Annotated in this window: 118 protein-coding genes, 1 tRNA gene and 1 pseudogene (1 of these 120 only partly in view); 69 read left to right on the top strand and 51 right to left on the bottom strand. The window is 42.4% G+C overall.

Annotation, left to right across the window (positions count from 1 at the left end):
• Positions 1–5: 5 nt before the first annotated feature.
• From thiL to E7X56_RS01435, 5 genes are all read right to left on the bottom strand, one after another.
• Entirely contained in the window at positions 6–1,001 is a 996-nt protein-coding gene (gene thiL, locus E7X56_RS01455) for a thiamine-phosphate kinase (RefSeq protein ID WP_135604135.1), read from the bottom strand.
• A gap of 50 nt (positions 1,002–1,051) precedes the next feature.
• Positions 1,052–1,930, bottom strand: coding sequence for a DUF4349 domain-containing protein (locus tag E7X56_RS01450; RefSeq protein WP_135604133.1), 879 nt, complete (start codon positions 1,928–1,930; stop codon positions 1,052–1,054).
• A gap of 68 nt (positions 1,931–1,998) precedes the next feature.
• Positions 1,999–2,784 (bottom strand): anaerobic ribonucleoside-triphosphate reductase activating protein, encoded by a 786-nt coding sequence (locus E7X56_RS01445; protein ID WP_135604131.1) that lies wholly within the window; start codon positions 2,782–2,784, stop codon positions 1,999–2,001.
• A gap of 22 nt (positions 2,785–2,806) precedes the next feature.
• On the bottom strand, positions 2,807–5,098 hold the full coding sequence (nrdD, locus tag E7X56_RS01440) for an anaerobic ribonucleoside-triphosphate reductase (RefSeq protein ID WP_244603365.1): 2,292 nt from the start codon (positions 5,096–5,098) through the stop codon (positions 2,807–2,809).
• A gap of 109 nt (positions 5,099–5,207) precedes the next feature.
• Positions 5,208–5,459: a glutaredoxin domain-containing protein gene (locus tag E7X56_RS01435; RefSeq protein ID WP_135604326.1), complete on the bottom strand. Its 252-nt coding sequence runs from the start codon at positions 5,457–5,459 to the stop codon at positions 5,208–5,210.
• Positions 5,460–5,851: 392 nt separating this feature from the next.
• Between E7X56_RS01435 and radB the strand changes: the two genes are divergently transcribed.
• Positions 5,852–6,520 carry a DNA repair and recombination protein RadB gene (radB, locus tag E7X56_RS01430; RefSeq protein ID WP_135604127.1) on the top strand — a complete coding sequence of 223 codons (669 nt, stop codon included), beginning with the start codon at positions 5,852–5,854 and terminating at the stop codon, positions 6,518–6,520.
• Positions 6,521–6,527: 7 nt separating this feature from the next.
• On the opposite strand, the gene E7X56_RS01425 is transcribed toward radB, so the two are convergent.
• Together E7X56_RS01425 and E7X56_RS01420 are read right to left on the bottom strand one after the other, a co-directional pair.
• Complete coding sequence (locus E7X56_RS01425; protein WP_135604125.1) at positions 6,528–7,280, bottom strand: tRNA (adenine-N1)-methyltransferase; 753 nt, start codon at positions 7,278–7,280, stop codon at positions 6,528–6,530.
• Positions 7,277–9,127 (bottom strand): HD domain-containing protein, encoded by a 1,851-nt coding sequence (locus E7X56_RS01420; protein WP_135604123.1) that lies wholly within the window; start codon positions 9,125–9,127, stop codon positions 7,277–7,279. The genes E7X56_RS01425 and E7X56_RS01420 overlap by 4 nt, the downstream gene beginning before the upstream one ends.
• A 211-nt stretch (positions 9,128–9,338) precedes the next feature.
• Here E7X56_RS01420 and E7X56_RS01415 point away from each other — a divergent pair, with 211 nt between their 5' ends.
• From E7X56_RS01415 to E7X56_RS01405, 3 genes are all read left to right on the top strand, one after another.
• Positions 9,339–9,896, top strand: coding sequence for a hypothetical protein (locus tag E7X56_RS01415; protein WP_135604121.1), 558 nt, complete (start codon positions 9,339–9,341; stop codon positions 9,894–9,896).
• Between the two features lie 174 nt (positions 9,897–10,070).
• On the top strand, positions 10,071–10,901 hold the full coding sequence (locus E7X56_RS01410; protein WP_135604119.1) for a hypothetical protein: 831 nt from the start codon (positions 10,071–10,073) through the stop codon (positions 10,899–10,901).
• 429 nt (positions 10,902–11,330) lie between these two features.
• A complete protein-coding gene (locus E7X56_RS01405; protein ID WP_135604117.1) occupies positions 11,331–13,952 on the top strand; it encodes a hypothetical protein in 2,622 nt (873 codons plus the stop codon).
• Positions 13,953–14,311: 359 nt separating this feature from the next.
• On the opposite strand, the gene E7X56_RS01400 is transcribed toward E7X56_RS01405, so the two are convergent.
• On the bottom strand, positions 14,312–14,737 hold the full coding sequence (locus E7X56_RS01400) for a GIY-YIG nuclease family protein (RefSeq protein ID WP_135604115.1): 426 nt from the start codon (positions 14,735–14,737) through the stop codon (positions 14,312–14,314).
• A gap of 295 nt (positions 14,738–15,032) precedes the next feature.
• Here E7X56_RS01400 and E7X56_RS01395 point away from each other — a divergent pair, with 295 nt between their 5' ends.
• Entirely contained in the window at positions 15,033–17,063 is a 2,031-nt protein-coding gene (locus E7X56_RS01395; protein WP_135604113.1) for a tetratricopeptide repeat protein, read from the top strand.
• 245 nt (positions 17,064–17,308) lie between these two features.
• Here E7X56_RS01395 and E7X56_RS01390 read toward each other — a convergent pair whose 3' ends face one another.
• A complete protein-coding gene (locus E7X56_RS01390; RefSeq protein WP_135604111.1) occupies positions 17,309–17,797 on the bottom strand; it encodes a hypothetical protein in 489 nt (162 codons plus the stop codon).
• Between the two features lie 255 nt (positions 17,798–18,052).
• Here E7X56_RS01390 and E7X56_RS01380 point away from each other — a divergent pair, with 255 nt between their 5' ends.
• Both E7X56_RS01380 and E7X56_RS01375 read left to right on the top strand, forming a co-directional pair.
• Positions 18,053–18,409, top strand: coding sequence for a zinc ribbon domain-containing protein (locus E7X56_RS01380; RefSeq protein ID WP_210409218.1), 357 nt, complete (start codon positions 18,053–18,055; stop codon positions 18,407–18,409).
• On the top strand, positions 18,409–18,882 hold the full coding sequence (locus E7X56_RS01375) for a zinc ribbon domain-containing protein (protein ID WP_135604109.1): 474 nt from the start codon (positions 18,409–18,411) through the stop codon (positions 18,880–18,882). Before E7X56_RS01380 ends, E7X56_RS01375 begins: the two co-directional genes overlap by 1 nt.
• A gap of 1,018 nt (positions 18,883–19,900) precedes the next feature.
• Here the strand turns inward: E7X56_RS01375 and E7X56_RS01370 are convergent.
• Positions 19,901–20,326: a GIY-YIG nuclease family protein gene (locus tag E7X56_RS01370; protein WP_135604107.1), complete on the bottom strand. Its 426-nt coding sequence runs from the start codon at positions 20,324–20,326 to the stop codon at positions 19,901–19,903.
• Between the two features lie 115 nt (positions 20,327–20,441).
• Between E7X56_RS01370 and E7X56_RS01365 the strand changes: the two genes are divergently transcribed.
• From E7X56_RS01365 to E7X56_RS01350, 4 genes are all read left to right on the top strand, one after another.
• Positions 20,442–21,392 (top strand): site-specific DNA-methyltransferase, encoded by a 951-nt coding sequence (locus E7X56_RS01365; RefSeq protein ID WP_135604105.1) that lies wholly within the window; start codon positions 20,442–20,444, stop codon positions 21,390–21,392.
• A complete protein-coding gene (locus E7X56_RS01360; protein WP_210409217.1) occupies positions 21,371–22,264 on the top strand; it encodes a DNA methyltransferase in 894 nt (297 codons plus the stop codon). The genes E7X56_RS01365 and E7X56_RS01360 overlap by 22 nt, the downstream gene beginning before the upstream one ends.
• Positions 22,265–22,448: 184 nt before the next feature.
• Positions 22,449–22,874 carry a hypothetical protein gene (locus E7X56_RS01355; RefSeq protein WP_135604103.1) on the top strand — a complete coding sequence of 142 codons (426 nt, stop codon included), beginning with the start codon at positions 22,449–22,451 and terminating at the stop codon, positions 22,872–22,874.
• 18 nt (positions 22,875–22,892) lie between these two features.
• Entirely contained in the window at positions 22,893–23,696 is an 804-nt protein-coding gene (locus tag E7X56_RS01350) for an MvaI/BcnI family restriction endonuclease (RefSeq protein WP_135604101.1), read from the top strand.
• A gap of 82 nt (positions 23,697–23,778) precedes the next feature.
• Here the strand turns inward: E7X56_RS01350 and E7X56_RS01345 are convergent, their stop codons facing one another.
• The 4 genes from E7X56_RS01345 to E7X56_RS01330 all read right to left on the bottom strand — a co-directional run bounded on the left by E7X56_RS01345 (position 23,779) and on the right by E7X56_RS01330 (position 26,127).
• Positions 23,779–24,411 carry a recombinase family protein gene (locus E7X56_RS01345; protein ID WP_135604099.1) on the bottom strand — a complete coding sequence of 211 codons (633 nt, stop codon included), beginning with the start codon at positions 24,409–24,411 and terminating at the stop codon, positions 23,779–23,781.
• Positions 24,412–24,694: 283 nt separating this feature from the next.
• Positions 24,695–25,114, bottom strand: a complete 420-nt coding sequence (locus tag E7X56_RS01340; protein WP_135604097.1) for a hypothetical protein — start codon at positions 25,112–25,114, stop codon at positions 24,695–24,697.
• Between the two features lie 4 nt (positions 25,115–25,118).
• A complete protein-coding gene (locus E7X56_RS01335; protein WP_135604094.1) occupies positions 25,119–25,487 on the bottom strand; it encodes a hypothetical protein in 369 nt (122 codons plus the stop codon).
• A 31-nt stretch (positions 25,488–25,518) separates the two neighbouring features.
• The gene (locus tag E7X56_RS01330) at positions 25,519–26,127 is read right to left on the bottom strand and encodes a hypothetical protein (protein ID WP_135604092.1); all 609 of its coding nucleotides are present in this window, start codon (positions 26,125–26,127) and stop codon (positions 25,519–25,521) included.
• A 479-nt stretch (positions 26,128–26,606) separates the two neighbouring features.
• On the opposite strand from E7X56_RS01330, the gene E7X56_RS01325 reads away from it, so the two are divergent.
• The 5 genes from E7X56_RS01325 (at position 26,607) to E7X56_RS01305 (ending at position 30,609) form a co-directional block, all read left to right on the top strand.
• Complete coding sequence (locus E7X56_RS01325) at positions 26,607–27,353, top strand: PD-(D/E)XK nuclease family protein (RefSeq protein ID WP_135604090.1); 747 nt, start codon at positions 26,607–26,609, stop codon at positions 27,351–27,353.
• A 51-nt stretch (positions 27,354–27,404) separates the two neighbouring features.
• Entirely contained in the window at positions 27,405–27,716 is a 312-nt protein-coding gene (locus tag E7X56_RS01320) for a hypothetical protein (protein ID WP_135604088.1), read from the top strand.
• Positions 27,717–28,249: 533 nt separating this feature from the next.
• Positions 28,250–29,260 carry a hypothetical protein gene (locus E7X56_RS01315; RefSeq protein WP_135604086.1) on the top strand — a complete coding sequence of 337 codons (1,011 nt, stop codon included), beginning with the start codon at positions 28,250–28,252 and terminating at the stop codon, positions 29,258–29,260.
• Positions 29,261–29,373: 113 nt separating this feature from the next.
• Positions 29,374–30,393, top strand: coding sequence for an S-methyl-5-thioribose-1-phosphate isomerase (locus tag E7X56_RS01310; RefSeq protein ID WP_135604084.1), 1,020 nt, complete (start codon positions 29,374–29,376; stop codon positions 30,391–30,393).
• Positions 30,394–30,435: 42 nt separating this feature from the next.
• The gene (locus tag E7X56_RS01305; protein ID WP_135604082.1) at positions 30,436–30,609 is read left to right on the top strand and encodes a preprotein translocase subunit Sec61beta; all 174 of its coding nucleotides are present in this window, start codon (positions 30,436–30,438) and stop codon (positions 30,607–30,609) included.
• Between the two features lie 178 nt (positions 30,610–30,787).
• Here E7X56_RS01305 and E7X56_RS01300 read toward each other — a convergent pair whose 3' ends face one another.
• Positions 30,788–31,075, bottom strand: coding sequence for a signal recognition particle protein Srp19 (locus tag E7X56_RS01300; protein WP_135604320.1), 288 nt, complete (start codon positions 31,073–31,075; stop codon positions 30,788–30,790).
• A 114-nt stretch (positions 31,076–31,189) separates the two neighbouring features.
• Here E7X56_RS01300 and glmM point away from each other — a divergent pair, with 114 nt between their 5' ends.
• Positions 31,190–32,533, top strand: a complete 1,344-nt coding sequence (gene glmM, locus E7X56_RS01295; protein ID WP_135604080.1) for a phosphoglucosamine mutase — start codon at positions 31,190–31,192, stop codon at positions 32,531–32,533.
• 3 nt (positions 32,534–32,536) lie between these two features.
• On the opposite strand, the gene E7X56_RS01290 is transcribed toward glmM, so the two are convergent.
• Together E7X56_RS01290 and E7X56_RS01285 are read right to left on the bottom strand one after the other, a co-directional pair.
• Positions 32,537–33,127, bottom strand: coding sequence for a DUF99 family protein (locus E7X56_RS01290; protein WP_135604078.1), 591 nt, complete (start codon positions 33,125–33,127; stop codon positions 32,537–32,539).
• Between the two features lie 18 nt (positions 33,128–33,145).
• Positions 33,146–34,429, bottom strand: coding sequence for a proteasome-activating nucleotidase (locus E7X56_RS01285; RefSeq protein ID WP_135604076.1), 1,284 nt, complete (start codon positions 34,427–34,429; stop codon positions 33,146–33,148).
• 83 nt (positions 34,430–34,512) lie between these two features.
• Between E7X56_RS01285 and E7X56_RS01280 the strand changes: the two genes are divergently transcribed.
• The 3 genes from E7X56_RS01280 to E7X56_RS01270 all read left to right on the top strand — a co-directional run bounded on the left by E7X56_RS01280 (position 34,513) and on the right by E7X56_RS01270 (position 36,376).
• A complete protein-coding gene (locus E7X56_RS01280; RefSeq protein ID WP_135604074.1) occupies positions 34,513–35,007 on the top strand; it encodes a multiprotein bridging factor aMBF1 in 495 nt (164 codons plus the stop codon).
• A gap of 91 nt (positions 35,008–35,098) precedes the next feature.
• Positions 35,099–35,908 carry a pyrroline-5-carboxylate reductase gene (proC, locus tag E7X56_RS01275; RefSeq protein ID WP_210409216.1) on the top strand — a complete coding sequence of 270 codons (810 nt, stop codon included), beginning with the start codon at positions 35,099–35,101 and terminating at the stop codon, positions 35,906–35,908.
• Positions 35,909–36,028: 120 nt separating this feature from the next.
• Positions 36,029–36,376 (top strand): DUF356 domain-containing protein, encoded by a 348-nt coding sequence (locus E7X56_RS01270; RefSeq protein WP_135604072.1) that lies wholly within the window; start codon positions 36,029–36,031, stop codon positions 36,374–36,376.
• Positions 36,377–36,700: 324 nt separating this feature from the next.
• On the opposite strand, the gene E7X56_RS01265 is transcribed toward E7X56_RS01270, so the two are convergent.
• From E7X56_RS01265 to E7X56_RS01250, 4 genes are all read right to left on the bottom strand, one after another.
• Positions 36,701–36,775 (bottom strand) — tRNA-His (locus E7X56_RS01265).
• Between the two features lie 85 nt (positions 36,776–36,860).
• A complete protein-coding gene (locus E7X56_RS01260; RefSeq protein WP_091689507.1) occupies positions 36,861–37,637 on the bottom strand; it encodes a sulfide-dependent adenosine diphosphate thiazole synthase in 777 nt (258 codons plus the stop codon).
• Positions 37,638–37,777: 140 nt separating this feature from the next.
• Positions 37,778–39,256, bottom strand: a complete 1,479-nt coding sequence (locus tag E7X56_RS01255; protein WP_135604070.1) for a response regulator — start codon at positions 39,254–39,256, stop codon at positions 37,778–37,780.
• A 22-nt stretch (positions 39,257–39,278) separates the two neighbouring features.
• Positions 39,279–39,650 (bottom strand): response regulator, encoded by a 372-nt coding sequence (locus E7X56_RS01250; RefSeq protein WP_135604316.1) that lies wholly within the window; start codon positions 39,648–39,650, stop codon positions 39,279–39,281.
• Positions 39,651–40,133: 483 nt separating this feature from the next.
• Here E7X56_RS01250 and E7X56_RS01245 point away from each other — a divergent pair, with 483 nt between their 5' ends.
• Complete coding sequence (locus E7X56_RS01245) at positions 40,134–41,132, top strand: AAA family ATPase (protein ID WP_371413331.1); 999 nt, start codon at positions 40,134–40,136, stop codon at positions 41,130–41,132.
• A 40-nt stretch (positions 41,133–41,172) separates the two neighbouring features.
• Positions 41,173–41,442, top strand: a complete 270-nt coding sequence (locus E7X56_RS01240; protein WP_135604066.1) for a hypothetical protein — start codon at positions 41,173–41,175, stop codon at positions 41,440–41,442.
• A 65-nt stretch (positions 41,443–41,507) separates the two neighbouring features.
• Here the strand turns inward: E7X56_RS01240 and E7X56_RS01235 are convergent, their stop codons facing one another.
• Positions 41,508–42,254 carry a hypothetical protein gene (locus tag E7X56_RS01235; RefSeq protein ID WP_135604064.1) on the bottom strand — a complete coding sequence of 249 codons (747 nt, stop codon included), beginning with the start codon at positions 42,252–42,254 and terminating at the stop codon, positions 41,508–41,510.
• A gap of 88 nt (positions 42,255–42,342) precedes the next feature.
• Entirely contained in the window at positions 42,343–43,257 is a 915-nt protein-coding gene (locus E7X56_RS01230) for a ribonuclease Z (RefSeq protein WP_135604061.1), read from the bottom strand.
• 181 nt (positions 43,258–43,438) lie between these two features.
• Here E7X56_RS01230 and E7X56_RS01225 point away from each other — a divergent pair, with 181 nt between their 5' ends.
• From E7X56_RS01225 to E7X56_RS01215, 3 genes are read left to right on the top strand one after another with little or no spacing between them, the layout of a single operon-like run.
• Positions 43,439–43,816, top strand: a complete 378-nt coding sequence (locus E7X56_RS01225) for a 30S ribosomal protein S8e (RefSeq protein ID WP_135604059.1) — start codon at positions 43,439–43,441, stop codon at positions 43,814–43,816.
• 44 nt (positions 43,817–43,860) lie between these two features.
• Positions 43,861–44,352, top strand: a complete 492-nt coding sequence (locus tag E7X56_RS01220; RefSeq protein ID WP_135604057.1) for an Lrp/AsnC family transcriptional regulator — start codon at positions 43,861–43,863, stop codon at positions 44,350–44,352.
• Between the two features lie 50 nt (positions 44,353–44,402).
• A complete protein-coding gene (locus E7X56_RS01215; protein ID WP_135604055.1) occupies positions 44,403–45,578 on the top strand; it encodes an aminotransferase class I/II-fold pyridoxal phosphate-dependent enzyme in 1,176 nt (391 codons plus the stop codon).
• Between the two features lie 71 nt (positions 45,579–45,649).
• On the opposite strand, the gene E7X56_RS01210 is transcribed toward E7X56_RS01215, so the two are convergent.
• Positions 45,650–46,024 carry a helix-turn-helix domain-containing protein gene (locus tag E7X56_RS01210; protein ID WP_135604053.1) on the bottom strand — a complete coding sequence of 125 codons (375 nt, stop codon included), beginning with the start codon at positions 46,022–46,024 and terminating at the stop codon, positions 45,650–45,652.
• A 112-nt stretch (positions 46,025–46,136) separates the two neighbouring features.
• Between E7X56_RS01210 and E7X56_RS01205 the strand changes: the two genes are divergently transcribed.
• Entirely contained in the window at positions 46,137–46,820 is a 684-nt protein-coding gene (locus tag E7X56_RS01205; protein ID WP_135604051.1) for a DUF5591 domain-containing protein, read from the top strand.
• Between the two features lie 130 nt (positions 46,821–46,950).
• On the opposite strand, the gene E7X56_RS01200 is transcribed toward E7X56_RS01205, so the two are convergent.
• The 9 genes from E7X56_RS01200 to cobD (E7X56_RS01160) form a co-directional block, all read right to left on the bottom strand.
• On the bottom strand, positions 46,951–47,682 hold the full coding sequence (locus tag E7X56_RS01200; protein WP_135604049.1) for an ATPase domain-containing protein: 732 nt from the start codon (positions 47,680–47,682) through the stop codon (positions 46,951–46,953).
• A 226-nt stretch (positions 47,683–47,908) separates the two neighbouring features.
• Positions 47,909–48,277: a hypothetical protein gene (locus E7X56_RS01195; RefSeq protein WP_135604047.1), complete on the bottom strand. Its 369-nt coding sequence runs from the start codon at positions 48,275–48,277 to the stop codon at positions 47,909–47,911.
• Positions 48,278–48,305: 28 nt separating this feature from the next.
• Complete coding sequence (locus tag E7X56_RS01190) at positions 48,306–48,914, bottom strand: NTP transferase domain-containing protein (RefSeq protein ID WP_135604045.1); 609 nt, start codon at positions 48,912–48,914, stop codon at positions 48,306–48,308.
• A complete protein-coding gene (gene cobS / locus E7X56_RS01185) occupies positions 48,899–49,714 on the bottom strand; it encodes an adenosylcobinamide-GDP ribazoletransferase (protein ID WP_135604043.1) in 816 nt (271 codons plus the stop codon). The genes E7X56_RS01190 and cobS overlap by 16 nt, the downstream gene beginning before the upstream one ends.
• Positions 49,711–50,316 carry an alpha-ribazole phosphatase CobZ gene (gene cobZ, locus E7X56_RS01180; RefSeq protein WP_135604040.1) on the bottom strand — a complete coding sequence of 202 codons (606 nt, stop codon included), beginning with the start codon at positions 50,314–50,316 and terminating at the stop codon, positions 49,711–49,713. The genes cobS and cobZ overlap by 4 nt, the downstream gene beginning before the upstream one ends.
• A 22-nt stretch (positions 50,317–50,338) precedes the next feature.
• Complete coding sequence (locus tag E7X56_RS01175) at positions 50,339–51,334, bottom strand: cobalamin biosynthesis protein (protein ID WP_135604039.1); 996 nt, start codon at positions 51,332–51,334, stop codon at positions 50,339–50,341.
• Entirely contained in the window at positions 51,331–52,827 is a 1,497-nt protein-coding gene (gene cobD / locus E7X56_RS01170; protein WP_135604037.1) for a threonine-phosphate decarboxylase CobD, read from the bottom strand. Before cobD (E7X56_RS01170) ends, E7X56_RS01175 begins: the two co-directional genes overlap by 4 nt.
• A gap of 174 nt (positions 52,828–53,001) precedes the next feature.
• Entirely contained in the window at positions 53,002–53,607 is a 606-nt protein-coding gene (locus tag E7X56_RS01165; RefSeq protein ID WP_135604035.1) for an NTP transferase domain-containing protein, read from the bottom strand.
• A gap of 62 nt (positions 53,608–53,669) precedes the next feature.
• On the bottom strand, positions 53,670–55,166 hold the full coding sequence (cobD, locus tag E7X56_RS01160) for a threonine-phosphate decarboxylase CobD (RefSeq protein ID WP_210409215.1): 1,497 nt from the start codon (positions 55,164–55,166) through the stop codon (positions 53,670–53,672).
• 511 nt (positions 55,167–55,677) lie between these two features.
• Here cobD (E7X56_RS01160) and pylS point away from each other — a divergent pair.
• The 5 genes from pylS (at position 55,678) to mtbA (ending at position 61,097) form a co-directional block, all read left to right on the top strand.
• A complete protein-coding gene (gene pylS, locus E7X56_RS01155; RefSeq protein WP_135604033.1) occupies positions 55,678–56,919 on the top strand; it encodes a pyrrolysine--tRNA(Pyl) ligase in 1,242 nt (413 codons plus the stop codon).
• Between the two features lie 22 nt (positions 56,920–56,941).
• Positions 56,942–57,982: a methylornithine synthase PylB gene (gene pylB / locus E7X56_RS01150; protein WP_135604031.1), complete on the top strand. Its 1,041-nt coding sequence runs from the start codon at positions 56,942–56,944 to the stop codon at positions 57,980–57,982.
• 1 nt (position 57,983) lies between these two features.
• Positions 57,984–59,066, top strand: coding sequence for a 3-methylornithine--L-lysine ligase PylC (gene pylC / locus E7X56_RS01145; protein WP_135604023.1), 1,083 nt, complete (start codon positions 57,984–57,986; stop codon positions 59,064–59,066).
• Positions 59,067–59,078: 12 nt separating this feature from the next.
• The gene (pylD, locus tag E7X56_RS01140) at positions 59,079–59,858 is read left to right on the top strand and encodes a 3-methylornithyl-N6-L-lysine dehydrogenase PylD (protein WP_135604021.1); all 780 of its coding nucleotides are present in this window, start codon (positions 59,079–59,081) and stop codon (positions 59,856–59,858) included.
• A gap of 207 nt (positions 59,859–60,065) precedes the next feature.
• Positions 60,066–61,097 carry a methylcobamide:CoM methyltransferase MtbA gene (mtbA, locus tag E7X56_RS01135; protein WP_135604018.1) on the top strand — a complete coding sequence of 344 codons (1,032 nt, stop codon included), beginning with the start codon at positions 60,066–60,068 and terminating at the stop codon, positions 61,095–61,097.
• A 242-nt stretch (positions 61,098–61,339) separates the two neighbouring features.
• Here mtbA and E7X56_RS01130 read toward each other — a convergent pair whose 3' ends face one another.
• Complete coding sequence (locus E7X56_RS01130) at positions 61,340–62,137, bottom strand: undecaprenyl-diphosphate phosphatase (RefSeq protein ID WP_135604016.1); 798 nt, start codon at positions 62,135–62,137, stop codon at positions 61,340–61,342.
• Positions 62,138–62,310: 173 nt separating this feature from the next.
• Between E7X56_RS01130 and E7X56_RS01125 the strand changes: the two genes are divergently transcribed.
• The 12 genes from E7X56_RS01125 (at position 62,311) to E7X56_RS01080 (ending at position 72,902) form a co-directional block, all read left to right on the top strand.
• Positions 62,311–62,697 carry a NifB/NifX family molybdenum-iron cluster-binding protein gene (locus tag E7X56_RS01125; protein ID WP_135604014.1) on the top strand — a complete coding sequence of 129 codons (387 nt, stop codon included), beginning with the start codon at positions 62,311–62,313 and terminating at the stop codon, positions 62,695–62,697.
• An 8-nt stretch (positions 62,698–62,705) separates the two neighbouring features.
• Positions 62,706–63,563 carry an ATP-binding protein gene (locus E7X56_RS01120; RefSeq protein ID WP_135604012.1) on the top strand — a complete coding sequence of 286 codons (858 nt, stop codon included), beginning with the start codon at positions 62,706–62,708 and terminating at the stop codon, positions 63,561–63,563.
• Positions 63,560–64,429 (top strand): ATP-binding protein, encoded by an 870-nt coding sequence (locus E7X56_RS01115; RefSeq protein ID WP_135604010.1) that lies wholly within the window; start codon positions 63,560–63,562, stop codon positions 64,427–64,429. Before E7X56_RS01120 ends, E7X56_RS01115 begins: the two co-directional genes overlap by 4 nt.
• Positions 64,430–64,468: 39 nt before the next feature.
• Positions 64,469–65,041, top strand: a complete 573-nt coding sequence (locus E7X56_RS01110) for a DUF1847 domain-containing protein (RefSeq protein WP_135604008.1) — start codon at positions 64,469–64,471, stop codon at positions 65,039–65,041.
• Positions 65,041–65,697 carry an MBL fold metallo-hydrolase gene (locus E7X56_RS01105; protein ID WP_135604006.1) on the top strand — a complete coding sequence of 219 codons (657 nt, stop codon included), beginning with the start codon at positions 65,041–65,043 and terminating at the stop codon, positions 65,695–65,697. Before E7X56_RS01110 ends, E7X56_RS01105 begins: the two co-directional genes overlap by 1 nt.
• 96 nt (positions 65,698–65,793) lie before the next feature.
• Complete coding sequence (locus tag E7X56_RS01100; RefSeq protein ID WP_135604004.1) at positions 65,794–66,174, top strand: NifB/NifX family molybdenum-iron cluster-binding protein; 381 nt, start codon at positions 65,794–65,796, stop codon at positions 66,172–66,174.
• 241 nt (positions 66,175–66,415) lie between these two features.
• A complete protein-coding gene (locus E7X56_RS01095; RefSeq protein ID WP_135604002.1) occupies positions 66,416–69,682 on the top strand; it encodes a PGF-pre-PGF domain-containing protein in 3,267 nt (1,088 codons plus the stop codon).
• 499 nt (positions 69,683–70,181) lie between these two features.
• On the top strand, positions 70,182–71,474 hold the full coding sequence (locus E7X56_RS01090) for an MgtC/SapB family protein (RefSeq protein WP_244603354.1): 1,293 nt from the start codon (positions 70,182–70,184) through the stop codon (positions 71,472–71,474).
• Between the two features lie 69 nt (positions 71,475–71,543).
• On the top strand, positions 71,544–71,975 hold the full coding sequence (locus tag E7X56_RS12005) for an NUDIX-like domain-containing protein (protein WP_244603353.1): 432 nt from the start codon (positions 71,544–71,546) through the stop codon (positions 71,973–71,975).
• Positions 71,863–72,192, top strand: a complete 330-nt coding sequence (locus E7X56_RS12000) for an NUDIX domain-containing protein (RefSeq protein WP_371413330.1) — start codon at positions 71,863–71,865, stop codon at positions 72,190–72,192. The genes E7X56_RS12005 and E7X56_RS12000 overlap by 113 nt, the downstream gene beginning before the upstream one ends.
• 30 nt (positions 72,193–72,222) lie before the next feature.
• Positions 72,223–72,393, top strand: coding sequence for a hypothetical protein (locus tag E7X56_RS11675; protein WP_167879414.1), 171 nt, complete (start codon positions 72,223–72,225; stop codon positions 72,391–72,393).
• A gap of 59 nt (positions 72,394–72,452) precedes the next feature.
• Positions 72,453–72,902, top strand: a complete 450-nt coding sequence (locus tag E7X56_RS01080) for a metal-dependent transcriptional regulator (protein ID WP_135603998.1) — start codon at positions 72,453–72,455, stop codon at positions 72,900–72,902.
• Positions 72,903–72,905: 3 nt separating this feature from the next.
• On the opposite strand, the gene E7X56_RS01075 is transcribed toward E7X56_RS01080, so the two are convergent.
• Both E7X56_RS01075 and E7X56_RS01070 read right to left on the bottom strand, forming a co-directional pair.
• The gene (locus E7X56_RS01075; protein ID WP_135603996.1) at positions 72,906–73,556 is read right to left on the bottom strand and encodes a TfuA-related McrA-glycine thioamidation protein; all 651 of its coding nucleotides are present in this window, start codon (positions 73,554–73,556) and stop codon (positions 72,906–72,908) included.
• A 4-nt stretch (positions 73,557–73,560) separates the two neighbouring features.
• Positions 73,561–74,841 carry a YcaO-related McrA-glycine thioamidation protein gene (locus E7X56_RS01070; protein ID WP_135603994.1) on the bottom strand — a complete coding sequence of 427 codons (1,281 nt, stop codon included), beginning with the start codon at positions 74,839–74,841 and terminating at the stop codon, positions 73,561–73,563.
• Between the two features lie 156 nt (positions 74,842–74,997).
• On the opposite strand from E7X56_RS01070, the gene E7X56_RS11670 reads away from it, so the two are divergent.
• Both E7X56_RS11670 and E7X56_RS01065 read left to right on the top strand, forming a co-directional pair.
• Positions 74,998–75,153: a hypothetical protein gene (locus tag E7X56_RS11670; RefSeq protein WP_167879413.1), complete on the top strand. Its 156-nt coding sequence runs from the start codon at positions 74,998–75,000 to the stop codon at positions 75,151–75,153.
• A 43-nt stretch (positions 75,154–75,196) separates the two neighbouring features.
• Complete coding sequence (locus E7X56_RS01065) at positions 75,197–76,375, top strand: cysteine desulfurase (RefSeq protein ID WP_135603992.1); 1,179 nt, start codon at positions 75,197–75,199, stop codon at positions 76,373–76,375.
• A 96-nt stretch (positions 76,376–76,471) separates the two neighbouring features.
• Here the strand turns inward: E7X56_RS01065 and purL are convergent, their stop codons facing one another.
• Together purL and E7X56_RS01055 are read right to left on the bottom strand one after the other, a co-directional pair.
• Complete coding sequence (gene purL, locus E7X56_RS01060; RefSeq protein ID WP_135603990.1) at positions 76,472–78,619, bottom strand: phosphoribosylformylglycinamidine synthase subunit PurL; 2,148 nt, start codon at positions 78,617–78,619, stop codon at positions 76,472–76,474.
• An 83-nt stretch (positions 78,620–78,702) separates the two neighbouring features.
• Positions 78,703–79,056 (bottom strand): DUF192 domain-containing protein, encoded by a 354-nt coding sequence (locus tag E7X56_RS01055; RefSeq protein WP_135603989.1) that lies wholly within the window; start codon positions 79,054–79,056, stop codon positions 78,703–78,705.
• 80 nt (positions 79,057–79,136) lie between these two features.
• Here E7X56_RS01055 and yciH point away from each other — a divergent pair, with 80 nt between their 5' ends.
• The 6 genes from yciH to E7X56_RS01025 all read left to right on the top strand — a co-directional run bounded on the left by yciH (position 79,137) and on the right by E7X56_RS01025 (position 83,989).
• Positions 79,137–79,445 (top strand): stress response translation initiation inhibitor YciH, encoded by a 309-nt coding sequence (gene yciH / locus E7X56_RS01050; protein WP_048193589.1) that lies wholly within the window; start codon positions 79,137–79,139, stop codon positions 79,443–79,445.
• 182 nt (positions 79,446–79,627) lie between these two features.
• The gene (locus E7X56_RS01045) at positions 79,628–79,990 is read left to right on the top strand and encodes a transcriptional regulator (protein ID WP_135603987.1); all 363 of its coding nucleotides are present in this window, start codon (positions 79,628–79,630) and stop codon (positions 79,988–79,990) included.
• A complete protein-coding gene (locus E7X56_RS01040) occupies positions 79,987–81,207 on the top strand; it encodes an Nre family DNA repair protein (RefSeq protein ID WP_135603985.1) in 1,221 nt (406 codons plus the stop codon). Before E7X56_RS01045 ends, E7X56_RS01040 begins: the two co-directional genes overlap by 4 nt.
• A gap of 43 nt (positions 81,208–81,250) precedes the next feature.
• Entirely contained in the window at positions 81,251–82,186 is a 936-nt protein-coding gene (locus tag E7X56_RS01035) for a tetratricopeptide repeat protein (RefSeq protein WP_135603983.1), read from the top strand.
• A gap of 76 nt (positions 82,187–82,262) precedes the next feature.
• Positions 82,263–83,303, top strand: coding sequence for an inorganic phosphate transporter (locus E7X56_RS01030; RefSeq protein ID WP_135603981.1), 1,041 nt, complete (start codon positions 82,263–82,265; stop codon positions 83,301–83,303).
• Positions 83,300–83,989: a TIGR00153 family protein gene (locus E7X56_RS01025; protein WP_135603979.1), complete on the top strand. Its 690-nt coding sequence runs from the start codon at positions 83,300–83,302 to the stop codon at positions 83,987–83,989. Before E7X56_RS01030 ends, E7X56_RS01025 begins: the two co-directional genes overlap by 4 nt.
• Here the strand turns inward: E7X56_RS01025 and E7X56_RS01020 are convergent, their stop codons facing one another.
• Both E7X56_RS01020 and purC read right to left on the bottom strand, forming a co-directional pair.
• Complete coding sequence (locus tag E7X56_RS01020) at positions 83,990–85,423, bottom strand: NAD(P)/FAD-dependent oxidoreductase (RefSeq protein ID WP_135603977.1); 1,434 nt, start codon at positions 85,421–85,423, stop codon at positions 83,990–83,992.
• Positions 85,424–85,430: 7 nt separating this feature from the next.
• Positions 85,431–86,141: a phosphoribosylaminoimidazolesuccinocarboxamide synthase gene (gene purC, locus E7X56_RS01015; RefSeq protein ID WP_135603975.1), complete on the bottom strand. Its 711-nt coding sequence runs from the start codon at positions 86,139–86,141 to the stop codon at positions 85,431–85,433.
• Between the two features lie 154 nt (positions 86,142–86,295).
• Between purC and nikR the strand changes: the two genes are divergently transcribed.
• The 4 genes from nikR (at position 86,296) to E7X56_RS00995 (ending at position 90,881) form a co-directional block, all read left to right on the top strand.
• The gene (gene nikR / locus E7X56_RS01010) at positions 86,296–86,718 is read left to right on the top strand and encodes a nickel-responsive transcriptional regulator NikR (protein ID WP_135603973.1); all 423 of its coding nucleotides are present in this window, start codon (positions 86,296–86,298) and stop codon (positions 86,716–86,718) included.
• Between the two features lie 578 nt (positions 86,719–87,296).
• Positions 87,297–88,196, top strand: a complete 900-nt coding sequence (locus tag E7X56_RS01005; RefSeq protein WP_135603971.1) for an NAD-dependent epimerase/dehydratase family protein — start codon at positions 87,297–87,299, stop codon at positions 88,194–88,196.
• Between the two features lie 167 nt (positions 88,197–88,363).
• Positions 88,364–90,580 carry a CDC48 family AAA ATPase gene (locus tag E7X56_RS01000; protein WP_135603969.1) on the top strand — a complete coding sequence of 739 codons (2,217 nt, stop codon included), beginning with the start codon at positions 88,364–88,366 and terminating at the stop codon, positions 90,578–90,580.
• A gap of 31 nt (positions 90,581–90,611) precedes the next feature.
• The gene (locus tag E7X56_RS00995; protein ID WP_135603966.1) at positions 90,612–90,881 is read left to right on the top strand and encodes a PRC-barrel domain-containing protein; all 270 of its coding nucleotides are present in this window, start codon (positions 90,612–90,614) and stop codon (positions 90,879–90,881) included.
• Between the two features lie 18 nt (positions 90,882–90,899).
• Here the strand turns inward: E7X56_RS00995 and E7X56_RS00990 are convergent, their stop codons facing one another.
• Together E7X56_RS00990 and radA are read right to left on the bottom strand one after the other, a co-directional pair.
• A complete protein-coding gene (locus E7X56_RS00990) occupies positions 90,900–91,583 on the bottom strand; it encodes a phosphoglycolate phosphatase (protein ID WP_135603964.1) in 684 nt (227 codons plus the stop codon).
• 35 nt (positions 91,584–91,618) lie between these two features.
• Positions 91,619–92,596, bottom strand: coding sequence for a DNA repair and recombination protein RadA (gene radA, locus E7X56_RS00985; RefSeq protein WP_135603962.1), 978 nt, complete (start codon positions 92,594–92,596; stop codon positions 91,619–91,621).
• A 344-nt stretch (positions 92,597–92,940) separates the two neighbouring features.
• On the opposite strand from radA, the gene E7X56_RS00980 reads away from it, so the two are divergent.
• From E7X56_RS00980 to E7X56_RS00965, 5 genes are all read left to right on the top strand, one after another.
• Positions 92,941–94,218 (top strand): ATP-binding protein, encoded by a 1,278-nt coding sequence (locus E7X56_RS00980; protein ID WP_135603960.1) that lies wholly within the window; start codon positions 92,941–92,943, stop codon positions 94,216–94,218.
• 124 nt (positions 94,219–94,342) lie between these two features.
• Entirely contained in the window at positions 94,343–94,813 is a 471-nt protein-coding gene (locus E7X56_RS00975; RefSeq protein WP_135603959.1) for a phosphopantetheine adenylyltransferase, read from the top strand.
• Positions 94,814–95,041: 228 nt separating this feature from the next.
• Entirely contained in the window at positions 95,042–95,200 is a 159-nt protein-coding gene (locus tag E7X56_RS11665) for a hypothetical protein (RefSeq protein WP_167879412.1), read from the top strand.
• Between the two features lie 55 nt (positions 95,201–95,255).
• On the top strand, positions 95,256–95,999 hold the full coding sequence (locus E7X56_RS00970) for a glycosyltransferase family 4 protein (protein WP_135603956.1): 744 nt from the start codon (positions 95,256–95,258) through the stop codon (positions 95,997–95,999).
• 31 nt (positions 96,000–96,030) lie between these two features.
• Entirely contained in the window at positions 96,031–96,972 is a 942-nt protein-coding gene (locus tag E7X56_RS00965) for an IS5 family transposase (RefSeq protein ID WP_135603954.1), read from the top strand.
• Positions 96,973–97,658: 686 nt separating this feature from the next.
• Here E7X56_RS00965 and E7X56_RS11995 read toward each other — a convergent pair.
• Genes E7X56_RS11995 through E7X56_RS12145 form a run of 5 tightly spaced genes read right to left on the bottom strand, consistent with a single transcriptional unit; the run spans position 97,659 to position 98,629 of the window.
• Positions 97,659–97,883 carry a hypothetical protein gene (locus E7X56_RS11995; protein WP_244603351.1) on the bottom strand — a complete coding sequence of 75 codons (225 nt, stop codon included), beginning with the start codon at positions 97,881–97,883 and terminating at the stop codon, positions 97,659–97,661.
• Positions 97,877–98,101, bottom strand: a complete 225-nt coding sequence (locus E7X56_RS11990; RefSeq protein WP_244603350.1) for a hypothetical protein — start codon at positions 98,099–98,101, stop codon at positions 97,877–97,879. Before E7X56_RS11990 ends, E7X56_RS11995 begins: the two co-directional genes overlap by 7 nt.
• A 9-nt stretch (positions 98,102–98,110) precedes the next feature.
• Positions 98,111–98,275, bottom strand: coding sequence for a hypothetical protein (locus E7X56_RS11985; RefSeq protein ID WP_244603349.1), 165 nt, complete (start codon positions 98,273–98,275; stop codon positions 98,111–98,113).
• Entirely contained in the window at positions 98,265–98,468 is a 204-nt protein-coding gene (locus tag E7X56_RS12150; RefSeq protein WP_256360039.1) for a glycosyltransferase, read from the bottom strand. Before E7X56_RS12150 ends, E7X56_RS11985 begins: the two co-directional genes overlap by 11 nt.
• Complete coding sequence (locus E7X56_RS12145) at positions 98,423–98,629, bottom strand: glycosyltransferase (protein ID WP_256360037.1); 207 nt, start codon at positions 98,627–98,629, stop codon at positions 98,423–98,425. Before E7X56_RS12145 ends, E7X56_RS12150 begins: the two co-directional genes overlap by 46 nt.
• 362 nt (positions 98,630–98,991) lie before the next feature.
• Between E7X56_RS12145 and E7X56_RS00950 the strand changes: the two genes are divergently transcribed.
• Positions 98,992–99,561 carry a TIM barrel protein gene (locus tag E7X56_RS00950; RefSeq protein WP_244603348.1) on the top strand — a complete coding sequence of 190 codons (570 nt, stop codon included), beginning with the start codon at positions 98,992–98,994 and terminating at the stop codon, positions 99,559–99,561.
• A 175-nt stretch (positions 99,562–99,736) separates the two neighbouring features.
• Here E7X56_RS00950 and E7X56_RS00945 read toward each other — a convergent pair whose 3' ends face one another.
• A complete protein-coding gene (locus E7X56_RS00945) occupies positions 99,737–102,751 on the bottom strand; it encodes a disaggregatase related repeat-containing protein (protein ID WP_135603952.1) in 3,015 nt (1,004 codons plus the stop codon).
• A gap of 355 nt (positions 102,752–103,106) precedes the next feature.
• Here E7X56_RS00945 and E7X56_RS12250 point away from each other — a divergent pair, with 355 nt between their 5' ends.
• From E7X56_RS12250 to E7X56_RS00925, 5 genes are all read left to right on the top strand, one after another.
• The gene (locus E7X56_RS12250) at positions 103,107–103,295 is read left to right on the top strand and encodes a glycosyltransferase (protein ID WP_371413335.1); all 189 of its coding nucleotides are present in this window, start codon (positions 103,107–103,109) and stop codon (positions 103,293–103,295) included.
• Positions 103,296–103,624: 329 nt separating this feature from the next.
• The gene (locus E7X56_RS00940) at positions 103,625–104,485 is read left to right on the top strand and encodes a polysaccharide deacetylase family protein (protein WP_167879410.1); all 861 of its coding nucleotides are present in this window, start codon (positions 103,625–103,627) and stop codon (positions 104,483–104,485) included.
• Positions 104,409–106,253: a hypothetical protein gene (locus E7X56_RS00935; RefSeq protein WP_135603948.1), complete on the top strand. Its 1,845-nt coding sequence runs from the start codon at positions 104,409–104,411 to the stop codon at positions 106,251–106,253. Before E7X56_RS00940 ends, E7X56_RS00935 begins: the two co-directional genes overlap by 77 nt.
• A 149-nt stretch (positions 106,254–106,402) precedes the next feature.
• Entirely contained in the window at positions 106,403–107,530 is a 1,128-nt protein-coding gene (locus E7X56_RS00930) for a hypothetical protein (RefSeq protein ID WP_135603946.1), read from the top strand.
• Positions 107,531–107,714: 184 nt separating this feature from the next.
• Positions 107,715–107,903, top strand: a complete 189-nt coding sequence (locus E7X56_RS00925; protein ID WP_167879409.1) for a hypothetical protein — start codon at positions 107,715–107,717, stop codon at positions 107,901–107,903.
• A gap of 131 nt (positions 107,904–108,034) precedes the next feature.
• Here the strand turns inward: E7X56_RS00925 and E7X56_RS00920 are convergent, their stop codons facing one another.
• From E7X56_RS00920 to E7X56_RS12140, 3 genes are all read right to left on the bottom strand, one after another.
• On the bottom strand, positions 108,035–109,507 hold the full coding sequence (locus E7X56_RS00920; protein ID WP_167879408.1) for a right-handed parallel beta-helix repeat-containing protein: 1,473 nt from the start codon (positions 109,505–109,507) through the stop codon (positions 108,035–108,037).
• A gap of 139 nt (positions 109,508–109,646) precedes the next feature.
• Complete coding sequence (locus E7X56_RS00915; RefSeq protein ID WP_167879407.1) at positions 109,647–111,101, bottom strand: oligosaccharide flippase family protein; 1,455 nt, start codon at positions 111,099–111,101, stop codon at positions 109,647–109,649.
• A gap of 407 nt (positions 111,102–111,508) precedes the next feature.
• Positions 111,509–111,643 carry a hypothetical protein gene (locus E7X56_RS12140; protein WP_256360036.1) on the bottom strand — a complete coding sequence of 45 codons (135 nt, stop codon included), beginning with the start codon at positions 111,641–111,643 and terminating at the stop codon, positions 111,509–111,511.
• Positions 111,644–111,948: 305 nt separating this feature from the next.
• Here E7X56_RS12140 and E7X56_RS00910 point away from each other — a divergent pair.
• The 3 genes and pseudogenes from E7X56_RS00910 to E7X56_RS00900 form a co-directional block, all read left to right on the top strand.
• Positions 111,949–113,068 (top strand): annotated as a pseudogene (locus tag E7X56_RS00910) (ISNCY family transposase).
• A gap of 129 nt (positions 113,069–113,197) precedes the next feature.
• The gene (locus E7X56_RS00905) at positions 113,198–114,340 is read left to right on the top strand and encodes a glycosyltransferase family 4 protein (protein WP_135603938.1); all 1,143 of its coding nucleotides are present in this window, start codon (positions 113,198–113,200) and stop codon (positions 114,338–114,340) included.
• A 25-nt stretch (positions 114,341–114,365) separates the two neighbouring features.
• Positions 114,366–115,343: the 5' portion of a hypothetical protein gene (locus tag E7X56_RS00900; protein WP_135603936.1), read on the top strand. It continues 939 nt past the right edge of the window; 978 of the gene's 1,917 nt are visible here — the first part of the coding sequence; it begins with the start codon at positions 114,366–114,368; its stop codon lies off the right edge, out of view.

Here is a 115,343-nt window from a genome sequence, read left to right as displayed (position 1 = left end):
TATGATCATAAGTTATCAAATCTTCCCAAATGTACATAACCTTTTCGATATATCGAAACCTCTGTATCCCCTCTGTTCATCATAGTTATTAAAGTGTCATCAGTAACTTTGCCTACAACATTTAAATAACAAACGGATTTCGCGGCTTCCAGCATCGAAGGTGAGATCGTGAACAGCAATTCGAAATCTCCCCCTGTGTAAAGAGCAAGTTCAAGAGCATCATCATGGCCGAAAAGAGAGCGGACCTCATCACCTATCGGGAACTGGTCCTCATATATCCTGAAACCGGTGCCATTGGCATCCATGAGATCGTAAAGCGATATTGCAAGTCCGTCACTTGTATCCATCATAGAAGTTACCGCACCGGTCTTTGCAAGCTTTTGTCCCTCATCTGTTCGGGGAACCGGCTCAAGTAATGTATTCAGCAGATCATCGCTTACATCCAGACCGTGCTGGATCGCCAGTAGTGCAGCACCTGCAGAACCTGCGTTGCCTGTCACACAGACTAGGTCCCCCGGCTTTGCACCGCTTCTTCTTAAAAGGTGTTCTTTTTTTACCATCCCGAGGGCAGTTCCTGTTATGGTCAGCTCATCGTGAAGATCGATATCACCACCGATGACCGATGTATCACAGAACTTTACACAGGCATCCATCCCACGGGCAATGTCCTCGGCATATCCAAGTTGCATATCTTCCGTGACCCCGAGAGCGGAAAGGAAACCCACAGGCTTTGCTCCCATGGATGCCACATCGCTCAGGTTTACTGCGGCAGACATCCAGCCGATCTGCCAGGGAGTCATAACAGCAGGAAAATCGGTCTTTCGATGAAGCATGTCCGTTGTAATGACCATGCATTCCTCATGCGAAACATCCAGGACAGCACAATCATCCTTGCCTGCACCAGCCATGATGCACTCGTCTTCCTGATGCCTAAAGATACCGCATAGCCTGGAAACAAGTTCACGTTCAGCTATGCCGGAAATAAGATCGGACCTATCCATGGGATACCTTATAGTTTTAAGATTTATTAGCAATGTGGTAAAAAGAAAGGTCATCTCCAGACCCTTCTCTTAACGAAGATAACCACACTGCCGACAATGGTCACGAATATCACTATTGGAAGAGCAAATCCAATAAAGACGATGATACCATTGACGCTGGCTATAAAGCCACGCACGGAATCGGATAGAGCATCCCGAAGTCCCCATGAATGGGTTATGTTGCGAGGCTCAGTGACACTGACAGTGATAGTGGAGAACTCCACCCTGTCCTTAAGATAATTGAGCCGGCCTGTCAGGCTTTCGATCTCCCCGCGAACACGGCCAAGTTCCTTTTCCACATCCAGGACCTCTTCCACAGTGGTAGCCATATCAAGGATCTCCTGAAGACGCAGCTCCTGCTTTTCAAGGTTCGACAGGCGTGCCTCCACATCGATGTACTCCTCGGTCACATCGACACCACTGGTACTTTTTGAGGTCACTTTCCCGAGAGCTTCGACCCTGTCAAGTACAGTATCATGTTCAGCTGCCGGAACACGTATGGAGATGTATCCGGACATGCTCTCACTATCCCCGTAATAAGTATCATAGACAGATGAAGAGGAAACATAGCCATCGTATTCAGATGCTATAGTACCAATTGAATCAACGGCTTCTGAAGCATTTTTTACCTCAAGGGAAACATCAGAAGTAGTTATCACCTTGCGCGTTATGCTGCTTCCTGTGGCTTCGCCACTGTCTGCCACATCGAATAACATATCATTCGAAACATCCCAGGCTTCATCGGCAGCCATTTCGGCCATCTTGTTTCCAAAGGAAAAACTGTCTTCCTGTGGTGCGTAGGACTGAGTGTTGCTGTCCGTTGACAGGCATCCTGCTGCAATAACGCAAGTAAGCAGAAAAATAAATAGTAATGGATATGTTCGCTTCATGTTGATACGCTCCTTATAAATATATAAGAAGAGCTACACCGCGAACATATAAAGTTTTTACTTAAACTTCAAATGGATTCGAAGTTAACCTGCTCGTTGCCACCTTCTTTTGTCCTGACCCATACATTCTCAACAAATTCATGAGCACGTTTCGCAAGTTCAAGCATCTCATCATGAGAGAAAGGCGAAATATCACGCAGGTCTTCCCTCATTGAATGGGCAGGCTGACCCTGCTGGATAACATAAGGAGCATTCGAGATAGAAATATACGGAACAATGGAACTTGCGATCGCTGCAATATCTTCCGAATCCCCAATAAAACCACGTATCGCAGTGGTACGCAGCTCATATTCCATAGACCTGTCCGTGACAATGGATATTGTCTGCTTTACCTTATCAACAACGTCCGCAGGCTCAGGAACAATAGCATCATCACCAAATCCGATAGCCTTGCCATACATCACAGGATCGTCCAGAGGGGCCTTGACATCAATGAAGAACTTGTCCACAAGACCTGCATCGATCAGTTCTTCCACCACTTCCGGATAGTAGCCGTTCGTATGAACTCCCACAAGCAGCCCTTTTTTCTTTGCATAGGCAGCAAGGTGCATTACGGCTTTCTTTTGGACAAGAGGTTCACCGCCTGAGAACACAACGCTACTAACAAAGAGAGAGGAAGAATCTATCTTTTTCTCAAGTTCCTTTGCATCCAGCATATCAGAACCTGTAAGGATCTCATAGTTCTGGCAATAGGGACACCTGTACGGACAGCTGCGTAAAAAAATAACGACTGACGCTTTTCCGTGCCAGTCAACGGTTGAAATGGGGATGATCTCCCCAAAATTCACCTTCATCAGATACCAAACGTCCGGTACATCAGATCATATCAGCTGAAGCGTAGCGCTTACGGTCTTCCAGTTCCTGCTTTTTTGCAGCATTCCAGCCACCGACGGCCTGGATGTATCCGGTAACCCTTGAAAGCTGTTCAACATTATTGGATCCACAGTTCTCACATGTGTCCTTGAGGCCTGCCATCATGTGACAATCGTCCATGCAGACTGTCATGTCCTTGGTAAACGCAAAGTATCCTACCTGGGTGTTCCTTGCAATGTTCATTGCAAAATCCTTCAGGCCCTTTGCATCAGGTGAACCCTCACCCATCCAGATGTGCATGATATCCCCGCCGTCAACGATAGGGAAGAACACATGTTCGATGTTGATCCTGTCTACCAGGGATATGTCTGCTCCAGGTGGTACGTGAGTACCGTTGGTATAATAGACCGGCAGGTCGTGAGTATTCTTTATATCCTCTACTGCTGCGTTCACATCACCTTTTGCAACGGACAGTACCTTTTCACTGTATTCCTCATGCAGCATATCAGAGACTGCGAACCTCTGACCGGTGGTCTCTGCAGGAGTCCTTGCAAGAGCGATCTCCATGCCATATTTCTTGGAAAGTTCCCTTCCATACACCTCCATCTCGGCCATAGCACGCACAGCAACCTTAAATGCAGATTTCGATTGATGCATCTGGGAGCCTGTGTGGTACTGGACCATCTCATTAATACCTATAACACCGATGGTGAACACAAGGGAACCTATATCTACAGCAATTGCGCCTTTCTTACCGGTTATCGGATCCTTTGGCTGCTGTGTTGCAAATGGCATCCTTCCATTTTCGATGATTGGCGTCACCCATTTGACCTTGGTCTGGAACACTTCCATTGCCTCATCCATAAGGTGCTTCAGGTGAGCAAACAGTTTCTGGTCATCACCATCTGCCTCATATGCAGCTCTTGGACAGTTCAATGAAACTACCTGCCAGGAACCCATTGAGAAATGTTTTCCTTCCTTGAAGTACATCTTATCATCGAACTCATCATCATCGTCTGGATTTGCTGAGAACTGGTAGGCACAGCACTGGTAACAGGATATGCCTTCTCCGGCACCCCTGTATTCAGGAAGCTGGTTGTCAAAGTACGGGGTTCCGTATTTTGCGGTCAGTTCAAAGGTCATGGTGTACAGTTCATCATAGGTTGGAAGGTCCGGATTTGCACGGTTGAACATCTCATCCTCTACCATGAAATCAGGCTCGATGGAAATTTCCGGCTTAGGGAAGTTGAATGGTTTGCCCCAGTAGTCGCCTTCCAGCATGACGTTCATAAGTGCCTTGAATCCCAGCCTTACCTCACGCTCATAGTCACCATAGACACGCCTGTCGGTACCATTGTTACCATCCCAGACACGTCCCTTGTAGACCGCAGGCTTGTCCCTCCACATCTTCGGGACACCGGGGGACAGCTGTACTGAAGAGAACACAAGCTGACCACCGCGGGCCACCATCATCTGTGTCATCTCATAGACGAACATCTGCATAAGCTGTTCGATTTCTTTGTATGATTTACCTTCGAAATATGGAGCACAGAAAGTAAGGAAATTGTAGAAGCCCTGTCCACCCGCAAAGTTGGTCTGGGCGCTTCCAAGAGCCTTGACCGCATGCAACATGGCAACCTCTGCTTTCATGGAAGGTCCTGCCACGCTTGCTTTTGCACCTGATCCATCAGGCATCAATCCATAGTAGAAGAAATACCTGAGATCCCAGTCCTGGCAGAAAGCACGGGTACCAAAGTACTCAAGGTCATGGATATGCAGGTCACCGTTCAGGTGAAGATCTGCGATCTTTGGTGGAAGCAACAGCAGGTACTGTTCCTTTGAGATCTTATCAGCTTTCTTCTTGTGGGAAGTTTCAGCATTTTCCTGCAGGTTGGCATTCTCATTGGCCTCAAAACCTGAACCCTGGTCGATCTCACATGCATCGAAAACAGGAGAACCTACCCTTGTGGAAACATTACGCCATTCAAGGTGTCCGCGCTCCAGCAGGATCATATTTACAAGTTCCCTGATAAGCGGACCTGAGAGGAACCTGATGTTCATGCTGCGGATACGCTTCTCGGTCTCCCTGGCAATATCATGCGCTTCCTCTTTTGTGATGGAATCGATGTTATGGTACCACTCGCTCAGTGCAGTTTCCTTCAATAGCTGGTTCACTACGATATTGCGATCCCAGCTCACCATATGACCATCGGTTGTTCGGACTTTTGGCATTGTTGAGATCAGCTGACCGTCAAGTGTCTGCTGCATCGACTGCGGCTCGGTGAGAGGCATCATCTCAGCTCCCTGCTTATCTGCATCATGCGTCTGTTCCTTTGTACCCACTTCTATTTCCCCTTCGGGATCATCGATAAGCTTTGTATCAGATAACAAATGATCACTTCCCTCATAATATATCATTTAGTGAATCGAGATTCACGCCTTCGCTGTTAAAGAGCTCGTCATATGTCAGGAAATCCTCGTCTATCTGTAACACCGGAGCTGTAACAGTGAACACTCCGTTGACGCGCAACTCTGTCAATGATTCAGGAGTTGACATGTCCGCCTCAGTGAAAGCCACGTCGTTTGCTTTTAATACCTTCTTCAGCTGTACACATTTCGGGCATGTTTCCGTTGTATAGATAATAACACCAGGCATATTTCTTCCATCCATTTGATCTTTAAACATAAGCAAGAGACCCATCACACAAACCCCCACAGCAACTGAAAAATAATAATCGCATTCAGTAGCCCCGGTATAATGCGGGAAAGACCTCTACATGAGTAAACCAATAGTATGGCGTTCTCAGTTAATAATGCTTTTTACACCTACAACTGAATACAATGTAACATAGAGGGTAACATATATGATAACAGATATGATAACAAATGTCCAAACGTATCATCATTATAATGAGAAATTCAGAACCATGATTGTTACCAATATAGATACCAATTAAATCAGACCAACCAGACAAATGCCCTTTGCCAAAAGATGTATATCATAAATTCCATAATACCAGATACATCCCACGAGCAGAGGTGTAGAAAATAAACAAACAGCTAGCATCAGGCTGCCAGCCCATAGATGAACTTCTGGGAGGCGGATTCGAAGCAGGAGTGGTTACCCAGATATTCGGAGAAGCAGGCAGTGGAAAAACGAACATATGCCTCCAGCTTGCTGTTGAATGTGTTAAGAACGGGAAAAAAGCGATCTTCATTGATACAGAAGGGATCTCTGCCGACAGGTTCAGGCAAATAGCCGGAGAGAATGCCAAAGAGATCGCACAGGACATAATCATCTTCGAACCCCATACTTTTGAAGAGCAGTATTCTGCAGTAAGGGAAACTGAAAAAATAAGCACAGAGAACATCGGCCTTATCATAGTGGATTCTGCTACCGCATACTACCGGTTCGAACTGGACGATAACGATTCAAGCATCAGGACAAGAAGAGAGCTCTCGAACCAGATCGGATTCCTTCACAGCCTTGCGCGTAAACGGGGCATCGTAGTGGTAATAACCAACCAGGTATACTCAGACATCAATACCAATACGCTCAAACCCATAGGAGGTACTGGTCTTGAACACATCTCCAAGACGATCGTCCAGCTTGAGAGAACAGGTACCGGCAGACGACGCGCAAAGCTCTGGAAACATCGATCCCGTCCCGAAGGTACCACCTGCGAATTCACCATAACCGCAGATGGTGTCAGATAATATCTTTTTACATTCTTGCAATGGTAATATAACCGGTGTGCCCGACCCTTGAAGTAGAAGGACGTGTGCCGCGATCTGAGAAGGACATGGCACGCTCAATGCACTCAATTGTCCTTACCTCGAAGAAATCAGCTTCATCTATCGCTTTTCTTATCTGCGCGGTCTGCTCAAGGAATGGAGAATAGGTAACAAGGAAACCACCGGGGGCCAGTATCGAAGGAACATGAGGCACAACACTTGCCGAATCAATGGTATCAAGGATCACCGCATTGAACTTCTCGTCAAGGCCTCCGACCTCATCAACGATATTGCCACAGCGAACTTCCACATTGTCCAGACCTGCACGACGGATATTCTCACGGGCCACATCAACGAAGTCCTCCCTTATCTCAAAGCTCAGGACCCTCTTTGCAATAGAACCCAGATACATGGCAAGGATACCTGACCCGGTTCCCGCATCAAGCACAACGTCGTTCTTGTTGATGCCAGTATAGCCCAGTATCATACCGATATCCTTGGGCATGATAGGTGCACCGGTGCGCTTTGCATGCCTGAAGAAATCCGGCATCCTTGGCAGCTGGATAACGAACTCTTGGCCCATGTGGGAGACCACAGTGTCCCCAGCCTCTTTTTCCAGAAGCTCTGACATCTCGATCATACCAAAATCTGTGTGGAACTTTTCATCAGATACTGATGTAATGAATTCCCTGGTCTTTCCTCTGTGGCTGGTCTTTAACAGCACTACTTCACCTAATTTCATCTATTTGCACCTGATGTCCTTTTTTTCCTGTCCCTTTGGTACCTTGCCAGAGGAATTGTCACAATATCACGAGGTATTGAATGTTTGTTCATTGTAAGATACTCGGTTATCAGCCCGAACTCACGCCCATAGGAATCAACGATCGAAGCAGCATACTGCACACCTGCATCGGTGAACGCATACTCATAACGCTGCCTGAACCTTCCATCCTTCTCAAAGTACCGCAGGTCCTCGTCCACGATACCCATGGCTACCAGCAGCTGAATGTCCTCATAGACCTTGTTGCTGTAAGGGAAACCGTATCTTGTGTGGAAATCATAGTCGAACAGGTATTTTAACCTGCTGTCCTCCCCGAAAAGCGCCACATTCCGATATAGCCAGGTGATGTTCCTGATACGCGGAATTGAGATGAAACCATCCTTTTCGACCTCGAACAACTTGTGGATAGCATAAAGAAGAAGAATAAGACCTTCGATTGGCAGATACTGGTCACCCCTTATAAAGTTCAGCAACCTCGGGGACAGGTCATCCACAAGATCACGCATCTTCTGGTGTGCAGAAGCCAGCTCTGAACCTATAGCTGCATCGGGATGAGTGAAAGCTGTCAGTGACATCTGCCTGGATATAGCACGTACCAGCCCATTGGCAAGGGCAGATTCGTCATAGAAGAAATTCTCATGACCACCTGCCATCACCATGGCAGTCTTTGGAACACCTGTTGCAATGCTCAGGTCCACAAGCACATCACCTAATTCCTTCTCAAGCCCCCTCTCAAGCATCTTTGTTGCCACACCATGATGTGCGATCGTGGAAAGTGCCATCCTTGTGCCGGGAGAGAGCGTCTTCTGGTTGAACCTTGCCACAGGAGCATATATCCTGCCATCACGGATATCACGCAACAGGCTCCTTGCAGCCTCATCGCCATTCCTGCTGATGAGGTCGAGCAGGTCAGCATCGTTGTAACTTGTAAAGAACTCTGCCACCATTTCAGCTACTGCTTCATCCCCCATCTGCCCCCTCAGTTTCGACAGAGTGCTTTCCAGGGCATTCAGGAGCATCACTCTTACAGACTGGGTACGTGGATGGTGTATGATAGCAGTGTAATGATGGGAACGTGCAATAAGCATGGACTCTGCTGCGGCAAGTGTCATTTCCTCACCGAAACTTCCGGCATCAGGATCACCTAGGACCACATTGTTTTCCCTGATACAAAGGCATTGTATGATCTGATCAAGATCGATTAGCCCCAGAGATACACCTGTATGATATGAATCCCTGAGCAAAAAGTCGATCCTGTCTGCATCGATATCACCGGACATCAATTGTGAAAGGTACGGTTTTTCAATGGAAATATCACCTGTGGCGATCTTTGATATCTCGGAAAAGAATTCATATGGATCCTGGCCAAGCTCATCGTTTACCCATCGGGAAATCACAGATATTCCCGGCAGGACCTCTGAAACAATGTGTTTTGTGAAAGCCTCATGTGTAAGGAAGCCTTTGCCGTTCACTTTCGGTCTGATCTCAGGGTCTCTTTTGAGGACACTTTCCACCGCATGTGAAAAGGCAGAATGCCCAACATCATGGAGAAGACCTGCAAGCCTCAGTTTCAGTACAGACTCATCCCCAAGTTCAAGATAATTACCTAAAAGGGATGCTGTGTGCATGGTACCAACGCTGTGTTCAAAGCGTGTATGGTTAGCACCGGGAAATACGACATCTGCAAGACCTAGTTGCTGTATGCCGCGAAGTCTCTGGAACTGCGGAGTATCGATCAGAAGCTGTTCAAGTTCGGATAGAATGATAGTTCCGTGAACAGGGTCATGGACCACCCTGGGTTTTGTCATCAGACAATAATATGGAAAGACAATATATAAAAAGAATGTCAGGATGATCACAAAAAATACTACCACTTCAACGACCACTTTAGTAGAAGAACAGATTGAATACTTTTTTATCCGGAAGTGCCATTAGAGGTCATGAAGTGGTCCACATGAGAACAATCATGTTTATAAATTAGTCTAGTTAATAGATTAAGCATATAAACAGGTGGTTATAATGAGTTTTGAAGAAAATTTATTTGATGAACTGAAAGACGACAAAGCGTTGAACAAATGGTTTAAAAAAAGGCTTAATCCAGATAAGAAGAAAATGTCTGTTTCATGTATTAATAATTACAAAAAAGGATTTGCTCATTATCTTACCTATATAAGAAACAATTTTTATGGATTGGAAAACGTCACACCTACTCAATTGGCTGATGAAGCAAGGCATGAATCTAAAGATGGAGATATTGCCGAATATGATAAAATGCTTCATGATTACTTAAATGATTTTTTTGTATATCTGGTCAAGAAATACAAACCAAAAACCGTTATGAATTACATGTACGGTGTGTTCAATTTTTATCATTATGTTGGAGTGCAATTTGATAGAACTGATTATGTCCTAAGTAACGTAAATCCCGACAAAAGAAACATCTATTTTTTAGAAGCTTCTGAAATCCGTAAAGCAATGAAAGAAGCAGATTTGAGAGCAAGGGCTATGATTCTCTCACAAGTATCATCTGGCATAACCAAAGTGGATTTGTTGAAACTTACAGTTGGTCAATTTTAGAAAGGGTATGATTCTGAAAATAAAATCTGTTTATTACAAATCATTAGAACTAAAACAAATTTTGAACATCACACTTGGCTAAATGACGAATGTTGTTTTGAAATTTGCAGATACATAAAATGGCGAAATAAAGCACCCGACTGCGAAAAAGATAGTAAAGAATATAAAAGCTATTTGAAAAGGAAAGTTTACAGTGACGATGATATATTGTTCATTAAAAACTTACGTGGTGATGAATTTTTAGATTATATTAATGAAACCGAAAATGGCTATTCCAAAAAATATGAAGTGAAAGATGAGAATGGAAAAGTAAAAAAAGATGAAAATGATAATCCTATATTAATTCCTGCTGATATAAAATTCAGGAAACTTTCTGATAATACAAGTATTAAGATTTACCGCAGGATTGCGGATAAAGCAACGTTGAAAAATCAAAACAGTGATGAGAATGAAAAATTCTTTGATTTATTCCGAAGCCATAATTTAAGGCGGTTCTTTTCAAATACATTGGCTGATTGTGGTTCAGAAGTTGATTTTAAATTGAAAGAACAATGGATGGGTCATAAATTAGGTACTTCTGAAAATTATGATGAAGCTAAAATAAAATCAAGTAAAGCTGAATATTTAAAAATAATGTGGAGATTGTACATTAGTTCAGACTATCAAAGAGATGGCTACATTCAACAATTCCATAAATCAGAAATTGAAAAAGCAGAAATGGAAAAGAAACATGCTGTTTTGCTGTATGAAAATGACATCGAGAATTTGCAATCCAATATTGAAGGCTATGAAGAGGATATAAAACAGATTGAAGTCAATTTAAAGAATGAAATGATAGATAATTCGGTTCGGACATATTTCAATATGCAATTGAATGATTATAAAAAACGTGTGGAAAATATCAATAATTCCATAAAATCGAAACGGGGATTGCTTGAAATCGCAGAGAAAGAATATGAGGATTTCATGGATGAAATTAACCGGAAATACGAATCAAGAGAGTAAATATCCATAAGATTCATAATTTGTTTGTATATATGCAAACATATTTATACAATTGGGCATATAGTAATATATAAATAAGGGTTTTGTGGTAAATCATATATATTTTCACCACCAAACTAATTTTACACAAACCCCACATTATTTTTATAGTAGTTTAATAATTTTACCCATACTTTACTGTACATCGCCATGTTGTTCAAATTCTGTTAATTTTTGTATTGAGCCTACTGTTTGCGTTCCAATAGAACTTTTTATATATGACATATACATTAAGAGTACTGGTGAATTTATATATGAATGAAAATAATAAGCAAAATAATAATTTACATTCATGTTCATTAATTTCTGTTAATGCTGTCACTAGGATGATAGCCTGATAAGCGATTCTGGTTCAATTTTACTAAACAGAATAAATTGGAAGTGGTACAAATGAGTGCCACCGATTGTTCAAATGATAATGACATCGATGTAAGAACGCAACTTGGACTTGACATCATAAGTAAACCAAAAGATGTCTACAAGCTTCATAAAACTACACGTGCTGGTGCAACGACATCATTGTGCATTGCATGTTTAAGTCTTGGCATACCATTTCTTGTTTTGGAACCCACAAACAGAATAATTAGTGAAACTATTATTGGCGGTGTCAAAGCAATTTCTGGAAGAAATGATGCAGTAATTATTCATATCCCGAACAATTTCAAGTGCAAACATAATCAAATGTTGATGGAAGAAAATGAAGATTATGAAGATTTTGATTATTTGCCGTTGGCTGAGAAATGTGAAGAATGCGGTTATTTCGATGAATGCCCCATTACAGCAATCCAACGGGTTGATAAATTTGATGGAGTCTGCATGACATATGACAAGCTCGTAGCATTAGGAATGACAGCAGAACTATCATCCAAATCGTTTGCTAGTGCAATTCTGGAAAATTTAGACCAAGTTGGCGTTGTGATTTTGGATGAAGCTCATGAATTAATGTACGATAGAACATCGACACTCAACTTATCTGAGTTTCATGATAATAAATTCGTATCAAAATTTATCAAGAAAATTAAAATTGCCAACAACAAATCCAAAAAGAATGATTTTGTCATACTCGAAAGTGTAGTTTCAAATTATCAAGAAATAATAAATTCTAACAGCGTAACTGATGCAGTTGAGCAGTTACATAATCAATTAATCATAAAATTACCATGGTGGGATTTAAAACATTCTCGAAAAGTCAAAAACAACAACTTAAAAGAATTTTTTGGAACAAAGTCGAAATACAACAAATACAAACATAAGCGGGAAGATGTAGATGTTGATTTAGGTAATGTAAACGCTGAAGCAGTACAAGAATTGATTGAGTTAACTCATATTCGTCATAAGTATAATATCTCAATGGAAGAGATTAAATCCGTATTCAAGATGTTAAATATCATAACAAGTGCACAATTAACTGTTAAAGCACGAAAATTCATCATTGATGAAAAAAATGATGATTATAAATTGGACATGAACATATTAGCGATAAATCATGAGTTCAAGCATAAGATATCGCAAATTCTCCAAGAGTTGCAATTAAACAAGAAAATCATATTCACAAGTGCAACGTTTTGTAGTTACGATTACAACCAATTACTCCTGCCTGATACAAAAATTGAAGACATTGTCTTTGGTGATGAAGGCGACCCTCTCAGAACGAATGATAACTACACCTTATTCTGTGACAAAAAATCATATACTTCAATTGGAGAGTATTCGACATCCAATAATCAAGCTGAAATCATAGAATCATGCATTGAAATCATGGATTTACATGGCGATGAAAATTGTATTATTTTTTGCAGGAATATCGCCGACCATAAAATGTTGGAAGAATACTTCGAAGACACTGAATACAATCCGTGCATAACCTATTACAGAGCATCAGAAGTGATGGGCGTTAAATCTCCTTATCGTGTAGGAATCCACATCGGATTGGCTCATATTCCATCTGATTCATATCACGCAACATGCGATACAGTTGAAGCTTCAAAAATATTAGCAGAAGAACAGATGCATTGTGATACTTGGCAAGCAGCAAGCAGGGCTAAAGACCCAAGTGGCAAAGAATCATCTATAAGTTTCATGTTAGGAGCAATAAAAAGAGATGTGGACAACATTTGTTCGTGGGGTTTCGATAGAACTGTTGAAACAATACCACCTGAAAAGCAAGGTGGAAAAAAAGAAGTAAATGTCCATATTGAAGGAAATGCAATATCATCGCCTACTGTAGTTGATACAAGGAACTGGGATGAAACACTCATTATGAGTATGGTGTATAGATTTGGTTTATATTCCACCCCCAAGACAATCGAACATTATGAATGCAATAATCTTCGAAACAATTTAATAAAAGGTAAATTATCGATAGATTCAAAGTCTTCTTTATTAGGTGCTGTCTTTTCCGACAACGAAGTCACTACACAGGTGAAATATGGAAATGGAACTTTTTCCAGAAAAGATAAAATTCTTGATGAAAAGAGAATGAATCAGCATCTATCAGGTAACAAGAAAGTATATTTCCATCCCGTTTCTAACAAGATGACGAACTTCATCATGTTTGAAACTGAATCTGAAATCCACATGGGCAAACTAAAATTATTCTTTGATAGCAACAAGTTACCATACGTTATTGAAAAAGTGAATAATAAATATCGTGCATGGATTTTCATAAAGAAGGCTTATGCAATGAAGGCTCAAATATTTGGATACAACATTCTGAAGGCTGTTAATTTCAAAACAAATGGTAAAACCATAGAATGTGCAATGTATCCGATGAACATGAAATCAAAGAACAATTCTACAGAAGATTTAATAGAATTACCCTTCGGCAAGGATTCAAAGATATTAATTGATGGTGAATTTGTTGATGATTTGAATGCAGGTATGGATATTGGACTCATTGATATAATTGAGAACGAGATATATAATAAGTTCAAAATTACTGATATCAGTAAACGTATATCAATGATTTCAGTCCAGAAAACCCAGAATCAAGAAATCGAATCAGAAACCTAATCTCAATTTTTTGATTTTATAATTTGAACAATTGCTGAACTGTTCAAATTTATTTTTTCTTCTGCTGCCTGAAAGTATCTATATATAATTATAGATAGTTTTGAAGGGCTGAAGAAATAATTTTTTAAAACTGTTTCGACATAACTTAATTCTTGAAAATAAAAAATTGAGATGATACTTATCACTTGATTTGTTGTTAAATCCAATTTTAAGCCGATTTACGAACAACTATTCCAAATACATGTAAAAGTACCTGTAATGCCATATGTTCACCGTTATGGGCTGATATGAAGCTATGACGGCAATAATATATCATACATTATTCTCATAAACAAAGGGTAATTTCTGCAAAATATCTATTAATCAACATCCGGTCTTTGATTATTACACATCGGAATGCCACCGTATATGTTCTCAAATTGATGAATCATTTGAGCTTCATGTGTTTTCAGTTCTGAAACATTCAGAACGTTTCTGTAATAAACATTCAAGGAACAACCATCTACATATCCCTTCAACATACGATTTATTCCAGTGAATTTGTGTTGATGGAGTCGTTTACCGATATCTTCCGATTCGCCAACATAAATTATATTGCTCTTTCCATGTAGATAAGGTATCCAACGTTCCCACCCTATCACACTTATTATATATACGCCAGATTTTCCAGATAATTTATCGTAAATTGTTCCATTCCAAGAGAACGCACCTTCAAGATTTAGGAACAACCTATTAGGCGTTGTAACTCCCATTGTACTTTGTTTTGAATTATATTTTAATGTCATAATTTAAATTATAACATATACACTTATAAACTTATTGTAACTGTTGTAAAAATAATGGGGATAGATATTTTGTTTGAAATGATAAGATATGCAAAATATGAATCAGAATGTGAGCATTGATTAGCTGATGCTACGACTAATTCATGATATAACTTCAAAGTATTATTTTACTACAATATATAATAAATATAATTTATGATATTTAATTTTAAATAAAACTTAAACAATTCATAAAGCTATATATATGTAGTGTGAATTAATAAAGTCGTCTTCAATAAATGTTAAAGGTCATTATATGGTTCAGATGCTACGAATATCAAGAGAAACAGAATTCTACCAAGGTTACATCCGTTTTAAAATGGCTATTTCCAACGAAAGTCCATCTGTTATCACAGATGTAACTCTTGATTTTATTTATGATGATGAACTCCTGAATGTATCAAAACATGAACCCGAATACTCTCTCAAAAACGGAAAAATTCTTCTCAGAAATATTGATGCAGGGAAATCAAAATCTATTGCCATTTATTTTGACCCTCTGATGTGCTCCAAGGGAACGGACATCAATTGCCATATCACATACAAAGACCATCAAGGGAACCTTGAGATTTCACGAATGGAACCCAAGGAAATCAGTGTTGTTTGTCCGATAATGAAAACGGAGTCTGACATCAACATCGGTAGGCTCAAAGAATTCATTGCAAATCTTCCCACTAAAGACAGTCGTTTTTATGAAATAAAGAGCGGTTTCAATGTAGAGAAATTAACTTCTCTTGCACGAGAAGTTGTGGAAAAACATGATGTTCGTCATGTTCGCACTCTCCATACCCGTGATGGAAAATCCTTTGAAATATGGTATTATGGAAACACCAAAGTCACAAAAGATGCCATCGTTATCAAAATCTCCATTTCTACTGAACATTCTACGATGGAACTGTTTGCTGCTACAAGAAATGCAGAAACACTTACAGGTCTTCTCGCTGAAATTGGTCGTGACCTGAAAAGAACAATAGAATCACAAGCAAGTGGAAAAGGTGGGGTTATTAATGTCACCATAAGGGATTCGATTGTTCAACGCAGCAATTTGCTGGATATGTGTAATATTGATGGTACATGTGATGTTAATGTGGTTATAGAGGGAAGTTTGCTTCAACGTACCAATCTGGCTACTGTGGGTGAAGGGGCTCGGCTGAAGCAGGAACAAAATAAACAAGATGAGCAGGAGCACTTGCAGAAGAAACAGGAAGAACCTGCTGCTCTGAAATCCATACGCTTGAAATTTGCAGAAGAGTTTGAAAGAAATCAGAATAAAATTAAAGGAGTAAAAAAGTATGAAAAAGCTGAGAATAAATCGGCTACTTCTTTAAAAAAGAATGGCTTGAAGTATAAAATAATTGCCATTGCCATAGTATTAATTTTCTTATCAGTGGTAACTGTAGGTTATAATTCCGACCCAACAAATGCCGAAGATTTGACTAATAATGGGCTAGCCCTTTTCGAAGAAGGTCGATATACAGAAGCGATAGAGTCTTGCGATAAGGCTATTGAAATTGACCCTAACTATGCAAGTCCTTGGAATATTCGTGGAGTAGCTCTCAAAGAAATAGGTCGAAATGCAGAAGCAATTGAATCATTTGACAAGGCAATTGAAATTGACCCTAACTTTGCAAGTCCTTGGAATAACCGTGGAACTATTCTTTTCGAAGAAGGTCGATATGCAGAAGCAATAGAGTCTTATGACAAAGCTATCGAAATTGACCCTAACTATGAAATTAGTTGGAAATGTAGTGGAGTTGCTCTCTTAAGAGAAGGTCGATATGCAGAAGCAATAGAATCACTTGACAAGGCAATTGAAATTGACCCTAACTTTGCACATCTTTGGGCTGCCCATGGGAGTGCCTTCCATAAACTAGGTCGAAATGCAGAAGCAATTGAATCATTTGACAAGGCAATTGAAATTGACCCTAACTATGCAATTGTTTGGAAATCTCGTGGGGTTGTTCTTTTCGAAGAAGGTAGATACACAGAAGCAATTGAATCATTTGACAAAGCTATTGAAACTAATCCAAATTTTGAAGATGCATGGAATTACCGTGGTGTTGCTCTATCTGAACTGGGTAGATGTACAGAAGCACTAGAATCTTATGACAAAGCCCTTGAAATTGACCCTAACTATGTAATTGCTTTGTATAACCGTGGACTCGCTCTATCCGAACTCAGTCGATATGCAGAAGCAATAGAGTCTTATGACAAAGCTATCGAAATTAATCCAAACGATACATATGCCTTGAACGAACGAGAGTTGGCACTTGAAAAGTTAAAATAAATCTATAAACAGGAGTAGTAAAATTAATTCTTAATACTCCACTTGTTCTTTTATGTTCCTTATATCTAACATAAGACCTTACAGTGCTCATTCCACAATGTAATATCCTCACATCATGAAAATCAGGCGAAATTGCGATTCAATTATCAAATGTAACTTATATATCATAATTAATATTGGATTTGATGAATGAACAAAGCCTTTTCATTCATCCATCAAAGATTGTAGCATCCTCAATAATTAAATTAGTTGAGATTATACCTTATTTCTTCTTTCCAATCTTGAATCTCCGCCTTAAGTTGAACAGTGTCAACACCGTTACGTTCAAGCGTTTCTTCATTTGATATTATAAAGAACTCAAATTCGTCAAGATGACTGTATATCGTGTTTGCGGTGAATTCGTAATTATTCTTTGCAGTTGCCAGTTGATTCAATGCTACATCAAGTTTATCTTCTTTATCGCTGAGCTCAACATCTGCGTACATCATTGCAATCCGTGCACCACTTGATACGGTTTTGGAGTAGCTATCAGATGCATCGACATATTCTTCATATGCAGTATTGTAGTTGTCCTGTTTTTCTATCAGTTCATTCATTACAGAATTATATTCGTCTATATCATTATCGTAAACTTGAATATAACTCTCATATTTGTTCATGGTTCCGGAATCCATACATCCTGAACTCAATACTGCTATCGCAAATACTAGTAACAACGTGATTATTTTTCTCATTCAGTTTTCCTCTTATTGAAGTAAAAATCTCTTTTCTAAATTTCTCCACATTTATTTGATGAAATTAGTATATAAGCAACTAATAAATTTATATACATTTAAAAATATTTGGCATTTGTCTTTGAAGTATACTTAATAATCTACTATTTAGCTATATTGGAGAATCCGATGTTGTGTATTTTAAATATAATTTTTGTTGATTTATTTAAAAAAGTTTAAATAATGCATTAATATTTATGTGCACTAGGTTATATAATGAATGAAGACGAAGTTTATTGTTCCAGTTGTGGAAAAATCATAAAATCAGAAGCTGAAATTTGCCCACATTGTGGTGTAAGACAAATACAAAATGTACCTCAAACTTCATATGGTTCCGATATACGAATATATGAGTTGCAGAAACTTGCAGAAAAAGATAGTGTAATAGCAATTATTCTTAGCTTACTTATAACACCACTCGGTTATGTTTATGTTGGAAAATGGGGCTTAGCAATAATAAATTTCTTGACTTTAAACTATTTACTATTCGGAATAATCATTGTTCCGATTCATACATATTCTATGATTTCAAACGCCAGAAAAGAGCTTGATACTATTGGAGTTGATTACTAATGGTAGAGGAACAAATACAGCAAAACAGAGTCAAAGCATCAGATGAAATCTTTTGCCGTAGCTGTGGTGAAATAATCAAAAAAGAAGCTGAAATTTGTCCGCATTGTGGTGTTCGGAATAAGCCTGTGAAAGACAAATCACCAAAAAGACATGACCCATCACAATATCAAACATCTGTATCCAATAATTGGTATTATGGAGTTATCGTATCTGCTATATTATGGGTAGTATTATTATTTTTACTTCCAGAAGAGCCAGGGGAATCAAGTTTAGATATTTTACTTGCATTACTGATGTTAATTGCTTGGTTTGGTCTTCCACTTTCACTTTATTATGACATCCAATACGTTAGAGGTAATAACGAAAAATGGAATCCTGATACTGCATTATGGGTCATAGGTGGATTTATCTGGTTAGTAAACCTAATTGTAGTTCTCGTATATATACTTAGAAGAAAAGAAAGTATGGATTAAATCCATACTTCTTTTTTGGCTCTGTAGAAAACCTATCAAAATCAACATATATAGACTGGAATTGGAACTATATTCCAACATCATGCAACACATCCCATAATCCTTTCAAATTGGATTAGTGTCCGAATATCGAGGATTTCTACAAAGCCTATTTTAGATGCTTTTAACCTTCTCCAATTTATCCTGTTCCATCCAAATATCACGATATTTGTACATGGTCGATGTTGGTATCTGCATCGTTCGGGCGAATCTCAATCAGTTCCAGTACAGACCTGTGCAGTCAGAAAGGATGCGATGCTATTCTCTACAATCCATCCTTTCAAATTGCCGATTTTAAGCATTTTATCAATCTTGATGTTATCTAATCGTTTAATCTACTAGTCAGAGTGCTAATCTTGGATTGTGAAGCAATCTGGTAATGAACTTACAGCAAAAATGATTGAAATGTCGAAAATATTAAGTACTTGTGGAAGTATCTAAAGTTGGATTTTGAATCCTAGCACAAAAATACCAACTATATTGCAGTCTGTCGATTGACTATATATTAAAAATAAAATAGAAAAGAAAATCGAAACGAAAATAGAAAAGAAAATAAACAAGTGACCGATAGGTTGTTTGACATCTAATCTATTTTCAACTTATCTATAAGGTAAGACAGACTTTTTAAACAAGGAGGTAATATGTTAGAAATAACATTAACAATGGTGCTTGCACTAGTTATGTTCAATCGTATAACAATCATTGTAATACGATAATAGCAGTGCTCTTTGGATTCAAAGTCCATTAAAACTAACCTTTCTTTTTATCAGGTGATTTGGTGGGTTTTCGCCATATTATACCAAATCTATATCCATTATCTTTTTCATCCCATCGTGAAAATCCGCCTGAATTTGCGATTTAATTTACAAACTGATGATTTACATCATTAAATCAAAAAGATATTGTTCAATCGCTTATATGAAGACATATCCATTGCAGAGGATATAATTTCAAATTTGTAAATATAAAATAATTTTGATTAATCAACATCCGGTCTTTGACCGTTACACATCGGGATGCCACCATACCTGTCCTCAAATTCAAGTATCATTTGAGCTTCATGTGTTTTCAGTTCTGAAACATTCAGAACGTTTCTGTAATATACATTCAAGAAACAACCATCTACATATCCCTTCAATTCGTGATTAATTCCAATAGATTTGTGTTGCCTGAGCCGCTTACCGATATCTTCCGATTCGCCAACATAAATTATATTGCTCTTTCCATGTAGATAAGGTATCCAACGTTCCCACCCTATCACACTTATTAAGTATACTCCAGATTTTCCAGATAATTTATCATAAATTTTACCATTCCAAGGGAATGCACCTTCAAGATTTAGGAACAATCTTTTAGGCGTTGTAACTCCTCTTGTACGTTGTTTTGAATTATATTTTGCTACCATATAGGAAAATATAATATATGTATTTATAAACTTATTGAAACTGTTGTAAAAGTGACGAACATAATTAATGCTTTAGCAGGAAATATTTATAGCAAATAAATACATTGAATGCAGCATGGAATCCGAAAAAAACACAATTCAAAATGATATCATAGAATGTGGTGATTCTTTAGAGCTTATTAAGGACATCCCCTTGGAATGTATAGATTTACTCGTGACATCTCCGCCTTATTGGGCGAAAAGAGTTTACAATTATCACGGTGAACTTGGTTTAGAACCAACGCCTGAACTATTCGTAAAAATCTTAGCAGATTATTTTGACGCATTCAAACCTCATTTGAAAAAAGGAGCTAATGTTTTTGTAAACATTGGAGATACCTTTTTTGGTTCCGGTGCAGGTGCTTGGAATAAATATGAAGATGATTCTGGAAACATCACAAAGCATCAAAAGGAAAGGAAAGAAAAGTATTACACATTAAAACCATTGCAACCAAAAATAAAGAAAAATGGGAAATTATATCAAAATAAACAACTTCTTTTAATTCCATCTCGCTTTGCAATTGAAATGCAAGAACGTGGTTGGATTCTTAGGGATGATATAATCTGGAGAAAGCCAAATAGAATTCCTGCAAGTGTACGTGACCGCTTCAATAATACATACGAACACGTGTTCCATTTTGTCCATGCTCCCAAATATTATTTCAACTTGGATGATGTGAAAGTAATTGGAAAAAATGGAAAACCAAAGAACCCAGGCGATGTATGGGATATAAAGACACAACCCCTCAAAGGTAGCCATACTGCAACGTTCCCAGAAGAATTGGTGGAACGAATAGTACAGTGTGCATCACCTGAAAATGGAGTTGTTTTTGACCCATTTTTAGGAACGGGAACAACATGGGTAGTTTCCAAAAAACTGAACAGAAAGACAATAGGATTTGAAGTCAATCCAGAATTCTTTGATTTCGCCAATGAACGTGCCAAAAGCGTTGAATTACCTAATAGAGGTAAACAATTGGACGGTTGGATTGAAGGTAATGAAAAATGCTTGAAAATGAAATGCTAAGAGAAGAATGCCGAAACTTAATGGGTAATAGATTGTGCGATTGCAAAACATCTCATTTGAGCTGTATTACTGCTAAAGAATGGTTAAAATCACAAATTGGTGTTTGGCAATTCCAATACGAAAAAAGGGATATTCGTAAAAAAGATATTCATCCAGCCGTATTTCCACTTGCCCTTGCAAATAAATGTATCAAATTGTTTACCCATCAAGGCGAAATTGTTTTAGACCCCTTTGTAGGTTCAGGAACAACTTTATTGGCAGCGAAAGATTTGGGGAGAAATTCGGTAGGATTTGATATTAATGAAGATTATGTAAATTTATCTAATGAAAGAATAGAATCCGACCCAGATGATAGTGTTTGTAAACAATTTGCAATTTGTGATGATGCTATTAATATAAACAACTATTTTTCTGAAGACAGTATTAAATTGATAATGACATCACCTCCTTATGCCAATCTCTTGAACCGTAAGAGAAAAAACAAAAGCAGAAGAGGAGATAAAAGGAAAAATGAACAATTCGACAAGGTTGAGCAATATAGTCAAAATCCACGAGATTTGGGCACAATGGATATGAAGACATATAGCGACGAATTAGCTAAAATATATGAAAATTTATTGCCATTGCTAAAAACGAAAGGTCATTGCATTGTTAATGTACCAGATTTTTGGATGGACAATAAACGTTATCCTCTACACATTTCAGTAGTCAATGCGTTAGAATCTGTGGGTTATGAATTAAGAAATACAATAATTTGGGATAGAACAAATATTGTAAATGGCGTTGGTATTTTTGGTTGGCCTTCAAATTATATAACAATGGGAACTACATTTGAATATCTTTTAGATTTTTGGAAACCACCAGAACCATAAAGTACGCAATGTCAAAAGCCATACATCTTCCATTTAATTTTTGATAACAATTCAAATATTTAAAATAGTATAAGAACATCCCCTTCATATTAATTTTATGAGAACAAGTACTAAAATAATTAAAATTTTTTGATTCTTCAATTGGATTATAAAATCTACTAAATTTGAATAGGGGATGTTAATTTTGATAAAGGAAATTACAGATAGTGGTTCAAAAGCTTATCAAAGAAAAGATATGGAAGATAGGGGTGCAGAATATAGATTATGGCATCGAAGTCTTGCACCATACTGTGTTGCTTTTGACGTTGATTTCATTGAATGGAGAACACGTGGCGGTAAAAGAGTACCAGTAGCAATTACAGAAATAACACGTGTCGATTCTGGAAAAAGTGTCACACCCAGATATTTGGATAGCATTCTTAAACGGTACAACGAACGTGATATGCAAGGTTATGTTACAAGATATTTAGCCAATAAACTTGAAATTCCGGCATATATAATTCTATACCGACAAGGTTGCAGCGAATTTTGGATTTATAAATTTGATAACGAGAATTGGCAAGGTCCTTTAACCCCTAAAGAAATGGGTAATTTTATTGAATCCCTCTAATGCAGAAGGTGTAGTTACATGGATACAGTTAATTTTAAAGAATTTCCAAAAGAAGATTTGATTGAGGATATAAAAGACATAATGGATAAAGGGTGGATTCATACAAATCGAACAAGAAATGATGGAGCAGTAGGAAATACACTCGAAGACTTGTTGGGCATAGAAGAAAATAATTTGGCAATCGCTAATACAGTTGATTGGGAAATAAAAGCACAACGAAAGAATACAACCTCATTAACAACATTATTCCACTTTGACCCTTACCCACGTAAACCTACAGTAGTAGCTCAACACTTGCTGCCAAACTATGGATGGGCTCACAAAGAAGCAGGAAATAAATATCCTGATGATGAAATGAGTTTTAGAGCAACTCTTAGAGGAGATAAATTTAGTGACAGAGGGTTTAGAATTAATGTCAACAGTGCTAAAAGACAGGTTGAATTGGTTTTTGACTCATCCAAAGTTGACAAGAGAAGACATGAAGATTGGTACAATACAGTTGTTTCAAAAGTAGGAGATGAAGGGCTAAGTGTTATACCATATTGGCCATTTGACGCACTTAATAAAAAATGCGTTGGCAAAGTCAGAAATACGATATATGTCTTAGCAGATTCACGAAGAGTAGATGGGCAAGAAGAATTTTTATATGAAAAACTCTACTTGTTGGAAGATTTTACATTCAACAATTTACTACGTGGAATAATTAAAGGTAAATTGTATATCGACTTCGATGCAAGGACTGGGCATAATCATGGAACAAAATTCCGTGTTCGTAATAAAGATTGGCCAATATTCTTTAATAAGGTGACAAGGATTAGATGAAATGGATATGCTTACTAAAAAGTGGGAGATATCAACTCCCGTTTTTTAGTATATGAATTCATTAAGAAACATTAAGTTGCTTTTATTCTTCAATATTCTTAACAATATCTAATTTTTGTTGTTCCATCCACAAATCTTTATATTTATACATCGTTGATGCCGGAATTTCCATTGTTCTGGCAATTTCAGCCCATGATAAACCTTTATTCCTGTACTTCATGGCTTTCTTCTTATCGGGTTCTTTTGTCTTTCTTCCCCATCTACCATTTTCTTTTCTGTAACTCTGGATACCTATCTTTATCCTTTCCTGCAAAATCCTCTTTTCATTCTCACTGACCCAGCCGAATAACGATATCAGTAGCCTTCGGTAATGTATATCTTCAATTGCAGACCAAGATTCAGATGGAGATAAGGATACAACTCTGATACCTTTATCCTCAAACTCCATTACTAAATTCAATGTGTCAATAAATGTTCTTCCAATCCTTGATATTTCAAATACATAAATGGTATCAACATCATGTTCATCAATGAACTTTAATAATTGTTTGAATCCATGACGTTTGTTAGCCGGAACGCTACCACTTACGCCTTCATCAAAAAATATTTGTTCATCTGGAATACCTTTATTTTTCAATTGTAAGAGTTGTGTTTCAATATGTTGTTTATCTGTCGAAGTCCTTGCATAGCCTATTGTATTTTTTATTTCTTTCATAAAATATATTTTATGTTACATACTATATAAAGCATTTTGTTAGGGTGTAATGTAACCTATCAGACTTCTATTTTGTGATTATAATCCACATATCAGTTAAGTATTAAATAAATTTAAAACTGTGGAATACTAATAGATTCAATGTTTTGAAAGTTGAAGATGAAATCGATATATTTTATTATTAAGAATTAATTTGGAGGAATATGTCCCCCACATAATTAGAAATGATTGCCCCAGAAATGTATTAATCTCTGAAGCAACTAACCAAAATTAGAAAGAGCTATTATTTATAAACTTGAATACCCTTCTGAACAAGATAGTATCCATTTCCATCAATTGTAAAAGTTAAATTAATAATTTTTTCCAGAACATCATAAGTATCTTTATCAGTTCTGATTCTGTTTTCTAATGATTCAAGACACTTGCTTAGTTCGTCAAAAAAATCATTTGAAATTACGATTGTATTATCGCCAGACATGTTAGCATTTATGCGACCCAAAATTACATTATATGATGTGTTTAGCACAAAGTCAATAAACTGCAATTGGGAATCGAATTCAAAATTAAAAATTCTCCTAGTCATTCCATAAGCAGAACTATAGTAAAAAACTTTTTTCTTAAGGTCATTTTCCGCATTAATTTTTTCACGGCAGTACTTAAGTTCATCTGCTAATATGCTTCTATAATTTGGTGAAATATTCATAGTATCACCCGTGGTAGTAGGAATCGTAAGAATGGGAAGGGAATGGGAAAGAATCCCCATTTGCATTTGGCAGCTGAGGTTCACATCCTCCAATATCAAATTGAGGTTTTGGTAATACCTCGGATGCTGTAGGCACATCTGCATTTTTAATATTCATATTAAATGTTGTGCAAAATTCGTTATTAAGGAAATCCAAATTATCTAGAATCGCCTCTTGAACTTCACAAACTTCATCAAAAGTAGGGACGTATTCGTAGTCGTCTATGATGTTATGAATTTCATCTATAGACACATCTAATTCCTCAGATGCTATTGAGATTGTCATTTCCCCACGAAATAATTTATCAATAATCTCTTTTTTTGCAGAGTCCATAATTTGCACACTCCTAACAATTAATTAGACATTATACATTAGATATATGTTTACTATAAGTATTAAACTTAGCTATACAAGATTTAGTATTGCCAGCAATCCAAATACTCCGTGTACTTACATCCCTTATTAATTCATTTCCATGAGTTTCAACTAAATAAGGGATTTCTTTCTTTGAGTATAAAGCAAGAAATATACGCATACATTCATTTTTATCTAAAAAATTCTCATTTTTCAAATATGTAATTATATCTAATATATGAAATCCTTTAACCTTTTTACTGTAAGTATTTGCATACTTATTTGTACTTAATATAACATTTGTATCTGAACTTACGACAAAATCGGCATCAATTTTATCACAAGAATATAACACGGCTGAATCCTTTTTGTCTAAAATGATACCCTCATCTCGTATCTGTTTCTTAAATGTATTGAGTCCATTGTCATCTGACTCATCGATTTCAACATTTTGATACGTTTTGAACATATTACCTATGGTTCTAGGCATTTCAAGAAAATTATCATTAGACATATGAATACTCAGATTAGCACTACTAAATAATTTCATTATTTGGTCAAGCTTATCTAGTTTATATAAGTCCCAAGGAACATTTGCATCAAAGACACATACTATCATGAGAAACGGTTTTTAGTGGTTTAACAGTAATAAAGTTTACGGAATTGTGCTGCATAAAATTTAAAATTTGAACATATATTGATAGACAGTTTGATGCAATGTATGTTAGTTTTACATTCTCATCAAATTGCTCAGAAAAGGTTTCAGGAAGAGAAAACAGCAAATCATTGTATTCCTTTTGCATTGATAATACAACATAATATATCTTATGATACATTCTCATTTTAACGTGCTATAAGCAACGATGCTGTTACAGGCAACATTGTATCACAATCTTATATCCATCATCGTTCAGGACTGTTTCTGACGCTTTCATGACCATTTAATATGAGAAAAGTAATTGAAATTGAATAGCAATTATCTCTTGTATTGTTGGATAAGGACTACCCGCACTTATTTAACTAATCCAAAATGTGAAAATTCATAACCTCTCTAATTTTTAGGATAACTTTATGTAAAACTGCTTACAATCATATTTCATGACAGAACACATTTTTGATATTCTCGGCATTGGCAACAGGGAGGACAGCTACACCGACCTGATTGCCCATTCATTTGCTACTTCATCATCATTCGGGGAAAATATCCTTGAGATGCTAGGAATGCCTGATTATGACGATTGGATTACACGCACAAGATTGCCTGTTGCTATAAAATCCAAGGTTGGAAGAAAAAAGGATGTTCCTGACCTTTTGCTGATAAGCAAGAAAGGGAACAAGATAGTATTAATCGAAAGCAAGGTTCATTCCAATGAAGGATGGGGTCAAACAGAAAGATATGCAAGTAATGAATTCAAAGAAAGCTTGCTTCATTATCTCCATAAAAATGAATTATTGGAAAGCCAAACATCTGATGTTAAATTCTTCTATCTAACACTTGATGGCGATGAACCATCATCAAATGAATTTAATATACTCAAATATTCAGATATTGCAAATTGCATTCCTAGAAATCTTGGAAATTCAAAAAGGGATATTCTCTTGCAGGAACTGAAGGAAAGAATAGAGGAATATTACAGCTGGCAACAACCTACAAATGATGAAGTCATTATTGAATATTTGAAAAAAGCAGAAAGACTCGTTACACCCTACAAGGCATTCCGCACTATGGCTGACAATCTCTCTGTTGGCGATGGGGAATTCAACAAATATTTTCACATATCAGCGAATCTAGGTTGTTCTGATATTCCATTGTGCCTTTGGAATAAAGAAACATGGGTAAGCTAGGATTGTTCTGATGTCAAAAATGGGAGCAAATGTTACAATATTCATCTTGAATTGCAGTGGAATACTTGTTCTGATAAATTAAATTTATACTTACATTATGAAACAAATCCCTACATAACACAAAAGAAATTTAAAAAACAAAATGAAAGTTTCATCAATGAATATATTACAGCAAGGAATGGTTTTTTTGATTTTGTCAATGGTCAGAATTTGAATAACTGGGTGATGAAAAAGTATCCTCTGATGATTGCCAGTGTCAATTTTGACAAGAATATCACATTTGGTGAATTAAATAATAAAATCGAAGGGTTGGCAGACGATATGTCTACAATAATTGATGAGTGGGTTGAATTATATGACTGAAATTGTAGATTGATTAAACTTTAGTCATTTCGATGACTATTTAATATGAGAAATCTAATAGCAATTACCACCTTGATACAATGAACAATACACTTTGTAAATATCATTACAAACCCGTAAAAAATAAAAATACTTCGTATTCCTCTACCCCTATCGAAATCATTACTCCCTTTACTTTTTGCGTATGTATTTGCCTATATTATATAGTAAATATTATAGGTATACATCATGATTAAATATGCAACTGCAATCGTGATTCCATTGAACTCATTATTTCCATTGAAACAATTATACTGATTATACCGAAATTCAACTATTCTGATTATCAAACACTCCGAATTGATAGCGATACTTTACTAATTCTACTGCTATCGGTTCTACTTCTACAATATTAGATGTAATCAATCCATGTTCTGCAATTTAATATATATAATCAACTATATATATTATAACTGCCATTTATATATACATGGCAGTTTCGGTTTGAAGCTAAAGTTACAACTAAAAATTAAGGTAAAAATCAGGTGATAATAATGTATGGAAATGGTATAATGCGAGAACAAATGTTGGAGGGCATTGAAAAACAGCCGAAAGAAAAGTTACATGGCAAATGTCATGAACGTGACTGTCTGGCAAAGAAGGAAATTTTAACTCCGCTTGTCAATGGGGATATGAAGTTAGCGGAGTTGCATAAATTAAGCACCTATCAGGGTTCGTATAAACAGTTCACATCGAATCTTTCAAAATATGTCAAGAGGGGGTATGTAAATGCATTAGGACAACGTAGAAATTACGTATATCAGTTAACAGAACTTGGCATGGAGAAGTGTATCAGGTCGCCGTTTGGCTATCGCCAGATGAGAGTTGCCCTCCATGAAGAAAAGATGAAGAAATATGCAGAAAATCCAAAAAATAAACAAATAGAGTTTGTACGAACCGAAGGTGTCAGTTCTGGTCATAGTGTTCAGTATGTTGATAGAACTGTTGGACATGATTTAGGAGATGAAACCCACAATCATAGAACATCTGATGATACGACAGACAAACTCAATGTTGATGAACCTAAAGATAATGAAATTGCTAAATTGAAAAATAAAAACAAAACATTGTTTGAAGAAGCAAAGGAAGCCTTGCGTCAAAGGGATGAAAGGATTGCAGAATTGGAACAGCAACTTGCAGATAAGAACAACGTTCCTGAGGGCATGAATCCAAAAGAATGCGAACGGAAAATGAAAACAGAACAACGGATTGCATATCGGAAAGATTTAGTTGCATATTATGAATCAAATAGGATGAATTTTGATTATGCATTCTTTAATAATTGGAAAATGTACCCTGTTCGTGTGAAAGGTAAGAACATGATAAAGAAAGGTGATATTGAGATAATGAGTAAAACCAATTCAGAATTTGCAAGAGGACACGTTAAAGGTGAGTTGCCACCGAATGATGTTATAAAAGGATGTTTCCATATCACAAAAAAGACGAAAGCAGGAATTTGTGTGATTGGTGCAGGAATGAAAGAAGAAAAACTTATGACATGGTGAACATGCCGCACCATAAATATCTATTTTTAATTCAATTCATAGTAAAAAATAATAAAATGAAAGATTTATAAATAGCAAAGTTTAAATCTTATCACCTATACTAATTTTACAACATGAGAACAATAGACTGGAATGATGAATCCAAAAATATCACACTGGTAGACCAGACGTACCTGCCAAAAGAGCTCAAGATCATTGAATGCGATAACCTTGCCTCTATTTGTGAGGCTATCAGATCACTGAGGGTAAGGGGTGCTCCTGCACTAGCGGCAGCAGGCGGATTTGGAATGGCGCTTGCAGTAACTCTCAGCAGTGCGACTTCCATGGAAACGCTGCTCAAGGACCTGAAGGTCGCTGCTGACACACTCAAGGCAACACGCCCTACAGCTGTGAACCTTGCATGGGCTGTGAACAGGGTGCTAAAAGCAACAGAAGATGCCTATGACCTTGATAGCATCCAGGACATTGTGATATCCGAGGCAATCAGAATTGCAGACGAGGATGTGAAGGTCAATAAGTCGATCGGCAAGCACGGCCACAAGCTGCTTGAAGATGGTGACAGGGTGATGACGCACTGCAATGCCGGCAGAATGGCATGTGTGGACTGGGGCACAGCACTGGGAGTGATCCGGTCTGCAGTGGAAAAGGGAAAAGAGATAGAGGTCATTGCCTGCGAGACACGCCCATTGAACCAGGGAGGACGCATCACCACATGGGAACTTATGCAGGACAACATTCCTGTGACACTTATCACAGACTCCATGTCCGGTCATGTGATGAAGAACGGCATGGTTGACAAGATCATAGTAGGTGCCGACAGGATCACACAGGACGTTGTCTTCAACAAGATCGGGACTTACACCCATTCAGTGCTTGCAAGGGAACATGAGATCCCATTCTTTGTTGCAGCACCGGTCTCCACATTCGACCCTAATGGCTGGGAGGAGACAGTGAAGATCGAAGAAAGGGATGGAGATGAACTTCGCTATATGGCTGGTGAACAGATAGCTCCGGCGAATGTCAGGGTGTACAATCCGGCATTTGACGCTACACCAATGGAGAACATTACCGCGATAGTTACTGAAAAAGGAATATTCCAGCCACCATTCCTGCTGGATGAAGTAATAATGTAACAGCCACAAAGTTTAAAAATTTAAAAAACAATCGGAGAGATTATGGCTAAACAAAAATCTAGCGGAAATGGACTGATGTCATCCGCAGGTCTCATGAGATACTATGATGCAGATAAAAGAGCAATTCACCTGCAACCAAAAACAGTTATGCTCTTTGGGGCACTCTGTGGAATTGTTATTCTTGCATTAAGTGCAGGTTTTGGCCTCTGGCCATAACCTAATTCACACTTTTTTAGTTTGAGTTTATTCAATTTAGGACCAAGACAACTTCTAAAACAGCTTTTTTGCCCTTAGTTTTAGAATTCACAATTAACTTAGTTAAAGTTCACTTAGTATAAGTCTACTTAGTTTAAGAACTGATAAAACAAATGTCGGATAAAATAATGATCCGACTTCAACCGCCACGTGCTTCTTTAATTGATTTTGCGATCTTTCTCGCAACCATGGTCTTTGGCTCTTCATTATCAACCAGTATACGACCGCTTCCTTCCCACCATGAGCGAGGATATTTTTTATCGGCTTCTACCTCAGGGTTCAGGTTCAGCTTCTCAGCTGCTTTCGAGAGTTCTCTGAGATCGGGTTTCTCCACAGAACTTTTCCTGGAGATGATCCTGCCACCTTTTCTGGACCTGGACCTGTCCAGGTTTGCCGGCCAGATAACCAGTTTCCCTTTGTCACGCATCATCATGTGCCATAGATTAGAACTCATATAATTTAAACTTGGTCAAATGTCATCTCAAAAATATAAAATAGTGTCAGAACCCATATGCAAGCAATTGTAAAAAGGAGATATCAAATGGCATTTTTCGGTACAAACGGAGTAAGGGGCATTGCCAATGAATACATCACACCACAGCTTGCAATAGATGTTGCAAAAAGCCTTGGGACCTATATGGGCTCAAAAGGAATTATCGCTATCGGTCGTGATACAAGAATATCAGGAGAGATGCTTAAGTCTGCAGCTATCGCAGGAGCACTTTCCACAGGAGTGACTGTCATAGACATAGGCACTGCACCAATTCCTGCAATACAATACTATGTAAGGGACCATGCTGATGCAGGTATCGGAGTTACTGCATCCCACAACCCCAGAGAGTACAACGGAATAAAACTGGTTGCAGGAGACGGAAGTGAGTTCTCACGGGAAGGAGAAAAAGTTGTCGAAAGGATCTACATGTCAAAGGAGTTCTCTACCGCAAACTGGGACAGGACAGGCAACTTCCACATAGACAACAATGCCAACGAGTACTACATCAACGGCGTCATCAATTCAGTGAATGCTGAAAATATACGGGAAAAAAGATTCAAGGTCGTTGTGGATACCGGATGTGGTGCCGGGTCACTCACATTACCATTCCTGCTCAGGAGACTTGGCTGTGAAGTCATCACACTTAATGCGCAGATTGACGGGACGTTCCCATGGCGCAACCCCGAACCTACGCCTGATGTCCTGACAGAGCTTGCAGACATCGTGAAGAGCAGTGGTGCAGACATGGGTGTCGCACAGGACGGAGATGCTGACAGGGCAGTTTTCTTCGATGAGAACGGGGATTTCATTGATGAGGAGATCCTCCTTTCCATGATGGCAAAATACATTCTGGAAAATAACAAAGGCCCAATCGTTACTCCTGTAAGCTCATCCCAGCGGATGCTGGACGTTGCTGAAGAAGCAGAGGTCGAGCTTCACTGGACAGCCGTCGGTTCCATCAATGTGGCAAGAAAGATGATGGAAACAGGTGCAGTCTTTGGAGGAGAGGGCAATGGCGGACTGATCTTCCCGGAGCACCAGTACTGCCGCGACGGTGCCATGGCATCTGCAAAGCTGCTTGAGATCATGGCGTCTGGAAAAACATTATCATCCCTTGTGAAAAGCGTTCCTGAATATTTCAATTCCAAGACAAAGATCCGCTGCAGTGAACTTCAGGCAGCCATGGAGAGCATAAAGGAACACGTCATGGGTGGAAAATACGAAGTTGATACAACCGATGGCGTCAAGGTCTGGCACGAGGATGGATGGATGCTTATCAGACCATCCGGAACCGAACCCATAATCCGTATATTCGCGGAAGCAAAAACAAAGGAAAGAGCTGAAGATCTTATGAACGAAGGTGTGGAACTGGTCGAGAAATGCAAGGTCTGATCATCAGGCCTTCCCCCTTGATTCACCACAGATGATGCCTGTGGCGATCATGTGAGCAACACGTAAAGGTTCGGGAATGTTTCCCCTTGTGGAAGACAACCGGACTACCTCACATGCCAGGCAGGGTTCAATGCCTGCACACTGAATGAAAACAGGATTAGAGGGGTCCTTTGATATTGCCTTAATGACCCGTCCTGCACGCATCATCATCTGCAATCTCTTATCGGCATCCGGCAGATGACACAGTGCACTTTTTATTTTTTCAAGATCCGGGATCTCACGCATAAGGACAATAACAGGGATGCCGGTTTCCTCGTTTAGCTTTACAATGTCCACCGGATTGAAACCACCGTATGTAACCCCGTCCAGCATAATAACCCTTATCTGATCATAATGCTTGCTGGAAGTTACCATTGCCACTATTCGGTCAGTAGCATCCATCCCATCCCGGGTGACTTCCGAACGCATCACTCCATCCAACCACTCACCACCCCGAAAGAAAGCACCAACTATCAGTATGTTTTCACGTATCAGTGCAGAATCATCGATGCCAAGTATCCTTATCTCAGGTTTGATATGGAAAGCCAAGCTCACACGACCGATCTGAAAGTATTATGAAAACATCTGAAGAGACTGGTCATTTATGACATCCGGTGATGACATGACCTTGTCCACGGCTTCAAGCAGGTTAGACATACTGATACTGTCATTGTTCTGGCGAACCGCGAACATACCGGCTTCCATAACAATAGCACCCATATCCGCACCACTTGCACCCTCAGTGAGTTTGGCCAGCTTCGCATGATCAACATCGTCATCAATTGAAAGCCGGTCAGTATGAATGCGGAATATAGCCTCACGACCGATCTGATCGGGAAGCGGTATCTCGATCACACGGTCGAACCTTCCCGGGCGGATTATTGCCGGATCAAGCACATCCGGACGGTTGGTTGCGGCTATTATGCGAACATCGCCCCTGTTATCAAAACCGTCCATCTCGGCAAGCAACTGCATAAGAGTTCGCTGTACCTCACGGTCCGCACCATTGGTGTCATTCAAGCGTGTAGCAGCAATGGCATCCAGTTCATCGATAAATATGATCGCAGGTGCCTTCTTTCTTGCCATCTCAAAGATATCGCGCACAAGTTTTGCACCATCGCCTATGTATTTCTGTACAAGTTCAGAACCGATCACCCTTATGAAGGTAGCATGCGTCCTGTGTGCCACAGCTTTGGCAAGCAGCGTCTTCCCGGTTCCGGGAGGACCATAAAGCATTACCCCTTTAGGCGGGGAGATGCCTATGCGCATAAAGGATTCCGGCCTTGTGAGAGGAAGCTCCACTGATTCACTGATCTCCCTTATCTGGTCATCGAGCCCACCTATCTGGGAATAATCTACCTCCTGAGAGTCGATCACTTCCATAGCAGATACAACCGGCTCATCTGATTCGGAAATTATCTCAACGACGGCTAATGTCTGCTGGTTCAAAGCTACCCTGGTACCGGGAACCAGCATATCCCTATCCAGCTCAAGAGACGCCTTTACAAGGAATTGCGGACCGGTGCTGCTTCTTATCAGAACCTTGTCATCATCAAAAACATCAACCACATTTGCAACTACCAGAGGCACAGATTTCAACTGATCCAGCTCCGTTTGGAGCCTGTGAGACTCACGCTCATACTTGAGCTTCTGGGAGTCAATAAAGCGCTTTTCAGACTCCAGCTGCCCACATTGCTCTTTAAGGAGCGTGTTGCGAGACTCCAGCTGCTTCATTCGATCCAGCAGATATTTAGAAAAGTCCTCGTCACTTCCGGAAACTAAATCTCCGGCATTATTACCAATACTATGGAAGCCGTAGTTATCGTTTCTTGGTTCATCATCCATTGTTTCGCTCATAGTCCCGAATAATATTTAAGTAGAGACGATATATAGCCCTTTCGTAAAGAGCAATGCAAAGAGCCTTTAAGAGATGATACCAGATGCAATGCGAAATATGTGGCACAGAGATCAAAGGACAGGCAGTAGACGTCACAATTGATGGAAGCCAGCTTAAAGTGTGCAGCAAATGCTCACAATATGGAACTGCAGTAAAAGCCCGCTCACCCGTTTCCAGGAAGATATCACCAGTATCTCCTCAAACAAGAATGAGTGGCCCAAAAAAGACCGGACAAAGACGCGATCCTTTTGCAGAACTTAACGATGAACTTGTTGATGAATACGACAAGATCATACGCGATGCCCGTGAAAAGCGAGGATGGAGCCAGGAAGTGCTTGCCACAAAGGTAAAGGAAAAGGCATCACTTATAAAGAAGATCGAACGAGCAGAGATCATCCCCGAAGATTCTGTAAGAAAGAAGATCGAGAGAACACTAAATATCCATCTTACAGAACGCCTTGGCGAAGGAGAATGGAATGCTGATCGCCTGAACAAAGGTACGACACTTGGCGATATTGTGACCATCAAGAGAAAATAAGAAAGCAAACCAGGGTCATTCATTAAATGACCTTTCTATTTTATTCAAACGGACTAAGCATCAAATATTTCTAATCAGGAAAAGGAAAAATATGCACATTACAGACAAGAAGATCGGATTCATAGGCACAGGAAAAATGGGAGAATCCCTTATAAGAGGCATTCTTGGAGCACACAGTGACATCAGCATCTATGCAAGTGATGTCTACGAACCTGCCTTAAAGAAACTTAACAACGAACTGGGCATCAGCGTATCCACAGATAACGCCCATACCATCGTGAACTCCGATATTATTGTTCTTGCAATAAAACCACAGATACTTAAAGGCATACTTGCACAGATAAAAGATGATATCACATCCGACAAGCTCGTAATATCAATTGCTGCCGGCGTCCCCCTTGCTGCTATTGAAGATGAGTTAAACAGCGATACAAGGGTCATACGAGTAATGCCAAATATCGCTGCAACAGTCGCTGAAGCTGCATCTGCCATATGTACCGGAAGCAATGCAACCAAAGAGGATGCAGAGGTCGCGCTCGAGGTATTCAGGTCCCTCGGAAGTGCTATCGAAGTCCCGGAAAAGCTCATGGACGCGGTCACAGGACTTTCAGGCAGTGGTCCTGCATACATATTCCCTGTTATCGAAGCAATGGCGGACGGTGCAGTCTATGAAGGACTTGACCGTGCAAGCGCCATAACACTTGCCGCACAGACGGTGCTTGGTGCTGCAAAGATGGTCCTTGAGACCGGAATGCACCCAGGAGAACTTAAGGACATGGTAACATCCCCTGCAGGAACCACGATCCGAGGAATACACACCCTCGAAGAGAGTGGGATCAGGGCTGCTTTCATGAATGCAGTAATTGAATCCTCCACAAGGTCAAAGGAACTGGGCAAGTAAAGATTACTTTTCTTTGAAGTCATAAAATAATAAAATAGAGAACAATATCCAAAGATTGATATATCTTTATGACTCTATTCATTTTATTAAACTTCAATAAAGTTTATGTGGGGACAAAAAATGAAATCTTTTGCGGTGATTCGGGCAGAGGACCCGAACAAAATCAAAATAGCTTTGCACGATCTTGAACACTATGGGAGTATGAAATTTGGCTCAAATCCAAAAAGGATCGAACCAGAATATGCAGATCAGCTTCTGGTAAGCGTTTCCGGAGTAGCATTAAAAGCAAAATGCAATTCTGCTGCTTTGGTGGAACTTGATACCAATGCAGGTGCTGCGATCAGTAAGTTAAGGAAGATACATCCTCCTGCACATGTTGTGATCGTCAGTCCAAGACATGAGGCCTTCGAGGAACTTGCAGATAACTCAGAACTATATCCTGAATTTGACAGGGCATTCGAAATGTAATAGCGGCCATCACAGCCGCATTGTTTCTTTTTTTAAATTCATTTTCACATAACTGGCCTTGTAATTTCCAGTACGCTTTTAAAACTGTAAAATACAGAAGTAGCTAAAGCACTGTACTGAGAAATTGACAATAAAAAGTCAAGAGTTGAAATGTTAACATAAAGAGTGTATCAACATTGTGTGTTATATAGAAGAGTTCCAAGATAAATTATGAAATAATTATAGGATAAATCTTAAGATAAATTATAAGAGAATTATTAAGACGAATTTAAAGATAATTCCTAAGAAGATTCAAAAATAACAATTTTAGAATAGTAAAAGGAATGGGGCCGGGACCGAGAGTCGAACTCGGATCGTAGCCTCCACAGGGCTACAGGATAACCGCTACCCTACCCCGGCACGGTAATAGGGTGCTTCACAGCGAAGCACCTTATACTAGTACTTTTGTTAGATAAGCTTTTTCCTCAAAATGAAGATAGAAGCTTCATTTGAGCCTTTCAATAATAAGCTCAGCCACCTGTTTACCGGAAAGAAGCATTCCACCGAATACCGGACCCATTCGTGGTGCACCAGCTACAGCATTGGCTGCCATTCCGTCAACATACAGGTTTGGATATACTTCCTTTGTTGTTTCCAGAAGCATACGTTCACCCACATCCGCCCACATTGGCTTCTCACCGACAACACCAAGATCTCCCAGTTTTGCGCCTGGAACCTTGCGCTGCACAGTGTTACAGACAGCTGCCTCATGACCGGTACCATCGACCACGACCTTGGCACGTATTGCCAGAGGATCAACATGAAGTCTTCCGATCTCCACAGCGGTCCAGTTGATAACAAGGCCACATACCTCATCATTTTCCCTTATCATGACATCCTCAACATTCACAAGGTTGAATATCTCAGTACCTGCAGTTGTTGCACCACTTATGAGCTTGCCAACAGACTCAACGGAATTGGCTATGTAATAACCTTTCTCGTATTCATGATAGGTAATATCGAAATCATCCAGTATATGGCGTGCTTCTTCCTGGACAACAATGCGCGGGAACATCATACCGCCAGCCCACATGCCGCCACCAATGGACAATTTCTTCTCATAGATCACCGTTTTTAACCCGGCTTCTGCAAGATATTTTGCAGCTACAAGATTTGCAGGACCTCCACCCACAAGTGCAACATCAACTTCTGTATAATCAAGGAATACTTTAGAGAACTCGTCTATAATCGCTCTTGAAATTGTGACCTCATCAAGTTTCATATTACTGCCTCATGATAATTAAAATCCAAATGTTCATTGGATACATCTATATTAAAGTTGTTGGAACCAGCAGCAACGCTATACAAAAAAAAAACAAAACCGAATGAAAATAAAGATTTAAAAAGAGTAGATGAGAAGAATTATGGCTTTTTCAAAGTGACCCAGAACATGCTGCCGTTTCCATTCGGATTGTCAGCAACACCGACTTTACCCTCATGCAAATCAACGATTCTCCTGACAATAGCAAGACCCAAACCTGTGCCTTTGATATTACCTTTATCTATCCTCTTAAAACGTTCAAAGACCAGTTCTTTATCTTCATCAAGGATACCAAAACCCTGGTCTATGACCTTGACCTTCCATTCCCTGCCAAGATCCTCCATTTCCACAGAAACACAGGTATTCTGAGGACTGTATTTTATTGCATTTGAAAGAAGGTTCACAAAGACCTGCTCGATCATCGGATCAACAAGTGCAGGATAAGGACCTTCAATTGACATATTCAGTTTTATCCTATTTCCTTTCAGTTGTGGCCCGAGGGTTTGCGCAACGTTGTTAAGGATCACTCCGAGATCAATCCTCTTGAGCTTTACCTCAGAAACGGACTCGATCTTTGCAAAAGTAGCCGCACTTTTGATCATAGTGATCAGTTTAGTGTTCGTACGTTTGATCGCCTGAAGCATACGCAGGTCCCCATCTTCAAGCTTACCCCTCTTAAGGAGCAGGTCGGTGAAGCCTTTTACAGCACCAGCGGGATTCATGAGATCATGCCTGATAATATCGATAAAAAGGTCCTTCAATTCGTTGGAATGCTCCAGCTGATTTGCATAATCTTTCAATGCGACTTCTGTTTTTGTACGTTCTGTGATATCTTCACCGGAACTTAAGATACCTGAAACATTACCATTCCCATCCATAAGAAGGGAATTATGCCAGCTTATTAGCCGTTCCTCACCGTCGGCAGAAATTATGGAGTTCTCAGCGTATTCAAATTCACCAATTCCACCCTCGAGCAAGCGGGAAAATATCTTTTTTGGGTATTCGGCTTTCTCTGGCTGCAGGAATGAATCGAACCAATTCTTCCCGAGGACCTCCCCTTCACTTCTCCCAAGGATCTCGCAACCTTTCCTGTTGATAAGAGTTACATTCTGGTCCTTATCCAGTACCAGAAGAATGACACCTGCAACGTCAAGATAGTTCTGTGCCTGATCACGCTGGGCCAGGAGGCTAGTATGCAATTGCCTGATCTTTATGAGGGACTTAACCCTTGTCTCAAGCTCAAGCCTGTCAACTGGTTTTGAAAGAAAATCGTCCGCACCTGCCTCTATACTTTTTATCTTATCATCTTTACCTGAAAGGGCAGTTACCATAACAACAGGTATGAACTGATAAAGAGGATCCTCCTTCAGGGTTCTACAAACATCAAAACCACTTACCTCAGGCATCATGACGTCGAGAAGGACCAGATCGATGTCTTCAGTTCTCACCTTTTCAAGTCCCTCTGCTCCACCATAAGCAGGGATAACCTCATAATCTCCGGAAAGATAGACCTCCATTAGCTCCACATTTAACGGTTCGTCATCGACAACCAATATTTTTGGAACAGAATTGTCATTCATTTTTACACCAAAAATAAGGCAGTTAAGCAGACCCCTTTAGGTAATCGGCTATTTGATCCCTGAATTCCGGAACATTGATGGGTTTGGAAATATACCCCGTACATCCGGCTTCCAGGAACTTACTCCCATCACCGGTCATTGAATGGGCTGTAAGGGCTACCACAGGTATATCTGCAGTTTCCAGATCATTCTTAAGATGCTCAAGTACCTCGAGCCCATCCATGCAAGGAAGCTGCATATCCAGCAAAATGAGGTCATAATTGCCCTCTTTAACTTTATTAAGAGCTTGTGCACCATCTTCTGCCTGCCCAACCTTGTAGCCCCAGGATTCCAGCAGGATCACGGTCAGTTCCATGTTCATGGGATTATCTTCCACAACCAAAATTTGCTCCATCATTATCACTTTTGAACGATCGTTATTAAAAATTGATAGATCTTTTTTAAGTTTATCAGGCGGACCTGGGTACCATCATATTAAGGAAAGCACACTAACACACCTGATATCATGCACACATTCTGATACAGGATAAAACATATTTATAGAACGATCATTTTTTCATATAACATATTCACAAGTCAATATATAATAATTATCCCGTTAAGGTCATATACAGAAATGTAATTAGTTGCCCCATTCTAAGATAAGTATTATATCTATTATGAGAGGTCCATGTAATATATAGAGGAGGAGCTTTCAGGAAATAGATTAAATCAGATCGTTTACTAATACCCCATTGTAAGACAAAAAAGAGTTGATAAAATAGTCAGATCTGCCCAGAAGACAACACTAAAAAGAAATCGGGAAGAGAACATCGAGCCATCCGACTCCACTGCAGACATAGTCATATTAAAGCCTCAGGGGTATCCGCTTAGCAGTATGCTTGATGAATATCCCGAGATAGAGAATCCCGATATCTTCGAACATTATGCAAGAAAGCAGTGGAAGGGGTTTCTGGCACGCAAGGGAGAATATCTTTTTGACCACAGGATGTATCCCGACTTTGCTTACAAGATCCTCGATGTGGAACCACCCGAATCGGTCATTGGAATGGAAACCACCATCGTTGTCAATGAGGATGAGAAGATCCCCATTACACCTGAGTTTGCGACCAGGATCACATTTGAAGATGTTATCGGCCAGACAACTGCCCGCAGGAAATGTAAGCTTATCGAGCGTTTTCTCGAAGAACCGGACAGGTTTGGTAAATGGGCACCCCGAAATGTACTGTTCTTTGGCCCATCCGGGACCGGCAAGACAATGCTTGCAAAAGCCCTTGCCAACAAAACAGAGGTACCGCTGTTGCCTATAAAAGCCACACAACTTATTGGGGAATTTGTAGGAGAAGGTGCACGCCAGATACACCAGCTCTACGATAGGGCTGAAGAGATGCAGCCATGCATAATCTTCATTGACGAACTGGATGCCATTGCACTGGACAGGAAATTCCAGGAACTAAGAGGAGATGTTGCAGAGATCGTGAACGCACTCCTTACCGAGATGGATGGAATTGTAGAGCGTAAGGGAGTCTGCACCATCGGAGCAACGAACCGTATCGATAGCCTTGATTCTGCCGTAAGGAGCAGATTTGAGGAAGAGATAGAGTTCATGTTACCTGATGAGCAGGACCGCCATAGGATAATCGAACAGAACATCAGCACATTCCCGCTTCCTGCCAGAGATATTGACCTGCAAAGGATCGCAAAGCTTACAGCAGGGCTTTCAGGAAGGGACATCGTGGAAAAAGTTCTCAAGAATGCATTGCACCAGGCGATCATAGATGACCGGGAAGAGGTCGGACAGGAACTTTTTGAGAATGCTATTTCCAAACTGGTGAAAAAAGAAGACACCGGTGCTTTGAATAGACTTTATATATGAAAAATGGAAGCTTAATCCTAAGTAAGTTAAATGTGATATTATGACCACCATCAAAGAAAATGACAGGTTCGAATGCAAAGTAGTGAACATTATTGACAACCTGAAGCAGTGGAAAGGAGTTACCGTCGAGGACGTGGAATCCGGAGGCAGAGTATACTTTGCGAAGGTCAAGGCAGATGGTTTCAACATCGACATCGGAGATTCACTCTTCATAGGCGTAAAGAAACTGCCTTATGGATTAGAGGAAATGTCCATGGAAGTCCACCTCTATGATGAAAACGATAACGAACTGGACTGGACTATGATCTGATCATACCCCAGCGTTCACTTTTTTATTTGTTATTTAATGTATTGTTTAATTTATTCAGTCGTCACTCATTCATCGATCCACTTAATCTTGTAAGTGTGACTAAGACCTTTTTCATCAGAAACCTCAATTTCAGCAACAGTGTGCTCCATTAATGAATCCACACACCCCTGATAGAACAGATCGACAGGACCTGACCACTCCCTGCGTATTGAATCCATATCGAAGAAGCGGAGTATATTAACCACCCCCGCTGTTGTATCATATTCCGAATTTGAAGGCAACATCTCGGGCATCAGATCGAAGATCGGTTCAGTACTAAGCTCGAACCATTCATGATTGACAATAATATTCCACTGGTCTGCGGAATTCTCCTGTGCATATAATGCCTCAATTGCATAATTTATATTGATGCCCAGTTTCTTTTCCTCAGGAACTTTACGAGGAACAAGGTCCTTCTTACGGGTCTGGTCATAACGGAAGGTTTCAGGGTATCGGAATATCTGACCAAGGTTCATCTTTTCAGAGATGATCCTGTTAATATCATGCTCTACCTGCTCTGAACTTGCAAAATTCAGTGCTATGGCCTGATCAATACGATCTAAGGGCATTTCATGATCATCTTTTGCAAGCCGTATTGCAGTATTACAGACCTTAGTCGTAATTTTGTCGATGCCCCGTGATATACGGAGATCCTTGTCCTTCAGGGAAGCTATCTTTGTAATCACATCATTGAACTCGCTTATGTGATAGGGATCAATGATTTCTTTTCCATCAGAATCATGAGACTTGTAAGTATGTCGTTCATCTAACATGGCACCACCAACCATTACAAGTAATAGTTTGGGTGCCTGAACTTAAAAAAGTTGTGTAATGCAGAAAATGACAATTATCGAAGCTTATTCATCCCTGATAAGGGACTTCGATGGACATCAGGTCTTCTGCAATTATAACATCCTTAAATATTGCTTTTGCATCTTTCAGCAAAGGAGAAACATCATCTGAATACCTTGAACTGATGTGCGTCAGCACCAGTCTTTTGACACCCGCTTTCTTTGCCAGTGCTGCAGCCTCGCCTGCTGTTGAATGTTTTGCTTCCTTTGCCCATTCTAGCTTTTCGTCAGCAAGCGTTCCGTCATGTATCAGGAGATCAGCATTCTCACTCGCTTCCAGAATATCCCTGCATGGCCTCGTGTCACCACTGTAGATGAGAGTCCTTCCTGGCCGGGATTTTCCCACCACATCTCCAGAACTTATGACCCTGCCATCCACTTCCACATCCTCCCCTTTATGAAGTTTTGAAAAGAGCGGACCGATCGGAACACCAAGTTCCATAGCTTTGTTCCGATCGAACTTTCCCGGCCGCGGATCTTCTACCAGGGCATACCCGATACTGCGTACATTATGTTCTGTCTGTAAAGCAACAACCGAATACCCATCCCGCTTTACAACATCACCGCGCTCCATTTTGACAGCATTTATCTCGAACTTCAGCTTGTAGTAGCCAAGGGCCGAGAGCAACTTTACGAACTCTTCCACCCATTCCGGACCATATATGGTGAGTGGTTCGGTCCTGCCCTGGAAGGACATGGTCTGTACAAGACCGGGTATACCGAGAATATGATCTGCATGGAAATGCGTGATAAATATAGATGAGAGGTTCATCATTCCGGTCTTTGCACGCATCATCTGCTGCTGAGCACCTTCCCCGCAGTCGAACATGATGAGTTCACCATCCCTGTTGACCATGATCGCGGAAGGATTGCGGTTTTTGGTGGGTAAAGAACCACCCGTCCCTAAAAATGTTACAAGAAGCATGTAGGAAGTATTATGCGATAAAATTATTTATCTGTTATCACATGCATTCCTTAATGGATACTTACGGGAAAGCTGAGCGGCTCGAAAAGTTCATATAGAATCCTATTAGTAAAGGAAGTCCATTAACCGATTATATATGATAGAGATTCATTCTACTAATAATAAATAAGAGGACAAATTTATGCAATTTCAGGGAAGATCAAAAAGGAAATACACAGGAGCAAAGATCAAATCATCACGTGGTAAAAGGAAACATGAGCTCGGGCGTGAGCCTGCAGAAACACATGTTGCTGATACAAAAAGGAAGAACATCCCAACACGTGGCGGAAACAGGAAAGTAAGGCTCCTGCAGGGTAACATTGCAAACGTCACGACCCCTTCAGATGGAAAGACAGTTGTTTCCGCTATCGAAACAGTTGTTGATAACACTGCAAACGAGCACTACATCAGACGTAACATCATCACAAAGGGCTCTGTGATCAAGACCGCAATGGGTAATGCTATTGTCACAAGCCGCCCTGGACAGGATGGCGTGGTCAACGCAGTATTGATCGAGTAAATATCTACTTGATCATCTTTTTTTAACCCCGGGATGTTTCAGGTATGGATGAGCAAACACGTAACATACTGGAGATCCTTGAAGAAGACGCAAGGATCGTACCAGAAGAGATCGCAGCACTCACCGGCATGACCGTTGAGGAAGTGAGCCGGAAGATCGAATATCTTGAGAAAGCGAAGATCATTCGCAAATACAAGACCATCATCGACTGGGAACAGGCAGGCGAGAACTACGTGTATGCCATCATTGAGCTTAAGATCCACCTGGAACGCAAACTGGGATATCAGGCAATTGCCGAGAGGCTTTACAAGTTCCCGGAAGTACGCTCCGTAAGGCTGCTTTCCGGAGAGCATGACATTTCTATTACAGTGCGCGGCAATTCCATGAAACAGGTCGCCTTCTTCGTAGCGGAGAAAATAGCGACACTGGACCAGGTCCAGAACACTGCTACCCACTTTGTTCTGAAGACCTACAAGGAAAATGGGCTGATCCTGGATGAACCAGACCAGGTCAAGAGACTGGCAGTCTCCCCATAATACTTTTTTCTTCTAACCTGCTTTCCCAATCCTTAATGGAGGCATCTATCTTGAGAACGCAATGTAACCCCTCACGGTTTGTATCGAACAGTATGCAAAAAGTACCCCCTTCAGGTATTCGAAAGTTCTTCGACATGGCATCCGACAGTGAGGATGTTATCTCCCTTGGAGTAGGAGAGCCTGATTATGTGACACCATGGCATATCCGGGAGGCGTGCATACACTCAATTGAACACGGGGAAACATCCTATACCTCTAACTATGGCCTCATGGAGCTTCGCGAAGAGATCTCAAGGACATATACAAAAAGGCACAATGTCTACTACGACCCAACAAACGAGATACTGGTAACCACAGGCGTCAGTGAGGCACTTGACCTTGCAATACGAGCTATCGTGAACCCCGGTGATGAGATCATCGTGGTACAGCCATCATATGTGGCCTACGTACCTTCCATAATATTCGCAGGCGGAGTTCCTGTTACCATTGGTGCAAAGGGAGAGAATGACTTCAGGATCACAGCCGAGGAGATCGAGGCCGCCATTACGAACAAAACAAAAGCGGTGATCATAAACTATCCCAATAATCCTACCGGCGCCACAATGGACAGAGATGAGCTGGAAGCCATTGCAGACGTCATCGTAGAACATGATATCATGATGATATCTGATGATGTCTATGAGAGACTTACCTACGAGGGAAAGCACACATGTTTTTCAGCCCTTGAAGGAATGCGTGATCGAACCATCATGCTGAACGGGTTCTCAAAGGCATATGCAATGACAGGATTCAGGATGGCATATGCAATGGCAGCCCCTGAGATAATCAATTCGATGATGCTTATCCACCAGTATTCCATGCTCTGCGCTCCAATAACTGCCCAGGTCGGTGCTATTGAAGCACTTCGCAATGGCGAGGAAGAGGTGGAGAAGATGGTCCGTGAATACGACCGACGCAGGAAGCTCATAGTCGGTGGATTGAACGATATTGGTCTGGATTGCTTCAATCCAGGAGGCGCATTCTATGCATTCCCCTCCATCAAGAGCACAGGGCTGACATCTGACGAATTTGCAGAAAGGCTACTTAACGAGCAGAACGTTGTTACAATCCCAGGAGATATCTTCGGTGAGACTGGAGCAGGGTTCCTTCGCTGTGCCTATGCAGCATCAAGGGAAGATATCAAGGAAGCTCTTGACAGAATAGGTACATTTGTTGACGGATTATGAAAAAAGAATCCCTCTTTTTTTCAAAATACAGAGATAATACCGAATATTATCAAATGTTATAATAGAACCGGTTAGTCCCCAAGGAGCTCTTTATCGATATTCTCGATCAGACCGCTGACCTTCCCATACCACTGTTCGACATTTTCCTTGAGCATTTCCTTGACCCTCTTAGGATCAACAGCCACATATTCATAAAAATAGCCACCAATATCGATGGTCTTGGTCTCACGATAGACAAGTCCGCATGATATCAGGTTCTGTAATGAGCGGTATGCAGTACTTCGCTCCCTGTTAAGATGCTCACCCAGACTTTCCGCGGTCATGGGTCCATTGGCAAGCAAGCATTTGTATGCACCCATATCAAGTGCCTTTAAACCTAAGATACACATTGCCACATCGTCACATTCACAGTTAGCCCTTAACATTTCCCGAATCGATGTTGTCATTATTCACCACTTATAGATTACAGATACTTAGTAATCACTCTTGTACAGTTTATACAAAACCATAATATTCACGTCGTTAATTATATATATAGTTTATCAGAATCCTCACACCTTGACAACTATAATTCCTGAAAATGAACGTTCAAGTGAACCACTGGACACAGAACGCCTGATATACCACCCCGATATGATACGTGCCAATGAGTGGGTACTTTCCGAATACCAGCCCCCTATAAGGGATTTCTGCATCTTCGTACCCTGCGCCATGAGGAAACCATATCATACCAGCCCCTCACACAAGATGTATGACCGCATTATCTTCGGTATACTCGAACAAGAGGATGCGCATGTAGTGGTATTTGGCACCTGCGGGATCACGCCACGTGAGATCGATACCGAATACCCGTTCACTGATTACAAGTTCATGATGGGGAAGTGCAATGTCGCTAAGATAAAACGTGATTTTATCAAGATGGAAAGCGAGAGGCTTGCAAAATACCTGGAAAGAACACGTGACAATTACAAGCATCGAATTGCCTATTGTATCGGGGACTTCAGGACAGCCATGGAGAAGGCAGTTGAAATGACCAACATTGAAGTTGTCATTGTCCCTGACAGGAAGACAATGGAAGAGGTCGCTAACCCGAACAAGCGTTTTAAGTACGGAAGCCTCAGCCAGCGCCAGTATCTTCAGGACTTTTCAGACTCCATCACAGATATACTGGATATTCCGGAACGTACCGTGGGAGTTCATGATGACCATTCCACCAATGATATGGACTGGTATCTTTTGTAAATACTTCTGGAAAATAAAGTAGATCACATAAATTAAATAAAGTGTGACTGCAAATAAAAAACAAATGAAGTATGAATAAAAGTAAAAAAGAAGGTACCCTGAAAGGCACCTTTTCAGTTATCCGTTAATATCATTTCTCGAGATATGGTGACTGAGCAAGCACAGCTATACCACTGTCAGAAATATTGAGCACCCTTACCTCGTTGATGGTACCTGAACCCCTGAGCTTCATTACATAGATAGTACGCTGCAGGTTGCTTCCTATGATCTCGCGGCCTAGCTTGATAACAGAATCTGCACCATATTCCACCATCTCGTCCAGTCCGAACATAACACCCACAGTTACAAGAGCTGTAACGTCACGTTTCCTGAAGATACCAAAGATATCATCGATCAATGTGCGCAGCTTGTAGTTAGACTCGATCGCAAGGAACATTGCTTCAATGGAATCGATGAATACACGATCCGGTTTTGTTTCCTCGATCTTGCTTTCCACCAGTTTCTTGAAGCTCTTGATAAGCTCTGTCGGAGCGATCTCCACACTTTTCTGGAGACGAAGGCTTGGGTCTGTAATGTCTACAAATACCAGCTTGCCTTCTGCGACCATGGAATCGAGATCCCATCCGAAGGATGATTGCATTTCACGTACGAGAGACTTGGATTCCTCGGATGTGATGATGCACATTACGGTTTCACCTTTTTCGATACCTTCCAGCAGGAATTGGGTCCCAAAGATAGTCTTACCTGTACCGGATTTTCCTGAGACCACATTGGCAGTCCCTTTGAAGAAACCTCCGCGTAACATTTCATCCAATCCACGAATTCCCGTGTTAACCCTTTCTTGAGTTACTTCATCAGCCATCTTTACACCTGATAATATAGTTAGATTATGTAGATATTTTTAAAATAGAATATTGAGATACTGACAGACATAATGAATACATTTTCCCACTACTCATATAGACAAGCACCCATTAGTATCTGTGTTATCTATACCAGTATGCCTTGTTATGATATAAAAAATGATTTATTTCCACACAGATTCTCAGAATTAAACTATAGATTCTACCGTCGGTCCATCAAACAATTCAAGCCTCAATACCAACATCCTCATCCCTTTCGATCTCAAGGAAAATATCACGGTACATCAACTTCTCTATCGTTCGGGAAACATATCTACGATGCTGATGTTTCTGGATATCCTCATTAAGGCGCATATCCGAATCGACCTGTATCCTTATAAGGCACAACCTGAACTGTTCTGCATCCTTGATCTCCATCATATAGAACTTCTCCAGAAGGAATGGAAGCAGGTAAGGATCATCTATTGCCTCACAGAGAAGAAGCTGCTCTACAGGAATATTGTGAATGTCAGGACCAGCAGCGATATCACCTGTAACCAGCTTTATTGTTTGCAGAGAATATTTTTTATCGCCCAGCGTTGCAAATTCTACCATATTTAAACTCCTTGAATATTAGAAAGGATCATCTTTTTTTGAGAATAGCTTCACAATGTTTCAGGTCTTCCGCCGTATTTATGTTCAACGCGACCTCAGGGTCTTCCAGCATGTAATTGTGATAGTCCTGCTCCTCATTGATCTGCTTCCCATCAAGAATATTGATACCAGCAGGCACAATTAGCTTCCCGGCCCAATTGAAGACAGTGTCCGGCCTGATACCTACCTCACTGCAAAGAGAGAGCGGGATGAAGACCGACATGGACGCCTCCCCACATGCCTCATAAGCATCAATGATGGAATCCAGAAGTTCCGGGGTCACAAGAGGCAGGTCAGACATTATTATCATAACAGGCCTGTCTATACCGGAACTCTCCACAGCATAGACCATATCCCCAACATAGTTATCACCTGCTGTATTGACAGCCTGTATGTGGTCACCATATTTCTTCCTTACAAGCTCTTCAGTCGCGGGTGTTGAAGGCGATACTGCCACAAATATGCGTTCGATGTGCGAAGATCTTTCCAGAGAATCGATCACATAACTTATGAGAGGTTTACCAAGAAGTTCGACACATGGTTTTTCACCCATTCCAAGTCGAAGCCCCTGCCCACCTGCCATTATAACAGCGTCCAAAGCAGACCTCCATTCCCGTTATTGATAGCGACCACCATAACAGTTATTACTATCAGTACAATGATACGTGCGATCTCGTTGGCAGTTCCGATACAATCCCCGTTTACACCTTTGAAATGGCGGTTGGAGACGTTAATTATAACAAATGCAGTAATTATAGCTGCCACATACCCGACCATGCCAACAGATCCAAAAGCCAGTATACTTGCTGCAGCACCGAGTATGAAAGATACGACATACCTCGGGAAGGTCGTGCTGTTGATTATCATGGAACCAAGACCTTCATGGATGGGTTTCCCAAATGCAGCAACCGTAAGCATTGCCTGCTTGGCACCGATCTCAGCTACAAGCATTGAGACTGCAAGCATGAAAACAGCATTGTCCGAGAAGAATATTAGTTCCGCCTGAAGGGCTGAAATGGATGCATACAGAGCAAGCAATGCAAGAACCGCATAACCCACTCCTCCGATACCAAGAGCAACATCCTTGAGCGCTTTGATCTTCTTTTCAAGTGAACCGTGCGCAGTAGCTCCATCACCAAAATCTCCCAGGCCATCAAGATGGTTCAGACCTGTAAGATAGTAAATAAAGACCATGATAAGAACTGCACTGATCTGGTCCGGCATCACGGTCTCAGTAATAAAAGCAAAGGCTCCGATCATAAGACCAAGGACTACGCCTGTGAATGTCTGGAGATAGCTACGCTTTACCAGCTCATCCAGCCCTTCCATCGTAATACCTACAGGTATTGTGGAAAGGAATCCAAAACTTGTCCTGAGAGCGAGCAAAAAACCATTCATCCTGCTATCACACCACTTATGTCTTTATTGTTATCTTTATCTTTATTTTTACGTGATTTTTTTCCAACCTCAGCAGCCTCAGCCATACCCCTGGTATACATGTTAGCTGAAACCCCACCGATAAGACCACCGATGACATCGTCCATGAATGGACCTAACTTAGAGAGGATACCGGGTTTCTGTTTATCGAAACGCACGAACTCGAACATGCCTTTATCACCACTGATATACTTGGCAATGCTCATTCCGATGACCTCATCGGCGATGATGAATGTAAGGTCTTTCTCATAAGAACTTCTACTGATATTTGGCAGCTTACCTTTCTCACCATCCCTTTCCAGAAGGATGCCGGAATAGATCAGGAGGCAAAGGTTGGCATCAGATACAGCGATATCAAGCTCCTTCCTGAAACGCTCTTCTGCGATCTCCCGAGTCTCCAGGCCGGGATGCGGAGCATAAAGCTCAAGAGCAGTATCCACAAGCATCTCCACGGTTATACCTTCCTCCTCCAGTATGTCAATGATATCGTAGTTGATATCACCATCCAGTTCTTTTGGCTGATCCTTTTTCAGGTCCTGAGAGTCTATATCTGAAAGTTTCATAATGATCACTCATATGGTATGATTAGATGTAGTTGATTATAACTGAAATTATATAGATTAAGCCTGCAAACGAAATTACTGTAAGTATTGAGGCTGCAGCAATTACCACTGATGCTTGTTTTATATCTTCTGCAACAGGCAAGGAAAAGTCCTTCCCGATCACATAGGTATCAGGTTTCTCCAGGCGCACACCAAGCACACCGGCCACAGAAGCCATCGGATAACCTGAATTCGGTGATGAGCAGGAACGGCAGTCACTGGTAGCACACTTGATCGCACCACCATGGTCAAGTTTCTTTCCTTTTGAGATCATTCCCGCAAGGACAGATCCAAGAGTAATGTAAATAACACAAATACGTGCCGGGATCCAGTTGAGGACATCATCGGTCTTTGCCGAGAAGTATCCAAGATCCCTGTGCTTCTCATCCATGTAGCCTACCATTGAATCGAGGGTACTCACTGCCTTGAATGCGTATGCACCTATTAACCCATAGGGGCCGAGGATCGCATAATAGAATAGCGGGCTCAAGATACCATCCACGAAGTTCTCTGAGCAGGTCTCGATCACAGATGAAGATATCTGACCTTCGCTTAGCTGTGAAGTATCTCTGCTGACGTACATGGACAACTTCTTGCGTGCAGAAGGCAGATCATCTTTTTCCAGCTCAGTATTGACCTCAATAGCAGCCTCTATAAGGCGGCGTATGGCAAAAGTGGACTTGAGGAAATACGCTTCAATAAGAAGTACCACAAAACCAGGCAGTATAGAGAGGTTTGCAACCAGCAGTACAGCGTAGCCAATCGATGATGCGAACAGTATAACGATAAGGGCGAACAACACACCATAGAGCTTCCTATGGGTATCAGGGGCCGATCTTTTGAAGAATGCTATGACATTACCGATCCACACCACCGGATGCAGAGATACCGGAGGTTCACCTATTAACAGATCAAATGCAGTTGCAAGGAGAAGCACCGATATGAGATGATCGGCATCAGGAAGAAATGGTTCTATCATAGGAGAGGCTCCATCACCTTATTCCATGCTTTTTTCAATTTATCTTCCATACTACCTTCGCCGGAGAGCTCATTGAGTATCTTTTCCACCACGTCCTTTTGGTGTACCAGAACACAGTCTTCACAACTCCAGACCTTGCCGCCACTTGAGCGGTCTACCCATTTGCCCCCGGTTCGTTCATCTTCACATTTATAGAACGGACAGAAACAGAATGTGCAGTCCTGACCAGGGAAATGATGACATGGATAGTACGGACAATCAGTATTTGGACCCTGTGGTTTTGCATTCCCGCTCTCAAGCATACAGATAAGATCCGATCTTGCATTTTCCCGTGCTTTTTCCACAACAACCTTTCCCATTGCACGTGAAAGCCGGTCGGTCTCTTCCTTAGGCCTGACAGCTACCCTGACGTAATCCTTTCCCATGAACGGGAATGAACTGCAGTCCCTGATAAGCACCCCATGGGAAGCGAGACGTTCGGTCAGATCGGTCGAATCAAATACCGAATCACTTATGTTTACAAGAATGTAATTGATCTTTGTATCTATCGGAATGAACTTGCGTATCCTTGAGATACGTTCTATGAGATAGTCCCTATCCTTCTTTATGGCCTCACGGGACTGAACAAGATAAGGGCTGTCACATCCGCCTTCCATGTTCATCAGTGCCACCCCGATCTCCTCGGGGATAGAACCAAGGTTCCAGGAAAGCCTTGCAGTATTAAGTGCTTCTGCCATCCTTTTTGAAGCTATACCGAAACCAATGCGGACCCCTGGAATTGCAAAATCCTTGGTCAGCGAGCGAAGTATGAACAGATGATCATTGTTGTCCACCGTATCAGCAATGCTCTGGGACGGATCATCGGCAAGTTCAATGAAAGCCTCATCAACGAAAAGAAGTGTGTGATTCAATGCACACCTTTCTGCAAGGTCCAGAAGGTCTTCTCTCTTGCGTAATTCACCGGTCGGGTTGTTTGGGTTGCACACAAAGAGGATCTTTGCACTTTCAAGAACATCGTCCGAAAGTCCCATGACCTCTTCCTGTTTTATATAGCGCACATCTGCCCCTGCAACTTTGCATTGCTGCTCATATTCCCCGAAAGTGGGATGGGGTATGAGCACAATATCGTCATGTTCCAGCACCGCTTCTGCTACGAGCCTTATGATCTCGCAGGAACCATTGCCCGGAACAATATTATCAACAGAAAGTCCGTTGCCCAGAAAATTGACCGCTGCAGAACGATATTCCAGATAGCGATTATCCGGATACTGGCCAAATCTATGTGCTGCCCGTTCCATGACATCATCAAGGTCAAGACCGCCTGAAGGATGATCAAAGGGGCTTCCCAGAGGATTAAGGCTGGCGCTCAGGTCCAGCATCTCCGATTCCGGAATGCCATAACGGCCAGCCATCTCGCGTATAAGGCCACCGTGAGCAGGACAGGCTAGTTCTACAACATGATCTTTAAGAGGGATTTGTTTTTTGTACGACACGCTTATCGAATAATGTAAAGAACAGCAAATATATTAAGTTATTCAATTTAGGTTTCTTTAAGGGAATCTGAGATTGAATTAAAACCGATGCCGTAACCAACAAATTTCTGAAGTAAACCAGAGGAAATAAAGATAAAGATAATCAGTTTGGTTTGATTCAAATACAGTAGACGTTCATCTCAACAACATTTCTTCACATTTGTGAAGACTTTCCACGGAATCGACACTGATAGCGATCTCAGGAATATCAACAAGGTAATCAGTATCTTTCTGTTCTACATCTATAGTTATTGAATCAAGGATATTGATCCCCACAGGAACAAGCATTTCACCCTTTTTGTTGAAAACGGTACCCGGCCTCAACCCAAGTTCACGATACAGACCAATGGGAGCGTACACGGACATGGCAGGGAAGCCAACTTCATCATAGGCTTTTACCATCATATCTATATGTTCCGATGTTACCAGCGGGAGATCCGGCATCAACACCATCACAGGACCGGTGCTCCCGGAATCCCTTACGGCATTTACCATATCACCCACATAATTGTCGCCAGAGGTCCTGAGAATTAAGACCCTGCCCTGGTAGGTATCTTTCACACATCGTTCAGTGTCCGGGGAAAAGGGAGACACCTGAACAAATACCCGGTCGATATGCATTGCACCAAGAAGGGAATCAAGAAGATAATTGATAAGTGGCCTATCCAGGAGCATGACACATGCTTTCTCCTCCATACCTAACCTCTGCGTCAGGCCACCTGCCATAATGATAGCATCCATTTCAATTCTCCATATTACAGGCGATCGGAAAACACACTCTTATCAGAGAGCTGAACAACCGATCAAAGATTGGGAACCATTACTCTTTCCCAGGCTACTTTCAGGTTATCCTCGGTCTCAATATCACGCATGAGGATCTTCAGAACATCCTGTACAACTTCTTTCCTGTGGATTATAGTACAACCCTCACAGCTCCAAACCTTGCCGCCAGTGGTACTTTCTATCCAGCGACCTCCTGTGCGGGAATCCTCACAGGGATAGAACGGACAGAAGCAGAAGGTGCAATCCTGACCCGGGAAGTGGCATGGATAATACTCACAGGTATTTCTGGATGCAGGTTCACCGGATGCCGCACACTCGATGGTCTGCTTTAATTTCTCCTCGGCATACTCTTTTCCAGACTCGGTCAGAACATCACCAATGGCCTGGATCAGAAGATCGGTCTCATCCCGGGTGCGAACTGCGATCCTTATGTAATCATTATCCAGCAGATAGAAAGAACTGCAATCCCTCACAAGGATACCATGGGATGCAAGCCGTTCTGTAAGCTCCACTGAATCCATCAGAAGTTGACTGATGTCAACAAGAACATAGTTCACAGTGCTTGGAAGGGGTTTAAAACCATAGATGCCAGAAAGACGCTCTACAAGATAGTCCCGCTCCTGCTCAATGAAACTGCGGGATAGTGCAAGGTATTTACTGTAACATCCGCCCTCCATCTCCAGAAGGGACGTACCAACAACATCAGGAACAGAACCAAGGTTCCATGAAAGTCTTGCAGTATTCAATGCAAGCGCCATCTTCTCAGATGCAACACCAAATCCCAGACGGATGCCCGGTATTGCAAAGTTCTTGGTGAGAGAACGAAGTACAAAGACATGATCATTTGTCGCAGCCACATCAGCCACGCTCTGGGAAGGGTCAGCAAGTTCGATGAAAGCTTCGTCGACGAACAGAAGAGTACCGTTTGCCTCACAACGCTTTGCAAGGTCAAGGATATCATCTCTGGGTATCAATTTGCCCGTAGGGTTGTTAGGATTGCAGACAAAGAGGATCTTTACGTCATCCAATGCCTCATCGGAGATATCCATCAGGCCTTCGTGCTCAAAATAACGGATGTTCGCACCCATTATCCTGCACTGCTGCTCATACTCATCAAAAGTTGGCTGTGGTATCCCCACAGTATCATTTGTATCAAGCATACATTCTGCAACAAGACGAATGGTCTCGCATGAACCATTACCGGGAACTATGTTCACGGCATTTATGCCATCACCCAAAAAGGATGCTGCAGCCTCCTTGTACTGGAGATAACGGTTATCAGGATAGTGATACATCCCCGGCTTCGAAGCGGCAAAGAGAGAAGACAGGTCAAGACCGTATTCCGGATGATCGAATGGGCTGCCTAAAGGGTTCAGGCTTGCGCTCATATCTATGATATCCGACTCAGATATCCCGTATTCCTGCGATGCCTTTCGCACAAGACCACCATGCGATGCAGGCACAAGATCTATGATATGTTTTTTGAGAGGTAAGCTTCTTTCAGCTTCCAGATTCATCGTCACATTAATCGTGCTATGATATGAACAAAAGCTATATTAATTTATGTAAATTTTTCTTTAGAAACTTCGACCTTACATTTCCGACCAGTTTCTTTTCCGAAGAGAAACGGCATCTATAGCAAGCCTACATCCAGATCCTAAAATTGACCAACTGCAAGTGTTCACAGATATGATTTGCAGAAAAAACAATTAATCCGAAATTCTTAAATATAGAACCCATCAATGAGAGTGTATCAGTGGTGTCACTGGATGTTATATCCACCAAATGTTCACCACGAATATGTAAGGAAAGCCAGAGTATCCATAAACATTTATCATACACAACATGGAGACTTGATCATGTAGATCGAACGGACTCTAAATCCGTTCAGCCGGGTTAGATTCCCGGAGTTTCCGCCAGATGGACATGGCTTTCCATTAAAACATATAGCGCCATGATGTGACAGACATCGGGTGTAAGTAAAGGATGATGATAATATGAAGTACTTCGCAATAGGAGCATAGGCCTATGGAAAAGCAATTACTGGATGTTCTGGTCGGGCTCAACGGAGTCTGGCTATCGCGAAGCGGATTACTTCATGGGATAAGAGACTTTGAGGTCACAAGGAATCACATCCATATTGAAACCGAGTGTGGGGCACGGTTTACAGTAAGGAATTCCAGATCCAGTCGTTCTGCAAGATCGCTCAGGAACAATAAGTACCGCAAGCCTTGCAAGCGCTGTCGTCCAAGTGACGAACAGATCGATCGTTTTGTCAAAAAGACCTTCAAAGAGAGAGGACAGACCGTTAGTGTGTTCTCCTCAAAGAAGCCGACTCCCAGGAAGCCAAAACAAGCTGTTGTTAAATCCGTTTCAGTTTCTACACCAACTCCGACAGATGCAAGTGAAGCAGCCCCTGACACACCTGACAACAAAGGAGCAAAAGATAACAACAAACCGGAAGTGAAATATTCACCTTCCCAGATCGAGAGGCTGAAGACATTGATGGCGCCTGATGACAAGATACCGGTGCAGGGCGAATTGCCGGAGTTCAGGGATCTTGAGAAGGAACTGATCCAAAGACGGCGCAAAGACCTCATATCGATGTATAAAGAGGACAGGGAAGATCGTCTTGGTAAGCTTGAAAGGACGATAACCGAGTTCTTCGTGGAAAGAGGTTTCCTTGAGATCAAATCCCCGATAATGATACCATTCGAGTATGTTGAAAGAATGGGTATCGATAAGGACGATCATCTCTACAAACAGATATTCCGAGTGGGAGACAACATGTGCCTGCGACCAATGCTGGCACCCTGCCTGTACAATTACCTTCGCAAGCTGGACAAAGTACTTCCGGACCCCATAAGGATATTCGAGATAGGACCATGCTACCGCAAGGAATCCGATGGCAGCAGACACTTGGAAGAGTTCACGATGCTGAACTTCTGCCAGATGGGATCCAACTGCACAAGGGAAAACCTTGAAGGGATCATCAGCGAGTTCCTCGAGTATCTGGGCATAGAGTATAAGATCGAGGCAGATGACTGCATGGTCTATGGAAATACCATAGACATCATGCATGGTGACCTGGAACTTTCCTCAGCAGTTGTCGGACCTATCCCGCTTGACAGGGAATGGGGTGTTGACAAACCATGGATCGGAGCAGGTTTCGGATTGGAAAGATTGCTTAAGGTAAAGCATGACTACACCAACATACGCCGTGCAAGCAGGTCTGAACTGTACTACAACGGGATCAATACTAATCTGTGAGGTGAACATCTTGTTTAATAACATGGATAATGAAGACCTTGACAATTATGCAGAGCAGATCATAGACGGGTCACAATTGTCCGATGATGATATCAGGAGCCTTCTTGAGACTGAAAGCCCTGATGAAATTGAAAAACTGTACTATGTGGCACGATACATAAGGGACCATTTCTTCGGAAATAAGGTGTTCATGTACAGCTTTGTGTACTTTTCTACATACTGCAAGAACAAATGCACATTCTGTTACTATAGAAATGCCAATGAAATTGATAGATACCGTCTTAGCGTAGAGGACATCAGGAAGATCTGCCAGGTGATCAAGACCGAAAATGTACACATGGTCGACCTCACAATGGGAGAAGACCCATACTTCCACAACAAACCGGAGCGACTGGTAGAATTTGTCAGGACCGTAAAGGAAGAAGTGGGAAAACCGATCATGATATCCCCCGGAGTTGTTGACAACGATACCCTTGAAATGCTCAAGGACAACGGTGCCAACTTCCTTGCCCTGTATCAGGAAACCTATGACATGGAACTGTACAAGCAATTAAGGGTCGAACAATCATTTGAAGGCAGGATCAATTCAAGGAACCATGCCAAGAGGATCGGCTATTGTGTTGAGGACGGCATTCTCACAGAAGTAGAACCGGATATTGAGTCCACGATCATATCATTAAGAGGATTAGCAACATCAAACCCAGATATGGTGCGTGTGATGACATTCCTCCCGCAACAGGGAACACCGCTGGAAGGAAAGGAAGTAAGGGACAGCTCATCAGAGCTGAAGATCATATCCATACTGCGCCTGCTCTACCCGGACAAGCTTATTCCGGCATCACTTGACCTTGAAGGGATCGATGGAATGGTCCACAGGTTAAATGCAGGAGCAAACGTTGTCACATCCATAATATCTTCCAATTCATCTCTTGAAGGTGTCGTGAACTACGACAGGGAACATGCCGAAAGGGACAGGGATGTTAAGAGCGTTATCGCCAGACTGAAGACAATGGGTATGGAACCCGCTGAACAAAGTGAGTTCGAGAAGTTGTTGGGGCGATAGGATGACGACGATCTGTTTAATAGGAGGCAAGCTTCAGGGATTCGAAGTGAGCTATCTTGCCAGGAAAGCGGGGATGAATGTTGTTCTGATAGACCGGAACGAGAAGCCCCTTATCCGCAATGTTGTTGACGGATTCTTCTGTTTTGACGTAATTCAGGAACCGGAAAGGTTTATCGGCATCTCAAGGGATGTCGATGCCATAATACCGGTAAATGAGAACCTTAATACCCTGAACTTCATAAGGGATATCAGCAGCAAGCTGGATTGTCCCGTTCTTTTTGATTTTGATGCATACCACATCAGCATGGACAAAAACAGGTCAAAGGAATATTTTGTATCCATAGGAGTACCAACTCCGGATGACAGACCATCCCAACCACCATATTTTGTCAAACCGCCATGTGAAAGCAGCAGCATCGGAACCAGTATCATTTACGATGACAGTGGACTTGAAGGGATCGACCTGTCCATGATGATCGAAGAATATCTGGAAGGTGATGTCGTATCACTGGAGATCATCGGTGATGGTAAGCATTTTGTTGTGGTGAAGGAAACAAAGGTGCATATCGATGACACCTACGATTGTCATATGATAACGCCTATCGCCCACGACCCGGAATTCAGGCAGATATCATATCAGCTTGCCGCGAATCTCAACCTGAAAGGGATCATGGATGTAGAGGCGATCGCTTCCGACAGGGGACTTAAAGTTCTCGAGATCGATGCCCGGTTCCCAAGCCAGACACCAACGGCAGTATACCATTCAAGTGGTATCAATCTTGTAGAAATGCTGATGCAGGCATTCACTGAAGGTGTAACTGAGATCGAAAAGGCACCTGAAAAAGGATACTGTATCTTTGAGCACTTATTGCTGAAAGATGGTGAACTTGTGCCCGTTGGAGAACACGTCCTGTCCATGGGAGACAGCTATGGCCTATTCCATGAGGAGAACGGACTTGAAATATTCAGGTCCGATGGGAAGGACACTGTGTTCACCCTCATCTCAAGGGGCATCGATGAAGATGCAGCACAAGTCGCACGTAACAGAGGAATTGCATATGTCGGACAACATTATGGATTTTAAGAGGTAATCACTATGGCACTATTGACACCTGAAGACCTGGAAGACCTGTTGAACAAACTCAACATGAACAATAACATCATCAAAGAAGCCACCGGGATGGATATCGCACAGATATGCGAGGCCGTCTATGGCACTACCCCCGACTCCCGGAAGGTGGGGATCGTACCCATCACGTCCGGCAACGGTATCATCGGAAATTTCTCATCATCCCTGCTTGCAATAACCGAATATTTCGGACTTGAAGGTTTTATTACTGAGCATCCCGACATAACAGGATACCATCAGGCAGTGGCAAATGGTGCAGACATCATACTGATGGCAGATGACCACATCTTCATTGCCCACAACCTGAGGAACGGTAAGATAGCAACCAACCATGTATGTACCGGCGTGATCTATTCGGAGATAGCTTCAAGATATAAACACACCGATTCGAAGGATGTACTGGTGATAGGTCTTGGACGTGTAGGTTATGCCGGTGCGTCACACCTTGTCGAGAAGGGATTCAACGTATATGCATGTGATCCGAACACCGAGTTCATGAGCAAGGCAATAGAAGAACTTGGTGTGAAGGCCTTTGATATTGAGAGCCCGAGGAAGTTCTCGATGGTCTTTGAGGCAACACCAAATGCGAATACCATATCAGAAGGAATGATCGCAGAACGCTGTCTTGTATCAACGCCCGGCATCCCATGCGCCCTGCCGGATGAACTTGTTGAGAAGTATGACATCGACCTTGTCATGGAACCACTGGTAATTGGAGTGGCAGCAATGCTTTATTCAGTTTTCTAAGATAATTGTAAAAAAAGTGGATGTGTTTTGGCGGGAAGAAATGTTTGCTGAAACCATAACAAAAATCACCAAAATAAATCCATAATACTTGTCCAATGCGACTATTGCAAGTGATTTTTACCAAACAAAAAGGTATATATATTGCAAATACATAGCGTATGTACCTTTTTAGTGATTATAAAGGATCTAGTATAAAGGAGAATGTAAATGTCCGAATACACACCAAAGGAAAGATTAATCCGCGTAATGAATGGAGAGAAAGTCGACAGGATGCCAGCTGTCTGTGTCACACAGACCGGAACTGTAGACCAGATGGAAGCAGTAAACACATTCTGGCCAGAAGCAAACTATGATGCTGCACAGCTTGCTGCACTTGCAGAAGCTGGACACACAGTTGTCGGATTCGAAGCGATCCGTGTCCCATTCGACATCACCGCAGAAGCAGAGTTCTTCGGCTGTGAAATCAAGGATGGTACAAAGGTACAGCAGCCATCCGTCATCAAACACGTTGTAAACAGCCTGGATGACCTCAAGCCGTTCGAAGGATACGATGTCACAGACTCAAGCAAGAGAACCTCCGTCGTCCTCGAATCAATCAAGATCCTCGCTGACAAGTATGGAGAAGAGCTCCCAATCATCGGAAGTATGATCGGTCCTTTCTCACTTGCACAGCACATCACCGGCGACTCCTGGTTCATGGACATCATGACAAAGGAGGAATACGGTCTTGAGATCATGGAATTCACAACAGAATTCTCAATCAAATACGCACTCGCACAGGTCGACAATGGTGCAAGTGTATTCTCCATCATTGACCCAACCGCAAGCTACTCACTTATCGGTGCAGATTTCTACGCAAAGTTCGTAGTACCATTCCATCAGAAGCTCATTGACGCACTCCACGAGCGTGGTGTACCAGCTGTACTCCACATCTGTGGTGACACAACCGAAGGTCTTGCACTCATGGAGACCTGTGGTGTAGACGCGATCAGTATCGACCAGAACGTTAACGCAGCAACAGCTGTCAGCAAGGTAGAGAAGACACTCATCGTCGGTAACCTCGACCCTGTAAACTGCCTCTGGAACACAGACGTCGCAAACGTCAAAGCAGAATCCGAAAGAGTACTCAAGGAACTCGATGGCAAGGGACTTCTCGCACCTGGCTGTGGTATCGTAAGCCAGACCCCAACCGAGAACCTTCAGGCAATGATCGAAGCTGCAAAGAACTGGACATACTAATTGTCCAATTCTTTTTTTCTTTAATTTCTTTTTTTAATTCATTTATGATCTGAACTTCATTCTGTTCGGTTTTTATTCTACCCCGGATTTATTCTGTTTGAGTTTTTGCTCTGGTTTTATTCGGTTCAGAACTTCACCCTGAGCTTATCCAGCTTTCATTCCATTTTTATCTGCATCCTTCAAAATCAAAACGGGACCATCTTCGGCATCCAGTCGGAACTAAAGAGCTTAAATGATCAAAATCAGAGGAAAAGTGCCAACACACTGAGGATGCCAAGACCAATGCAAAAGTAAGAGAAATCAACTATTTTTGCAACCTTAAGGAAAACATCTATTGTAATAAGCCCGAAAACGAACGAGAAGAACAGAGCTACCAGAGAATAGATGTCAAGTGTAACTGCACCCATAAGACCTATACCAATCTCCGCTGCCAGGACAGCCGGGATGCTCATTAGAAAGCTCAGTTTTATGGCATCTTCCGTATCGAACTTGCGCAGGAGGAGAGCAGACATTGTGATACCGGAACGACTAATACCCGGTACTGCTGCAAATCCCTGCAGGATTCCCGTGATGAAAGAATCCGGATTACCAGGGATACTTTTTTTTGTGACGCCACGGGACGCAGTCCTCTGAAGGATACCGGTCACGATCAGCATGACACCAATAAGAGCTGTTGCTGATGCACCACTGATTTCAGAATGGTCCGTTGCGAGCAGCACCAGAGGCAAGCCGACAATACCCGTAAGCATCGTAGAAATTATGAGGAAACTTATGATGGGATCGCGTTGACCACCTGAAGAAAAGGTTTGAAAATAGCCAGGAAGCCCTGAAAGGATCGCAAACACATCCTTTTTGAAATATACCGTTGCTGCCAGCAAAGTTCCCATATGCAGCCATATGGAAATAGGAATAGCTTCAGAAAGTGTTTTCCCAAAAAAATTGATCATTACAAGGGAGGTCATACCTTCACTGCTTATGGGCAGCCATTCCGCTGTCCCCTGAACAATACCAAGAACAACGGCTTCAAAAAGGGATAGCATACGTGTATATTATGAAACATAGCTACATAAATTCGTTGGCACCCTATTGAAGCTCTCGAAGATTAAAATGTACAAGCGAGAGTAAATATATCAATGTTTCCCATTAATTTTAAATACTTCATCGTATATGAGCATAATAAATCAAAATTAAACATATACGAGAGGTAAAAAAGATGAAAGTATGCGTACCTTCTGCAAAAAATGGTGGATTGGAAGATAATGTCGGACAGCACTTTGGAATGGTTCCGGTCTATACTGTACTGGATACAGAGACAGATGAAGTTATGATCGTAGAGAATACAAGCCAGCACAACGGAGGCGTTGGACTGCCACCGGAACTACTATCGGAGGCAGGTGTCAATATAATGCTTTGCGGAGGACTTGGACAAAAGGCTGTAACCATGTTCTCAAATTTTGATATAGAGGTCTTTGTCGGAGCACAGGGAACTGTGGAAACAGCCATTTTCGACTGGAAAGCAGGCAACCTTGCAAGCCCAAACAGTGAAAACGTCTGTCAGGACCATGGACATGACCATGACCATGACCACAATCAGCATTAATTGATATCATGAAGATCGCCATAGCAAGCGGAAAAGGCGGCACCGGCAAAACTACCGTAGCGGTCAACCTTGCCCTTTCCCTCCAAGACGCTCAGCTCATTGACTGTGATGTTGAAGAGCCGAACTGCAACCTGTTCCTCAATAAGGAACTTGAGCAGCTCACAGAAGTAACATCCATGATCCCTGAAATTGTGGAAGAGAACTGCACATATTGTAAAAAATGTTCTGACTTCTGCCGTTTCAATGCAATTGCAACTCTCCCGAACAAGATCCTGACGTTCCCAACATTATGCCACAGCTGCGGAGGATGCATAATGGTCTGTCCTGAAGGAGCCATACAGGAACATGAGACCATTACAGGGATCATCAGGAAAACTTCCGCAGACGATGAGAACGGGCCTGAACTCTACGAAGGATTACTGGACATAGGGCAGACGATGGCCTCACCTGTGATCAGTGAGCTCAAGAAGAACATTGACCCGGGCAGGACCGCCATCATTGACGCACCGCCGGGCACCGCATGCCCGGTCCTGACAACACTTGAGGATGTTGACTACTGTATCCTTGTTACAGAACCCACTCCATTTGGATTGCATGACCTGAAACTGGCAGTGGAAGTAGTTCGAACACTTGAGATCCCACATGGGATCGTCATCAATCGAAGCGGTAGCGGTGATGATAGTGTTGAAGAATATTGCATGAACGAAAATATCGAGATACTGATGAAGATACCCCACGACACAAAGATCGCGCAGTTGTATTCGGAAGGGATACCATTTGTGCAGGAAATGGGACAGTGGAAAGAGAAGTTCATACATCTCTACAGCTCGATCCAGGACAGATATGGCAGGGAGATAGAAGCATGAAACAGCTTGTCATCATCAGCGGCAAAGGAGGAACAGGGAAGACCACCATCACTGCTGCGATTGCATCAATGGCAGAGAATGCCATAATTGCGGACTGTGATGTGGATGCACCGAACCTGCATCTGGTACTGAAGCCTGAGATAACAGAGGCCTCCGACTTCCACGGGATGGAAATCGCACATATCGATACTGAAAGATGTACCGGATGCAACATATGTATCGAGAATTGTAATTTCGATGCAATCTATACAGACCATTCCATAAATAGCTGCAAATGCGAAGGTTGCGGAGTCTGTGAATATGTATGCCCTGAAAATGCCATCAAAATGGTAAACAACCCATCAGGAAGTGTCTTTGATTCCATGACCAGGTATGGTCCAATGGTACATGCAGAGCTCATGATCGGAGAAGAAGCAAGCGGCAAACTGGTCACTGCAGTAAAAGAACATGCATTATCACTTGCCGGACAGAATGGATCCGACCTGATAATATGTGACGGACCGCCTGGAACCGGATGTCCCGTAATAGCAGCCATTACAGGTGCAGACCTTGCCCTCATTGTCACAGAACCAAGCCTATCCGGAATACACGACCTTGAAAGGATAATACAGGTAACTGACCACTTCGGGATACCGGCTATCGTCTGTATTAACAAATATAGCATCAATGAAGAGAACACAAAGCAGATCGAGACCTCCTGTAAGGAAAACGGCATCATCGTAGCAGGAAAGTTACCATATGACACGATCCCGAACAAAGCGATGATCGGAAAAAAGACCGTCATTGAATATGCAGACAATGAGTTCTCAAAAAATCTCAGGGAAATCTGGAAAACTGTAAGGTCAGAGCTCTGTGAAAGTCCATGATCCAAAAAAATAAATTAACTTTTAAGAGGTGAACAGGCCATGAAATGTGCATCCTGTGATACGAAAAGATGCAGGCAGGGAAAAGACTGTACTCCGGCAGAAGTACAGGCAGAATACAGGTCAGAAGACCTCGAGATGATGAAGGTAGCTTCAAAGATCGAGGCGAACTTCTACATGGAGAAGACAAGGCTTGAAGAGCTGATCCTTTTTGCAAAAGAGATGGGATATCGTAAGCTTGGAGTTGCTTTTTGTGTGGGGCTGGAAAATGAGGCTAGGACCTTTTGCAAAATACTTGAGAAGGATTTTATCGTAGAGTCAGTATGCTGCAAGATCTGTGGCGTAGACAAGGAGAAATACGGATTGGACAAGATAAGGGATGGCAGGGAAACTACCTGCAACCCCATTGCCCAGGCAATGATGCTAAACAGGGCGGAGACCGACCTTAACATCATAGTCGGACTCTGCATGGGCCATGACATAATGTTCAACAAATATTCAGAAGCACCTGTTACGACGTTCATTGTAAAGGACAGGGTACTCACACACAATCCTGCAGGAGCACTCTATTCCGGATATTACCTGAAGAACCGTTTCGGCATGGAGAAGATGTGATGAATGTCACGATCGTCTATGACAACGAAGCTAAAGAAGGACTCCAGAAAGGCTGGGGGTTCTCCTGCTTTATCGAGACCGAAGAAAAGAAAATACTGTTCGATACCGGCTGGGACGGATGTGCCTTAAAGCAAAATCTTTCAGCACTTAATATCCCTATCGAAGAGATCGACATTCTTGTACTTTCCCACCAGCACTGGGATCATATAGGCGGTGTCCCGGAAATACTGAATGTTAACAGGGATCTTGATGTCTATGTCCCTGCATCATTTTCAGAGAAACTTAAAAATGAGATGTCAGCTCTTTCAACTTTGCACGAGATCACCGAAAAATGCATGATATGCAACAACGTCTTTTCTACAGGTGAACTTGGAAATAACCCGAAGGAGCAGTCATTGATGCTGGAAACGGACAATGGGATATACGTTATTACAGGCTGTGCACACCCTGGTCTGGAAGCCATAATAGGAACAGCAGCATCCGAGGGAGATGTCTGTGGGATCATCGGGGGATTACATGATAGCCAGGAATACGACCTGCTGGAAGGACTGGAATTCATAGGTGCCGGCCACTGCACATCGAATATTGAGGCTATCAGAACAAGATTCCCGAATACTTTCGTACCTATTGCATCAGGGCACAGTTTTAATTTCTGAATTCCCTAACCAACAATAAAAGCTGCCTGAAACAGCATACCATGCAGAAGTATATCAAACAATGAGAACATATTCTTCCGGAGAAAAGGTGAGAATATGAAAATTGCTATACCCAGCACGGAAAAAGGCGGATTGGACAATGATATCGAACTCCATTTCGGAAAAGCTGCGACATACACGATCTATGACAACGAAACAGAAGAAGTTCAGGTCATAGAGAACACAAGTGTCCATGTGGGAGGAAAGGGACTTCCGCATGAACTTCTTGTAAAAGCTGGAGTGGCTATCGTCCTGTGTTCCGGGGTCGGCCAGAAGATCGTTGACCTGCTGAACAAGAATGACATCGATATCTTCGTGGGCGCTGATGGTACGGTACAGGATGCTATAGACTCCTGGAAAGCAGGGGACCTCTACCGACCGAAGAGCATAAATCTGAGCAAGGATCACGGTTTCGGGCTGACTCAGCATAGCCTTTGAGAAGATAATCAACTATTTGATTTCGATAACATCCATGAAAACGAGCCTCAAAAGTGAGCCTTTTGTACTTTTGTTAGAGATGGATCGCCTAAACATTATAAGAACATATAAAAATATTATAATTTTTTTAGGAATATGTAGCTGACGAACTATATTAAATATGTTATAGAATTGGGACTTATGCAACAATATATACTCCCTTCGAACTTCCAACGATCATGGATAATCAGGATTTGTTCTCATGCGATCTGTTACAATAATTACACTAATAATAATATTATTTTGTATAGCTAATGTTGCACTTGCTATACATTCAGACGATAATTCACCTGTAATAAATGAAACTATAATTCCGGCACCAAAATTGGCCCCGATCAATCCGGAATTCATCGAGTATATGGAAAAACTGGAAGAAAATGGGAATAGGGACGCCTACATGATATCATCCTCGCTAAACACAGACGAATCAATAAAAGAAAGATATCCTGTAAATGGCCTGATTCCATCCCCGGTTGACAATTCACATATAGACAAAAGCTATATATCCAGTGTAAATGACATTGGCTTTTTCTCAGCATCTGAGGAAACCCTGCCGGCATATTACGATCTCCGCAATGAGAACATGGTAACTCCTGTACGAGACCAGGGGAAATCAGGCAGTTGCTGGGCACATGCGGTATATGCATCTCTTGAATCATGCATGATCCCTGCCGACGGATTTTATGATCTATCCGAGAATCATATGAAGAACCTATTGTCTGAGAATTATCCCGAAGGATTTGACCGCAACTCCAATGATGGTGGAAACTGCAATATGGCACTGGCTTACCTGTCCCGCTGGACCGGGCCGGTAAATGAATCCGATGATCCCTATGATGACACATCAATTCATTCGGACACCAGCATCCCTGAAAGAAAACATGTCCAGGAAGTGATCTACCTTCCATATAGAGATAATGACACTTCAAATGATGATGATTTTTTGAAAAATGCAGTCATGGAATATGGGGCAGTATACTCTTATTTTGCTGTCAATTGGACTGGATTTGATGACAGCCATCTGACCTATTATTATGACGGGAATGATCATGTAGGAGGTCACGCTGTTGCCCTGGTAGGATGGAACGATTCCTATCCAAAAGATAATTTTAACATCACACCTCCTGGTGATGGTGCTTTTATCTGTAAGAACAGTTGGGGCACCGGTGTTGGTGATGAAGGATATTTCTACATATCGTATTATGAAGCATCATTTAACAATAATAGTGGCCAAGTGGCAGTCTTTGTAGGTGCAGAGGAAGTGGATAATTACGATAATATCTACCAATATGATCCATTGGGACATACACGTAATTTCGGGTATGAAAATGTTACTAGCAATGTTTCATGGGCTGCAAACATTTTCACAGCAGGTTCCGATGAATATCTGAATGCTGTCAGCTTCTATACAACGGATGAAATGACGGACTATGAACTATACATACATAATGATCCGGACCAAGGGCCTATTAACTCCTCCGGACATGTAGATTCTACATCCGGTATCTTTGAGTATGGAGGATACCATACGATCCGTCTAACCGAACCTGTAAAACTTGAAGAAGATCAGGATTTTTCCGTTGTAATCAAGTTCATTGATCCGGATTATGCCTATCTTGTTGCAATAGAGTCTCCAACAATTGAAGAACACAGTAGCAAAGCAACCTCCAATCCCGGTGAAGGTTACATCAGTTCAAATGGAACCTCATGGACCGACATAACAACCGATTATGAAAATACGAGCATCTGCATCAAAGCATTTAGTGATGATCCACAGGTTTCAGCGATCATACTTGATCCGGTAAATGCAACCATCTATGAAGGAGAAACTCTACAATTCAACGATGAAATACTCGACCAGTATAATTATTCAATTGATGCCAATGTTGTCTGGAGTTCTCAGAATCAGACTGTTGGTACCATTGATGCAATTTCAGGTCTGTTTACCGCACACACTGCAGGCAACACCACAATATCGGCAACCAATGGTAGTGTAACAAACTCAACGACTGTTAATGTGCTAGATAGACCTGTTTTCAGCTTAACGATGGATGAACCGCAGGAAGGTTACAATTACAGTACAGGTTCAATCTTTCTGAATGTGTCTGCAAATTTAGATGTGGATACCTGGATGTACAACGTCAATGCTACAGGCAACCATACGTTTAGTCCCAACGCCACACTATCCCTTCCCGATGGTGAACATCACTTGACAGTGTTCGCTAACGATACAATGGGTAATATGGCATCAGTGATGGCTAATTTCAGTATTGACACGATAGCGCCTACTGTAACTATCGAACTCCCTCAGAACACTGCATATGCCACAAATACTGTTAAACTAAACGTATCTGCTAATGAGGATGTGACGATCTGGATGTACAAAGTCAACGGAACAGATAATCACACATTTACTCCGAACACTACACTTAGCCTACCTGATGGAGACCACAACGTGACGGTGTTCGCCAAGGATAATGTCGGCAATGTGGGGTCTTCAATGGTTAATTTCAGTATTGATACGACAGCACCTAGAGTAACTATCGAACTTCCTCAGAACACCACATATGCCACGAAAACTGTTAACCTAAACGTATCTGCTGATGAAGATGTGACAAACTGGATGTACAACGTCAACGCTACAGGCAATCATACATTTACTCCGAACATTACACTAACGTTGTCAGAAGGTAAACACAATATCACCGTGTTCGCCAACGATACCGCAGGCAATGTGGGATCATCAATGGTTAATTTCACCATAGATCCCCCTAGCCCACGTAAAACCAGTTCATCATCCGGTGGAGGAGGTTCCGGCAACACCGGTGAAGCCTTCGAGAACATTGCACTGAAAGAAGTTCAGACCTTATATATCAACAAAGATTCCGAGGCCATTTATTACTTCGATGAGGAAGAAGACGAAATCGATTATATTGGATTCTATTCTTTGAAGAACTCGGGAAAGATATCAACAACTATCGAAGTCCTCAACGGTAGATCGACACTTGTTGCAGACAATCCACCGGGAATGGTTTATCAGCACATGAACATTTGGGTTGGCAAAGCAGGTTTTGCAACAGATAACAACATTGCAGAGCCGTTCATTGGGTTTAGGGTCAGCAAATCTTGGATTAATGAGAATGAGATTGATGAAACGACAATAACAATATACAGGAACCATGATGGAAAATGGACAAAGTTTCCTACTACAATTCTCAGTGAGGATATGGAATACATCTACTTTGAAGCCAAAACGCCAGGGTTTTCACCATTTGCTATTACAGGCTCTCCGCAACAGGTAGAAATTACAGACCAAAGTTTGGATTTGACTGATGTAACTGCGAGCAACAACACATTGGAACCAAATGCAGAAACAACATCTGAAAGCAAGTCACTTCCACTGTTGTCAAATGACATAGTGATGGCAATATTTGGATGTGCTTATCTGGTATTGAGGAAGCGAAGCTGATACTTCACTTTCCCGGAAGAGATCCACGGAAGTGCACACAACGAGCAATCGGACCAAATCCTGCAGCATTGTAACCGGTCAGCCCGCCGGAAACATTTTGGACATTACTGAAGCCTTTCTGTTGCAGATGCTTGCACCCATGCTCAAGCGATGCCCGCTTCCGCAGATGACAACGGTCTTTGCATCGCGATCAAGTTCCTTATAGGAATTCCTGAGCTTGTGTACCGAATGTTGATGGCGTTTTGTATATGCCTGCCAAGAAGGTATGAGCTAATCCACTTGTAAATATCTGCTGATCGATCAAATTTAGGACCCCACATCCTATTTGGGCCATCTATTAAGCAAATTGTTATGCCAACTGCTAAATGTTGAATACTAAATGAAATGTGATGGCAATATCGCAAAGACTTCAAAAATACTATAAGGGGTCATGAGATATATATTATTAATATAAAGTGATCGAAACCAAAATTCCCATACCACTTTGAGGGGCTGCGTTGTGTTAACATTTGATCTTGGGCTGGACCCTGTATTATACGACTTTCTGACAAAAGCTATCCTGTCTCTGTTGATAGGGATACTGATAGGCATAGAAAGGGAGCATCGCCGTAAGGATCAGGAGATCTTCGCAGGTGTGCGCACGTTTGCAATAGTATGTCTTATCGGTATGCTTGCAACCTATGTTGCGGAAGTGATGGACATCGCCATACTGCAGATCAGCACGGCACTGGTTGCAGCTTCCTGTTTTGTGCTCGTATACAGAATATACACGGCCAGCGGGAAACTTGGAATGACAAGTTCCATCGCACTGTTCTCAACTTACCTGCTTGGTGTGCTGGTAGCCACAGGACGTTATCTCTTTGCGATAATCATAGCTGTGCTCATCACTTTACTGCTAATTGAGAAAAAACCGCTTCACTCCTTTGCACAACATCTCTCAGATGACGAAATAATCAATGCGGTCCAGTTCCTTGTGGTCGCTTTCATCCTTTATCCGCTGATGCCGGAAGAGCCTGTGATGGGAGTTCTGAACCTGAAATCGGCCATACTTATCGTGGTACTGGTCATGTTCATCGGTTTTGTCAGCTACATCTCCCTCAAAAGATTCGGAACCCGTGGAGGAATATCATATTCCGGGCTTTTTGGAGGATTCATAAGCAGTGAGGCAACCACCGTTGCACTTGCAACCATGTCAAAGAACAGGTCCAGCCTGATGGATGCACTGTACATCGGGATACTGATGTCAAACGTCTCAATGATAATCAGCAACACCCTGATCGCATTGATAGTCGACCCCAGTGCAAGTACCATGCTGATGATGCTGCCTCCACAAATAGCAATGCTCATACTGACACTTGCCATCGTCATTATCCGAAGGAAAGAAAATGATGTTATGACCGAACCACTGGAGATCGGTTCACCATTTGCATTAAAACCTGCTTTCAGGTTCGGTGCGATCTTTACCATCCTGCTGGTTATCACCAGTATTTCAAGCGAATTCCTTGGTACTGCCGGGGTCTATGCATCGGCACTTGGAGGACTTGTCAGCAGTTCAGCTGTAACTGCATCCGTTGCTGCGCTGGCTTTCACAGGGAATGTATCATATACGGTAGCTGCACAGACAGCAGTGGTAGCAGGGATCATCAGCACGCTAAACAAGCTGGTCCTTATAAGGATACCCGGATCAAAGGAACTCTACTGCCGCTCAAGGAATACAATGTTACTGATAGCTATCGTGGGGATATCCACTTTATACCTGTGGAGCCGCTACGCCAATAATACCGGATTCTAAAGATAAGCGAAAGACGATATGCATTGGATGTGAACACCTTTCAAAACATCCCCTCATGAAGTGATATTAATGAATACACAGTACCGACCTTCTTTTGCCACTGAAGAACTGGTGTTCCATGGCAATGAGAGCAATTCAGAAGGAAAAGCACTCTATTTACCTGTGCATCAAAGAAAGATACTGATCGATGCTGAAAGTCAGCCTGATGAATATTTTTCATGTTATCCCAAAAAGCATATCCCCGACAACACTGAAGTGATCTACATCGGAACACTCGGTGATGTAACATGTTACTGTTTTGAAATGGAGAAAGAGCTTGTTGAAGGCAATATGCAGTACTTTGGCCTTCATGACCTATATGGTGCAATTGATGAGGAAATGCTCGGTATTGCCTCCCGGGCAGTTCAAATGGCTGATTTTTTACCGCACTCACCGATACTGCGGATTATGTGGAGGAAGTACCCACTACGTCCCGGAAGAAACGGGAATGCAATGCCATAATTGTGACCACATGGCATACCCGCGGATAAGCCCTGCTGTCATAGTGCTGATAGAGAGGGAAGATCACATTCTTATGGCGCGATCAAAGCATTTCCCGGATGGTGCCTATGGGCTTGTGGCAGGGTTTGTGGAAGCCGGGGAAACCATCGAGCATGCAGCCCACAGGGAAATAAAGGAAGAGGTCGGCGTTTTTCGTAAAGGACCTGAACTATTTTGAAGCCAGCCCTGGCCATTCCCGTCCTCGCTGATGATAGGATTTACAGCTAACTTTGCAGAAGGGAAGATCGACGTCGACGTAAATGAGATAGAGGATGCCTGCTGGTTCCATGTGGATGACATTCCGAAGCTTCCGGGAAAGAAGAGCATCTCACGGGCCCTCATAGACCATTTCATAGACAAACACGAAAGTTGTGACTGAAACAGGTGGATCTTTGGTACCCACGCAAATTTTAAATAAATCTTTGCATAATCCTCCATATGAATGATATAACAGGGTTGGAACTTTCACCAAGGAAGATCGAATACCTGAAATACCTTTTTGAAAGGAGCGACAATGTACGCACCACCGAGATCTCTAACCACATGAACGTGGACCCTTCCACGATCACCAAAGCAATCAATGAGCTTGCTTCATCAGGATATGTGAACCATGTTCCATACAGGGGTTTCAGTCTTACGGAAAAAGGAAAGGATTATGCACATTTCCTGTTGAGAAGGCACAGGATACTTAGCCTGATGCTTAATCATTACGGGCTCACTGCAGAGGAATCATGTGCAGAGGTTGAAAGGTTTGAAGGTTATGTGTCAAAAAAAGCCATAAATGCTATTTGTGATTCAATGGGACATCCGGCTTTCGGGGTTTGCGGCAGGATCGAACATGACAGCTGTAACCTTAAACATGAACACCACGAAGAAAATGAAAAATAAGCTTCATTCGCCTGCTTCCATGATCTTTTTTACCTTCTGAAGCACCAATACTGCATCTTCCCTTTTTACATCTGAGGCATTGCTCCTGCAATATTCCAGCAGAGGCTCCCGGTCTTCCAGAATTCCTTCCTCAACTGCCTTTTTGATTATACCAAGGTAACTTCTTTGAGGATAGTGGATGCTCTTTGTTATCCTGATAAGACCTTCGCAGGTCTCACTATCAATAATACCTTCATCGAGGGCTGCCCGGAAGGTCTCCCTTATGTTCACAAGCGGTGTTGAGACCTGTTCAAAGGTCTCGGGATTGGTTGTCACTGCAACCTCATCATCCGCTTCGATGATACCATCCCTGTACCAGCCATAGATCCTGCCTACACCGATCATGCCATGACTGTCAAGCTCAGAAGCACGCAACGCACCCATACTGCATCCGCCAACTACCTTGATGCCCTTTTTCATTGCACGGATTATTTCCTTGTGGGCTACTGCAGCCCTGTCAAAGAAAACACCATCGATGATGCCAATTACATCATAACCCTGACCGGCCACCTTATCGACGTCGCCTCTTGCCACAGGTGGCAGGTAAACGGCATCGAGGATAGCTTTTGAATCCTCGTGGCTGATACTCGTACCTGCAAAGATAACTGCTCTCATGGGATCACTTTCGTTTGCCGAACCTTCTTTTCCAGGGTTTCTCGGCAGATGCTGATTGTTTGCGCCCTTGTCTCACCCGATAGCCAACACGTTCACGGTCAAGTGTGTACTGCTCGAATCCGGGAACTATGACCCTTACGACCGGGACACCTACGCTCTTGCGGGAAAGATCGACCACAATGGCACTGTCCGTGATCTTGCGTAGTTCATCGAGTACAGCATCGATGTTCTCTGCAGGAGTTGACCTGGAGATATCATTCAATTGTCCGGTTGTGATGGTCACTGCCCCGTCATACCAGAAATTGTTCATTCTCTTCATACGCTCATACCCGATCTGCCTGACAAAAGATTCCCTGTCAGTGTCCTCACGGGCACCGTGAATCTGCACGACCCTTGACTGGGCAGCCTCGGTGATGGCCCTTCTTATTGCGATCTCAGGTTTCAGGTGGGAACCTGCACCCATTACAAGCAAAGCAGGATCTTTCAGGTCCAGGTCATCTGTAGCTGCTACAACAGAGGTAATACCTGTATCATGTGGAAGCAGCCATAGTTTGAGCTGTACCCCGTTTGATGCGAATTTCTTCATCAGCTCATAATTGGTACCGTCCTCTTCGGTAAGAATAATTTCCCTGCCCGGATTCCTGTTGAATTCGGCAATGCTCAGTGCATCACGCTCGATGACCTCCAGCAACCCGTGCAATATTGCTTCCTCTATGACATTTCCCGATGCAAGACCGTTGGTATTGCTTCTGAAAAGCCTTGCGGACATACCCGGGGAATCGTATGGATGATATACTGCATTTGAAGGAACATAGATCTCCTTCTCGCGTAAAAGGTCCCAGCCCTGAGTCCACTCGACCAGGCTTTCCAGAGGCAATAGTTCAGGCAGAAGAAGGCTATGCGGATCAAGAAGTTCATAGTCCTTCGCGGCATTTTCAACAGATTCAACGAACTCTTCAGCGACCACATCCTCTACAATATCAGCATTTACACCTACACGCTCTGCAAGACATCTCTCAAAGCTCTCCATCATGGCCGATATCCTTGCCTGCGACTCGGTAGAACCTTTACCGGAGTAGATAGAAATAGCACCTTCGGCAGCAGATGGCCTGATGGCAGAGAATACCGGGATGCCTATCCGATCCAGATCGGTGATACTGGCTATCCTTGTAACCCCTATCTCTTTCAGGTGGGGTTTCGTGTTACGAAGAGTTGTCTCCTCATCAAGAACTCGCTGCGTACCATCCATATACTGTAATGACCGGTCAATTGGGATATAGGACATGTTAATCGGAACTCTTTTGCAACTTATATTTCTTGCGACAAACCCGAGAAAGATGTTAGCCGAAAGGATTATATTTTATAGAGACATAATGTTATGTTTAGTCCTTTTAACAGGCTAAATATTTAAGAGCTCAATTGAAGAGACAGGAGGAAATATATGATGAGAAATGTCACGAAAATAAGTGATGAATATGGAAGACGGGAAAAAGACGGGACATACCATTCGGTTGTAAGTGGCCAGACCACTGAAAAGCTGGATGCTGAAGAACTGGAACTTTACAAGTTCATTCTCGGTGGAATGCTGGCAAAATAACGCCTGCAAAACATATTTTTAGCTATCTTGCGTAAGGAAGTGTATGTATGACATTCAGTCCGTACGCAAAGATTTCCCCGTCCTTGATGAAGTGATCTATCTGGACAATGGCGCTACAACCCAGACGCCTGTCCCGGCAGTCAATGCCATGAACGATTACTTCTTCAAATACGCAGCAAATCATGGTCGCGGAGCTCACAGGCTCGCCCGGCAAACTACCGATAATTACGAGGATGCAAGGGACAGGGTCGCAGATTTTTTGAACACCACACCTGAGAACACCGTCCTGACCAAAAATGCAAGTGAAAGTATCAACATGGTCGCCCTTGGCCTCCAATGGGAAGCAGGCGACCACGTTGTGACAACTCTTGTGGAGCATCACTCAAACCTCCTGCCCTGGATGAGATTAAGGGAAAAAGGCGTAGAGGTCACCATCGTCGGATGTGACAGAGAAGGATGTGTGGACCCGAAAGATGTTGATGCTGCAATTAATGACAGGACAAAACTCGTTTCAGTTAACCATGTATCCAATGTCCTCGGCTCGATCAGAGATGTTGAAAAAATAACACAGGTCGCACAGAAAAGCGGTGCAATGGTGCTCGTGGACGGTTCACAGTCCGCAGGACACATGCCTGTGGACGTTAAAAGGATCGGATGCGACTTCTTTGTCACACCCGGACATAAGGGAATGCTCGGTCCGCAGGGAACGGGAATACTCTGTATCAAAGATCCTGACGTCCTTGAACCGACCTACGTTGGCGGAGGCACTGTCCATGCTGTTACTACAGAAGGCTATGAGCTGGAACCATCTCCTTCAAAGTTCGAAGCAGGAACACCGAACATCCCGGGAGTTATCGGCCTTGGGCGTGCTGTTGAGTACGTACAGGAGATCGGCGTGGAAGATATCGAAAAACATGAGAAGGAACTATCCGAAGATGCTGCAAAACGTCTTGCTGAGATAGAGGGCGTGGAGGTCTACGGACCTAAGGACAGGACAGGGGTCGTCCCATTCAATGTGGAAGGCATGAACCCGCATGATGTTGCCATGATACTGGACGAGACCAGGAAGATCTGTGTTCGCAGCGGTTACCATTGTGCAATGCCGTCCGTTGACATGCTGGGAGTTGAAGGAACTGTGCGGGCATCCTTTGCATTATATAACACAGAAGAAGAAGTTGATTCATTGATAGAGGGTGTCGAGCAGATAACAATGCTCGCATGATCTTTTTTTATTTAAGCCATACAGGAGACGATCGTCTCCACAATTTTAGCTAAAAGGATCGAGAAAAAGAGAAAAGAAGGAAGAAGATAATGGAATTTATTCCATCATCAGTTTTGTGAGACTTGCTCTTGCTTCTGCGATCTCTTTCAGGGAAAGGGAGATATCAAATTCCCTTCCTTTGATATGTAAGTCATCTCCGCCAACATTACCGATGACGGAATATGGGATATCACCAAGCATTTCGACAACCTTATCTTTCTCAGATGTTACAAGGATAGCCCTTGCATGGGATTCTGAGAACAGGACATCATCAGGTCTGAGATCTTCACCGACATCTGAGATATCGATGTTTGCACCTATTTCGTTGCACATCTCAGCAAGAGCCGCGGCAAGTCCGCCGGCAGACACGTCATGAGCTGCTACGACATTTCCACTTCTGATGACATTTATGATGGACTCTACTATCGTTGGAGCATCTTCACGTACCTTTGGTGCACGACCATTGTTCCTGAGTCCTTTTATGTTGTAATATTCCGAACCGCCCAGTTCATCAAAGGTGCTTCCCACGAGGATCACAGAGCTACCCTCTCCTGCAAAGAAGGAACCAGGGACGGTCTCAATGTCATCGGTTATCCCGATAAGACCGATGGATGGTGTTGGTACGATAGCTGTGCCGTATTCACCACTCTCATTGTAGAGGGAGACATTACCTCCGACGACCGGAATGGAAAGATCCCTTGCAGCATCACCGAGACCAAGGATGGCCTGCTTGAACTGCCAGTAGATATCCGGTCTTTCGGGGTTACCGAAGTTGAGGCAATCCACAAGGGCTATACCCTGTGCACCTTTTACAGCAAGGTTCATGCTGTTCTCAACGAGGGTTCCTTTTCCACCTTCATACGGGTCAAGAAGGGTATGTCCCGGATTGCAACCACAGGACATTGCAAGACTCTTGCCGTCTGCAATGCGAAGGACCGCTGCATCTGAGCCGGGTTTGTCCACGGTACGGATCTGGACCTCATGGTCGTACTGCCTGTATATCCAGTCCTTTGATGCAATGTTATGAGATGAAAGAATGTCCAGTACTGCCTGTTTCAGGTCAGCTGGAAGTTCTGGCTTATCCCCTATGTCACGTTCCTGAGGAGCTGTTGAGGGGCGCTCAAAGGTCGGTGCACCTTCTGTGAGAAGCTTGACAGGCATATCTGCGACAACCTCGCCTTCGAACTCGACGGTGTAATAGAGACGCTCTGTAAGCTCACCGATCATGCTGGCGTGAAGGTCGTACTTCTTTGCGATGTCGAGGACCTTATCCACATTCTCAGGTGCAACTTCAAAGAGGATACGTTCCTGGGACTCGGATATCATGATCTCATAAGGGGTCATTCCGGACTCGCGAAGTATTACTTTGTCAGCTATCAGACGCATTCCAAGATCGCCTTTGGATGCCATTTCAGAGCTGGCACCTGCAAGACCTGCAGCACCAAGGTCCCTGCATGAAAGCACATGTCCGGTACCTATTGTTTCAAGTGTTGCTTCGATCAGGAGCTTTTCAGTGAAAGGATCACCGATCTGGATGCTTGGACGGTCCTCTGCTTCTGCAGCTTCTGAAAGGTCACGGGAAGCAAATGAAGCACCACCAAGACCATCGCGTCCTGTAGTGGAACCCACAAGGACCAGTTTGCTGCCTGCCTTCTGTGCACAGGCGGTTACGATGTTCTCCTCGCGGGCCAGTCCGACACAGACAACGTTAACAAGCGGATTTCCGCTGTAGGTCTCGTCAAAATATGCCTCTCCCCCGACAACAGGAACTCCGATACAGTTACCGTATCCTGCAATGCCTTCCACGATATGTTCAAAGAGATAGAGGTTCTTAGGAGTGTCCAGCGGACCGAAATAAAGAGGGTCCATCAGTGCAATTGGTCTGGCACCCATGGAAATGATATCACGCACAATACCACCGACACCTGTTGCGGAGCCGTTGTAAGGGTCCACATATGAAGGATGGTTGTGGCTTTCCATACCAATGGCAAGTACCCAGCCATCACCAAAACGGACAATTGCGGCATCATCACCGGGTCCGATGATCACACGGTCGCCAACAGTGGTAAAGGTCTTCAGCAAAGGAGCACTGGAACGGTAGGAGCAATGCTCGCTCCATAGGTTCAAAAAGCATCCCTGTTCAACAAGGTTTGGTTCTCTGCCCATCTCTTCTGTTATGATCTTCAGGTCATTTTCCGGTAACATTTGTGCGCCTCATAATATCAGGAGTATGATTTAGGCTTAAATAAACCATAGATTAGATAAAGATTTCCAAAGGTAATAGGAGTTCACAATCCATCGAACATAACCTGATCGCCGATCGAAAGATCATAACGGGAAATTGTGCCGGCGGGAAGCTCTATGATGTACTTTACCTTTTCACCGGAGTCCCCCAGGCCTACCCATGGTCGAAGATAAGTAGTCTTCACGATCCTTTTTTCATCATCCAGGAAAAGAACGTCCAGAGGGAAAGGAACAAAGAGCATGTGCAGGGAGATCTTCTTCGGGGAAGATAGCACAAAGATCATAGCATAGCTATCCGGAACAGAGCTTCTGAACATCAGGCCCTTTGCCTGACTGAACATGCTTTTGGCATATTCAACATCCGATGCAATGACATCACCATTAGATATTAATAACATTGTGAATTACATATGATATCTGGTTATTGTTTATATAAATAGTATACAGGTGAATAAATGATCGGAGGAAATACCAGAAGATGAGTTCAGAAATGTGCCCGGTTTGCGGTTTGCCATCAGAGCTATGTATATGCGAAGAAGTGGCAAAAGAGCAACAGCGAATTACAGTGAAAGTGAACAGAAGACGATACGGTAAAGAAGTTACAGTTGTGGAAGGATTCGATGCAAACGAGATCGACCTACATGAGCTATCCACATACCTTAAATCAAAGTTCGCATGTGGCGGAACTGTAAAAGGAAGTGCCGTTGAACTACAGGGCAACCATCTGACCCGTATGAAGGAAGTCCTTGTCCAGAAAGGTTTCTCTCCGGAACAAATCAAAGACTGACCAATTGATATGCACATTGTGCATCACCAACTCATTTAACTTTTCGAATACAGAACATGGTCATACAAAATTGCCATGTTTCCTTTTTTTAAATTTGAAGGTATCTGTACATACGGCTGAAATGCTCAAACTTGAACGACCTGACGAAAAGAACATATAGGACGTAAAAAGGAAGTATAATAATGAAACCTACCTGCGAGATAATGGTACAGAAAGTATTACCTGCCATACGTGCCGAGCTTGCACGTTCCATGATGGTCGATCATGGATGCACCCAACAGCAAGTCGCAGACATATTAGGCCTTTCAAGAGCAGCCGTCTCCCAGTACGTCAGTGCAAAACGAGGAGCAGAGGTTGGATTTTCAGAAGAGACCATCGAAGAGATCAGGACGTTTGCCACAAAACTTGTGAACGGATCATCTGACAAGTTATTAACCGAAGGGATGTGCAAGGTATGCAAGTTCGTACAGCGTTCAGGTTGGTTATACAAGAACGTACCCGGAGCAGAATACTGTATCCTTTGCAAAAGTGACGAGGAAGATTGAGCAAAAGCCTTTGTATAAAATGTAAGGGAAAAGGACTTTGCGGGCGACCTTTATGTCCGATCCTTGAAAAATTCAGGTCAACAGAGAATACCACAGCGGCGATCTCGACAGACGGTTCTATTTTTGGTGCATCCCCACCAGCTGTCTTTGTGGGAAGATACGGCTATCCACAAGTTACGGCCGGCCCGATGATACCACCCCAGGTGGATGCAAAAGATGCAATGATGCTTGAAGACCCCAAGCAATGGTTATCAATGGATATCCAGGATGTGATATCCGCCCGCTGCCAGCTTGTCAGGGCAAACACGACCATCAATGTGAAAGATGCGATGAAGACACACAAATTGCTGGAAAAATCACAGGAGCTGGCCCTTTCCAGATCACCGGTAGACACCGAGGCATGGTTCACTAAACCCCTTCAACAGAAACTGAAGTTTGACAGTGTCCTGACACCCATGGGACCATCAGGAGCAGTAAAGGACTTTGATATAGCAGAGAACCCGAAGGTACCGAAGAAGGTCGACTACCTGGCATATGACACCGATGCGCTTGCAAAGGATGTCGTATGCGAACTTTTCAGGAGCGACATACCTACCGAACATATCACCAGGCTGCTTTCCATCGGTCTTCTGGGGCAGCAGCGCAAACTTGTGCCCACCCGATGGGCCATCACCGCAACCGATGATATGGCAGGAAAGGACATCATCGACCACGTACGGGACATGCCACTAGTAAGTGAGATATCCGTATTCAGCGGCGGATGTTTCGGGAACTATTTTGAGATAATGCTCGTTCCAAGGGTGTTCTCCTTCGAGCTTCTGGAGATCTGGATGAAACGGTCGGTCTGGACAGGCGGATCCTCCTGGATAGGGCAGGATATGGAAGATATCAATGGAAAGAAAGGATATTCGAACCTTGCAGGAGGTTACTATGCAGCCCGCATCGCTGCCCTGGAATATCTGGAAGACGCTGGCAGGCAGGCATCGGTGTTCATGATAAGGGAGATCACACCTGAGTACTGGGCACCACTGGGTGTCTGGGTAGTGCGGGAAGCTGCCCGATATGCAATGTCATCCATTCCACGCACCTTTGAAACGATAGAGGAGGCGCTTGATGACATGGCGACGCGTGTTCGTACACCTGCACAGGAATGGAAAGCTAAGACCAAAATGCTTTCAGACGTCCGTTTCCAGAGAACACTGGACTCTTTTTTGTAAGTTTCCCGCAAGACATTAAAATGGTACGATACAATTGGGCATTATGTCTGAGAACCAAGACAATATGTCACCACAGGAACTGGCAGATTTCCTGCTTAACAAAGTACGTCTTCTGTGCAGGGAAAGTCAGCATGAGCAAGCGCTGGATGTTGTGGAACAGGCTATCGAACACGCCCCGGATCCCACAGTAGCATGGCTTATCAAAGGACAGATACTCTTCGGACTTCACCTTTTTGATGAAGCAATTGAAGCTGCCGAAGAGGCTCTGAAGCTGGGTGACGATGCAGAAGTGCTCAAACTGAAAGGCAATGTCCTTGCTACTAAAGGAGACCTTGAAAGTGCACTTGAGACCTTCAATAAGCTTGCCGAGGTCGCTACTGATGATGCTGATACATATTTCTTAAGAGGCAGCATCCTCGCGGAAATGGGAAATACGGATGAAGCACTTGCAAACTTTGAACATGCCATTGAGCTTAAGCCCGACATGGGGCATACATGGTACAACAAGGCAATGGTGCTTTTCAACTTAGAAAGATATGGTGCAGCGATCGGTGCATTGGATTCTGCAATAGACCTGATGGAAGATGCCACTGAACCGATATTCATAAAAGGAGTGGCACATCGAAGGCTCGGACAATCAAAGGATGCACTGGAATGTTTCCTTACAGCTGCCGAGATATGGGAGATGAAAGCACTCGTTACCAATAGTCCGGATGCATATCTTGATGCTCTTAATGCAGTAGAGAGTGCCATTGAGATCGATGTGACCAACGTGGACCTCTGGAGACAGAGGGGTAAGTTGCTATATAGGCTTGGACACAAAGAGGAAGCAAAGGATATACTTGCCAATGCCGCTGAACTTTGCGTACAGGAAGACAACATCACCGATGCACTGAAAACTTATGAGCTCCTGCTTGAGCTTGAGCCGGATAATGAAGAGGCCCAAAAGGCAAGGGAAGAGATCACTTCCATCGCATGAACAAAAAAATGGATATTGATACATTTATAACAGATGCAAACTTAACGGCTCGAAGACTAAGATCAGGAAGAGGATTATGATAGAATTATTTAACCCAATTGTGGTTTTATTAATACTTGCAGGTCTTTATATGGCCTGGAACATAGGTGCCAATGACCTTGCTAATGCCATGGGAACGTCTGTTGGAAGTGGAGCGCTCTCGATCAAGCAGGTCATCATCGTAGCAGCTGTCTTTGAGTTTGTCGGAGCGGTTTTCTTTGGAAAGAAGGTCACATCCACCATTGCAAAAGGAATTGTGCCTATTGATGCCATAAAGGCAATCGACCCAAACCTTGTGGCGATAGGGATGCTTGCAGCAATTCTCGCCGCAGGATTCTGGATCACATTTGCTACATTTTATAACCTACCAGTATCGACAACACATTCGATCGTAGGAGCAGTCCTTGGTTTTGGAATTGTTGCCGTATACCAGGACATTATTTTACTCTCAGACATCAACTGGGCCGTGCTTACAAAGATCGTGGGCAGCTGGCTGGTCTCCCCTATACTGGGAGCCGTATTTGCATATCTGATATTCTCTGTAATCCGGGTAACGCTATTGCAAAAAGCGGAGAACCCATATCACATCGAGAAGAAGTTCGTATTCCTGCAGATCGGAACTGCCTGTTACATTGCATTCGCACATGGTTCTAACGATGTTGCAAATGCTGTGGGACCACTTTACGCAGGCCTTAATGCACTTAACTTTGCAGAAGCAACGGTACCGATATGGGTACTTATTGTCGGTGGTATCGGAATGGTGGTCGGACTTGCAACATGGGGATACCGTGTGATCGAGACCATTGGTACAAAGATAACCGAACTTACCCCTACAAGGGGATTCTCTGCAGAATTTGCAACTGCATCCGTTGTCGTTATTCACAGCTACAGTTCCCTGCCGATCTCCACCACCCATACCCTTGTGGGTTCAGTAATAGGTGTTGGACTTGCAGGAGGTCTTGCTGCTGTTGATCTTAGTGTTATAGGAAAGATAGTGATGTCATGGATCATCACAGTGCCTATTGCAGCATTTACATCGGCACTTGTCTTCGTGGCATTATTGGGGGTTGGATTATGAAGAAAATGGAATACATACGTTCTGTACTTGACGTATTTGCAAGATCGCCTTTCAAACCACTGTACCTGCATGCATCCAAGGGAGTGGAGACCGTAAAGATACTGGACCAGGCAGTCAATGCATACTGCACTAACATGCCACTTGTGGAAGAGCTAAGCCATCAGATAGACGGTATCGAACATGAGGCTGACATCATTAAACAGACCATCCGGGCACAGCTGTCATCCTCGATCATGCTGCCTGTAAAAGCAGAGGACCTGCTCAATTTCCTTAAACCACAGGATTCCATTGCAAATGTGGCACAGGAAGCTGCTTATATGTTAACATTGAGACCCTGCGATATGCCGGATTCAATAAAGACAAACCTCTGTGAGCTATCAGCACTTACACTTGAGACAGTCGAGACATACGAGAAGCTGGTGGATTCATTAAGCGAGATCCTTGAGACGTCCTTCAGTAAACGTGAGGTCGACGAGTCTCTGGTGCTGGTACCTACTATTGAAGAAATGGAGCACAAAGTAGACCTCATAGAGAAGGACCTGCTCAAAGAGATATATTCACATGAAGAAGAGCTGGGTGCTGTGGGAGTATTCCACCTTGTAGAACTTGTGCGCACCATTGCGGATATCGCAGACAAGGCGGAGTATGCAGCCGACAGGATAAGGACAATGATCCTCAGACGGTGATCAGTGAAGATTACCGTCCTCGTTCAATACTTTTAACAATTCAATGACGGAATAAGCAGCCCGGGTCACACCCATACTGCGCCTGTCAGTGTCTGTTCCTGCAATGTACAGGTTCTTGACAGGGGAACGGATGTCAGCAAACTTACCATCGATGGTCACTGCTGCCTTTTCGGGTACAAGTACCTGGTCGTGGTTCATTTCCACGCGATCCTGAATAGAAGGAATGGCACTGTAGATGGTCTCATAAGCATTCTTTATTCCTTTTTTTACATCCTCATTCTCATCAAGGAAGAAAGCAAATCCAACAAGTTGTTTGTCCTTGGGAGCAAGAGACGCATCATAATTGCTGATGGGCATGGCCCAATATGGTGTGTCCTTGAACCAGATCTCAGAGCCCATGTAATTGAACTCATCCATGGTCCTGTCAAGACCCAGCCAGACAGTAAGGCTTTTGCTATGCACGACCCCATCCAGAAGTTCCAGATATGATGACGGCAGGTCATCCATAAGGGATGGCAAAGATGATGCAAAGCCTGTGTATACCACAAGGTCACTTTCATATATCGCGTCTGCTTCGACACCATATGCTTTCCCGTCCTTTGTAAGTATGCGTTCTACCTTGCACCCGGTCTTGATCTCCACAGATGAAGGCAGCGAATAAAGGATGGCATTCAGCAGTGATTTTAAACCCTTACGAGGATAGCCCTGGGAGATATGGACCTTGTTCTTGGCAAGCCTTCCGAGACTGGAAACATTGGTAATTCTTGAATGAAGAGATGTGTGCAAATTCGAAGGCAGCACTGACTGGAGGATCGACTCCGGGCGTGGCACCTTCTCTTCTTTTATGAATTCCTCGAACTGCTCCTGTGTTACACTGTCCCTGACAAAACTGCTGCCTGCAAGTACCCTCTGGGTAGAGGTTTCATGCATGGAGCGACCTGAAAGGAAATAGGAGATCGCATCTGCAAATTCATAGGTCTCCTTTGAGAGGTTCGCCGGCAGGGAGTCATGAACAGACTGTTTTGAGAGGTCGACACCGAACGAGGAAAGAGTCAGGGCCTTTGTGATGGACTGGGTGATAGCAAGGCGATCAAGTCTGGGGAACACATCAAAGGTCACGAAGTCACGGATGGTAGATGGGACCTTAAGGAAACGCTCCTCGGTCCTCACATAGTAATGACCATAGTTCTCAAAGACCGGCTGGTAATCAAAATAATTATCCATCAGACGCCTGAGCGGTCCTTCTGCAAGATGGGTGATAGCATGAGGACCGGTGTCCACCTGATAGCCATCTACCATATAGCTGTTGCAGTTTCCCCCCACATCATGCATCTTTTCAAGTACGAGCACTTTCTTGCCGTGCTTGGATAATGTAAGTGCGGTCAGCAGCCCGCTTGCGCCGGCTCCGACCACGATGACATCATATTTTTCCATTTACTCCTCAGAAGATCTCAGGGACAAGACGGCGTGCAACCTCTTCATATGCTTTTGAGAGGTCACCCTTATCGAACCTGAATATATCCTTATCCATGGACTTTCCGGTCTCGACATCCCAGAACCTGCAGGTGTCACATGAGATCTCATCTGCAAGTACGATCTCGCCGTCCACTCTTCCGAACTCCAGCTTGAAGTCAGGAAGCAGGAAACCTTTGCTTTCGAAGTAGCTCTTGAGGATCTCATTGATCTTCAATGCCATGCTGCGTATGTAATCGATCTCTTCGCGAGTTGCAATACCCATTACAACTGCAATGTCGTCGTTGATCATCGGATCAGCGTACTCATCGCTCTTATAATCGAACACCAGTACCGGTTCCTTGAAAACAGTACCCTCTTCTATTGGATACTTGCGTGTGATGGAACCTGCTGCGATGTTCCTTGGGATTACTTCTATGAGCACGATCTCCACTTTCTTAACGAGCATCTCTGTGTCGGATACCATGCCAAGATAGTGTGTCTTGATGCCTTCTTCCTCAAGCATCTCGAAGATCTTCTTTGAGATCTGGGCGTTGTAATAACCTTTCTTTGCTGCCTCACTCTTCTTCTTACCGTCAAAAGCGGTGAGACTGTCCCTGAACTCTGCAATGAGCTCGGAGGGGTTGTCGGTCTTGTAAATGGTCTTAGCCTTGCCTGAGTAAAGTTCTTCCGTTTTCATGAAATTCATCTCCGGATTTTAACTGCTATATAGGAATGCTGAATATAAATACATGTGCTATGTGTACTTTTTAGGACAGAAACGCAACAAAAATAAGAAAAATGATGCATAATTTTATTACCTTTTATGTCAATTACACGCTTAGGTGAAAAAAATGGAACAGGAACTTATGAGAATAGGAGTGTCTCTTCCGGACAACCTTCTGACCAAATTTGACTCGATCATCGAACGCAGAGGGTATTCATCCCGCTCCGAGGGTATCAGGGATGCTATTCGTAATTACATAAACCAGCATGAATGGATGAGCGATATAAAAGGACGCCGTGTTGGTACCATCACTCTGATCTATGATCATACAAAAAGAGGCCTTTCCAACACTATCGCAGACATTCAGCATGATTATTCAGACCTCATTAAATCCTCCGTACATATCCACCTTGACCATGACAATTGCCTTGAAGTGGTAATATTCGATGGAGAAGGAGAGGAGATCAAGGAGATGGATGAGAGGCTCATGGCATTGAAAGGTGTCAAATACGTCAAACTCAATACAGCACCTCCGGCAGAAAAGATCTGAAGGTCTTTTCACTTTTTTACTCTTTTTTAATAAAGCAATAACCTGAGAGCAAAGTTCTCAAAAACAGAGGGGATGAGAGGGGACTGGATATAGCCCCCCCGATTTGGTCATAGAAATGACGAAATGAAAGAACGTTTTTCTCGTACGACAATACCACCAATAAAGTAGCATTGGTCGTACGTTAGCCCCACTACCTGACAATGATATATTAACTTAACGAATGGTTTTAGAAAGTTGTTAGCATTATAATTCGGACATATAACCTTTGTAAATAATAAAGGGGAGAAATAACAAAATCAGAAAACAGATATAGATCAGGTGGACCACCCATTGGCCCACCGATCGGACATACCCTATGCCGCCCATACCACCAAAGTCGCACCACCACGACCTTTTGTTTTTCAGAACGTACCACTTTAATCGTGAAATCCTAACATGTTCCTTAATATATAATAATCGAATGATAGCATATTAACTTTATGAATGAATTTGTACTGTGCGTATACTCATCATTATTATTCTTAAAAGGGACCCACATCTCCCAAATAATTATAAACAAAGCAACCGTGGTAGATGTTATGCAAAGAATCCTCATAACCGGAGGCCTGGGACAGGTCGGAAGCTATCTTGTTGATCGATTCCATGAAAACAATGAAGTTATTGTAGTGGACAATCAATCATCCACCACACGGGAAGACGTGCCTGAAAATGTGGAAGTGGTAAAGATCGACATCCAGGATGATGTTTCAGATCTTGTGAAGAATTCCGATATACTGATACACACTGCTGCCCAGATCAGCGTTGCAAGATCCATGCAGGAGCCTCTTTTTGATGCACAGAACAATGTAATGGGCACACTTAACCTGCTAGAGGCAGCAAGGGATGCAGATATTGAGAGGTTCGTTTATTTCAGTTCAGCTGCAGTATACGGAGACCCCATAGAAGTGCCGATCAATGAGGAACATCCGCAGGACCCCCTCTCCCCATATGGCGCCAGCAAGCTGGCAGGTGAGAAATACTGCCTCATGTACAACAGGGCATACGGATTACCCACTGTATGCATACGACCATTCAATATATACAGTCCCAGACAGGACCCTTCCAATCCTTACTCCGGTGTGATCTCAAAGTTCATGGAGAGAGTGCGAAACAGCCAGGACCCGATCGCTTTCGGTGACGGGGAGCAGACAAGGGACTTTATCTCAGTGCATGATATTGTTGACATGGTGGAACTTGTCGTTGACAAAGAAGAAGCTGTTGGAGAAGTGTTCAATGCAGCAACCGGCAAGAGTACCACGATCAATGAACTTGCGAGCATCATTATCGAACTCTTTGGAAAGGATGTTGAGATCGAGCACAAAGAACCACTGGCAGGAGACATCAGGCACAGTGTTGCGGATATTTCAAAGGCAGAGGAACTTGGTTTTGTACCAAAGGTGGGACTTAAGCAGGGGCTTGAAGAGTTCCTTAAGATATGATAAGAGGCTGACCACGGGCATATGTACCAAAGGTCTTTTTATTTCCATGTTGCTGGCATACCAATATCTATGCCCGGATGTTCCGGAATGCAAAAACAGGGCATGGAACCATATATTATTTATGTATTGGACAGGATAAAATAGTAAAACAATTAAGGATGAGACCAATGGAAGAACTACAGATCAAAGTAGAAAAAGCACATCCGATAGATTTCGGGCGTGGAATCATAAGGCTTGATCCGAGCACTTTACTCAGCTTGCAGCTTTCGCCAGGGGATATCGTTGAGATAGAAGGCAAGAAATCAACGGCTGCAAAGGTCTGGCGTGCAGACAGACAGGACTGGGGACAGGGAATTGGTCGCATCGACGGGTTCACCCGGCAGAACGCCGGCGTGGGCATAGGGGAAAGGGCCGTTATTAAAAGGGCAGAGGTCACCCCTGCGGAGAAGGTCGTGCTTGCACCTCCCGAAGGAATTAACATGGAATTCGGGACCAACATCCAGGCCATTATCAAACATAATATTCTGAAACATCCCTTTGTTGCCGGAGATGTCATCCCTATCACAAGTTCGATGACACAGCCAACACCGGGCAATCAGGCAATACCTCTTGTTGCTATCGAGACAACGCCTGAAGAAGGAATACTGATCATTACTGAAAATACGGAGATCGAACTGCGCCAGAAACCGGCAAAGGGTTATGAGGACGCTGCCCGCGGGATCGCCTATGAGGATATCGGCGGACTTGGTGATGAGATCCAGAGGGTACGCGAGATGATCGAACTGCCTCTGAAGCACCATGAGATCTTCCAGCGTCTTAATATCGAACCTCCAAAGGGAGTCATACTGCACGGCCCGCCAGGTACCGGAAAGACGCTGATTGCAAAAGCTGTTGCCGGTGAATCAAGGGCGAACTTCCTCTATATAGCAGGACCCGAGATCATGGGAAGGTTCTACGGAGAAAGCGAGGAACGCCTGAGAAAGATATTCGAGGAAGCTGCAGAGAATGCGCCTTCAATTATATTCATAGATGAGATCGACTCCATCGCACCAAAGCGTGAGAACGTGACCGGGGAAGTGGAGCGCAGGGTCGTTGCCCAGCTGCTGACACTTATGGACGGGATGGAAGAGAGGGGACAGGTCGTAGTTATCGGTGCCACCAACCGTGTGGATTCCATTGATCCCGCACTGCGCAGACCCGGAAGGTTCGACAGGGAGATAGAGATCGGCGTGCCGGACAGTGATGACCGTCTGGAGATATTGCAGATCCATACCAGGGGAATGCCACTTTCAGAGGATGTTGACCTTGATTACCTGGCAGACCACACCCAAGGGTTCGTGGGTGCAGACCTTCTTGCAGTGGTACAGGAGGCTTCCATGCGATCCCTGAGAAGGATACTCCCGGAGATCAACCTTGAGGAAGAAAAGATACCCGATGAGGTGCTGGAGAAACTGATAGTCCGGACAGAGGACTTTGAGGGTGCCCTGACAGAGGTAGAGCCTTCCGCAATGCGAGAGGTGCTGGTAGAGGTGCCTTCTGTTAAATGGGACGATGTCGGAGGTCTTGATGAGGCAAAGCAGGAGATAGTGGAGGCTGTGGAGTGGCCTATCAAACACCCTGACAGGATAATGGAGATGGGTATCAAGGCACCAAAAGGGATTCTTCTCTATGGGCCGCCGGGAACCGGAAAGACACTTCTCGCACAGGCTGTGGCGAACGAGTCCAATGCGAACTTCATCAGTATCAAGGGACCACAGATGATCTCCAAGTTTGTGGGAGAGTCCGAGAAGGCTATCCGGGAAACTTTCAAGAAGGCAAGGCAGGTCTCACCATGTATCATTTTCTTCGATGAGATAGACTCCATTGCATCTACCCGTCTGGCTGACAGCGAGACAGGAAGAGCGTCCCAGCAGGTGGTCAACCAACTGCTGACCGAACTGGACGGACTGGAAGCCCTGAAAGAGGTAGTGGTCATTGCTGCCACCAACAGACCGGACATGCTCGATCCTGCACTGATGCGTTCAGGAAGGTTCGACAGGCTGGTGCTTGTGGGCAATTCCACCATGGAAGGTAGGGAGAGCATATTCAGGATACACGCACGCAACATCCCGCTGGACGGCGAGGTTAGCATTTCGGAGCTTGCAGCTATGACAGAGGGATATGTGGGTGCGGATATCGAGTCCGTGTGCAGGGAAGCCGTGATGCTTGCACTGCGTGAGGACTTCGAAGCAAAGCTTGTGAAGAACCGCCATTTCCTTGCAGCCATGGAAAAGGTCAAGCCTACCATCACAGAGGATATGACCATGTTCTACAACAAGATCCAGGAAAAACTCAAGGGTGGTACACACCAGCAAGAAACAAGTTCTTATATGGGATATATGTAAATAATCTGTAAATTACTTAGGGAGACGAAAGATGGCAAAAGTGTTTGCAAAGAACCTGTCCAACAAACAGGTAATGGCTACTGACGGAACTGAGCTTGGCATATTGGACAACATTATTATGAATGGAAAGACCGGAGAACTGGAAGACCTTATCATAAAGCCTGATATCGGTCTTGACACTTCCAAGTACCAGAAGGACGGTCAGTATCTCATTGTGCCTTTTGAAGCGGTAAGCGCGATCAAGGACTATATCGTGGTGGACAAGGTCCTCGCAAAGGGACTGCCATACGATCGTCAGTAAGATCCTTTCTTTTTTATTTTATTCAAGAAGGTCATTGGAAAGAGCATATTCGATGGCCTCCAGCGCACCCTCGCCAAATGAGGCTTTCGTTATCATGGATGCCGCCTGCCTGGCCTCATCATCAGCATTGCCAACAGCTATGCCAAGGCCTGCCTCGCGCATCATTTCAGCATCGTTGCAGGAATCCCCTATAGCCAGGAAATCAGAGGCCTGAATGCCCATCAATTCGGCCACGGTGTGAAGCCCTGTACCCTTGTTTATTTTCCCATCCTTGATATGAACGGCATAGCCCGTGTCGATGATCTCCACATCCATACCGTTGTCCTCAACGATCCTGCGAAGCTGCGATACGTCCATGCCCCTGCGCAGTACGACCTCGGTCTTGCGGTATGCCGCATCGAGCTTTTCAAGATCAAAATACCGGGAGAGAAGTTCATACGCCCCTTCACATTCCTCCATGCCATCGGCTATGATGGAAGGACTGTCAAAACCGGTGGAGACGACCCCACCGTTCTCTGCGATCACCATTCCGCTGATACCGATGAGCCTGGCTACAGCGTGGACGTAACAGAGAGGATTACCTGTGGACAGGATCACCGGAACCCTGAGCTCACGGAATTTCTTCGCGACCCGAAGATCCAGGGTCCTGTCACTATTGGTTATAGTTCCGTCAATATCAACGACAAGGGCTTTGAAGACCATGCATTCAGATATGACGGAAGGTTTCTTAAAGTTTCTTATGCGTCACTAAGTCCGTCCGTGGTGATGGACATGATAGCCTCACCATCCGGAAGGTTGGGTGAGTCTATCAGTTTGACGATCCTCTTGTCGCCCTTGGACTTCCTGATGTACAGCCTGAAGGTGGCCGTGTGACCCAGGATGTGACCGCCGATGGGCTTGGTAGGGTCCCCGAAGAATGCATCCGGCTTGGACATGACCTGATTGGTAACGACCACGCAGGAGTTGAAAAGATCACCGAAGCGCTGGATGTCGTGAAGATGCTTGTTAAGCTTCTGCTGCCTGTCGGCAAGCGTACCCCTGCCAATATACTCTGCCCTGAAGTGGGCCGTGAGGGAGTCAACGATCAACAGACGGACAGGCATCTCGGTGTCCTTGAGCTCGTTGGCAAGCTCGGAAGCTGAGTCCACAAGAAGTATCTGGTGATTGGAATTGTAAGCACGTGCCACGTGGATGTTCTTGAGGAACTCCTCAGGATCATACTCCACACCATGTTTCTCGGAGATCCCCTTGACCATCTGTGTGATCCTCTCGGGCCTGAAGGTGTTCTCGGTATCGATGATGACCACCGAACCGCCCAATCCACCCTGCTCCGGAGGCAGCTGCACGTTCACAGCCAGCTGATGGGCGACCTGTGTCTTACCACAGCCGAACTCGCCGTACATCTCTGTGATGGACTGGCTCTCAATGCCACCGCCCATCATCTCGTTGAACTCCTCACACCCGGTGGAGAGCTTGCCCACAAGTTTCCTGCGCTCAAGCACAAGGTCCCCGGTCTCGAACCCGCCGATGTCCGCAGCCTGCCTGGCAGCGTTGATGATCTTGGCCGCAGTGGACTCTCCTATCTCCGCACTGTTGGCAAGTTCTGCAGGGGATGCCACAGCGATAGCCTCGACCGTAGTAAAACCGGCGTCCTTAAGTTTCTGCGCCGTCGCCGGCCCTACGTGATCAAGATCTTCCAATAAAACTTCACTCATTTTGATAGCTCCTTATGGTGCACAGTTTTTCTCGTAGCGTGCACATTCGTTCTTCTTTATCTCCGCGGAGTATTTAAGGATGAGCTAAGCAGTGTGAAAGTATTGCTTTATCGCTAATTTGTCGGGACTAACCAACCAGTTATGAATTTCTTGTTTATCACGCTTTTACTATCATGAAAATAACATATGGATCAGGATTGGTCTTGTAGATGGATGTAGAAAGTTATTGTAAAACGTTGAAGTTAATGTGACAGAGAGATCTACGAATATCAGTTAATATTATCATATAAATAGTTATTAAACAATAACGAAAGGTATATAAATAAATATTCCGATCATAACACATGGACAAAAACAAGCTCCGACAGGTTATCATTGACCAGCAGCTTTTGTTTAACAAAGCAGATGGGCTTGTTGATCGGGATATAAAAATAGAGCAATACCTGAAAGGAAATGAAATAATCATAATCTCAGGCATCAGAAGATGCGGGAAAAGTTCCCTTCTAAAACTTATTTCACAAAAATTAGACGGAGAAAAGGTATACATCAACTTTGATGACATCAGGCTTGTGGACTTCAATGTCGATAATTTTTCCGATATTGCTGATATCCTCACAGAGCTTTATGAAGACACTTCCGATATCATCTACTTCCTCGATGAGATACAGAATGTACCTCATTGGGAACGCTGGCTGAACAACCTCTACGGGCAGGGAGCAAAAGTATTTGTAACAGGCTCAAATTCCCACCTCCTAAGCTCCGAAATATCAACATATCTAACCGGTAGAAACAAGGTGATAAGGCTATTTCCGTTCTCATTTAGAGAATATCTGAGACTGGAAAGCGAAGACAAGACAGTTCCCTCGTATCAGAAACTTCCACTTTTGCCAAGCGGAGAAAAAGCATTGCTTTACAGACATTTCCTCCAATACTTCGAGAAAGGTGGATTCCCACTTGTTCTCATAAACGACGATCTTGAGCTTTCTGCTAACTATTTTGAGGATATATTGAACAAAGATATACTCAACAGGTATAGGATCAAAGAGCAAAAATCTCTGAAAGATCTCATCCTCTTCCTTTTCTCAAACGTCGGGAACGTATATTCCTACTCCACACTCAAAACCGTAAGCGGAATAAAAAGCCTGAGCACCATCAAGAACTATGTGGACTATTTCCAGAACGTTTTCCTGCTATACCAGGTGCAGAGATTTGATTATTCATTAAAGAAGCAAGCAGTTTCTTCCTCAAAGATCTATTCCATAGACAACAGTTTTCTTAAAACGGTTGCTTTCAATTTCTCAGAGAACAAAGGTTCAAGGCTTGAAAATCTTGTATTCATCCACCTTAAACGAATGGAAAAGGATGTCTATTACCATTCAGACAAAAAGGAATGTGATTTTGTAATAAAAGACCGGCTGGCAATAAGTGAAACCATACAGGTCAGCCTTGAGCTGACAGACCCGGTCACAAGAAAAAGAGAGATAAATGGCCTGATGGAAGCAATGAAACAATACAAACTCAATAAAGGACTTATACTGACCCTTGAGGAAGAAGAGGATCTAACTGTAGAGGGTCTATCAATAAAAGTAAAACCTGTCTGGAAATGGTTACTGGAAAACTGAAAGCACAGACCAGTCACCCCATATTTCCAGAGGCTGTCAAATTTGGGCTGACCCCCCCCATCCATTACAGTAAGACCCATCCAACACAAAGACTTATGTCACACAAACCCCATTTCAGAAAACAATGGGAAGAACAGCGTTAGGAGGAACTTTCGAATACCTCCACGACGGACACAGGCAACTGATAAGAAAAGCCTTCGAGATAGCCGGAGACGACATGTTGGACATCGGCCTCACATCCAACGGCATGGCCGGAGAAAAGAACCGCGACATCCCCAACTACCCCACCCGCAAGAAGAACCTCACCGATTTCATCAAAGAGCTCGGCATCCCCGAGGACCGCTACCACATCCAGATGCTCACCGACCCCTACGGAACTACCCTGGAAGACGACTACGATGCAATCGTGGTATCCCCCGAAACCTACCCCGTGGCCCTGAAGATCAACGAACTAAGAAAGGCTTCCGGCAAGCAGGAGATAAAGATCATCAGGATAGAATACGTCATGGCCGATGATGATATACCTATTTCTTCCACAAGGATCGTACACGGGGAGATCGATGTACACGGGCGTTTGAAGGGGTCACAGCGTTAATTTGAATGATAATTTTTTGACATCCGATCAAAATACTGCTTTGATCAGGGAAAAACAATACTTACTCAACTGTTAACGGCGAAAACAGGTGCAGCATACTGTATATACACATACCAAAAACCAAACCAATTGACTTAAATATTTTCATACACATTGAGAGTTTTAGGTATGAATCAAGTAAACTTTACTTTATAATCCAATGGGAAAAAAGGTAAATGGGTGTAAAATTTGAAGTATGTTGAAAAGACCTGTCCAGTTTGTAAGAATAAGTTCGTGGTAGATAAGAAAGTGGCAGACAGGGAAATGTATTGTACTCTCAGATGTTGCTCCAAGGCTATGGGAGATAATCCTGTAATTAATGCCAAACCAGTTGAGATCACTAACTGATTTCACAAATAATAACGCCAATTTCACTTAAAAACGAGATTCAGGTGGAATTTTTTTGAAAATATTACGCGTTGCAGCCGACATATATCCTGCAGTAGTAGGAGGTGTAGGCATACATGTCCATGAAATGTCAAAGGAACAAGCCAGATTAGGACATGAAGTAAATGTGTACACCGCCAAAATCGATTCAGAGCCAGATCATGAATCAATATCAGGTTACAGCATTAATCGATTTAAACCTCTAATGAATCTCTTGGGCAATTCTATTATGCCAAATATGTTCTATTATCTGTTCAAGAATAGACACAACCATGACATAATCCATGCCCATTCACATCTTTATTTCTCAACCAATCTATGTGCACTTTTAAGAAAAATGAGATCATCCCCCCTTGTAATAACGAACCATGGATTAAATTCGCAGACGGCACCGGAATGGTTTCAAAATATCTACACAGCCACCGGTGCAAGGCTGACATTTTTAGCAGCTGATAAAATAATATGTTATACCGAAACAGGAAAGAATGAACTTATCGATTTGGGCATCAATTCCCACAAAATAAAAGTGATCCATAACGGAATCGATACAGACCATTTCGTTCCTGCAAAAAAATCATGCCTTGATAAAAAACGATTGCTATGGATTGGAAGATATGCAAATGGAAAAGGTGTTGACTTTCTAGTCGATGCATTCAGCATTCTGAAGTCAAACCATCCAGAAGCATCCCTCACAATGGTTGGCAGAGGTCCAGACAAAGACAGAATAGAGAATTCCGATAAACCTATCCAACAGAAGTAAAATTTATAACCCATTGTGATAATTTTATATTATGTCCTTAACGAACTTTGCCCTTAAAGAAGAGTACAAACGTCTTGAAAATCTCGGTGACAAGCTCTCTGAAATTGAATCTCTCATCGATTGGAAACCATTTCGTCCGATTATAGCAGAGATGTATGACAACAAAACAGAATTGGGTGGCAGACCGAACCTCGATGAAATAGTCATGCTCAAGATGTTAGTATTACAACGATGGCATGGCTTATCTGATCCTGAACTCAAAAGACAGGCAACTGATAGAATTTCCTTTAGAAAATTCTTAGGCTTTCCTGCAAAGATTCCTGATAGCACTACCGTATGGGGATTTCGGGAACGGATTTCTCAAACAGGAAAAAAGGATGAAATATGGAATGAATTGCAAAGGCAACTAGATAATAAAGGATTGGAAATCAAGAAAGGTATGATTCAGGATGCAACATTCATACATGCCGATCCAGGACATGCAAACCTTGACACTCCTCGTGGAAATGATGCAAAGACCAGAAGATGTAAGGATGGTACATGGACAAAAAAGGCATCGAAATCACATTTTGGATATAAACTACATACCATTGAAGATATTGATTATGATATGATAAGGAGATTTAAGACAACTACTGCCTCACTTCATGATAGTCAGGTGGATCTTTCTGAAGAAGGAGAGGTTGTTTACAGAGATAGAGGTTACTTTGGTGCAACTTCAAAAGGATATGATGCAACTATGCAAAGGGGAGTACGAGGACATCCTATTGGTATCAGAGATAAAATGAGAAACAAAAGGATCAGCAGTAAAAGATCAAAAGGAGAAAGACCCTATGCTGTTATCAAAAATGTGTTTACATCAGGATTTGTAAGAGTGACAACGTTGGCAAGAGTAAATGTCAAAATGCTAATTACAGCACTCAGTTATAATTTCTATCAATTGAGGACAATCAGAAGAAAATCTTTAGGATGAATAGCGATAGCGATTCAAAAAAGTTGGATAGCATATAAATGGATACTAGCAAACTGCTGTAAATAGAAAAAAATGCTCAAAAATTTAGCCGAACAAATTTGCTTTGAAAAAAATCAGCAGTTAATCGCAATTCTCGATAATATTTTTACAACCAATACATTTTCATTAAATAGAATTGTTGCGATTGAATCTGCAAACAAATAAATTATTGTGGCTATACCTATATTAGCAGATACTATTACAGACGTAAGTGAATAAAATATGTCTTGAATGTTTTTCTTTTCTTTCATCGATGGTAAAAAACGGACCATCGTAAGGCTGAGACCAGCATTCGCGACATTGGAAATAATCTCAATTGTAATTATAATTTGTACCCAAAGACCATAATCATTAATTGAAAGATTTTTAGTTAAAATCGGCAATAATATAAGTCCACTTTCCCCATGAGAAGTTGTGTAACTCCAACCAGCCCTACTCTTTGTACAAAAAGTTTATAGAAATCTGACATCATAATTATTTATCCCCATGGCCTCGCAATAGAGTACAAGATGGTTGGCTGCAGCAATCTGAAGGCATCAGAATATATTATAAGCTGTCTTTGTGACCTAAGCTGCAATACATATATGAGTATGACTGCCTTTGCAAACTAATCAGTAATATATCGTTTATCTTCTATCAAATCTCACTCACCGCTGCACATCCGCAGCAACCTGCACCTCACCAGCCTTCTTCACTGCCACAGCCTCGACCTCTTCCTCTTCAGCATCCTCGACCACACCCACATGTTCAGGATTGGGATGAGCGAATGAAGGCTTTGGAACAAGCATATGGATGGTCCTTGCGATCGAGTGCAAGATAAGTCCTGTGAATGCCATGAAAGTGCCTACGATGGTCAGCATTACCATTAGCATCGTTGGGCCGAAATTGAGGCTCCCACCAAGATAGAAGGCCGCAGGGATCTCATTCCGAAATACAGACCGGTCATACCCATTACCATGCCGGGAACCGTAAAATAGTACAGGGGTTTGTTGAACTCCATGTCCCTGAGGATCTTTACGAGAACTCCTATGCCGTGTTTTACGGGGTGTTCGGTGGAGCAGTCAACGTCGTAGCGGACATCTATATCCACTTCTTTTATTCATAGGCCTGCTTTGGAGGTGTCTGTGAGCATCTCGCTTTCGATGGCGAGGTTGTCGGCTTTGAAGCGGAAGGCATCGTATGTGTGGCCTGAGAAGGCCCTGAAACCGCTCTGGGTGTCGGTGATGTGTATTCCGCTGTTGAGCTTGGTGGCCTTATCGAGCACTGTCTGGCCGACCTCCTGTATGAGGGGTATCGATCTCTTTGCCGTGCAGGTATCTGCTGCCGATCACCATGTCGGCCTGGCCTGAAAGGATAGGGGCTACAAGGCAGGGGATCTGCTGGGGGTCGTGCTGGCCGTCTGTGTCCAGGGTCACGATGACGTGTGAGTTCTTTGCAGCATCAAAGCCTGTTCGCAGTGCTGCACCTTTCCCCCTGTTCGCAGTGCTGCACCTTTCCCCCTGTTCCGGGGGTGCACGATGACCCTTGCACCGGCCATCTCTGCGATCTTCGCAGTATTGTCACTGCTGCCGTCATCGACCACTATTACCTCGTCAACGTAGTGTCTTGTAAGGAGCACCACACTCCCGATGGATACACCTTCGTTGAACGCAGGCAGAACAGCGGTTATTCCTGTCCTGCTGTAACAGCTGTAATCCTATGCATCCTGACCGGATCCACTTTCGTCGCTCATTTTATCCACCCTTGCCAAAAAACATACACCTATAAGCACTCTTGATCGAAGTGCAGAGTATGAAAACATAATATATAAAAATACTTATTCACACCGACAACACCTATATAAATATCGAGAGAGTGAAATCGACTTAATGCGAGCCGTTATTCCTGAATTGCCCGGTCATTGTATTTTACAAATACACATTCATATATAAGCAATGTCGAATAATAATTCCATGCCAGAAGAGATCATACCACAGTCGCATGAATTCAACAAATCCCCATAACCGACATGTCATACACAACAGCAGGATCTGGGCAATTATAGGATACTCATTCCCACATAAACAAATCCCATGGGATGAGATGATCGAGGCCAGTATCGAGCGCATCTACCAGTCGGCACGCATCGGTGCACTCTGCGGTGCATCATCCGTTATTTTCCATCCTGCTTACTACCTCAAGCAAAGCAGTGAGGAAGTGCTTGAAAGGGTCAGCGGGCTGCTTGGCAGGCTTGCATCACGGCTTGAGGACGAGGGCATCAACGCTGTGCTTCGCCCGGAGACCACCGGCAAACCGACGCAGTTTGGCAGCCTAGAGGAGACCCTGATGATGGCTTCAGCCATCGAGGGGATTATGCCCTGTATCGATTTCTCACACCTGCACTCACGAAGCAGCGGGGAGTACAACACACTGGAAGAGTTCCGGGACGTGCTCGTGAAAGTGGAGGAATATCTCGGGCGGGAAGGGCTTGAGGATATGCACTGCCACATTTCCGGCATTGCATATGGGGATAAGGAGGGAGAAGAACCACCTGGTGCTCCGGGAGTCTGACTTTAATTGTGCTGACCTGATGACAGCGTTTCGGGAGTTTGGTTTGAAGGGCTGGCGATATGCGAGGGTCAGGATCTGGAGGAGGATGCTTTGCTGCTGCAGGGGAGCTATCTGGAGCAATGAATTGAGAGAGGAAAAAAGTAAAAAAAGAAAAAAGAGATGCAGGATCTGCATCTCACTGTACAGTTTCACCGAAGTAATGTGCTACGATCGTAAGATCCTGAATGTTTACTTCGCCATCCTGATTTACATCCCAGCTTGGATGTGGCTTTTTAGTACCCATATTCTGAGCTACTATAGTGACGTCCAGAATGTTCACCACACCATCCTTATTTACATCCCAACGTGGGAGAATCTTGATTATAGTGAGGACGTGTTGGGATGTCACCTGATCAGTTCCATCACTTACAACTACTTCGATAGTATGAGTTCCGTCACTAGAACTATCGGTATTCCATACATAACTGGAAGTTGTGCTGACGGTAACGCCATCGATCTTCAGGAGATAATTCAATTCCTGTCCATCTGCATCGGAAGCAGTCACTCCAATATTGATCACGCTCCCTTCCTCAAAGACTACATCATTAGCAGGTGAGAATGCGGTTATTACCGGAAGGTTATTGACCAGAGGATCATTGCCTATTGCATTCACAGTAATGATGATGGCTTCTGAATCAATAAGTTCACCATCGGACACTTCGAACATTACACCATAAGTTCCTGACGGAACATCTGATGGCGTCCAGCTGAACTCGCCGGATGTGGCATCAAACGTTACACCGGTTGGAAGACCTGTGGTTGAGTAGGTGAGAGTATCACCGTCCACATCAGAAGCACTTACGATGAAGTTGAGAGTCGATCCTTCATCGATTGTCTTGCCACCGATTGGGTCCATCACAGGAGCAAGATTGCTCACAGGTTCAGTGGTTGAAAGAGTCACAGTCAGTTTCGGTTGCTGGACCTCATTGACGGAATCAGTACCATCGAAAGCAATATAGTTGTCATGCTCATCACGTGCCTTGATGAAGAAACCGGTGTTTGCATGTTCACCACTGACATAATCCTGTACCAGTTCTGTGACATCAAACTCATAATTGCCGTTGTCAGGAACATCACTACCACTAAAGGTTATTGATGCATAAGGTACGCTTCCCTGAGCTGCATCGTTCCTATCGAACCAGTCTCCACCAGTATTAACCCAGGAAGTACCAGACGTCTTCCCATTCCAGCTCACATGTTCAGGATCCCAATCTGATGCCCTATAGATCTCAACAACGGTATCCTGATTACGTGGAGCATTTTGAGGATAATACCAGGATAATGAAAGAGTTGCACTGGTTACAGTGTCTGTTTCATTGTACATGCTTACATCAAACCACATGACTTCCCTGTAACTACCTACACCATCAATATGTCCGACATCTACATAGCTGTCTCCTGTGATCGTGAGGTCAGGAGTTGATTCACGCAAACGGTTGACATACATGGTTTCGAGCATGTTTCCAGAAGAGCCTTCTGGATTTACAATAATAGATATGGTTTCGGAATCGGTAAATTCTCCATCGGCCACTTCAAAAGTGACACCATAAGTACCGGTCTGACCTACATCTGGAGTCCAGCTGAATGTTCTGGATGCAACATCAAAGGTTGCACCGATTGGCAGACCTGATGCAGAGTATGTAAGGCTGTCACCATCAGCATCAGAAGCAGTAACCATAGAGCTTAAGAGATTTCCTTCAGTAACGGTCATATCACCAATGGAGTTCAGTACAGGTGCTGTGTTACTTGGTGCTGGTGTAGGATCAGAACTTTCATACACACCTATACCTGCATCAATAATAGGTGAATTCGATCTTAGACGGTAATCATGATCTGCTCGATCAACGAACAATGGATCGACATTGAAATCGGATGCAGATGATCCGACATTGAGGTAATTAACATTTTCGTTGTTCCATACATCGTTGTTTTCCAGAATAATATCATGCCTTGAGTCAAGGTAATTATTGATACCATTCCCACTTGATGAGAATCCACTATAATAATCTGTGTTAGTGATGATATTGTTTCTGACGTATATCTGATAGCCAGTCGTATCACCCATTCCAAATCGGTTTCTGGTAACGATCCCATCACCATTGACGTCATCGATCACATTGTTTTCGATCACAACATTATGCCAGCCATTTATCTGGATCCCACCACCGTATCCACTATTTCCGATTGAATCATAGATCAAATTGTGATGGATATACAGATCACTTGCTTTGTCAAGTGCAGGTGTTCCTGTCACACGATTGCAAACTACAATACCCATTTCCCTAACCGGTCCTATTGTATTGTATGCAACGGTATAATTCTGAGATGTATACCCACCGCTAGTATAGGACAAATAAAGTCCAGATATCCCCTGGGGCTGAGATGGGTTTGTGTATAGAGTATTGTGTGTAATTACAACGTCATCCGTATTCTCGATTCGCACGCCGCAATCGCCATAGACCCATGTGAAATCATTATTATAGATATGCACATTTTGTGCAGACATAATGTAGATATCATCATGCCCAGTCCTAGTAAATGTATTATCGTGAATTTTTATATTATCATCTGATCGATCCCCTCTAATTCTGATACCATCATTTGCACCATCATAGAAGTGCATATTATATATCTCAAAATCGTATGGATCGCTGTGGTCACCACTCACGCTATTAGAATCTGCTCTGAAAAGATCAAGATAGCTCCGACCATGTATACATGGCTCACCCATCTGTGTTACTACATATGTTTGTTTGAAGAGATTCCCATCCACAGCGAAGTCGCGGAGGATGAAATTATGAGCATCTTGAACAGACGGTTCAATTAAACCTTTGAATTTTGGCCATCCACATTCATCTTTTAATTTGACAACAGTACCGGACTCGCCTTCAAGTATGGTATTACTATGAATGAAGATCGTATCGCCTATAATGTAAGTACCACTTTTTAGATGAACGGTTGTATATTCTGAATGGCTTGCTACGAAGTCCATTGCCTGGTTGATCTGAACTTCGTCTGCTGTCCCATCACAGTTATAGTCACCGCTGCCATCTGTGGCAACATATACGATCGGGGCAGTACTACCCAAAGCAGTTGGAATGGCTATTAATGAAATGAATGATAGTATTAACAAGAATTTTAGTTCCTTCATGATGACCACAGAATTTTATATTGGAATTTTATATTGTTATTAGATATAAGTGATTGGAAGTTCAGGGTCATTATTACATATAAATGTTGTGAATTATGATGGTGTCAAAAACTGTGGTCTTAATAAACCAAAGTTGTCATCCCTCGCCATCAGAGTCACCAAATAACGATTTCAATGTACACGGATATGAACATTGTGTTCACATTTTTTGTTTTTGTGAACATAATACCCAGATGTGTACCTGCCATGATCAAAAGATATCCATACATCATCGGCTAAGGTGTGGAATATTATCATTAATGCAATCTCGAAATCAGCATTTAGAAACAAATTTGAAATTGGAATAAAATGAGGCATAGTTAGGAGTTTATTAGAGTTTAGAGGTGCCGATCTACGCGATGAGATGCCCATCTGGATGAATGCTTGTGAGGTGTTTGCATTGCCGAGTTTAGGGACTGGCGTGGTTCAGATCGAAGCAATGGCTTGTGAGAAGCCTGCGGGATTGCAACTTAATAATGATGGGAGTGAAGAAATGATGATATGATGATTACGGATTGTTGTGTGAATCGACGTAGTCAATGAAGCTAGCCGAGAATATTTTGTTAGTGTTGGATCAAGAGTTAGATGTCAAGAAAATAGAAGCTTATTTTGCTTAATTTACTTTGGATGCCACATCCAGAAAAACTCTAAATATTTATCAACTGGCGGTCCCAAAACTCCACATGTCTGCGAATTTCTGCCTTATTTTTGATTCAAATGCATAAATAACTCACTTTCCACAGGTGACACTACCAGATGGCACTAGACGTCAACAAAAATAATAAAAAACCATATATACTACGGAACTTATCTTTAAATGTGGGGCGAAACAGAATGCTTAGAAAAATACCATTCCTTTTGTTGCGGCTAACGGGGATACCATTCTTCATCAGAGAGATCATCCAGAGAAAAAAAGTAACAATCGTTCTTTTTCATGACATCGATCCTGACAGAGTAGACATGCACCTAAGAGTGCTAAGATCTAAATACAATATCATCCCCCTGCAGGATTATATCACAGCAAAAGAAGCAGGAACAGTTGATGAACTGCCACCAAAATCATTGATCATAACACTGGATGATGGACATAAGAGCAACTATGAGCTCAAACCCTTGCTGGAAAGATATGCCATACCTGCCACTATCTTCCTGTGCAGCGGCATAGTAGACACAAAACGCCATTTCTGGTGGTCCCACAAGACAGGCAATGATTATAGTCGTGAGGATCTGAAAAATATTCCCAATAAAGAGAGATTGGAGATCTTGAGAGGATTTGGGTTCAAGGAAACAAAAGAGTTCGATGACAGACAGGCATTATCAAAGAATGATATCGAAGATATGAAGGCCATGGCAGACTTCCAATCCCATACTGTATTCCATCCGATCCTGCCGAACTGTACCACAGAGGAAGCATACAAGGAGATAGCACAGTCAAAGAAGGACCTTGAGGAGAAATATGGACTCAAAATATATGCATTGTCCTATCCAAATGGTGACTACTCGGATCGAGAGATCTCGATCGCTAAAAAAGAGGGCTATACATGTGGGATTACCGTTGATGCGGGATTCAATTCTCAGGATACGGATATATTCAAACTGAAACGCTTCAGTATTCGGGATGGTGCAGACATCAACGAACTATTGGTCAAAGCAAGTGGACTATGGTGGTATCTCAGAAAAAGATCCATACGATAAAATAACACTCTATCGAGCCGAATTATCCTACCGCAAAGAACATCAGAATATCTCAGAGGGGTGGACATTCATGGACCTGACCGACAAAACCAGTCTCCAAACAGTAAGCAGCAATATCGACCAAGGCACCATTGAACTTTTCAGGCAGGACTATCCAGAGAACAAAAATGTCCCTGCTAACATGTTCAGCGCAAATCCGTACCATAATAGTCGATCTGGCAATATAGACATATATAACCGCATGCGATCAGGCATAATCGATCTGACCTGTACCATTATAAATGGCACCTCTAGGAACCAGATTATTTCCAATGACGTGTCAAAAGATGTTGAATCTGCAACTCGGAAAGGATTCAGAGGAGTCTACAATATTGTTCCACCGATTCTGGATCATATTACTGGTGATAAGCGAAAACACCGCCTTGAAGATATAACATACAGGATGCAGAGGCTGAAAACAGAATGTTGCTGTGTGTGTGGACTCGTACCCATGCACCGTTGCAATTACCAGATAACAATCGGTATCGAAAGAGATGGGGCTGACAACTACGTTCAGATAAATAGCCCTGGAGCAAAAATAACGTGCCGGATACTGGACAACAATACATGGGTGATAACGAGCTATTATCAGAACTCGCAATCAGTGACACCGATGTTCAAAGAACTGCTCATTCCGGATGTTACAGAGAGATTAACATTGAATATTACTTTTGATGGAGTGAATAAAACAAATACCATCTATTGCAGCGGAAGCAGCTCTATAAGCACTCCATTTTATGCCATCAATCGAAGAAATCTGCCCTATCCTGATTTTGCCTGTGGATGGATCAAGTTTGCAAATTATGTTGTCGGAAGAGGCACTTTTATCAACACGAAAATATTTGAAATAACACAAACTGCACAAAGAAGTTTCATTACTGCGATAGGAGACAAGAAGATTACTCCATATGGAATTGACGGACCACATAATTACGAGACGGTCGATAGAGGGATTTCATATATGGAAAAGAACGACAACGAAGGAACGATCTGGTTCGATGTTAAATATCTGGATGATGAAGCATATATTGAGTACCTGCGTGATCTGGTACACAACGAATCGTGGGAGGTTGGCATACATTACAGTGAATCTTTGAACAGGATGCCACTGGAACGATCATATGAACTCATGGAAAATGAATACGAGATCATCAGCCAGATGATCGGATCCAATCCAGCAACATGGTGTTCATTACGCAATGGTGATGAACTGGCGCATGCGACATACGCATATGATAAATTCGTTATGATCTGGAGGAATGGTGATGCAGGCATTCATACTGAACACGCTGTGGGAAACCTTGAAGATAAGACCTGGAAATGGTGGGAAAAAGCATCTTGTACCGGGATGAGCTACCCTGTATTTACTCATCGAACTGACGAGGATCCAGCCATACCCTGGTCGATCAGCTATCCCAATTTTATAACAGGGGTGGACAATTACAACGCCAGGGAAATTAAGATAATACCATTTGGCAGATGGTGGGACATTAACAGCAATACAAACCAGGCAACCTTCAATGATATCGCGTCTAACGGAAGAACAACATCATTCAAAGCATTTACAAATGGTGCTTACGCACTTGCTAATGTCAATATCAGAGCCAGCAGGAACACCGAAGTTTATGATGATACCGCAGGAGAGGATGTCAAATGGGAGCAGCAACCGGACGGTTCCATAACATTCAAGGTGGAGAATAAACATCGTTATAAAATAATCACATATTAATACTGGCGTTTTTGAAGTTTGAAGAACTTAAAGCTTTTACCTTGCACCTGAATAAGACAATTATATAACTAGTCATCACATTAATAATTAATTAGGGTTCTCTTTAACATCGAGTGGGTAAACTCAGTTTACCTGCCATCAAGAATATCATGCCATCAACAAAGATACGTCCCCTGGAAGAAAATGACTTTTCAGAACTGGCAGATTTGTTGAGAGAGGGGTTACGGACCCCACCTGAGATTTGGCAACGTCGTTTCGATATGTGGTGGATTAACAATCCCTGGATGGATCGATCCATCCCGTATGGCTGGGTCATTGAAGACGAGAAATCGGAAATTGTTGGTTTTCTGGGGAATATCCCTGTAAAATATCAGATAAAAGGGATAAATGATATCGCTGCAGCCGGTACATCACTATATGTGCGACCTTCAGTACGGGGAGTTACCAGCCTTCAGCTGATACTGGCATTTGACAGACAGAAAAATATTAAACTCCTGCTCCACACCACGCCAAATAAGATCGCGACAAAAATATACTCCAAATTTGGTTCTTCTGATCTCGACGTCCCGTTTAAGAATCTAGAATACTGGTATATTCGAGATTATGGAAAAATGTGTGATTTTTATGTGCAAAAGAACATCACATCCCACAGGCTGCTGCCTTTAATAGAAGCTTCATTGGTCCCCATAAAGTTGATCTCACCTTTTGTTCGATGGTTCAAGGATAAAAGAACATTTAAATTACAACCGGATCATTACAAATGTTCCCTATGCACAGATTGTGATGATTCGTTCACAGAATTGTGGGAAAACAACAGAAAAGAAAATGCAACAACACTGTGTCGAGATGCAGAGACACTGAAATGGTTATACTTCTCGAAAGCTGTCGCTGAGAAACGGCATTTGATCAAGTGTATCGATACCCGAAATGATGAACTGGTTGGATATTTCGTATTTGATATTGAATGTTCTGAAACAGACATTAAGACCATGCAGCTGAAAGATGCATACGTACCACAGCTCGAAGAAGAGATCATTCTATCATTAATTGCGTTCTCAATTGATCTGGCAAAAAGACATAATGCTGCTGCGTTGGCATTCTGGCCGATCGATCAGAAAATGAATGAAATACTGAAAAAACGAATAAAGATTAAAAGAAAGCACAAACGTGCATATATGTACAAATTTGTTAATGAGGATGATGAATCGAATTTGGAGGGACATGAGGATCACGAATTTATCCCTTCGTCCATTGATCCCGATAGAGGAGTACTATAAGAAATTGGCATGGAAGTTAAAAGTTTAAAGATCATACACTATTTTTTAGGAACATTGACAAAAGCTCAGACTGGGACATCGAACATCATTGTTATATGAGAACTTTCAAGAGAAGGAATTTATCTAGTATATCCCATGACATTTTTACTAAATTTTTATTGTTTACACTTGTTTGGGCATACAGTTGATCATTATTCAGGAATATATCGATACAATCATCCAGGTGCAGATCATCCATCTCAGCCAGACCCTCTGCCTGGAGGTCGTTATCGGTCACATCGAAACCGAAGTAAAGGTATTATCATCATACAGTGCATTTACCGCTGCCGTATTATCCTCAGAAACCCCCTTCCAGTGGACCCTTGCAGGGTGACACCTGTTATGCCCTGCCACTCGGTCAGATCACTACCGACCTGACTGTACTGCGTACTATGTCCAGTGTAACTACGACTGCATCACCTGCAGAGTTTGTGCGATCAGAACCTGTGGATGTCGCAGGATGTCTTAAGATACAAATGCGCTCTTGGATGCTTCGGCAGTGTTGCCATAGGCACCAATGTTATTCCGGCCACCATTTGGCGTAGGTTCATTACTGTAGTCCGACCCGGGGTATCCGGCATCGATGAGCGGACTTGTTATGGGATCGATTACCCATCTACTGCCAGACCAGCGTCCTGCTTCACTCTTTAGATGGTAATCATGATCTGCTTGATCAGCATACAGTGGATCGACATTGAGATCGGATGCATGTGAACCGACATTGTGGTAATTGCCATTTTCGTTGTTCCATATATTATTGTTTTCCAGGATCAGATCATGCCTTGAGTCAAGATAATTATTGATACCATGCCCACTTGATGAGAATCCACTATAATGATCTGTGTTAGTGATGATATTGTTTCTGATGTATATCTTGTAGCCAGTCGTGTCACCCATTCCAAATCGGTTTCTGGTAACGATCCCATCACCATTAACGCCATCGATCACATTGTTTTCGATCACAGTATTATGCCAGCCATTTATCTGGATCCCACCACCGTATCCACGATTTCCGATTGAATCATAGATCAAATTGTGATGGATATACAGATCTTGGGCTTTGTCAAGGCCAGGTGTTCCTGTCACACGATTGCAAACTACAATACCCATTTCTCTAACCGGTCCTATTGTATTGTACGCAACAGTATAATTGTGACATGTGAAATCACTGCAAGTAAGGGATAAATAAATTCCAGACAGTCCCTGAGGCTCAGACGGTTTTGTGTATAGAGTATTGTTTGTGATGACAACGTCATCCGTGTTCTCGATCCGCACGCCGCAATCGCCATAGACCCATGTGAAATCATTATTATATATGCGTACATTCTTTGCGGACATAATGTAGATATCATCATGCCCTGTCCTAGAGAACGTATTATCGTGAATTTTCATATCAGCATCTGATCGGTCACCTCTAATTCTGATACCATCATTTGCACCATCATAAAAGTACATATTATAGATCTCAAAATCGTATGAACCGTTGTCACTGTCTGCTCTGAAAAGATCGTGATAGCCTCGGCCATGTATGGATGGTTCACCCATCTTGGATAGTATGTATGTTTGGTTGTCAAGGTTGCCATTCACCTCAAAACCACGAATTACAAAATTATGAGCATCGTTGGGAGATGGTTCGATCAAACCTTTGTTTTTCGCCCATCCACATTCATCTTTTAATTTGACAACAGCACCTGACTCACCTTCAAGTATTGTATTACTATGAATGAAAACCGTATCGCCTATAATGTAAGTACCACTTTTTAGATGAACAGTTGTATATTCAGAATGGCTTGCTACGAAGTCCATTGCATGGTTGATTTGAACTTGGTCATCTGTACCATCACAATTATAGTCACCGCTGCCATCTGTAGCAACATATACTATTGGTGCAGCCGGTGAACTACGTAAAGTAGTTGTGATGCCCAGTAACAGAACCAATATTAGTATACTACACAATATTGTTATAGTTGTATTTCTCATTACTATCATCTTGCTACAATAACATTGAAATATAACTCAAGACTTTGTAGATCCATAATTTACTTCTTTGATTGAACTATTGGTTTTCATAGCAAATTCATAACTTGTTCTTAATAGTCTTTAATGTACCATATAATTGATCCCTCAGTGTAGGATCCTTATACATAACTACCAGATAATAAGCAAACGTAACTGCGAATGCAACAATGAAGATGACATATATTGACAAAGAAAGGTACTTCACCACAATTAAAGGAAGAGAAATTGCAAATGCTATTGCCAGGTATTCTATTAGAAATTTAATTTCTTCGATGCATCGAACATCAGACATTCTTAATATATAGAGATCAGCAGTTCCCCACAACAGCACCGCAGTAGCCGAAAGTAAAGTAAGTGCTATCATTGGGTCTCCATAGGTACCTCCAATATAGAGCACAGCAAAAATCGAAATAACAAAGACAAAATTAAAACACAATGCTACATTTTGTTTTTCAAGTATATTGAAAACAGATGATACAGGGGCGTATATAAATCGCAAAAAAATCCACGGTGCCATTATCTTGGCATAGATCCCGGCAGTATACCAGCTTGATCCCAAAAAAAAGCTGAACATATCTTCACCGATGATTATGAATACCATCATCGGAAATACGCCAATCGATATCAATCTCCTGTGAACAAACGTTAGCATATTCTTTAGATCCCCAGTAATGTTTTTCACTTCACTGGCCTTCTGGAAAAATACCTGACTGGTGGCACCTCCTATCAGTGTTAGAGGTAGAACTAACAATTGATTTGCCATTGAATAGTACCCAACTACGGTAGAACTAAAAAAATATACGAGCATGAACGGCGTTAATTGAAGGGCGATTCTATTTGTAAGTTGAGACCACATCGAAAATATTGGAAATCGTTTATACCTGATCGCTAACCTCCGTATGTTTTTAAGAGAAATATTATTGAAAAGATATATATCTGATCTCATTTTTATTAACATAAGGAGGTCTGCCAGCAAATAACCGAACAAATAACCAGAGATCAATCCGATCGGTGATGTTCTGGCTATCCCAATCCCAATTTGAGTGAGCCTGGATGATAATGAATTAACGACCCTTGCTGTTGCAACAGCTCCATACCTGACCCTCCGGGATGTCCAAAAATTCAACACAAAAAAAAGGGCATTTAAGAATACAACAAGAGGCACGAATATAAGGTAATCAGAAAGTTGGTGGGCATTCAGAAGACTGCCGATCTGCTCCGGGATAAAGACAAATATAGAACCGATAATAATAGATGCGAATGTTAGAAGAATTATGCAAAGTACAACAATATTGGCAGAATCTTCATCATTTTCGGGGAGCATAATAGAAAGCTCATAAGAAAAACAAGTGAATATTGTAATAATAGTTGAGATCGATAGAAAAAGTTGAAAGACCCCAAAATCAGCCGGAGAGTATATCCTGGCAATGACTGGATATAGCATAATCCCCAATACCTGCGCCAGCAAACTCCCAGATACCAATTTTGAGACGTTGTTGATGAAACTTGACATTATAATATCTCGCTTTTGCATATCCATGATAGATGGTCAAAACAATACTGTTTTTGTAAGAATATCTCACAGCTTGATGCTGGACAGGGGGTCAAGTGAGATAAAACTCCACTACAGTCATAGTTGAATAGGTTCTGGCTATTGATTCACATCGTTAGCGAAATTTATGGAGTCTGAGATTACGGTTTTTATGATTCAGCATCAGAGGTCAGCATATATTTAAAAGCTTACCTGAATATAACCTTTTTTATACGTATGAGTCTACAAGGCAAACACCGTTCATTTTTATCATCTCGAAGTCATACATGGGATTTTTTCGTACTTGAGTGCATCCTTCCACCACTCAGAGGCATCTTGATTACTGCTACATGGCTTTCTGAGTCCGCAGCCAGATATTTTCGATAAATTTACTGGCTGGCGATCTTTGCCAAATCCATTGCAAATGGACGCCTTATTGGCAATACACTTGTGTCCGTCTTTTTATGCTTTGCAGTGTTGCGATCACTATGGGAAGTGTAAAAAAACGCGTATATTTCAGGCATAAGGTGTTTGTCTTTTCAACTGTTTAAAGACAGCGTGTGAGCCGCACCATGGAGTTTTTCTGCCCTGTTTTTGGACAGGGGTTGGAGGGCTTCTATTCTGAAAGCGTGCTTGATCATTTTCTAATATGGTAAGGAATTACTATGTTCCGCTCCTCCAGAATTTTACCTCTAAATTTATTGGATTTATCCGAGTTTACTAATAGAGATCATCAAATTAGCTTTTCGCTTTAAAAGCGTAACTCTTTTTTCAAGACTACTGGCACCACTCTGAGCATAGCTTATGCATTACATTTATATGGTAGAAAATGTACCAGTCCATGAAATATTATTGTGATGTTTCGGGCGGAATCTGTACCAAAGATTCAATTGCTAACTATCTGAACACAGATAACGTATCAATATGCCAATTTTTGTATTTCTTAGATATCGATGACATTGCTTCTTATGTTGAAAGTAGCTATTATGCCGATAAGGACTGGCACTTTAGTTATAAGATTTCGTCAATGATAAAGCTCATCGTTGTAAAATGTTTTAGGAACCTCTCATTTGAGAAAACAATATCTACACTAACAAAAGAAGAAGCGCAGCTTCTGTCTTTTGAAGACAATAACGGCATTATGAATCTTCCATCCCCTGCAACACTTCATCATTTTGTAAAATATAGGCTTGGAGAAACTGGACTCGATGAAGTAATGTTCAAAATTGGAAAGAATATCTCAAAAATACAAAGATAAGAGATGCAAAAACAGATTCAACTCCACTTGAAGCATCAAGATATGACAAGTATGCGGATTACAATCCGCATTATAATTGTAAGATGGACAAAGCTCACATCACCATGATTGGAACACTTCCAATCTACATGACACATACAAAAGGTGCTTCTCATGATTCTCCTGAATTGAAGAAACATATTGATACAATGGTAAAAATGAAGGTTGATATTGACACTTATGCATTAGATGGAGGTTATGATTCATTCAGAAATCATGCAGATATCTGGTATAAGTTGAATGCAAAACCAGTGATTGCATACTCTTCTGATTCTAAAGTTCAATATGAAGGGACGATGGAACGAATTAATCACTGGGTTAATAAAATGTGGAAACTTGGTGGATCAATTCATATGAAATATGAAGATAAACTTCATTTCCTCTATGAAAATGGAAGAAAAAAACAGGCAGGGATGCACTTGCGAAACAAGAACATCGAAGATGATAGATTCGATGAAGATTATTCACATAGGGTGAATGTGAACGAGTACACAATCATATTAAGTGGACTGTAAAGTTCGATATCAGAGGAATGAAAAATAGCAGTAAGAAACTCTATTCAATTATGAATTTCGTTGCATATCAATTGCTTGTAGCTACAAATTTGCAAAATGGAGTTAAAGAAACGAATTCATTTGCAAATTATGTGTGAGGTGAATGTCATCAAATTAGAATTGGGGGATTTATGAGCTAATTTGATATTCTCTAATAGTACACATATGTAATAAAAAAGTTATAAATACGTACAGTCCAATAATTATAACATAAGAAAGCTGATCCCATGGAACAAAAAAAAGGCATAATCATATTGATGAGTGCGAAATTTTCATTCAGCGTAGTTCAATCTTCAAGAGCACTATACATATTCAAGAAACTGAAAGAGCAGTTTCCAGACACATATATAATTATGCAAAAAAATGAGGAAGAAAAGATTGGATTGGAAAACTTAATCCAAGTTAAACCCATAATACCAATATCAGGAAAATTTCGACTTTTGAAGGGGATGGCATTTAAACTTCAAATGACTCTTCTTTCACTATGGTATATCGTTTCAAAAAGAGTTGATTATGTAATTCTTAGAGGATATGATACCATCTTGCTGTACCCTTTTCTAAAGATCCTTAACATCAAAATATATATGGATTATCATGGGATATATAAACATGAATTAAATCAGCAAAATCGACGTTTAAGAGCTTTCTTTGTTGGCCATATTGAAAGACTGTCACTATATTTGGCAGACAGGATCATTGTGGTAAGTGGTGGGGTTATAACCCAGATACAAGAATACAAAGATAAATGTATATACATGCCCAATGGGATTGACATACATAAAATAAATGACACTGATCATGCATGTTCAATAAAATTACCCGGCAATAAAAAGATAATTGGATTTATTGGCAATTGGGAACAATTTATGAAAGTAGAAGATGTGTGTGAATGTCTGAAATATGCAAATAATTGTATAGGAGTGATTATTGGGAGGGGATATAAAGCCGACCACATCATGAACAAATATCGTGACACTGAGAACATCATTTTTACCGGGAGACTTCAGCAGGAAGATGTTTATTCATTACTACACAAATTTGATATTTGCATACTACCGTATGATAAAGATGACAAGCATTCTCTTTATCCAGATTATTTCTCTTCAAGAAAAGCAAAAGAATACATTGCAGCCGGGAAACCGGTCATAGTGTCAGACGTCGAGGGACGGGAGTCCTGGTTGATCGAGAATCAAAACTGTCTATTATACGAGTCTGGTAATCCAAAAGACCTGGCTGAAAAGATCGATATACTCCTGAATAAGGAAGAACTATATGACAAAATGTGCACAAACAACAGAGATCTCTCCAAAAATTTCATGTGGGATACTATTATTGACCAATCTGGACTAATAAGGGATATTCAGGCATAAAATAAAATCAGTTTAGAAGGTAAATATGAAATCATATCTTTCCAGATTTATAACAAAAGATAATAAGTTACTCTCTTTTGCACTTGCATTACCTGTATTGATAGTTCTGGCGGTGGTAAGTGGATTTTTGTTAGCTTTTGCCATAGATCGGCCTGATTATGCAATAAGAGGTCTGTCAACAGGACTCCCAGCCATTTTAGCATCATTCATTTTAGTAATGATCTACCATAAAGAAGATATCGAGTTAACTTCTTCGTCAAATACATTAGAGATCAATCAAAGAACTTTGATGGTGCTTTTTGGGATATTATTAAATGTATCTATATTGATATTATTGTTGATTCCATTTAGACCATGGTATTATTTTGTGCTAATTTTGATGTTGTATTCCCTAATATTTACACAGATCTTCTCAAGAGATGCAAATGCATTGATGATATTGTCTGAAATAATACTCCTTATGTTCTGTGTTATTTGTGGGATGATATTAAAGTATCCACTATATTTCGGATGGACTGATATTTTACCGCACTTATTTATGGCTAAGATAACATATCTATCCGGGCACACAATTCCACTGGATTACTCTTTAGCATATGCGAACTTCCCATTATACCATATACTGATCGCTGAAAGTTCTTATTTATTGGGTTTAGATCTCAAAACCACTCTTTTCTTGATAGCAACTCCCATTTATGTGATGCTAATTGTTTTTATTTATAAATTTTTTAAGTTAACCACACGCAATTCACAAATGTCGCTCCTTACATGTTTAATATACTCAGTAACTTCTGTGGTAATACTCTATGGCGCATATGTAATAACCAGAACTGTAGCACATGCAGGATTTCTCATAATGATATATCTAATTTATAAAGGTTACAGTGAAAAAAATGAAGCTGTTTACAGGTATCTCGCAGTCGTTTTATGTATATTCATCATACTTGTACATCAGGTTTCAATAATTCAAATGGTTATATTGATGCTTCTTCTATTTGTCTGC

The organism is Methanococcoides sp. NM1, from assembly GCF_900774285.1.
Classification (GTDB): domain Archaea; phylum Halobacteriota; class Methanosarcinia; order Methanosarcinales; family Methanosarcinaceae; genus Methanococcoides; species Methanococcoides vulcani.
This window is presented reverse-complemented; position numbering and strand designations above follow the sequence as displayed.

Bases quoted from the DNA above. Each gene is read 5' to 3' on its own strand.
- purL (WP_135603990.1), bottom strand. From the start codon at position 78,619: ATGTTACCGGAAAATGACCTGAAGATCATAACAGAAGAGATGGGCAGA.
- E7X56_RS01310 (WP_135604084.1), top strand. From the start codon at position 29,374: ATGAGAACAATAGACTGGAATGATGAATCCAAAAATATCACACTGGTA.
- E7X56_RS00930 (WP_135603946.1), top strand. From the start codon at position 106,403: ATGCCATCAACAAAGATACGTCCCCTGGAAGAAAATGACTTTTCAGAA.
- E7X56_RS00950 (WP_244603348.1), top strand. From the start codon at position 98,992: ATGAATTCAACAAATCCCCATAACCGACATGTCATACACAACAGCAGG.
- E7X56_RS01120 (WP_135604012.1), top strand. From the start codon at position 62,706: ATGAAGATCGCCATAGCAAGCGGAAAAGGCGGCACCGGCAAAACTACC.
- E7X56_RS01255 (WP_135604070.1), bottom strand. From the start codon at position 39,256: ATGAATGACAATTCTGTTCCAAAAATATTGGTTGTCGATGACGAACCG.
- E7X56_RS01035 (WP_135603983.1), top strand. From the start codon at position 81,251: ATGTCTGAGAACCAAGACAATATGTCACCACAGGAACTGGCAGATTTC.
- E7X56_RS01315 (WP_135604086.1), top strand. From the start codon at position 28,250: ATGTATGGAAATGGTATAATGCGAGAACAAATGTTGGAGGGCATTGAA.
- E7X56_RS01130 (WP_135604016.1), bottom strand. From the start codon at position 62,137: ATGCTATCCCTTTTTGAAGCCGTTGTTCTTGGTATTGTTCAGGGGACA.
- cobS (WP_135604043.1), bottom strand. From the start codon at position 49,714: ATGAATGGTTTTTTGCTCGCTCTCAGGACAAGTTTTGGATTCCTTTCC.
- E7X56_RS01420 (WP_135604123.1), bottom strand. From the start codon at position 9,127: ATGACAAAACCCAGGGTGGTCCATGACCCTGTTCACGGAACTATCATT.
- proC (WP_210409216.1), top strand. From the start codon at position 35,099: ATGCACATTACAGACAAGAAGATCGGATTCATAGGCACAGGAAAAATG.
- E7X56_RS01070 (WP_135603994.1), bottom strand. From the start codon at position 74,841: ATGTCCTATATCCCAATTGACCGGTCATTACAGTATATGGATGGTACG.
- cobZ (WP_135604040.1), bottom strand. From the start codon at position 50,316: ATGAAACTTTCAGATATAGACTCTCAGGACCTGAAAAAGGATCAGCCA.
- E7X56_RS01235 (WP_135604064.1), bottom strand. From the start codon at position 42,254: ATGTTAGATGAACGACATACTTACAAGTCTCATGATTCTGATGGAAAA.
- E7X56_RS01260 (WP_091689507.1), bottom strand. From the start codon at position 37,637: ATGAAACTTGATGAGGTCACAATTTCAAGAGCGATTATAGACGAGTTC.
- E7X56_RS01030 (WP_135603981.1), top strand. From the start codon at position 82,263: ATGATAGAATTATTTAACCCAATTGTGGTTTTATTAATACTTGCAGGT.
- E7X56_RS01230 (WP_135604061.1), bottom strand. From the start codon at position 43,257: ATGCTTCTTGTAACATTTTTAGGGACGGGTGGTTCTTTACCCACCAAA.
- E7X56_RS01305 (WP_135604082.1), top strand. From the start codon at position 30,436: ATGGCTAAACAAAAATCTAGCGGAAATGGACTGATGTCATCCGCAGGT.
- E7X56_RS00905 (WP_135603938.1), top strand. From the start codon at position 113,198: ATGGAACAAAAAAAAGGCATAATCATATTGATGAGTGCGAAATTTTCA.
- E7X56_RS00965 (WP_135603954.1), top strand. From the start codon at position 96,031: ATGTCCTTAACGAACTTTGCCCTTAAAGAAGAGTACAAACGTCTTGAA.
- pylB (WP_135604031.1), top strand. From the start codon at position 56,942: ATGGATAATGAAGACCTTGACAATTATGCAGAGCAGATCATAGACGGG.
- E7X56_RS01325 (WP_135604090.1), top strand. From the start codon at position 26,607: ATGACAGAACACATTTTTGATATTCTCGGCATTGGCAACAGGGAGGAC.
- E7X56_RS01405 (WP_135604117.1), top strand. From the start codon at position 11,331: ATGAGTGCCACCGATTGTTCAAATGATAATGACATCGATGTAAGAACG.
- E7X56_RS01250 (WP_135604316.1), bottom strand. From the start codon at position 39,650: ATGGAGCAAATTTTGGTTGTGGAAGATAATCCCATGAACATGGAACTG.
- E7X56_RS01350 (WP_135604101.1), top strand. From the start codon at position 22,893: ATGGATACAGTTAATTTTAAAGAATTTCCAAAAGAAGATTTGATTGAG.
- E7X56_RS01225 (WP_135604059.1), top strand. From the start codon at position 43,439: ATGCAATTTCAGGGAAGATCAAAAAGGAAATACACAGGAGCAAAGATC.
- yciH (WP_048193589.1), top strand. From the start codon at position 79,137: ATGAGTTCAGAAATGTGCCCGGTTTGCGGTTTGCCATCAGAGCTATGT.
- E7X56_RS01045 (WP_135603987.1), top strand. From the start codon at position 79,628: ATGAAACCTACCTGCGAGATAATGGTACAGAAAGTATTACCTGCCATA.
- E7X56_RS01125 (WP_135604014.1), top strand. From the start codon at position 62,311: ATGAAAGTATGCGTACCTTCTGCAAAAAATGGTGGATTGGAAGATAAT.
- E7X56_RS01240 (WP_135604066.1), top strand. From the start codon at position 41,173: ATGACCACCATCAAAGAAAATGACAGGTTCGAATGCAAAGTAGTGAAC.
- E7X56_RS01165 (WP_135604035.1), bottom strand. From the start codon at position 53,607: ATGGATGCTATCATTATGGCAGGTGGCCTGACGCAGAGGTTAGGTATG.
- E7X56_RS01220 (WP_135604057.1), top strand. From the start codon at position 43,861: ATGGATGAGCAAACACGTAACATACTGGAGATCCTTGAAGAAGACGCA.
- E7X56_RS00940 (WP_167879410.1), top strand. From the start codon at position 103,625: ATGCTTAGAAAAATACCATTCCTTTTGTTGCGGCTAACGGGGATACCA.
- E7X56_RS11995 (WP_244603351.1), bottom strand. From the start codon at position 97,883: ATGCTAATGGTAATGCTGACCATCGTAGGCACTTTCATGGCATTCACA.
- pylC (WP_135604023.1), top strand. From the start codon at position 57,984: ATGACGACGATCTGTTTAATAGGAGGCAAGCTTCAGGGATTCGAAGTG.
- cobD (WP_210409215.1), bottom strand. From the start codon at position 55,166: ATGAATCTGGAAGCTGAAAGAAGCTTACCTCTCAAAAAACATATCATA.
- E7X56_RS01210 (WP_135604053.1), bottom strand. From the start codon at position 46,024: ATGACAACATCGATTCGGGAAATGTTAAGGGCTAACTGTGAATGTGAC.
- E7X56_RS00980 (WP_135603960.1), top strand. From the start codon at position 92,941: ATGGACAAAAACAAGCTCCGACAGGTTATCATTGACCAGCAGCTTTTG.
- E7X56_RS11675 (WP_167879414.1), top strand. From the start codon at position 72,223: ATGATAGGATTTACAGCTAACTTTGCAGAAGGGAAGATCGACGTCGAC.
- E7X56_RS01425 (WP_135604125.1), bottom strand. From the start codon at position 7,280: ATGAAATTAGGTGAAGTAGTGCTGTTAAAGACCAGCCACAGAGGAAAG.
- E7X56_RS11670 (WP_167879413.1), top strand. From the start codon at position 74,998: ATGATGAGAAATGTCACGAAAATAAGTGATGAATATGGAAGACGGGAA.
- E7X56_RS01330 (WP_135604092.1), bottom strand. From the start codon at position 26,127: ATGATAGTATGTGTCTTTGATGCAAATGTTCCTTGGGACTTATATAAA.
- E7X56_RS01065 (WP_135603992.1), top strand. From the start codon at position 75,197: ATGTATGACATTCAGTCCGTACGCAAAGATTTCCCCGTCCTTGATGAA.
- E7X56_RS01195 (WP_135604047.1), bottom strand. From the start codon at position 48,277: ATGGTAGAATTTGCAACGCTGGGCGATAAAAAATATTCTCTGCAAACA.
- nrdD (WP_244603365.1), bottom strand. From the start codon at position 5,098: ATGATGCCTCTCACCGAGCCGCAGTCGATGCAGCAGACACTTGACGGT.
- E7X56_RS01400 (WP_135604115.1), bottom strand. From the start codon at position 14,737: ATGACATTAAAATATAATTCAAAACAAAGTACAATGGGAGTTACAACG.
- E7X56_RS01095 (WP_135604002.1), top strand. From the start codon at position 66,416: ATGCGATCTGTTACAATAATTACACTAATAATAATATTATTTTGTATA.
- glmM (WP_135604080.1), top strand. From the start codon at position 31,190: ATGGCATTTTTCGGTACAAACGGAGTAAGGGGCATTGCCAATGAATAC.
- E7X56_RS01395 (WP_135604113.1), top strand. From the start codon at position 15,033: ATGGTTCAGATGCTACGAATATCAAGAGAAACAGAATTCTACCAAGGT.
- E7X56_RS01080 (WP_135603998.1), top strand. From the start codon at position 72,453: ATGAATGATATAACAGGGTTGGAACTTTCACCAAGGAAGATCGAATAC.
- nikR (WP_135603973.1), top strand. From the start codon at position 86,296: ATGGAACAGGAACTTATGAGAATAGGAGTGTCTCTTCCGGACAACCTT.
- E7X56_RS01435 (WP_135604326.1), bottom strand. From the start codon at position 5,459: ATGCCTGGTGTTATTATCTATACAACGGAAACATGCCCGAAATGTGTA.
- E7X56_RS01335 (WP_135604094.1), bottom strand. From the start codon at position 25,487: ATGGACTCTGCAAAAAAAGAGATTATTGATAAATTATTTCGTGGGGAA.
- E7X56_RS01445 (WP_135604131.1), bottom strand. From the start codon at position 2,784: ATGAAGGTGAATTTTGGGGAGATCATCCCCATTTCAACCGTTGACTGG.
- E7X56_RS01340 (WP_135604097.1), bottom strand. From the start codon at position 25,114: ATGAATATTTCACCAAATTATAGAAGCATATTAGCAGATGAACTTAAG.
- E7X56_RS12005 (WP_244603353.1), top strand. From the start codon at position 71,544: ATGAATACACAGTACCGACCTTCTTTTGCCACTGAAGAACTGGTGTTC.
- E7X56_RS01370 (WP_135604107.1), bottom strand. From the start codon at position 20,326: ATGGTAGCAAAATATAATTCAAAACAACGTACAAGAGGAGTTACAACG.
- E7X56_RS00990 (WP_135603964.1), bottom strand. From the start codon at position 91,583: ATGGTCTTCAAAGCCCTTGTCGTTGATATTGACGGAACTATAACCAAT.
- E7X56_RS01380 (WP_210409218.1), top strand. From the start codon at position 18,053: ATGAATGAAGACGAAGTTTATTGTTCCAGTTGTGGAAAAATCATAAAA.
- E7X56_RS00995 (WP_135603966.1), top strand. From the start codon at position 90,612: ATGGCAAAAGTGTTTGCAAAGAACCTGTCCAACAAACAGGTAATGGCT.
- E7X56_RS01000 (WP_135603969.1), top strand. From the start codon at position 88,364: ATGGAAGAACTACAGATCAAAGTAGAAAAAGCACATCCGATAGATTTC.
- E7X56_RS01280 (WP_135604074.1), top strand. From the start codon at position 34,513: ATGCAATGCGAAATATGTGGCACAGAGATCAAAGGACAGGCAGTAGAC.
- purC (WP_135603975.1), bottom strand. From the start codon at position 86,141: ATGAAAACGGAAGAACTTTACTCAGGCAAGGCTAAGACCATTTACAAG.
- E7X56_RS01100 (WP_135604004.1), top strand. From the start codon at position 65,794: ATGAAAATTGCTATACCCAGCACGGAAAAAGGCGGATTGGACAATGAT.
- E7X56_RS01175 (WP_135604039.1), bottom strand. From the start codon at position 51,334: ATGATAGAACCATTTCTTCCTGATGCCGATCATCTCATATCGGTGCTT.
- E7X56_RS01375 (WP_135604109.1), top strand. From the start codon at position 18,409: ATGGTAGAGGAACAAATACAGCAAAACAGAGTCAAAGCATCAGATGAA.
- E7X56_RS01110 (WP_135604008.1), top strand. From the start codon at position 64,469: ATGAAATGTGCATCCTGTGATACGAAAAGATGCAGGCAGGGAAAAGAC.
- E7X56_RS01105 (WP_135604006.1), top strand. From the start codon at position 65,041: ATGAATGTCACGATCGTCTATGACAACGAAGCTAAAGAAGGACTCCAG.
- E7X56_RS00975 (WP_135603959.1), top strand. From the start codon at position 94,343: ATGGGAAGAACAGCGTTAGGAGGAACTTTCGAATACCTCCACGACGGA.
- E7X56_RS01360 (WP_210409217.1), top strand. From the start codon at position 21,371: ATGCTTGAAAATGAAATGCTAAGAGAAGAATGCCGAAACTTAATGGGT.
- E7X56_RS01055 (WP_135603989.1), bottom strand. From the start codon at position 79,056: ATGTTATTAATATCTAATGGTGATGTCATTGCATCGGATGTTGAATAT.
- mtbA (WP_135604018.1), top strand. From the start codon at position 60,066: ATGTCCGAATACACACCAAAGGAAAGATTAATCCGCGTAATGAATGGA.
- E7X56_RS01450 (WP_135604133.1), bottom strand. From the start codon at position 1,930: ATGAAGCGAACATATCCATTACTATTTATTTTTCTGCTTACTTGCGTT.
- pylD (WP_135604021.1), top strand. From the start codon at position 59,079: ATGGCACTATTGACACCTGAAGACCTGGAAGACCTGTTGAACAAACTC.
- E7X56_RS01345 (WP_135604099.1), bottom strand. From the start codon at position 24,411: ATGAAAGAAATAAAAAATACAATAGGCTATGCAAGGACTTCGACAGAT.
- E7X56_RS01200 (WP_135604049.1), bottom strand. From the start codon at position 47,682: ATGGCTGATGAAGTAACTCAAGAAAGGGTTAACACGGGAATTCGTGGA.
- E7X56_RS01390 (WP_135604111.1), bottom strand. From the start codon at position 17,797: ATGAGAAAAATAATCACGTTGTTACTAGTATTTGCGATAGCAGTATTG.
- thiL (WP_135604135.1), bottom strand. From the start codon at position 1,001: ATGGATAGGTCCGATCTTATTTCCGGCATAGCTGAACGTGAACTTGTT.
- E7X56_RS00915 (WP_167879407.1), bottom strand. From the start codon at position 111,101: ATGTCAAGTTTCATCAACAACGTCTCAAAATTGGTATCTGGGAGTTTG.
- E7X56_RS01075 (WP_135603996.1), bottom strand. From the start codon at position 73,556: ATGAGAGCAGTTATCTTTGCAGGTACGAGTATCAGCCACGAGGATTCA.
- E7X56_RS01020 (WP_135603977.1), bottom strand. From the start codon at position 85,423: ATGGAAAAATATGATGTCATCGTGGTCGGAGCCGGCGCAAGCGGGCTG.
- E7X56_RS01285 (WP_135604076.1), bottom strand. From the start codon at position 34,429: ATGAGCGAAACAATGGATGATGAACCAAGAAACGATAACTACGGCTTC.
- E7X56_RS01300 (WP_135604320.1), bottom strand. From the start codon at position 31,075: ATGCGTGACAAAGGGAAACTGGTTATCTGGCCGGCAAACCTGGACAGG.
- E7X56_RS01025 (WP_135603979.1), top strand. From the start codon at position 83,300: ATGAAGAAAATGGAATACATACGTTCTGTACTTGACGTATTTGCAAGA.
- pylS (WP_135604033.1), top strand. From the start codon at position 55,678: ATGGAAAAGCAATTACTGGATGTTCTGGTCGGGCTCAACGGAGTCTGG.
- E7X56_RS01245 (WP_371413331.1), top strand. From the start codon at position 40,134: ATGCTTGATGAATATCCCGAGATAGAGAATCCCGATATCTTCGAACAT.
- E7X56_RS01365 (WP_135604105.1), top strand. From the start codon at position 20,442: ATGGAATCCGAAAAAAACACAATTCAAAATGATATCATAGAATGTGGT.
- E7X56_RS01415 (WP_135604121.1), top strand. From the start codon at position 9,339: ATGAGTTTTGAAGAAAATTTATTTGATGAACTGAAAGACGACAAAGCG.
- E7X56_RS12140 (WP_256360036.1), bottom strand. From the start codon at position 111,643: ATGCCTGAAATATACGCGTTTTTTTACACTTCCCATAGTGATCGCAAC.
- E7X56_RS01270 (WP_135604072.1), top strand. From the start codon at position 36,029: ATGAAATCTTTTGCGGTGATTCGGGCAGAGGACCCGAACAAAATCAAA.
- radA (WP_135603962.1), bottom strand. From the start codon at position 92,596: ATGAGTGAAGTTTTATTGGAAGATCTTGATCACGTAGGGCCGGCGACG.
- E7X56_RS00935 (WP_135603948.1), top strand. From the start codon at position 104,409: ATGGTGCAGACATCAACGAACTATTGGTCAAAGCAAGTGGACTATGGT.
- E7X56_RS01115 (WP_135604010.1), top strand. From the start codon at position 63,560: ATGAAACAGCTTGTCATCATCAGCGGCAAAGGAGGAACAGGGAAGACC.
- E7X56_RS01005 (WP_135603971.1), top strand. From the start codon at position 87,297: ATGCAAAGAATCCTCATAACCGGAGGCCTGGGACAGGTCGGAAGCTAT.
- E7X56_RS00945 (WP_135603952.1), bottom strand. From the start codon at position 102,751: ATGAAGGAACTAAAATTCTTGTTAATACTATCATTCATTTCATTAATA.